Below are 100,534 nucleotides of genomic sequence, written 5' to 3' on the forward strand. Positions count from 1 at the left end.
TAGCCCTTCGGGCACGCTTCCGCCCCTAGGTTGCAGTTCCTACTTACTGATATATAACCTATTTTTATAAACACCGTGCTAGTAAGCTACACGCCTACAAAGCCTTTAACCAAATTCAATATCTTTATTATCTACGCTCATTTCTACCTGCTTATTAAGCAAGTTAATTAACAAAATACTGCGCAGGTCGCCGTCGGGCTCTTTGTATATTGCGTCTATATTTTTAAACGAATTATTATTTACACTTACTGCATCGCCCTGTTTAGGTAATTGCGATTCAACCGTATGTAAATTGTGAGTATTTAAATGTTCAATTATTGCTAGCGGTACAACCTGGTAATTAGCGCCATATGTTACAAAGCCACCTATACCGCGGGTATTTTTTACAGCAGCAAAGCACCCATTTTTTGAGTTTAGGTAAACAAATAAGTAATTTGGAAATAAAGGGACTTGTTTGACGGTACGACGACCTTTAACCAGCTTTTCAGTGGTTAATATGGGGTAAAAAGCTTCTATTCCTTGATTATTCAAGTTGGCTTTTGCCCGCTCTTCTTGGCGCGGCTTACACGTTACTAAATACCAACTTTCCATGGCAACCTTACTACTTACTATATTGCAATAAACACAAGATTAAACTAAATCGAGTGCCATTATAGCCAGCGTATAATGCCTATGTAAATATACTTGCTAAGTTATTGGTTACTTACATAACCTAAGTACATTGTTATTGTTTATGTAACAATTACTTAACCAAAGTTGAAGTTTATGACTACCACACTGTCACCGTTCACTTTTCATTCAAACAATGCATTTATTTTATATTTTGCAAATTACAAAAATGTTATCTACCTTAGGTAATTAACAAGTTTTTAAGAGTAAATGTATATGGATATACTTCACCACGGCGCGGTTAATGGTGTTACAGGCTCATGCCATGAGCTTTTAATTGATGATCAATCAAGCGTACTTATTGATTGCGGATTGTTTCAAGGGGAGGACTCAAAAGAAGACTTATCAATAGAGTTTGATATTAGTCACGTTATCGCGCTTATTGTTACGCATTGCCATATTGATCATGTGGGCCGAATTCCCTATTTATTTGCAGCGGGTTTTAAAGGGCCCATATTTACCTCGCAAGCTTCAGCAAGTTTATTGCCGCTAGTAATAGAAGATGCACTAAAAGTAGGCGTTACACGCGATCCAAAAATTATAAGTGCCTGCTTAAACCTACTAAAGCGACGTATTGTACCTGTAGATTTTAAAACGTGGTTTGACTTGCCATGCAATGGACAGCAAAAAGCGAAAGCCCGGTTTCAGCGAGCTGGGCACATTTTAGGCTCGGCTTATGTTGAAATTGATATTAAAAATCATAAGCAAGGTACTAAACCAAATGGTACTCATCGCGTTGTATTTTCGGGTGATTTGGGTGCACCCTACACGCCCTTGCTTCCCTCGCCCAAAGCACCTTATAAAGCCGACACTTTAGTGATTGAATCTACCTATGGTGATAAAAACCATCAAGGCCGTAAACAGCGTACCCAAACACTTAAAAATGTAATAGAGCGCGCGGTTGCCGATAATGGAGTTGTGTTGGTGCCTGCGTTTAGTATTGGCCGAACCCAAGAGCTACTTTACGAATTAGAACAACTTATACATAGCTCTGGTAAGCATTCAAAATGGCGAGATATTCACATCATACTCGACTCCCCCATGGCGGCAAACTTTACTGACCAATATAAAAAGTTTAAGCATTTATGGGATAACGAAGCAAAGCAAAAAGTAGCCACAGGCCGACACCCTCTTGATTTTAAAAACCTAACCACGGTTGATACGCACAAAGAGCATATAGCCATTATTAATTACTTAAGTACACGCCAAACGCCTGCCATTATTTTAGCCGCTAGCGGTATGTGTACCGGTGGGCGAATAGTTAATTACCTAGAACGATTTTTGAGTGATAAAACGACTGATGTTTTATTTGTGGGCTACCAAGGGCGAGGCACGTTAGGCCGCGACATTCAACAATACGGGCCACGTAATGGTTATGTATTTATAAATAATACTCGCGTTACCATTAATGCCGAAGTACACACCATTAGCGGCTACAGTGCGCATGCCGATCAAAACGGGTTAATTAAGTTTGTAACGGGTATGCGTATAAAGCCAAACCATATAAAAATTGTGCATGGCGACGATGATGCAAAAGCTGCATTAGCCAGTAAGTATAAAGAGGTGTTGGGAAGTGAAGTGGTTGTTGAAATTGGGGAATAACATTCGTGAATTAAGTTTATAGCAGATATGCCGGCCTGCTTACTCTAAAGCGTAAAAGTAAAAACTAAGCTATACAAAAGTATTATTCGTAGAGATATAAGAGATGGTCGCGTGAAATAAGGGCTTAAACCCTTATAAATTAAAACGGGAACTTAGAGGTTATGCCATCAATATATTGTAAGGTAAATGAATTTATAAAATTTAAAATAGATGCTTAATTTTAAATTAAGCATCAAAATGTGCCTTTATCGCTCTATAACTAACTCTGGCATATCTAGCTTGCGCCTAATAAAGTTAATAACTTTACAATAATTGGCCAATGCGTATAAATAAACGCTAAACACAATAATAAAGCTATAAAACATGAAGTACTCAGGAATATTAAATACCTCACCTAACATACCGATGCCTGCGAATACAGAGGCAATAAAACAAATCAGCGCTAGTGTTTGCATTGATGAGCAGCCTATTCGTTGACAAATATGGTGTAAATGTTCTCTGTCTGGCTTAAATGGAGATTTTTTTTGTTTAATTCGTCGCACCATTATAGCCACCATATCCATTAATGGCACCGCAATTAGCCATAAAGCGGTTACAGGGCGGATCATTGGGCTACCAGGGTTTTGACTGGCACCAATCAACAGCCAAATAACAGTAAACCCAATCATCATGCTGCCCGCATCACCCATAAACACTTTTCGAGCTCGACCAAAAAAGCCTAGGTTAATTATGATGTAAGGGATCATGGTTACAACCAAAAGTATACATAAATAGCTTAGTCTTGTTTCGCCTGATAACGATAATAAAATCGCAAGGCTCCCAAACGTAACTATAGACAAACCGCCTAATAGCCCGTCGATTCCATCAACCATATTAAATGCATTAATACACCCTATGACTGCAAAAATAGTAACAATAGGCGCAGCCCAGTGTAGAATAACCTCTCCCATTCCAAACATATTACCTAATGTTTGCATTTGCGCATTAGCAAAATAAATCATAACTAGTGATATGCCCGTTTGTACTGCAATTCTAAACTTAACGCTTAAGTCATACTTATCGTCAAGTACGCCAATTGAAGTTAATGCAATAATACAAAGCATGAATAAGTTATCGTGATTTATCATACCCGGATGATTGTATATGTAATGAACAATTGTTATACATATTGCTACGCCACCCACTAAAGGTATATTCCCTGTGTGCGCTTTGCGCCCTGAGGGTTTGTCAACAAGGCCTATATTACGTGCTACTTTACGCATAAGAAAAAGCATTGCGAAAGCGATAATAAATGTGAGAAGAAGGTCAATAATCATGAAAAGTTACCTTGAAAAATAATTTACGTGCTGAGTTTCCTTTAGAAGAATTGCCTAAAATAAACGAACCTAACTCAGCTTACTCATTTTGTCTTTTTTAAAAATTGGGGGATTTTAGTTAAATTTTTAAAAAGTAATGCAATTGGCCAAAAAATTTTGCTCTTTTTAAGCGCAATTCTATCTTCTTTGCTTTTTTGTAATATACTTTTAAGGCTGTTGTTACTAGCTCCACCAACACGCATTTTTATTACCACTTTATCGAGGTAGCCCACTTTAATGTTGCTTACCCACAGATACCTTAATATAGAATCGTAATCTGCAGAAATTTTAAAATTTAAGTCAAATTTCCCTAACTGTTGATATAAGCTTCTCTTCATATAGAAAGTCGGGTGTGGGGGCATCCAACCATACTTTAATTTAGTTTTTTTAAATGGACCAGACTTCCAATAACGTACTATTGAAGTAAGGTCATTTTTTGAGACATACTCTAGGTCTGCATAAACAGCTGCATAGTCAGATTTTTGAAATTGATCTACAATATCTTTTACTGCATTGGGGTACCCAAATAAATCATCTGAGTGTAAAAAACCTATAATATCTCCTGTTGCGTTATCAATTCCCTTATTTAAAGCATCGTAGATACCACTGTCTGCCTCTTGGATAATCTTAGGCTCCAATGCTTTATTGCTTTTAATAAGCTCAATTGTGCTGTCTGAAGATAAACCATCAACGATAATATACTCTATATTCTTATATGTTTGCGACTCCAATGAGCGTATTGTATCTAGTATTGTAGCCTCACTATTATATGTGGCTGTTATTATGCTTACTTTCATAAATCCTCGAGCTTAAGGCGTATTTGTTAAAAAATACACCTTAATGTTATGTTGCATTCTTTATTTAATTAGTTATGTGGGTAATTAGTTTAAGCTATATTGTTTTCACTACTAAGCTCTTTATATATTGCAACTAATTGTTTACTTATTACCTCATTGCTAAATCTGTCGGTAACATGAGCCCTTCCTGCTTTACCAAGCCCCGCAAGTTGTGCATTAGTAAGTTGATAGAACCAATTTATTCCCTCTGCTAAAGATTCAATTTCAAAAGGGTTAGCCAAATAACCATTTTTTTTATGTATAATTACATCAGTAAGGCCAGTACAATTAAAAGCCAAAACGGGGGTCTCGCAGCTAAGACTTTCTGCCGCTACCTGTCCAAACGACTCAAGTCTAGAAGGAACAATAACAATAGAGGACAAAGAGTAAATACTGGCTAAAGCAGCCTCAGAGTAAATATGCCCAAGTTCTATTGATTGAATACCAAACACACTGCTTTTATGCTGATCTTTACCTCCAAAAGTAACTATCTTAATTTTGCGCTTAAGATCAACTGAAGCAGCAAAAAGCTCTAAAGCAGACAGTAATAAATCAAAACCCTTTACTAAATTTGCTGACCCGTCTACAGCACCAAACGTAATAACAAAGTCATCGTGCTTTAGGTCGTCAATATTAAAGTTAGATGTATCATGTTTAAAAACATTAATGTCGATTGGATTAGGTAATACTCGTATATCTCTATCACGTAATAAGGCACTTTGCTGAGCGCGCCCTTTTAACCAAGATGAAGGTACCGTAAAAATAACGTTATTTAGCCCCTGGTAATGCTTTTTCTTGTGCTTCCAAATAAACCGAGATAAACACTCCCTACCTTGGAGAATGCTTTGTTTGTTGTACCCTTCTACAACTTGCTTATAACAAGCCTCAGTGTTGTTATAATGTTCTGTTGCAGAATAAAACCACTCGTCATGCAGTGTAATTACACTTTTCCCAGATAAATATTTAAAATCACGAATGCTTAATGTTTCGTTATTTATCCAATGAACGTGTAAAAGCTCAGCATTTATTACCTTATTTTTTATATAGCGACTACCAAATATATTGAGTGAGTGTTTACTTTTTAAATTGTACTGTAAAAGGTGAGATAACACCCAAAAAAAACGATGTGTTATTTTACTAAAAAATGGAAGTTTCTTCTCATTGTTTTCTATTGAGTAAAATAAAGCTTTATGACCGCTATTTTCTAATAACTTTTGAAAACGAACTGCAGCTTTGGCTGCTCCGCCACGAATGTTAGTGAAACCTATAAATGTGATTTTCATTATTTAACTTTTAGATGTGTTTCTTTCACTTGCATGCTTATCATTCCATAAAAACATAACAAGGAAAAAATTAAAAAATATACAAAATTTTGTGTGTTAAACATTATTATAAAACTAATGCAGATTATTATACGTTCAGAAAAGCTTAAACCAGATGTATATTTAGGATATATTAGAGGTTTAATTAACGCTATAGTAATAACTCCGCATTGTGCAATTAGCATAGTTAAGCCATCTGACCCTGTAGGCTTAATTAACTCATATTCGATGCGTCCCATTAATTTCATGCCATAAGGTATGGCATTTTCTATCTGGCTACCGAACCCATAGCCTATAATTGGGTTTTCTAAAAACATATTATAGCTAATAATAAAGTCATAGTACCTAGATAAGAAAGAAACACTCTTTTGAGCTACATCGCCCCCTCCAAACTTTAAAAGTATAAATGGTAAACCAACAACAATTACAACAACAGAAAAAACACTAAAAATCGAAATATAAAATATCTTATTTTTGCTTTCTCTAATAGCACCTTTCCAATAAATCAAGCTAAGCATCATAAATACGAGTATGCCGGTAGTTGATACAGTACTAATTATTGTTACACCAAGCACTATATAAAGCTTTAAGGTAATATTGCGTCTAACTAAAGCAAAAACAAACGCTAAATTTACAAATATTTGATACGCACCAGGCTCCCACCAAAGGCCGCTATTACGATAAATACCGTATTTAATAAAATTCTCAGAAACACCAAAAAATAAAAAATTTCGAAGTGGCCGTTCATCTGTACCAATAAAATTTGGTAAAATAGAGTGAATATCAAAAAAGATAACAAAAATATACAGCAATGAAATCAAGCAGACCCAGTACATTATTTTTATATAAACATCGGCAAAAATCTTAAAGCTCATTAAATGGACAATATATAAGGCAATACTAAATCTAATTAGAAGTACAATCACTGAACTTAGTTTTGTTTCTTGATTAATAGTTATTAAAGTTATAAAAAAAAGCATATAAATAACAATGTTTTTCTTTAAAGTTAGCTTTAATGGTTTAATTATTAGTATCAAATACCCTAAAAAAGCACCTAACAGTAAGTTATTGCCAAAATTCTCGTAAAATAAAGATTTAGATAAAAGTACACTAAAAAGAACTATAAAAAAGTCTCTTTTTTTATAGTCTACGTCGACATTACTGTTTAACTTCATAAGCTTTAACTTGTAAAAGATCTTTATTGTTGATGAAGTTTTCATCTATATTATTTTGTAATTCAAAATAGCTTTTCACATTTACACTATTAATTATATCCTTTAATTGTTCACCATTATGTGCATCAAATATATATCCATTCACGTTATTTTCTATTAACTCTGACGAGCCGCACTGTTTTGAAACTATAACAGGCAAGCCAAAGTATAGAGCCTCTTCTACAACTAGGCCCCATGGCTCAGCTAAACTAGGTAGTATTAAAAAGTCATATTTATTAAATAAACAATTTAATTTGTTATTATCAATTGAATGTAAAAAATTGATATTATCGTTAGATTTTTCCCTTAAGGTGCTCTCAAGTTCACCTTCACCTACAATTGTAAGTGAGCTATTGGGCAATTGGTTAAACACACTTATTAATAGCTCTAAGTTTTTTACCTCGACCAATCTTCCTATAAATATAAATTGGCTATTATAGCTTTTATGATTGATATTAGGAGTAGATTTATTAATCACCCCCACACCTCGTGTAACCTTAATAGAAGAGGAGCAAGCGAGCTTGTTTAATAATTGAACATGTAAAGCTCCTGATGCGAAAACAGTACTTACTCGTGATAAGAAAAGCTTTTTAACCACCCCTCTAATACCATTAGTATTACTTTCTAAAACAGTTGACTCTAACGCCAAGCAGTTTTTATTATACTTGCTTAATAGTACTGTTATCCAAAACTCGGGCAAATCCCAACCACTAACTATTATTTTATTATAATTTATAGAAAACAATAGTTTAACAACATCAATTAAGCTCTTAAACTTACAGCGTTTTTGAAAGCTGCCACTATTTATTACTGTGTAATCAAAATTAACTTTATTAATTTTAGAAAAATTTGAAAATCGCTTTTCATTTGTTTCTCCAGCAATAAATATCACAAAAATTTTAGAGTCTTTGCCAATTTCATTATATAAATTAACTTTATAAAAAGCGGGTAGATGAGTAACAATTACGTAATCATACATATTTAAATATAAACCAATTCTTGTTTCGCTCTTTTATAAGCAGTAAAAGGTGAAGAATACTAAGTGTAATAAATAATTTAACAAACCAAAAATCAAAGCCTACTTTTTGAGCTACCAAATACGCGATATTATTTGTGTAAGGATGGGTTATAAATAAAAGCATAGTACCTGCAGCCCACATTTTTATAACGCTCTTATCTTGAAAATCTCTAAAAAAGCTCTTAAAAAAAATAACTAAAAAAATCAATATAGATACGGCCCATATAAGATTTAAGATAACATCACTATATTTAAGTAATGACATATCCAAAATAGGCACTTTATTCAAGTAATATATGCTAAATATAACCCCAAAGGATAATATTAAAGCAACTGAACTCTTAATTTTACAAAGCCAATCATCTGCTAAATTGTTAAATATAACTTTACCTATAAAAATCCAAATAACGCAATTCAATCCATTTGTAATACCCAATGGAAGGTTCAGTTTAAAGCTTAATAAAAACAAGCTAGCATATATAATTAACTGCAAGACTTTATTTTTAGAAACCTTCTCAACTAGGTAATAAAATATACGACCTAAAAACAGCGCAGGTAAGAACCATAAGGCAAACCCATAGGTGTTTTTTAAATGTTCATAGTCCATCCAAAATATTATAGAGAGAACCTCGTTCACATAATTCAGCTGGGGTCTGCCAAGTAAAAACAACTTTAAAGCTGTGATTATTAGAGCAATAAAAGAAAATATAAAATATGGCACCATCAGCCGATTAAAGTCTTTTTTCACTAAATAATTTAATGGAGCAGTGACAGTTATGAAAAAACCAGAAAGCATAAAAAACAAAGGCATATGCCATGAATATATAAACTCGCTAAAGGGACTAGAAAAATGGCCTAATACAACAGCAATTATCCCTACAAACTTAAGCGAAAATACCCAGTTTAACTTATCCTTCATAGGAAAATCTTTTTAATATAATACTTTGTTAAAGTCCAAATATTTAAGGCATGTAAATGCATAGTGTTTGTTACATTATTATCAACTTTTATTTTATGGTATTCTTTAAATATCTTTAATTCTTGATTATTACCTAGACCGTCAGCACGCCACTTAGCTATTATTAAGTTATTAGTCTCAACTTCTGGAAAATCATGGTATGCACGCAATAGGTGCTCATAATCCATACAGTATTTGTTTGTTATATCAAATAAACCAAATGTTCTAAAAAAATCCATACTTGTAAACAACCCCTGATGGGGTAAAGACATTCGAGTTAACAATGAACGTTTGTTAAATTTTTTTGTATACTTTGAAACATATAGCCTTTTACCATTTTCATCTATACGTTCAATTAAACCACTTATCAAATCTGATCTATGTTTTTTTTCAGCAAAAAGCCTTTCCAATACATCGATGTCATAAAACCCATCGCCATCGCCTTGAAAGTTTATGTAATCGCCGCTTGCTAATAATATGGCTTTATTAAAAGCATCACTAATCCCTTTATCGGGTTCACTAAGCCAATAATCAATTTGAGCGTTATATTTCTCTAATATTCTCAATGTTCCATCAGTACTACCACCATCAATAATAATTAGCTCTACATTATTATACTTCTGGTTTAAAACACTCAAAATCATTTCTTCTAAATATTTATCCCCATTATATACTGCTGTAATAATTGTGATTAATGGTTGTTTATCATTAGATTTAAACTGACCTTGAAGCCTTATGCCCCCATGGGAGGATTTTTTTTCATCGTAATCTAAAAGTGTATAACTATCAGATAGTTTACTAGAATCAAAAAATCGTTCTTTATTAATTCTATCTGTAATATTTTGTACAGTTGAATACTGCTTATTATCTTTATTGGTGTGTTTCATTTATAACCTTTTCATAAAGCTTTATATACTTTTTAGCTACGACTTCATTGTCAAATTCATTTATAACTTTGTTTCTTGCACTTAGACATAACTTTTCGTATATATCGGCTTCAACATTAAGCACCCAATCAATACCTTTCGCTAAGTCATCTGAATCTATAGGTGTTGCAAGGTAGCCGTTTTCTTTATGATCAATAATATCTAATAAGCCTGTATGTCCAAAAGCAACTACGGGAGTGCCACACGCCATTGACTCACTAGCAGTCTGCCCAAATGCTTCTTGTAAACTAGGCACTATCATTACATCCGCTGCGCTGTATATTGTAAGTAAACTCACATCATCAAAAACGTGTCCTAAATAATTAGCCGCAAAGCCGAGATTTTGAGATTGCTCAGGCTCACTACTTCCAAATATTACAAGCTCTATATCATCACTTTTAAGCTTTCTTAACGCACTACATAACTCTTTAAAACCTTTATTTAAATCCGCTGTAGCGCTATTTGCTCCAAATAGTATTAACTTTTTATCTTTAGGTAAATTCCAAAGCTCTCGCGCTTTATTTTTATCGAAAGGTTTAAATTTATTCGTGTTTAACGGATTTGGTAAGTTTACTATGTTTCGGTTTTTAAAAAGAGGGCTTCTTTTTGCACATTCAGCTAACCAACTGCTTACACCCACAACCGTTAAATGTTTAACCTTAGGGAACGCTCTACTCTTTCTGTTGAATACTCTTCGGCTTAGATCCTTTTCGCTATCACTGCCTAACCTTGGACAACACCCACAAGCATCTTGATATTTTTTACACTCCCACATGATATGGCACCCTCCTGTAAAAGCCCAATTATCGTGCAACGTCCACACTATAGGTGCCTTTATTTTATTAAGGTCTTCAATTTTAATCATGCCATGGCAAACCCAGTGTAAATGCACTATATCGGGATTTATTCCATTAATTTTTTTTGCGATATTACTAAATGGTAAGTAAGCAGGGCTAAATAAACTTTCTCCCCTATTTTTATAAAATTTTACAGGTATGCTATCTAATGTTGGCCGTAATCTATTTATTATTTTTTTTGTAATTCCAGTTTCTGTAATAACATATGGGTCATCAGAACTCTTATTTTGGACTAATAATTTACTATCTACATTATTAGCTTTTAAAGCACTATGAAGCCTGTATGTAGCCCTAGCTGCACCGCCCTGAGTATCAAGCGTACTGACATGTAGTACTTTTACAGGGCTAGTTTGTTTCATGATCTTCCCAGCTTTGTGTTACTTTTGAAGTAGATATTCCTGAAAATATCCGATCGAATATTTTTAAAGCCGACTCTTTAGAGTAAACTCCTGATACAACATTAGGCCACAGTTCAACATCTTTCCTTTCAATAACTTGCCAAACACGAATGGTAGTATTTTTATATCCCATAGCCGAGATTACTGCTGCGCGGTGTTGGCCGCCCCATTCAACCAACCAGCGATAATCAGAGTTTTCGTTCATTAGTACAACCGCACCAATATCCCCTCCCTCTGAATCATCTCTAAGTATACCGTTTTCCTCTATTGATAAAATCAGCGAATGTAGCCTTTTAACTTCAAGATCTAGAACCTCTTCTGATACAGGCCCAAAATCTCGCCAACCTTTATTTATATTTAACTTTGATCCGTGCTCTTCACTATCTTGACTTGCGCAAGAGGCTCTGCCCTGGTTTTTCTGTTCTAAAGATGTGTTTTCCCAGGGAAGTAAAGTTAACCAAGGAGGTTGGTTATCTAATGCTTCAACTTCGCCTTCATCAAAGCCCAACCACGATGAAGCGGTTAAGGGTTGCACCAAGTCATAATAACCGGTAAGCGTCGTTTTTAGTGCTTTCTGATAATCATCAGAGCTAATTGCAGCTTTAGTCGCGACTATAAAGGGATGTTTTGAATTACTAGCTAAGGAATATTTTTCCAAGCCTCGTCCGTTGATAAAATCCACCTCAATTAATACCTGTTTATCGGTTCGGGTATAATACCCTAATGCTTTAGGGTTGTTATTAATCATTCTTAAATCAACAGGCTGGCTATATATAGATTTGGTTATTGTATAACCAAAATAATTTAATATATTAACTAGCAGGGCCTTGATACTTTTTAACACTATTCACCTATCTATTAATTAATTTATTAAATTTAGCTCTTATATTAAACAACACATTAAATAATGTATCATTCTTCTTCAGCAATCGTTTGATAAACGAAAGTACTTTCTCTGGGAAACCTTTTACTTTAACTTTAAAGACCCTGAGATATAACCTCACATAGTTAATTTTTTTTAATCGAGATAAAAACTTAATGTTCAGATAAACTTTTTCATCATTCGGTATCGAAGCATCGTAATTATGAGCAGCTAAATACCCTCTAAGCATATCTAAGATATAAGTAGGAGTATTGTTAAACTCAGTCTTAAAGTTTTTAATACCAATTTTTTCCGATAAGCCTGTTAATCGCTCCATATATTTCTTATAAAAATAGGGCTTATGCACATAAGCATGATATAAATGTGAGAAAAAATAATCATCTACCCTTGGTGTATAAATACCTTCATGATTCATAACTTTCTTATCTAATATATCCTTTTGCCATTTCTCATCGAAATAACCATCTCCAACATACCTAATATCAAAAAGAACATTTTTACCATCAACATTTACATGATAAAAGTTTTTTGAATTCCAAATATTTACTGCATTTGCGGCAGCCGTGAATTCGCCTATATTTGAGCATAATATATCAACATCACCGCTGAGTGTTTTAACTGTATCTTGTAGCTTATCTGCTCCACGTAAAACAACATATTCAGTAGTTAAATTAAGCACTTCGAATAGTTCCTCACAACTATTCCAACCACTTGCACCTACTAAATCGTTATTAGTCTTTAAGCATTTATTATTGCGTGCGGGCTGACCTAATAATTGTAAGGCGGTATCTTTACCAAAAAGTAAAACTGCGTTGTTAAAAAACTCCATTAAATTATCGGTAGAATGAACCATATAGCTTCCCCCTACCCACTTTCTAAATAATCTTTTTTTATCTACAACATTAGCATTTACTATCTTGAAGCGACCGGAAGCATCCGATCTATATTCATATTTAGGTTCTAGATCTTCAATAACAACCACAACAAAAGCACCGTCTCCAACTTCCTCACGCTTCCCAGCTTTACCGCCGGTAGGAGCAACATCATAAATTCGATGAAAATTATCATCTAAATGTTTTTCCGACCAAGTATTATCAATACAGGCTATAATGTTAAAATTTTGGTCTAAATCTTGAAGTATTTCTTCTTCTTTAGTTCTTGCTTTTGACCATATAATAAATAACTGTAAATCCCTTTCATAATTACTTTCGAATTTATTCAAGTTATTATTGTAACTATATGTTAAATTTTTATATTTAAAATCTTTCAAATTCGCTTTCATTCTAAAAAATCACTTCTAAATTTTTCTATACAAAGGTACAAAAGCAGCTAACTTTATAAGTAAATGCTTTCTTGTTGTAGGAGTAAACAAATCGATAACTAATGATGAGAATATTAACGTTATCAATGAAGTATATGCTGCAGCTTGAACCCCATAAATAGGTATATAAATGTAGTTAAGTATTACGTTAATAACAGCCCCGACTGTCCCTCGAACAAAAATGAATTTCGTTTTATTTTCAGCTAATAACCATTTGTTGCTAACCATCATCAGAGCAATAAAAATACTACTCCAAATTTGTACGATTAATATCTGTGAAGACCCCTCGTAACCTGTACCATAAAGAAATGCAATTAGATCGTGGGCTACTATATTTACAAAGATAGACAGAATGATTGCTGCCCATATTAAAAGTCGGTATAGGTTTTTAACTCTATTATTATAAAGTTCAGTACTCGTATTTTTTGCATTTAGGATCGCTGGGAAAAATGATGATGTAACAATAACTGGAATAAAGTACCATAACTCACTAATTCTACTAGATGCAGAGTATAAACCTACTTGTTGCTCTCCTAATAACTCTTTAAGCATAATTATATCTATTTTCATGTAGATAGTTACTACAATCGAACTAATTATTAATGGCCAGCTATCCTTAATTAAGATTTTCGCTAGTTTTAAATTGAATGTCCAAGAGGATATTTTGAGTTTGTTTTGTAGATAGTAAAAAATAAGCCCCAGCATTAGAATTAAACTATCAAATAAAATTACATAAGCAAAAGCAATTAATGAAGCGTTATTTAAAATTAAACTAATCTTGATTAAAGATGACAATATAAGGCTAATTAGATTACTGTAAACTACATATTTACTTAATACCTTACTTTGAAAATAAAAATCGATGACATTAAAACTTTGAAATAAAACTGTCGAACCAATAACCACTACAAGTAGGTTGGTTTCATAGTCATTCGACTGTAAAAACACTACAACTGTTAATACGACAAGTACTACAATACTAGTAATTAGTCTAAGTAAAAATGCGGTTCCAAGCAGTTCTTCTCTTTGCTTTTGACTATCATTTTTGACCAATTCCCTGACGATTATTCCGTCAAGTCCAAGTGTCGTTACTACAGCAAATAATGCAACAAAACTCTGTGCATAACTGAGCAAGCCAAACTGCTCTGGTCCTAAGTACCGGGCCACCCATATGCTAACAAATAACCCCGTTACCATTCTAAAAACCTTTTCACCTAAAAGCAGTGAGGTATTTTTTAAATACCTCACTGCTCCAGGTGAGTTTTTAAGAGCGATAATTTTTTTTACTCTTTCCATTTAGAAAGCTTAGCCTCGATATTCGTTAGCGTTATCAATAAACCATTGATAAGACTTGGCTAAACCAGCTTCTAAAGGAACAGAATATTTCCAACCTAATGACTTAAGCCTGTCAACATTCATTAGTTTACGAGGCGCGCCATCTGGCTTGGAGGTATCAAAACGAATAGTCCCTTCGAAACCAACCACTTTAGCAACCGTTTCTACTAGTTCACGTATAGTACAATCAACCCCAGTACCAACGTTAATATGGCTAAGCATAGGATGAGTATTTTCATCATAGATATTTTTATCTAGATTCATTACGTGAATTGAAGCCGCTGCCATGTCGTCAACATATAAAAATTCGCGCATTGGTTTGCCGCTGCCCCACGCCACAACTTCCTCGTCGTTATTAAGCTTTGCTTCATGAAAACGGCGAAGTAATGCGGGGATCACGTGGCTGTTTTCTGGATGAAAGTTATCATGTGGACCATAGAGGTTTGTTGGCATCACACTCCGGTAATCTCTTCCATATTGCCTATTGTAGCTTTCACATAGTTTTATACCTGCAATTTTAGCTATAGCATAAGGCTCATTAGTTTCCTCTAGCGTACCTGTTAAGAGGGCTGTTTCAGACATTGGTTGCTCTGCAAGCTTAGGGTAAATACATGAAGAACCCAAAAAAAGTAACTGCTGAATATTAGCCTGGTGAGCGCTATGTATTATGTTGCATTCGATCATCAAATTTTCATAGATAAACTCTGCCGGGTAAGAGTTATTTGCAACTATTCCACCCACTTTTGCTGCTGCTAAATAGACCTGATCTATTTTCTCTGTTCTAAAAAAATTCAAAACTGCTTGTTGATTAGTTAGGTCCAGCTCATTACGAGTTTTTGTAATAACCTGGGCATTTGACTGATTTTGCAATTGACGAACTATTGCTGAACCAACCATCCCGTTATGCCCAGCTACAAATATATTTTTAGTTAAAGCAGTCATAGTTAAGCATTCTCAATAGATACGGCTAAATCGAAGCCATACTTTTTTAAAATTGCATGTTGTTTTGCTTTCTCTAAGTCATTTTCTACCATTTCTGCACACATTTGCTCAACTGTGATCTCAGGAGTCCAGCCTAACTTTGCTTCTGCTTTTGATGGATCACCAAGTAGCGTTTCTACCTCTGCAGGGCGGAAATAACGAGGATCTACTTTAACAATTTCATCACCAACACTTATTGCGGGAGCATTATCACCTGTGATTGATTTTACAGTAGCTATCTCATCTATGCCTTGACCTGAAAACTCAAGCTCTATTCCAGCTTCTTTAGCTGATAGCTTCACGAACTCACGCACACTTATCTGTTTTCCAGTCGCAATAACAAAGTCTTCCGCTGTATCTTGTTGCAACATCATCCATTGCATACGAACGTAATCTTTTGCGTGCCCCCAATCTCGTAAAGCATCCATATTGCCTAAATATAAGCAGCTTTCTAAACCTTGAGAGATATTAGCAATTGCACGTGTAATTTTACGCGTAACAAATGTTTCTCCGCGACGAGGAGATTCATGGTTAAATAAAATTCCATTACATGCGTACATACCATAAGATTCACGGTAATTCACGACGATCCAATAAGCATACATTTTAGCTACTGCGTATGGAGAGCGAGGATGAAACGGGGTTGTTTCTTTTTGTGGTATTTCTTGAACTTCTCCATACAACTCTGAGGTAGATGCTTGATAAAATTTAGTTTTCTTTTCAAGACCCAAGAAGCGTATAGCTTCCAATAAACGAAGTGTTCCCATAGCATCAACGTCAGCTGTATACTCCGGACACTCAAACGAAACCGCTACGTGGCTTTGAGCTCCTAAGTTATAGACTTCATCTGGCTGCACATTTTTTATAATACGAGTTAGATTTGATGAATCCGTTAAGTCTCCATAATGTAAAAAAAAGCTTTGAGATTTTTCGTGGCTATCTTGATAAATGTGATCAACGCGTTCTGTATTTAATGATGATGCACGACGTTTGATGCCATGAACTTCGTAGCCCTTTTCTAGTAAAAGTTCAGCTAAATAAGAGCCATCTTGGCCTGTAATACCGGTGATCAGTGCAACTTTTTTTTGTGTCATTTTCAATTCCTTTACTTAGACTTCGTTTTCAGTCGAAACAAAATCTATATTTAATTAAGCTCTAGGCTTTTTATTTCGGTTAATATATTCGTAACAAGCTGATTAGCTTTTGATAAAGTATCTGCTTCTGCATAACAACGAAGCTCAGGGGCATTACCTGATGGGCGTAAATGTATTACCTCTCCATTTACAAGAGTTATTCTGACACCATCAGTATCATCAAGACATTCCACCTCTATGTTTTTAAAGCCTAATAATTTTAGTAACATACTTGGATCTTCATTACCGAGCTTTATTATTTTTTCACTTTTTTCTTTCGAAAAATTTTGGAGTCTTTCACTAAAGGTGAAACGCGCTGGAAGTCTCTCTATCACTTTTGAGATTGATTCATTTTCTGCGGCTAATAAAAGCATAAGCGCAGGTAAAACTGCATCTCTGGTAGGCAATGATTTAAGTGTTGTGTTATTGAGTACAACATCAGCACCAAGCAAAAAACCGCCATTAGCTTCAAAGCCTGCGACTACTTTATAATGTTTAGATAAATGCGAAAACTGCTCTATGACATAGGGGGAGCCGATCTTGGTTCTATATACATGCTTAAAAAGACCACACTTTTCAATAGCAGTATTACAACTTACAGGTACTGCTAATGCATCTATTTTTAGTGTCATTGCACATAATAAACCTAAAACATCACCACGTACCCATGCCCCATTTTCATCTGATACTAAGGGACGATCTCCGTCACCATCTGTTGAAAAAATCATATCAAAATGGTGGTGACGCGCCCATTCTAAAGCTTTAATTGTATCTTCATGCGATACGGCCTCAGTGTCTATTGGAACAAACTCATCACTGCGCTCTAAGCGAGTAACTCTAGCGCCCAAAGCCTCGAAAAGCTTATAATATAAATCTCGGCCTGCACTAGAGTGTTCATAAATGCCAATATGCTTATTCTTTAAGGAAGTGCTTGATAACACAGCTGTATATCTTTCAATATATTTAGTTGCGGCAGTGCTATCAATTTTCAAGCTAGAGGATGGCTTAACACTATTAAACTCAATACTCTGTTTTGTAATGAATTTCTCATCAGATTTACTGATCTCACCATCGGGACGGTAGAACTTAAGACCGTTTCTATCAAAAGGTATATGACTGCCTGTTACCATTATAGCTGGATTGCTATCATTCATTGCCTTGTAAGCAAGCGCAGGTGTAGGTAAAACACCATAATATACAACTTTAATATTTAATTGTTCACAAGCAGAGCTACAAGCTTGAGCCATAGCGTAACTACTAGGGCGATTATCAATTGCTATCGCTATCGTTGTAAATTTATAGTGCTGCTGCATACATTTGATGAAAGCAATACTAAAGGCACCACATACATTTGGCGTAAACTGAGTAACCAGCCCTCGAGCTCCACTCGTGCCAAATTTTATACCGCTTTGTTCAATGGTTTCTTTACTATCGAGGGTACTGTTTATACTATTTTTTTGTGTAACCATTTAAACTCGCCCGTAGCGGTCTTCAAACCTAACAATGTCATCTTCCCCTAAATAACTCCCTGTCTGTACTTCGATCATTTCAAGCGGAATTTTCCCTGGGTTTTCTAACGCATGTATTGTTCCTAAAGGTATATATGTTGATTCATTCTCACTTACCAAGTTAGTTTTATCTCCGTTTAAAACACTTGCCGTACCAGAGACTACAATCCAATGCTCTGATCTATGGTGATGTTTTTGTATCGATAACTTTTCACCAGGGTTGACCGTGATACGTTTAACTTGATCTCTTTTACCATGGTCAATTGAATCATACTTACCCCATGGACGATAAACCTCACGGTGTATCTTATGTTCAGTACGACCACGTCTTTTTAGTTCGTTAACGACTTTTTTTACATCTTGAACTTTATCTTTATTCGCCACCAATATGGCGTCTTTAGTTTCAATAACAACTAAGTTATCAACACCTACAGTAGCCACTAATTTATTTTCTGCATTGATATAGTTATTAGTAGATTCTATAGTAATTACATCACCTTTCAGCGCGTTCTTATTAGCATCTTTATCTGAAATGTCCCATAATGCTGAAAAAGAACCAACATCACTCCACCCAGCATCCATTGGCACAACCATAACGTCTTTACTTTTTTCCATTACAGCGTAGTCAATTGAATTATCGGGGCAGCATTCGAAACTTTCCTTATTCACACGAATAAACTCTAAGTCTTCAGATTGGGTCGCTATAGAACGCTCACAAGCACTTAATATTTCAGGAGCATATTTGGCTAGCTCTTCAATATATCGGCTTGCCTTAAACATAAACATGCCACTATTCCACAAGTAATTACCGCTATTTATATATTTTTCAGCAGTTTCTAAATTTGGCTTTTCAACAAATTGATTTACAGTAAAGGCTGAGTCAAACTGCTCTCCCAATTTAATATAGCCATAACCTGTTTCCGGTGCGGTTGGCACAATCCCAAAAGTAATTAATTTATTATCTATTGCAATTGGCAGCGCTTTTTTTACCGCTTTTTCGAATGCTGTTATGTCTTCAATAACATGATCCGCAGCCAGTACTAATAAAACAGGGTCTTCACCATCATGAGCGCTGTTTAATGCTTGTAGTGCAGCTAAAGCAATCGCTGGTGCTGTATTGCGTCCAACCGGCTCTAAAATTATTCCAGCATGCTCCAAATTAGCAACACGCATCTGTTCTGCGGCAATAAATCTATGCTCCTCGTTACAAATTAGTAATGGCTTGGTGTGCTCAATATTATTCAAGCGCATTACAGTTTGTTGTAACATTGAAACTTCTGTTGCCACAGTTAAAAACTGCTTAGGATATAACTCTCTTGATAGTGGCCATAGCCTAGAGCCAGTGCCTCCTGCCATAATAATAGGGGTAATCATAAAATTTCATCCAATTTTTATTTATAATTTAAAAGTGAGTTTTTACTACTTTATCTTTCTATCTGCACACTTTTCATCCTGAAAGTACCATTTAGTGTGTTCATGGACTTGCGCATCTAGAAGTAGTTCAGTTTCAGAAAACCACTTGTATTTAGAATGTTGGTCTGTGGGTAGCTTTAATAGGCCACTATGAGAAAAGATTTCGTATGCAAGTACTACATAATGTGTAGAAAAATGCTCTACCGAAAAGTTATCGTTATAAAAATGCTGATATACACCTTTAAAACTAGAATCTACACAGAGGAGGTTTAATTCCTCTGTTATTAAACGCTGAAACGCAGTTTCAAACGTTTCATCTTTTATTATTCTTCCACCAGGTACAAACCACTGCTCTTTAGCTGGGCGGTTTTTACGCTTTCCTAATAAAATATTGTTCTTCTTATCCCGAACTATTAAATCTATAGATATTAACGGAGTCGATTTTACGACCGTTTTAAATGTACTAGTAGGTAGCATAAGGGCCTTTCAATATAAATTTTTGTACAGAGATAGTTTTTAAAAACATTATTGCTTCCTACTTTGTTGTATGAAGTTTTTACTAATAACAAAAATAATACTTAGAAGAACGCCTAATAAAACTCCAACAATGCAAATTATTGCTCGTTGAGGCTTAAATTTTTCTTCAGGGACTAAAGCAGGATCTATTGTTTTAAAAACATATTCATCGCGAACGTTTGCAAACATAATTGTCTTACTTTGTTCTTCTATTAACTTGTACAAAACCGCTCTGATATCAGCAACTCTTGTTTTTTTGAGCTGCGCAGATAAAAACTCAGTGCTTTTATTAGCTTCAGAAACATCTCTTTCTTTCATCTCTTCATTTATATCGTGTACTAACCAATTTACCCACTGCTGTGCAATAAAAGGGGATTGATGTTCTACAGACAACCTTGTCATACCTGTCTCAACATCCATATCAATATTAATTAACTGCATTATTTGCTTATAAGCCTCTTGCATCGAGGGAATTGGTTTCTTAGGATACGTGACCTCACGCACCCATTCTTTACTTTGACTGTTATATAATTTAGGGTTATAGGCAATAGTATTAGAAGCTAAATCCCACGTTTCTACAGCTAATAAATCTGGCATTAGTGCATGCCTTTTGATGAACTCACTGATAAACTTACGTGACTTGAGTATTTCAACTGCCAATTGACTATTGTTACCTGAAGAGTTGTTTATATTGACCCCTGCTAGACTTGCTAAGCCACCAAATTGACCGGCTAGAGCACTTAATCCGCCTGCTTTATTTTCTTCCGCGGGCGCAAGAAGAGCTTCAGATTTATAAATATTTGGCTGGTGTATAGCATAAAACACAGAGCAAACGGCAAAAAGGGTAGTCACTATAAAAATAACCAATTTGCCTTGCCAAACGATACTGATAAGCTCTTGAATATTAATCTCATCATGTTGAAGATTGTTTTTTGAAAACTCATTATTTTGCATTGTTGTACTCAAGTGCTTATCCATAAAAATTGCAACTATTTTATATCACATAAAAATAATTGAAAAATAAAGTTGTTCTTAAAAGCGCTTTGCAGAACTAGCGCTAAATACCGCTAATTGCAGCTACCGCCACACCTAGTTGATACATAATCTGCGTTGCAGTGCTCCACAATGTTAGCTTATCCATATGTCCTGCATCCATTGGTACTACTATTGTATCGCCTGGCTCTAACTGGTTTGCATTATTAGCCGCGAACCAGCCTCCTGCATTTGGAATTTCAACAGAGCCGTTGGCTTTAATAATGTAAATGCGGTCTTCTGCTGCTCGCTCTTTAAGGCCGCCGCTTAGGTCAATGTAATCATCTACACTTACACCGGCTTTATAAAGGTGCGATGTAGAGTAGTTAACCTCACCAATAATGCTTATAGAGTCACGTTTACTTGGTACATATAACGTGTCGCCATTTTGAAGTACTAAGTTTTGTTTGTTTTCAACAATCAGTGGTAAGTCGATAACTAAACGCCCTACCGCTTCAACACTGGCTAAATCGGTTAGTAGTTTATCCATCTCATCGTATGAAAGAGAGTTACCACTTACTGAATTTTGAAAGCTTTTAGAAGCAATATCGCGGCGTAACTCGGTTGATAAGCGGGCTAGTTGTTGTTGCTCTTGCTCTTTTATAGAAACACGGGTAAATATTGCTGCATTTTGTTCTGCAAACTCAGAAAAACCGCCCGCACGCTTAAGTAAATCAGTAAGCGTTTCACCACGGCGAATGGTGTATGTACCCGGGAATTTCAGTTCGCCTTTTAGCTCTACTTTTACATTTTCTTGCCAGTTAGGAATCGAGAAAATGTTAATGCTGTCTTTACTACGAAGGCTAATATTGTTTTGTGACTCACCTTTTAGAGCACTTTCAAGATCAAATCGTACATGTTCTACCTGAGAGGCATCACCTAAAACAATGCGCGTAATTTCAGCTTGTTTAGTATAAGCCGATTCTAATAAGCCACCTGCTGCCGTTACTAGGTCGGCTACTTCGCCGCTTACGGTCAGCGGGTAAATACCTGGATAAGTGACGTTACCGTTAATTTCAACTAGCTGCATAGCTTGCGCTATTGATGCTTGCTGTTTTAACTTTTCGATAATAGGAAGGAGTAAGTTATGGCGACTAAAAAAGGCATAGTCCTCAGTTTTTAATTCTTGCGCTTGTTCATTAGCTTTACGTTTTGAAATATCAGCAATTGTAAGCGCCTGCCCACTTTCAGTAATGGTTTTTTCTTCTTGATTTATACCAATGTATTTTTCAAACTCTTTTTGCTTAAACTTATGCCATTGCTCAGCTTTAAGTTGCTGCTCTTGTTGCTCTTGGCTTAGCGCCATGTTTTCAAGCGCTGTTTTTTCTATTTCTTTTTCTTCAAAGCGGCTAAATACGATGATTTTGTCATTCGCTTTAAGCGCTAGGTTATTGTCTGCGTTTTTAATAATCGCTTGCGCTACGTCAAATTGGTGGGCTTCTATGTCACCATTAATGTTTGTTTCACGAATTAATAAACCGTAGCTTAAATCTGCCTGTGGGAGTAAATCGCCGCGCACAGACTTAAGTACATCTGAAATGCGTTTACCTTGATACCACTGATAGCTGCCTGGGCGGGCAACAGCACCAATTAGGCTGATTGAGTTTTCGTATTGTGAACTTACCGAATTAAAACGAACTCGGTCGCCATCTTGTGGAATATAGTTAATGTTACTTTTGCTAAAATCAACAGAGAGTATTTCTTTACGCTGATTATTAAAACGCTCAACAACCACGTTTTTAGCATAAGCCTCTGGTTTTAATCCGCCGGCCATGTTTAAAAGTTGTTTAGCCGTTTCACCTTGTTTAAGTTCAAAAATAGCAGGGCGTTTTACAAGGCCTTCAACCGTTACTTGTGAACCAACAGAAGGTACAAATACAACGTCCCCAGGTTTTAATACTATATCTTTACTGCTATCACCTTTGATCAGTAAATCGTATAAATCAAAGTTACTGACCACTTTACCGGCGCGTTTAACTTGAATATTACGAAGAGAAGCAATGTCAGATACACCACCGCTTACAAATAATGCATGCGATACGGTGGTTAAAGACGAAACACTATAGCTACCCGGTTTGTAAGCCTCACCTAATACTAAAATACGCATACTGCGTAACTGCCCAAGCGATACAAACGCTTTTACGCCAATAACTTCTTGCTCTACCTTAGCATTAATAAGCGCTTTTACTTCTGCAAACGTTAAGCCTGCTACTTGGACTGGTGTTAAATCAGGAATGCTAATTCTGCCTTCACGATCGACTGTAACATCAAAACTTTCACTTTCTTTACCATAAAAGTTAATGTTTAACTGATCACCAGGGCCGACTAAATAAGTATCAGGAACTGCTGCGCTTTCATTTGGCATAAAAGTGGTTGGCTCACCGGCAAACAGTGAATAACCAAATGGTTTTAATTCATCTTTTTTTGGATTAAAGCGCTCGTCATCGCTGAGTTCTGCTCGCTGTGGTTCTTCGCGTTCGCCAATCGTTGGCTGATCGGTTTGTGTTTGATTGCTTGGTTGATTTGATCCTGTGATTGAAGAAAGGTCAACACCATACTGCCTAGCTAAGGCTTCTTGCTGTGATTTAGGTAGTTTTTTAAATTGCTCTAGCTGCGAAGCAGTTGGCGTAAAAGCCATAGCGTTGATGCTAAATAAAAGAACAAAAGCACTTAATAATTGTGTAAAAACTTTCACGAGTAGGTATATCCCTAGGTCTACAACCAAAATTGGTGGCTATAATACATTAATCTGAGGCAAATAAAAAAGGGACTTTCGCCCCTTTTGTCATTTTAGTGTCACTAATTTAATGGTTTTGGTTAAAAACTGTAAACTAGTGTAAATGACGTCTCTGTGTCTGTGCTTTCTTTGTCATCAGCAACGTCTGAGTTGTTGGTAACATTAAAAGCCACTTTCATTTGTAGAGAGCCATTAATTTTAGCAAGTAATGCCGTTTCTGAACGTGTTTTAGTGTTCGTGTCACCGTATTCAACCGCCACTAACTGCGTAAAACGTGCATTATCAGAAATTTGCCAATTGTAGTCTAATTTACCAAGGGCAATCACTTCACCTTCAAACTCACCGGCAAGCGGGTTGCCATTTTCGTCTACTTCAGTGCTGTCATCTGGGTACTCAAAGTATTTGTAACCCGGACCAATCTCTGCGCTTAACCACATTGTTTTTTCATTTAACAAACGTAAGCCATAACCCGCTGAAATTACAGATTCGCTTCGGTATGCACCAAAGTAGTCTGAAACGTGTGAACCATAAATGAATAAATGAGAATGCTCTTCATTTAATTTATAGTTACCTTGGGCTGAAATTGAGTACTTTTCGTTTGTGCGTTGAGTAACTTTGTTACCGTTTGCATCGTCAACTTCATCTTCTTTGTAGATACCGTCAAGCTTGTACTCGTTGTTCCAGCTTTCTAGGTTGTGTTGTACTTTAATACCACCTTTAAGCGTTGTTGTTTCAGTGTTACCACTAGTAACAATAGCACCAAGCTCACTGGTAACTTCCCACGTTTTTTGCTCTGCATCTTCAGCGAAAGCGTTAGTCGCAGCAGATGCTGCAACTAACACTGATAAAAGCTTTAATTTCATTAAAAATAACCTATTTAATACTAAAAATTAGTCTTGCTTGTGTAAATGAACATCCATTTGCGGAAATGGAATTGAAATATTTGCGTCGTCTAATGCAATTTTAATATTTTCCATTAATGAAAAATATGTAGGCCAGTAGTCAGCAGCATTAACCCAAGGACGCACAACAAAGTTAACGCTTGAATCACCTAGTTCAGAAACAGCTACGGTATAAGCAGGGTCTGTAAGTAAGCGTGTTTCTGCATCAAGTACTGATTTTAATACTTCTTTTGCCTGACGTAAATCAGCATCGTAACCAACACCAATTACTAAATCGATACGGCGAGTTGATTCGCGCGATACGTTTGTAATCGCACCTGACATAATTTGAGAGTTTGGCACAATAATTACTTTATTATCTGGTGTGCGAAGTTCTGTAGAGAATATTTCGATTTTTTTAACCGTACCAGATTTGCCACCGGCTTCTACAAAATCACCCGATTTAAACGGACGAAGTAAAATGATTAGTACACCCGACGCAAAATTAGACAGTGAACCTTGCAACGCTAAACCTACCGCTAAGCCGGCTGCACCTAAAATAGCAATGAATGACGTTGTTTCAATACCAATTTGCGAAAGCGCCATTAGTACTGTTAATGCAAATACAAGGGTATACACAATACTTGCAACGAAAGAGCCAACCGCTTTATCTACTTGTTTTTTCGCAAAGCCCTTTTCTGTTAAGTTAGAACAAAACTTAGCAACCCTACTGCCTATTAAAAAGATAATAAGCGCAACAACTGCTTGAATACTATAGTGTAAAATTAAGCCTGAGTTATCATTAAGCCAATTAAGTACTGAATCCATGTTTACTCCAAATGTTTTTGATTAGTGTTTTTCCGGATAGTATTATACATTAATTTACAATTTGTTCTCATTTATTAATGAATTCATACTATATATATGGCTTATTATTTATGACTTTTAGCCGCGCATAGCTTGAACAAGCATTACTGAACTTTCGCTGTACGAGAGTGAATTTTTAGATTTTATTTTTAAATTTAATTTTTTTTAATTTAAGGCTTCACAAGGTTTATTATTTTATGTATTATGCGCGCCACACCAAACAAGGTGTGTAGTGGCGGTTGTAGCTCAGTTGGTAGAGCCCCGGATTGTGATTCCGGTTGTCGCGGGTTCAAGCCCCGTCAATCGCCCCATTTTTTCTCCACAACCTTCCCCTGTGAATAAAAACTACACGTTAATCACCATACATAAGCTTTTTTAATCCAATTATATCTTCCATTTGTTAGCCCTATATTATCTTCGATAAATTGATATTGATGATTAAAATTAAATATCATTGAATTTATTATGTATTTCCATTAAAAACCGCTTATTTTCTGTTCAAAACCTATTTTTACTGTAAAATATATCTACACTTTTCAAGATATATAACTAAGTATGATTAAACCGATTCTAAAGCTTTTCCTATGTAGTTATTTAACCGCCCTCAGTTTTAGTTCTATTGCACAAAATATTAACAGCTACAGTCAGTTTTTAATCGATGTACAAAAGTTAGTCTCTGAAAAAAAATATCACCAAGCCTACCAGCTAAGCCACGAACAAAACCAGTATTTAGGCGAGCCCACTTATGATTTTTTGTTAGGCGTTTCTGCTTTAAAGTTAAATCATACTGCTGAGGCTATTTTTGCTTTTGAGCGCACCATTGAAAGCAACCCAAAGTGGTATGAAGCCCGTTTATTTTTAGCTCGCGCTTACATGTTGGTAAAAAACTTTCCTGCTGCACAAAATCAAGCCTTAATACTTATTAACTCATCTATGGCGCCAAACACCATAAAAACCTCTGCACAGGCATTGTTAGATAGGGTCGCTTTACAGAGTAAACGAGCCGGTGATTTTTATTCTCAAAATATTGAGTTTGCGTTAGGTGTTGATGGCAACGTAAATGCAGGCACTACAGAAGATACAATTATAATTCCTGAAATTGGGGAATTTTTGTTATCTCCTGAAAGCAAAAGCACAGATGATAGTTACGCTAAGCTTAATTACTCAGGTAAATACTCTTATCCTATTAACCAACAAAGCACTGTAGTAATAAACGCTAACGCTGGGTGGTACAAATTCGCCGAACTGAGTCAGTATGACCGCGTTAATGCCCATTTTAGTGCTGCATACCATTATGATATTGGAAGTATTAATTGGCACGTTCAGGCTTCAACAACGCCTTTAATACTTGATTCAGAACTTTATAGAGCTGAGTCGGCTATAACCTTGGGGGCTGATTTTGCGTTATCAGACGGTATTACCCTTTTTGCAGCGCTCAGTGGGGGGGAGTTAAACAACCGATTTGACGACAAGCTCGATAATACATTTTATGCGATTAATACTGGAGTAAGTTATTCAACACAGCATTGGTTTAACCGCTTTAGTGTCAATGTTAAAAATGAAGACGCAGACTTAACTCAGGGAGAATTTAATAGTCGCCAAAGCACCAGTGTGTACTACCAAGCCAACACTCAATTAGCCAAAAATTGGCAATTACTTTCACTTGCTGGTTACCAATGGATTAATTATCAAGAAGATCATCCTTTATTTTTGCAAGAACGTGCCGATAATCTACTTATGCTCTCGGCTACTGTTCGCTACTTAGTTAGTCGTGATTTTGCGTTGCAACTAACCACTAACTACCAGGATAAAAGCAGCAATATTGCTTTGTTCGAATACGACCGTTTAGACATTAATTTAAGCGCCTCTTACTCATTTTAATTTAAGGTATTTATGAAACACATACTTCCTATCATTACCGCCTTACTTTGTGTAAATTTTTATGCGCAAGCAAGTGAGCCTGCGGGTAAAACAATTTTGGCCCGTGGTTCTGTATTAGCAACAAATGAGGCAACCCAACAACGTCAATTGCAGCGTCGTGATACTGTTTTTGGTATAGACCGAATAACGACTGGCAACCAAAGTAAAGCGCAGTTTTCAATGTTAGATGGCGGTTTAATTTCTTTAAAAGAAAATTCAGAACTTAATATAGCCAATTACCAGTTTGATAAAAACACACAACAAGGGTCTGCATCTATTGAGTTACTCAAAGGCGGCCTGCGTTCTATATCTGGCGTTATTAAAAAAAATGGCGGTGCTTATGACGTTAAAACCCCTGTAGGGTCAATTGGTATTCGTGGCACGCACTTTGAAGTCCAGTTAGTGGGTAGTGATGTATATATAGCTGTGTGGGATGGGGCTATCGACCTAACACTTACAAATAATAATGTGCTGTCGCTGGGCGATAATGAAGCATTTTCGTTTGCACAAATAACAGGGACTGGTGATGTTTTTACAACAACGCGTGCCGCAGCTGTATTTGATCAAACCGTTGCAACTATTGAGCCTAATAGTGAAAGTGAAGAAACAGAGCAAACTCAAACAGCCTCAACAAACAACGCTATTTTAGAAGATGATAGCACAGCAGCTGCATACTCTGAGCAGCAATTTCAGGCTGTAGATAATGCATCTTTAGTTGACCAAATAGCTCAGCGCCAAGGTATTTTTAACTACAACGCTTCTGATTTTAGTGTGGCTTCAAGTGCAGGAGGCGTCACCGACTTTTCTATGACTATGGCCGTTGATTTTGACAATGGGACAGTGCCCGATGGCGAAATTAGCTTTAATGATGCCGGCGGTACTTGGTATGCGGCGTACAGTGGTTTAATAAATCTGAGTAAACTAGATTTAGCTATTACGTTTGCCTCATACGGAAACAATAAAGCACAAGGTGACATAGACGCGGTGTTTTTGAATGACCTAGATACCATTATTGGTAACTTTCAGCTTAATGAAATTAATAATCCAGATGTAAACGCGAGCGGCTCTTTTATATTAGAACCGTAAACACATTGGATAGGCCGCTTTTATTTTGGAGTATTAAATAATGACCGCAAAAAAACACCTTTTGCTTGGTTCAATGATGTTTGCATTAAGTGCTTGTGGAGGCTCAGATGAGCAACAACCTCAAGCGCAAGCGCCTACATCTTCAGTTAACCCACCAGCAGTTGCAAGTTATTTAAATTTAGCGGGCGTTTTAGCCAGTAATAAAACAACACAAATACAGGTTTTAGGTGAAAATACCGCGAGTCGCGGCGCTGTGGGCTCAGCACTAGCAAACTCGCAAGCTACTATTGGCTTTACTCAAACAGAAACAGTACAGGGTAATGTTTCATTTTTACTTAACGCCCGCGATCCCGACGGCATTAGCGAAATAAACTTAGTATTGCCAAGTGTTAATAAAAGCCTGCCTATTTGCTCATCTGATTGTGGTAATGAATACGAGCGTTCTGTTATTGGCCTTAGCCCATCTATGTATGGTGCTACTGCCGGAGAGTTACGTTTAGAAATATGGATAACAGATACACTCCAAAACCAAGTACTTGCCGATGCAATTACGTTTAGCTGGCAACCTCATCAAATTGAGGGAGTGACAGCTCAACGCGAAGATCAAGGTATTAACCTTACTTGGCAAGCGAACACTGAGCTAAACCGTTATAACGTGTACATTGCCACCCAACCGGGAGTGTCGCCTTCTAATGTTGATGAACTTGAAAATGGCCAACAATTTTTAAGCATTTCGAACCCTTTTTTTACAATACCAAATACGATTATAAACAAAAGCTACCAAGCTCTTATAACAGGTGTAGATGGCAGTGGTGAAAGTGGGTTTTCTAACTTAATAAACATTGCTCCCGTAGGCGGAGAACTTGCTTTTGCCCCAACAGCTAACAACGATATATTTGAAATTGATGAAGATACTACCCTTCAAGGTAATATACTAACAAACGATGCGAATCCGTATAGCGGACAACTGCGTGCAAATACACAAGTATTAGTAGCCCCTTCGCATGGCACAGTAACTATGACCGAATCGGGTAACTTTACTTATCAGCCTGCGTTTAACTTTAATGGTGAAGATGCATTTAGCTATCAAATTATTAACGAGCTAGGCAGAACCGACACCGCGGTTGTGGCAATAACTATCAACCCAATTAATGATGCGCCTACTGCCCTAAACAATACCTATAGTATTTCAAGTGATGGTACGTTAACTGTTTCAGCTCCCGGTTTGTTAGGTAATGATAGCGATGTTGATTTAGATGAACTTACGGTTGATGTAGCGCCTGTTAATGAGCCGCTGCGCGGACAGCTAACCTTATTTGCTGACGGTAGCTTTGAATACCAAGGCGAACCAAATATGCAAGGTGAAGATAACTTTCAATATAAAGTTATTGATAACCAAGGCGGTGAAGCTACAGCAAGTGTATTTATTGTAAGCACCAATACTAACTCGGCCCCCGTTGCTAATAACGATAGTTATAACGTAAACGAAGATAATACGCTTGTTGTCTCTGCTGAAAATGGGGTACTTAGTAATGATATCGATCCTAACGGTGACACATTTACGGTAGACGACACCTTTATAGTTGCCCCTACTCACGGGCAACTTTTGCTTAGCATTGATGGCAGCTTTAGTTACATACCTGATGCTAACTTTAATGGGGTAGATCAGTTTCAATACGCAGCCATTGACTCTTTAGGTGCGAGTGCAACAGCGACTGTCACTATCATTGTAAATAGCCAGCCAGATAACCCGGTTGCGCAAAACGATGCATATCAGTTTAGCCGAAACAATCTATTTTCAGCCTCAGCTGAAAGTGGCCTACTAGCCAACGACTTTAATATAGAAACTGGCGAACTTACTGTTAACACCACACCTGTTACAGTGCCTCAAAACGGCACGCTCAATTTAAATAGTGATGGTTCATTTACTTATCAACCTAATAGTGATTTTTCTGGTGTTGATAGCTTTTCTTATTCAATTTCAAATGAGCAGGGCCTTACCGCAACCGCTCAAGTAATCCTGAGTGAAAGTGGAAATAACACCTTCCCTGCAGCAAGCGATGATCAGTTCACCATAGCCGAAGATAGCAGCGCAAAACTGTTTAATGTATTAGCAAATGACACCGATGCTGACGGCGATACCATTACACTATTTAATGTAAATAGCACACTTGGCTCAGCAAGCATTGTTAATGGGCAAATTGAATATACCCCGCCTGCCAACTTTTCTGGCCAAACTGTTCTTACCTACAGTATTACTGATGGGTATGAAAATGGATCGCCTGGTGAAAAAGACAGTTCTGCCAGCGTTACAATTACTGTAACGCCTGTAAATGACGCGCCAGTTGCAAATACTGACCTCATTACAATTAATGAAGATGCACTTACATTATTCGTTAACGTGTTAGCTAATGATTCAGATATTGATGGCGACAGCTTAATATTAAGCGAAGTCTCTGCAAATAGTGGCACTGCACTAATTGTTGAGAATCAAATTCAATACACGCCTGCTGCCAATGCAAACGGTGTAGCAACGGTAACTTATTCAATAACAGATGCGCAAAATGCAAGTGCGACTTCAACACTAAGCATTACTATTTTACCAATCAACGACGCCCCCGTTGCCACTGCCGATACCGCAACCATGGATGAAGATGCAGCGCCTATTAATATTGATGTACTGGCAAACGATTCAGACGTGGATGGCGACAGCTTAGTAATAAATACTGCGAGTGCAGATATAGGCACGGCAACTATTGTTAATAACCAAATTCAGTACACGCCGGCTGCTAATGCAAATGGTGTAGCAACGGTGACTTACACTGCAAGTGATAACAACGGTGGAACGGCTAGCAGTACATTAGCGATTACTATCAACCCAATCAACGATGCGCCAGTTGCGACTGCTGATACTGCAACCATGGATGAGGACGCTGCACCCATTACTACTGATGTACTGGCTAACGATTCAGACGTGGATGGCGACAGCTTAGTAATAAATACTGCGAGTGCAGATATAGGCACAGCAACTATTGTAAACAACCAAATTCAGTACACGCCTGCTGCTAATGCAAATGGTGTTGCAACGGTAACTTACACCATAAGTGATAACAATGCTGGCACGGCTAGCAGTACATTAGCGATTACCATTAATCCAATAAACGACGCCCCCGTAGCTAACGCCGATACTGCAACCATGGATGAGGACGCTGCATCCATTACCATTGATGTACTGGCGAATGATTCAGACGTGGATGGCGACAGCTTAGTAATAAACACTGCGAGTGCTGATATAGGCACGGCAACTATTGTAAACAACCAAATTCAGTACACGCCTGCTGCCAATGCAAATGGTGTTGCAACGGTAACTTACACTACAATTGATAACAACGGTGGAACGGCTAGCAGTACATTAGCGATTACTATCAACCCAATCAACGATGCGCCCGTTGCTACCGCCGATACTGCAACCATGGATGAAGATGCTGCACCCATTACTACTGATGTACTGGCTAACGATTCAGACGTGGATGGCGACAGCTTAGTGATCAGTAATGTCACTGCCGATGTAGGCACGGCAACTATTATAAACAACCAAATTCAGTACACGCCTGCTGCTAATGCAAACGGCGTGGCAACAGTGACTTACACTGCAAGTGATAATAATGGTGGCACGGCTAGCAGCACATTAGCCATTACAGTTGCCCCGATAAACGACGCCCCCGTTGCTACCGCCGATACTGCAACCATGGATGAAGACGCTGCGCCTATTACTATTGATGTACTGGCAAACGATTCAGACGTGGATGGCGACAGCTTAGTAATAAATACTGCGCGTGCAGATATAGGCACAGCAACTATTGTTAATAACCAAATTCAGTACACGCCAGCGGCTAATGCAAATGGTGTAGCAACTGTGACTTACACCATAAGTGATAACAATGCTGGCACGGCTAGCAGCACATTAGCGATTACCGTCAACCCAGTAAACGATGCACCAGCGGTAGCTGAACAAAGCTTTAGTATTAATGAAGATGCAACTGATTCCGACACAATTGGAACCATTGTTGCCACTGATATTGAAAATCAAGATTTAACCTATGCACTAGCCGGCGGTGATTTTGCTTTATTTAACTTAAATGCATCATCTGGCATTTTAAGCGTGAATGGCGAAACCCCTTTTGACTATGAAACAAAAACTCAATATATATTAAATATTCAAGTAACAGATAACGGCACTCCTAATGAAACCACAACAGTTAATATCACGGTTAATATCCTTGATGTTACCGAGCCGCTAATCCCTGTTGAAGATGCATCATTTGGTCGCCCTGTTTCAGGGCCGCTCGATTTAGGTAGTGTATTTTCAAGCGGGCAATTTAACGACAGCTTAGCGCTTAATAACAACCTATATTTTGTGGGCTTTACCAATAATGCTGATAAAGACATTCTTGTTGTTTCGTACACAAATAACGGCGATGCAAATACCGCGTTTAATAGCACAGGCACCAAAACACTTGATTTAGAGCAAGATGAAGAAGCCACCGCCATTATTTCCGATGGCACCGATTTATTTATTGCCTATTCTAGTTTTGATGGCAGTAATAATGAAGCGTGTGTACTTAAAATGGATCTTGCAGGGACATTAAGAACCGGCTCAGATGATGACGATGATGATGACGTTGAAAGTAGTACCGGCATACAATGTACAACGCTAAACAGTACCACCTTTATTAATGACCTTGAAATTGACGGTAATAAATTACTTGCTGTAGGCAAACACTTTGATGGTACTCAAACCGATAGCCTGTGGGTACATTATAAAACCGACGACTTGTCATTTGAAAACTCTACCCCCGCAATTGTTGATGTCAGTGGCGCTAATCGTGATGATGAAGGCTACGCAGTTAAAAACTTTGAAAACTCAGACTATTTAGTTGTGGGTAGCGTTACCGATGCTGATGGCACTAAAAACTCGCTAATACGTTATTTAAAAGCAAATGGAGATAACGACGGTAGTTTTAATGGGGGCGATACGCTTATCATTAACTTATCAAGCGACTTAGGCCAGCCAGGTAACAACAAAGACGATGAGTTATTTGCCATTGGTGGTTTAGCTGATTCTAATTTTACTGCTTTTGCAGGTGGTTATGTAACAAGAAACTCAGGCGAAAAAGATGCGGTTGTGTTAGCCATTGATAAAAATGGCGAGCTTGTAACTAGTTTTGATACCGACGGAATTGCAATTTATAACATTGATGGCAACAGCGGTGCGGGTAATGGCGGCGCTCAAATAACTGGTATTCAGTACGAACCGATTAAAAATGAAATAATGCTCTCGGGCACAACAGGCGTACCTATTTCAGAGCAAATATTCACAGCACGTGTAATAAGCTCAACAGGTGCACTTGATGATAATTACGGTGAATCTGGAATTAACATTCTGGCTGATTTAGATGCTAAGCAAGTTATAAATACAGCATCTATCGACTCTAACGATACCTTGTGGGTCGCTGGCATTAATGACGACACCAACGCTAAACCATTTATTGGAGCTTTAACCGATCAGGCCGCATTATTTACTAATTTCAATAACACAGGTTATTTAACACTTGATGAAATAACCGATGCATCAAACGATCAATCAATAAAACTGATACAACTTAGTAATGGCGCTCAAGCAGGTAAATATATGCTTGCCTCAACAGCCGAAACTAACGGTGTAATAAAATTGGTATTAACACGCTTTACCAGCACAGGAGCAATTGACACAGGCTTTAGTGAAACGGGCCATAAAGAAATTGCCATTGAGTTAAACTCACAACACATTGCGTTAGCTGAATTAAACAATGGCAACTTATTACTTGCTGGTACTAAAAAAACCACCAATGGCTCGCAAGGCTTTGTAGCCAAAGTAGACCAAAACGGCTCCCTCGACACAGCATTTGCAAGCGACGGCATTTATGTAACTAATATTGAAAATACCGAAGCGCTTACTTTAGAAGATGTAGCAATAACCAATAGCAACAATATTGTTGCAGTTGGTACTGCAACGCAATCTGCAAATACACAATCATTTGCAATGATGCTTACGGCTCAAGGAGTACTTGCTACAAACTTTGGCACTGAAGGTATTTTATTAGGGCTAAACGATGAGTATTTTTCTAAAGTTCACATTAATAACGATGAAATTTTTATTGCTGGTAAATTAGTAATAGGTGCTGACTCAGCATTAGTTGCGCTCAAACTTAACTTAACCGGCAATGAGTTATTTAGATACTCAGGCACCGATACGCCTAACATTAATAATAAAGTAGCAAGCATACTGACCGACTCATCAGGCGCTATCTATTTAGTGGCAAACCTAGTTGGTACACCTGATAAAGCGAATGTTGTTCGCTTGCTTTCTTCAGGTACGCTAGATACAAGCTTCGCTGAAAATGGCGTTGGCCAATACAGTTTAGCTGCAACCGGCAATACTTTAATTAAAGATGCCAAGCTTGATACCACTAATAAACTTGTATTTGTAGGCGTTGGTAACAACCAAGGCGTCATTGCACGTATAACTGTAAATGGTGAACTTGATAGTGTATTTGGGACTGGTGGCGTTGGTTATTATCAAACCAACCTGTGTACAAACTCACTCACATTTAGCTCCGTTATTTTACAAAGCGATACTCAGGTGGTTGTAAGTAGCATTTGCGATAATGGTAACTCTAATGATGTGAGTGTATCTAAATTTGATTTTTATCCCGATGGAGTTGAGCCATAAATGAAAGTCGAATTATTTGGAGTTAGGGGCTCAATGCCAACACCTGGTAGCGATACACATCGATTTGGTGGCAACACATCTTGCACCTATGTAACACAAAATAATGGCAATGCGCTGATATTAGATTCGGGTACCGGTATAGCAAAACTTGGAGAGAGATTACTCGAACAACAAAGCCCAATCTGTATTTTGCTCACTCATAATCATTGGGATCATATTCAGGGCTTTCCTTTTTTTAAACCGATATATCAACCACATCGCGATATAACTATTGTTACAGGTAATGTTGACGATAAAAACACTCAACGCGCTATCTTAGAACAAATGAGTGGCTCTTATTTTCCTGTACGCCATCAAGATTTACCTTCAAATATTACGCTCAATACAGAGCTTACGGCGCAGACGCAATTTAACCTTAATGGTTTTTCTGTATCTACCGCCCCGCTAAATCATCCTGGTGGCGGAACTGCTTATTGCTTATTTGCTGATGGCGCTAAGGTAGCATATGTAACCGATAACGAACTTAACCCACCTTTGCAAACTACCACAAGTATGAGCGTGTGGACTGCATTTATTGAAGGAGCAGACCTACTAATACATGACGCTCAGCTTATTGATGCTGACTTACCATTAAAACATGGTTGGGGCCATAGCACTATTGACCAAGTTGCACAGCTTGCAATAAACGCAAAAGTTAAAAACATGGTGATAATCAGTCATGATCCTGCAAGAACCGATGAGCAATTAAGCGAAATAGAAAGCTACTTACAAACCAGCTACGGCAACGATGTATGTATTGAATGTGGTCGAGAGGGGCGCGTTTTTGAATTTTAAATGCCCTAGGAGCTTTGAGCATTAGCCTATTAAAAAAAATAACATCAAAGCATTTTTATATTGGTGTATTGATCACATTATTCGTAGCATCTATCGAGTTTTTTTCAACAGGTGCGGTAGCTAAACTTCTTAACCGAGTTGAGGGGATTATTTACGATTCACGCTTACAGCTAACCCTCGCAGACACACCAAGAAAAGTAAATGAATCTGTAGTTATTATCGACATTGATGAAAAAAGCATGCAAGAACAAGGGCGTTTCCCTTGGAGCCGTTCAAAAGTGGCTGATCTTGTCACTAAATTGACTGACGCTGGCGTCATTGTTATTGCCTTCGATATATTTTTTTCGGAGCCCGAAGTAAACCCGGTCACTAAAATCATGGATGAACTTCCTGGCTTTTCGGCAAAATATGCGACCCCGCTTTCGACAATAAAACAACAAGTAGACGCCGATACAAAATTAGCTAAAGCGCTGGCAAAAAACGATATTACCTTGGGGTTTTTATTAATTAACGATGAATTAAGTGATCATAATGCGCCAGCTAAAAGCAGCGTAATTTGGCAAGAAGATGAACAAACAAACTCGCAAATTAATGACTACCCTGGCGCTATTATAAATATTGCTAAATTACAAAATGTTGCTGCTGGCCATGGTTTTATTAATGCACATAGTGATGAAGATGGCTTTATAAGAAAAGCAGCATTGGTAAACCGTGTAGGTAACACCCTTTACCCTTCTTTAGCGCTTGAAGCCGCCCGTTTATATACATTAGCCAACACAATAGAAACACGTTCAAATACATCAAATGGCATCACCCTGTTTGAAGGCATTAAGCTTCACAATAAATGGATTCAAACCGATGAATACGGACAAATTCTTATTCCTTATAAAGGCGGCGCTCGCAGCTTTGCGTATTACTCAGCAACCGATGTGCTGACCCAGAAAGTTGGTTTAAAAGAGCTAGAAGGCAGCGTCGCGTTTATTGGCACCTCTGCAGTAGGATTGGCTGACTTGCGCGCTACACCAGTAGGCTTGCAATACCCGGGAGTTGAAGTGCATGCCAATATATTTGAAGGACTAATGAACCCACAGCTACTTCCTTCAAAACCGAGTTGGTCACTTGGCGCCAGTTTGGTCATTATTATTATTACTGGCCTTGCCCTGTCGTTTTTTAGCATTGGTAAAACCGCACGCTTTATTTTGGCACTCTCAATTATTGTTGCAAGCGTTAATGTCGCTATAAATTTTTATTTGTGGTCGGTACAAAAAGTCAGCCTTCCTTTATTTATGACCTTATTACTAACCACTCTTTTAGCCAGCTATTACATTATTATTGGCTCTATTGCTGAAATGAAACACAGCAAAAAAATAAAAACGATGTTTGACCAATACGTGCCACCCGAGCGTATAAATCAGCTTATAGAACAAAGCGGTAATTTAGTTCAAAATAGTGAACGCAGAAACATGACTGTTTTATTTGCCGATATAAGAGGTTTTACGTCACTCTCTGAAAGCATGTCGGCTCACCAATTAAGTGAATATTTAAATCAATATTTAAGCGCTATTACTAAAATAATATTCGATAACACTGGCACAATAGACAAATACGTTGGCGATATGGTGATGGCATTTTGGAATGCCCCATTAATAGATAAAGACCACGCCCAACACGGGGTAGAAGCGGCTCTAGCAATCACTGATGGCCTAGCGGAAATTAACTCACAGTTTGCAAAGCAAAACCTTCCAGCAATTAGTATTGGGGTTGGCTTAAGCTCTGGTGATATGAATGTGGGTGACATGGGGTCAATGTACCGTAAAGCGTATACCGTATTAGGGGATGCAGTTAACTTAGGGGCAAGAGTCGAAAGCTTGACCAAGTTTTATGGTGTCGCTATTCTGGTTACCGAAGATACAATGCAGGCATGCTCGGGGATCTCTTTTAGGCTCATTGATAAAGTGCAGGTGGTGGGGAAAACAACTTCAATTGCACTATATGAACCCATAAATTATACGAATAAACTAAGCAAAATACAGCTGAACGAAATAGATAACTCGCTAAAAGCCATCACGCTTTTTCATAATAAAGAATGGGAAAGTGCGCTTAGTTTATTTAAGCAATTAGAAAGTAACGCTGTATTAAACGCAGACGTTTACCGTATTTATATTGAACGAATACAAAGTACAGATATACAAACACTCGCTAAGGATTGGAATGGTGCCTTCATACATACAAAAAAGTAGCAAAAATATGCCACAGCACATTAAAGACAGAACAAACCTTCAGCACTTTATCGATATTAGTATTCGTCTTACTACCGAAAAAGAGCCACAACTGCTGTTGGACGAAATTTTACAAGTTGTGATGTCTATCGCTAATTCAGATGCCGGCAGTATTTATTCGATTACAGAAGAAGATCAGCTTAAGTTTGAAACCGTGATCAACAAGTCACTTAACTTATACTTAGGTGGTGGTTCAGATCGTTTTGTTAGCTTTCCTAATATTAATTTGTATATCGATGGTAAACCAAACCAAAGAGCAATAGTTGCCCATGCCGTTAACTCAGGAAAAGTAATTAATATTCCTGATGTTTACGCAGCACTGCCTTTTGACATGAGCGCCGCGCGTGAAATGGACGCCCGCACGGGTTACCGTACGCAATCAATGCTGACTATTCCTTTAAAAGATCACCAAGATGATATTTTAGGGGTTATTCAGTTAATAAACGTGAAAGATGAAAAAAATAATATCATTCCGTTTAGCGAAGGGTTAGTGACGCTAATACGCTCGTTTGCTTCATTAGGGGCTATTGCATTAACTAACTCATCGCTGATTAAAGAGATGGAAGAGTTGTTTTCTACTTTTGCTGAAACCATTGCAATGGCCATAGACGAAAAGTCTCCTCATACCGGTGGGCACTGTAAGCGTGTACCAGCATTAACGCTAATGCTGGCCGATGCAGTAAATGAAGTGAGCAAGGGTCCATTAGCGTCATTTTCTATGAGTGACTCAGACCGACACCAACTCGACATCGCAGGCTGGTTACATGACTGTGGAAAAATCGCCACCCCCGATCACATCATGGAAAAAGCGACTAAATTAGAAACTATTTTTGATCGTATTAACTACATAGACGCTAAGTTTGAAATTATTAGCCGAGATCTAAAAATTGCTTATCAAGAACAAATCATCTCAGCAATGAAAAATAACAAGCCCGTAGAGGTGAAGCAACTAGAACGGCTACTCGATACCGAGCTTAAACAAGTTGCACTTGATCGCGCCTTATTACAGCGCATTAATGTGGGTGGGGAATTTTTAGGTGATAAAGAACTTGCCCAAATAGAACGTATTGCAAAACACTACCACTTAGTGATTAATGACAAAAGTACACCATTACTTAACGATGATGAGGTTGAAAACCTGTCAATACGAAGAGGTACGCTTACCGCTGGCGAGCATGATGTCATGAAGCGTCATATGGATGTAACCAAAAATATTTTAGATGCCCTGCCGTTCCCTAAACACTTAAGTAAAGTATCTGAGTATGCATTGGGGCACCACGAAAAACTTGATGGAACGGGTTACCCAAGAGGTCTCACTAAAGAGCAAATGTCGGTGCCCGCACGATTAATGGCAATTACCGATATATTTGAAGCACTTTCAGCGGTAGATAGACCTTATAAAAAGGCAAAACCAGTGAGCCAATGCTTATTTATACTCGGTACTATGGTTGAGAAAAACCACCTAGATCCTGATATTTTTGCTGTATTTATCGAATCAGGCCTGTACAAAAATTACATTAGTGAATATGCAAACCCTGAACAACTTGATGACATAGATCTGAATAACTTACCTGGATATAAACCAATCCGTTAATGCCCCACTAAAATTAACGACTATAAAATGGGTAATACTAAACAAAAAAATGCCACCTTACGGTGGCATTTACACACGGGGTTATTTCTACTTATAGAAATCCTTTTACTTTTTATTTGGTTTTTAGTGTTGTTTTATTAACAAAAAATATGTGGCAAAGGTAGCACTTAGTCCTTGCTGTATCAATAGCAAAAAGAAAAGTTCATAGTTTCGCCATATTTTTGTAATAAAAAAACGTTAACGCACGCCATGAACATGAGTGTTATATCGCGGCTTGCGATTAAATTTTAATACATACGTACTTTTCTTCTAGGTATTCATCTAGCCCTTGATGCCCCCCTTCACGCCCTAAGCCAGACTGTTTTACCCCACCAAACGGAGCAACTGGGTTTGATATAACCCCTTCATTTACGCCTATCATGCCAAATTCAAGTCCTTCACTGATACGGTAAACTTGTTTTAAACTTTGGCTATAAAAATAGGCGGCTAAGCCATAGGGTACGTCGTTAGCAAGCGCAAGTACCTCTGCCTCTTCGTCAAAGGGTATTACTGTTAATACAGGGCCAAATACTTCTTCGTGGTATATGTCCATTGTGGTATTAACGTTAGTAATAATAAGCGGGTTTTGAAAGCTCCCCCCTAAATCGCTGTTATCGCCAATTAAGCTAGCGCCTTTATTTAGCGCGTCCTGAATTAAATCTTGTACTTTTTGCTTAGCTTTTGGGTAAATTAGCGGCCCAATATCCACATTTTCTTCAAAGCCATTGGCTACTTTGAGTGCCGCAACCTTAGGTGTAATTTTCGACAATACTTTATCAATAACGCTACGTTGAATAAAAATACGGTTTGCAGCAACGCACGCTTGGCCGCTGTTTCTAAATTTAGCTGCCATAAGGCCCTCAATCGCATCATCAAGATCCGCATTATCAAAAATGATAAACGGCGCATTGCCACCTAACTCCATTGAGGTACGCTTAACCGTGTCGGCACATTGCTTAAGTAATTGGCTACCAACACCTGTAGAGCCGGTAAAAGTAAACTTGCGGACAATGTGTGAGTCGGTGAGTATTTTCCCCACTGTTTTAGCGTCTTGCGATACAAGTACATTAAATGCCCCTTTAACGAAGCCAGCTTGGTCGGCTAGGTATGCTAATGCAATAGCGCATAGCGGCGTATGCTCAGAAGGCTTTAATATAAAACTACAGCCGGCAGCATAAGCAGGCGCTACTTTACGTGTCACCATTGCAACAGGGAAGTTCCAAGGTGTAATGCCAGCTACAACGCCTACAGGTTGCTTAAAACTGGTTAAACGGTGGTTATTGTCGGTAGGTGGGATCACATCGCCATAACTTCGCTTGGCTTCTTCTGCAAACCATTTTATAAACCCTGCACCGTAATCTATTTCGCCCAGCGACTCTTTTAGCGGCTTACCTTGCTCTTTGGTCATTAGTTCAGCTAATGTTTGCTTGTGCTTTATTACCAATTCGTACCAGCGCATGAGCGTTTCACTGCGCTCAGTGGCATTAGTCGTTTTTAATTTTACAAAAGCGCCCTGTGCAGCTGTTATGGCGCTATTTACACCTTGCTCGTCTATATCACTTACTTCAACAATACTTTTTTCGGTAGCGGGATCGTCAACGCTAAAGCGTTGGTTAGTTTTATAAAATTCACCATTAATAAACGAGTCACAAAAAATTAGATTACTCAAAATAAACCTCCAAAATTACGTTTTAAGGTGTTAGCTTTTAATGCGTGGCATAGAGCCAAGGCTAACTCTTTACGTCTACAAAAAACTTACGAGCTTTACTCGTCACGCCTACAATTTACAAACAAAAAAGCCGCTGTATTAAACAGCGGCTTTTAATATAATAGTCGTTAATTAAAAACTAATGCTCTTCATTAACGATATTGAGATTGTACTTAGGTATTTCAACCACTAAGTCTTCATCTCTAATTATCGCTTGGCAACCAAGGCGCGATTCAGGCTCTAAGCCCCACGCTTTGTCTAGCATGTCGTCTTCTAGGTCGTCACTTTCGTCAAGTGAATCAAACCCTTCACGAATAACTAAATGACACGTAGTACACGCACACGACTTTTCACATGCGTGTGGAATGCTTATGCCATTTTTAAGCGCCGCGTCGAGTACAGTTTGCCCCTCTGGTGCTTCAATTGCAGCGCCGTCAGGACACAATTCAGGATGTGGAAGAAAAACAATTTGTGGCATTCTAATCTCTCTTAAATGTTGTCTACTGACTGACCCGTTAGGGCTTTTTTAATTGATGCATCCATTCTGCGCGATGCAAATTCACTACTGGCATTATCTACTTTTTCGATAGCCGCTTTAATTTCGCTAGGTTGCTGTGCATTTTCGCGCACTTTTACCAGCTCTGCAATTTCAGCTCTTAAATTTGTAAGTTGTGTGTCGTCAAGTAATGCGCCATCGGCATCTAACGAAGCATTTAGTGCTTCAATAACACGAAGAGCTTCAACTTGTTGCTCTTTAAGCATACGCGCTTGCATGTCGTCTTTTGCGTTGCTCATCGACTCTTTTAACATGTTAGCTACCTGATCATCAGATAAACCAAACGACGGTTTAACCTGAATTTCAGCTTGCACACCCGTTGATTTTTCCATAGCTGAAACACTTAATAAGCCATCAGCATCAACTTTAAAGGTTACTCTGATATGTGCAGCACCAGCTGCCATTGGTGGAATACCTTTTAAACTAAATTTAGCAAGCGAACGACAGTCATCAACGAGTTCACGCTCACCCTGCAGTACATGTAAAGACATGGCTGTTTGGCCATCTTTAAACGTTGTAAATTCTTGAGCGCGCGCTACCGGAATAGTGGTATTACGCGGAATGATTTTTTCAACCAAACCGCCCATGGTTTCAAGTCCAAGCGACAGTGGCAGTACATCTAGCAATAACATGTCTGAGTCTGGCTTATTGCCAATGAGCACGTCGGCTTGAAGCGCTGCACCCAATGCAACAACCCGATCTGGGTCAATTGAAGTGAGCGGTTCTTTATCAAAAAAGCTATGTACTTGGCTACGTACCAGTGGCATACGCGTTGAACCGCCGACCATAATAACTTGTAAAACTTCTTCGTTTTCAATGCCAGCATCTTTTACAGCACGACGACATGAACGCAGCGTTTTTTTAACCAGCGGCATCGCCATTTCGTCAAATGTTTCGCGCGTTACTTCTACCGTGTGGTTTTGCCCGTCAAACTCAAGCCCTACATTTACTTTTGCGTACTGGCTTAACGCTTCTTTACAGGCTTTTGCTTTATTAATAAATAAACGTAAAACCGAAGGTGATAACGCCGACACACCTGTTTGCTGCTTAAAGTAGTCAACGAGTAGTGAATCAAAGTCGTCACCCCCTAAGCTTGAATCGCCGCCCGTTGCCATTACTTCAAAAACACCTTGTTGTAAACGAAGAACAGAAATATCAAATGTACCACCGCCTAAGTCGTAAACTGCAATGATCCCTTCTTGGCCCGAGTCTAAGCCATAGGCAACAGCCGCCGCGGTTGGCTCATTTAACAAACGCAATACGTTAATACCAGCAAGTTCTGCTGCATCTTTGGTACTTTGACGCTGAGCATCATCAAAATACGCAGGAACGGTAATAACAGCCCCTAAAATTTCTTGATTACCAAAACTTTGTTCTGCACGCGCTTTTAACGCCGCTAAGATATGGCTTGATGCTTTAACTGGGCTGATTTTTCCGGCCTCTGTTTGAATTGCAAGCGAGCCATTATCTTCACAAAATTGATACGGTAGTTGGCCGTAGCTTTGCTCTATTTCAGCTTGTGTTTTACCTAAAAAACGCTTTACCGAAATAAGCGTATTAGCAGGGTCTTGTGTTGCAGCTTGAGCTGCCTCTGAACCCACAGTAATACCACCGGCTTGGTAACGAACAACCGACGGTAGCATCGCAGCCCCTAACTCATCCGTTAAGGTGCGCGCTTCGCCGCTTTGCACGGTAGCCACTAATGAATTAGTCGTGCCAAGGTCAATACCTATGGCTAGTTTATGTTCGTGTGGTGCCGCGCTTTGCCCCGGCTCAGCAATTTGCAATAATGCCATAATGCTCTTTAAACTCGTTTTGCTCGCTTTGCAGCAAGTAATTAATCGTCAAATAAACTGTCTTCAATGCGTTCTAGTTCGTCACGTAACTTATAAACAAACTTCAGTTTACGAATATTATCAGCCGCCAATTGATACTGTTGCTCGTCGTTACTTGCTAACTGCTCTGCAAGCTGTGCACTGTATTGCTCGTTAAGTTGTTTTATTTGTTTTTCAAAATTAGCAATGGCCGCATCTGGGTCGCTTGCAGATGCAAGCTCTTCGAGCTCTTCACGCAATTCCATTTGCTGCATTAAAAACATAGGATCTTGCAGCGTTTGTTGCTCAGCGCGAATATCAACCCCTAGCTCACTTAACATATACTCAGCACGTTTAACGGGATGCTTAAGTGTTTGCAAGGCATCGTTAATTTCAGCAGCACTTTGCACCGACATTAACTTATCACGGCTGCTTGCATTGGCATGGCGGTCGGGGTGAACAGCACGCTGTAATTCTAGGTAATTTTTATTAATCGTTGTTAAATCAATATTATAATCAACGGGCACTGCAAATAATTCAAAGTAACGCATAGCTTCAACCAGTAATATTCAGAAATAACAAAGCCCTACAGTTGCAGGGCTTCAAAATACAATTACACGTAGCAATTAAACGGTAAAGCTTTCGCCACAACCACACTCATCAGCTTGATTAGGGTTATTAAATTTAAACCCTTCATTTAAACCTTCTTTAGTGTAGTCGAGCTCTGTGCCGTCAATGTAAACTAAGCTTTTTGCGTCAACTATTAAAGTAACGCCTTTAGCTGCAAACGTTTCATCGTCTTCGTTTAACTCGTCAACAAACTCAAGTACATAAGCAAGACCTGAACAGCCCGTCGTTTTAATGCCAACGCGCAGACCTAACCCTTTGCCGCGGTTTGCTAAAAATGATTGTACGCGGTTTGCTGCCGCATCTGTCAATGTCACTGCCATGAGTTTCTCTTCTTACTTCGCTTGTTTGCTTTTGTAGTCTGCAATTGCTGCTTGAATTGCATCTTCGGCTAAAATTGAACAGTGAATTTTCACTGGTGGTAATTCTAGCTCAGCACTGATATCCGTGTTTTTGATTGTTGCTGCTTCGTCGAGTGTTTTACCTTTAACCCACTCTGTTACAAGTGAAGAAGAAGCAATTGCGCTACCACAACCATAGGTTTTGAATTTCGCATCTTCAATAACGCCTTCAGACGATACTTTAATTTGCAATTTCATTACGTCACCACATGCTGGTGCGCCTACCATACCCGTTGCCACTGACGGATCGTTTTTGTCTAGAGCACCTACGTTACGTGGGTTTTCTACGTGGTCGATTACTTTATCACTGTACGCCATAATTCTATCCTCATTACCTGCTAGGGTATGTGCTTACATCACTAATTATTAGTGGTGAGCCCATTCAACTGAATCTAAATCAATACCTTCTTGATGCATCTCCCAAAGTGGAGACATTTCACGTAGGCGACCGATAGAGTTTTTCATTAATTCAACGGTGTAATCAATCTCTTCTTCGGTAGTAAAACGACCAATACTGAAACGAATTGAGCTGTGTGCTAATTCGTCGTTACGGCCAAGTGCACGTAAAACATAAGAAGGCTCTAAGCTTGCAGATGTACAGGCTGAACCTGACGATACCGCAATGTCTTTTACTGCCATAAGTAACGATTCACCTTCAACAAAGTTAAAGCTGATGTTCACAATACCCGGTACTGACTGGTCTTGTGTGCCGTTAAAGTACACTTCGTCCATATCAGCCATAATGCCGTCAATTAGGCGTTTACGTAATGCGCTGATGTGTGCAAAATCTTTTTCAAAATCTTCTTTTGCGATTCTAAATGCAGTCCCCATGCCCACCAACTGGTGCGTTGCAAGTGTGCCAGAACGCATACCACGCTCATGACCGCCACCGTGCATTTGCGCTTCTAAACGAGCGCGTGGTTTACGACGAACGTAAAGCGCACCAACACCTTTAGGACCATACGCTTTATGCGCAGAGAACGACATAAAATCAACTTTAAGTTGTTGTACGTCAATTAGCACTTTACCCGCGCTTTGCGCTGCATCTACATGGAACATAATTTTACGTTCACGACACATTTCGCCAATAGTCGCGATGTCTTGAATTACACCTAGCTCGTTATTCACGTGCATGATGCTGACAAGTACTGTGTCATCACGCATTGTGTCTGCTAGCTTTTGCAGATCAAGAAGGCCGTTTTCTTCAACGTCCATGTAGGTTACTTCAAAACCTTGACGTTCTAATTCGCGACATGTGTCGATTACTGCTTTGTGCTCAGTTTTAGCGGTAATAATGTGCTTACCTTTCTTTTTGTAAAACTGTGCTGCACCTTTAATAGCAAGGTTGTTTGATTCAGTTGCACCCGAAGTGAAAACAATTTCACGTGGGTCTGCATTTACTAAATCAGCAATATCTGTACGTGCTTGGTCAACGGCTTCTTCTGCTTGCCAACCAAAACGGTGTGAACGTGATGCAGGGTTACCAAATTTACCGTCCATTGTGAGGCATTGCATCATTTCTTTAGCAACACGCTCATCAACAGGCGTGGTTGCTGCGTAATCTAAATAAATCGGTAACTTCATTTCTCTCTCCGCTGCAGGTCAACCTTAAAGTTGACAGCTTACTTGAATGTTTTCCAACTGCTTAATTGCATTATTGATACTGTTATCTTGGCGTGATGCGATTTCTTTCACATCTGATTTTTCCACCAATTCAGCAAGGGTAATATTATTCAAAAATTCTTCTATGCGTGTGCTTAAATCTGACCACAAATTATGGGTTAAACAGCGCATACCGCTTTGGCAGCCAGTATTGGCACCTTGGCAACGTGTTGCATCAACCGATTCGTCAACTGCGGTAATAATATCACCAACAGAAATAACATCGGCTTCTCGCCCTAGTAAATAGCCGCCACCAGGACCTCGAACCGAACTTACCAAGCCATTTTTACGCAGGCGAGCAAATAATTGTTCAAGGTATGACAAAGAAATTTCTTGTCGCTGTGAAATATCAGCAAGGGCGACAGGACCAACACCTGTGTGCAGCGCAACATCAAGCATCGCTGTAACGGCATAACGGCCTTTTGATGTTAATTTCATAACGCCCCCTGCACAAAGAGTGCAAATTTTAATTACCAGAGTAAATTAGTCAAGTATTATCACTTGATAAAAATTTGATTTAAAAACATATCGCTTATAGTGAATGTAGTTAACAAATTTTTAATACTTGACCTGTTTTGTCAAGTATTATCACCATTGTAATTACCTGAGTAATTTAGTCAAGTATTAGGCAGTTATTTAAACACCCGTTTATATAACTAATTGCTATACCTTACTTAGGAATCGATTTATTTATAGAGGTAAGAATACCGCGCAAAATATTCATCTCTGCCTCTTCTGGGCGAGCACGGTTAAATAGACGACGAAGCTTTGTCATTACAATGCCTGGATGCTGTTTGATGATGAAGCCTGTGTTATACAAGGTCTCTTCAAGGTGATCGTAAAACAGCTCTGTTTGTTTAGAGTTTGGGTAAACCGTGTCGTCTTGCGCTTCTTGTTTAGGTTGCTTATTCAAAAATGCCATACGTGTTTCGTAAGACAATGTTTGCACAGCCATTGCCAGGTTTAATGAACTATATTCTGGGTTAGCTGGAATACATACATGGTAGTTACACAGCTGTAGCTCTTCGTTGGTTAAGCCACTGTTTTCACGGCCAAACACTAATGCCACAGGACCATTCTCGGCTTCAGCCACCAGCTTTTCACCACACTCGCGAGGCTCAACCATCGGCCATGAAAGCGTGCGCGAACGTGCGCTTGTACCAATAGTTAATGCACAATCAGCAATGGCATCTTCAAGCTTTTCAACAATCACTGCATTACCTAACACATCGCTGGCACCTGCAGATAATGCACTGGCATGGCTGTCAATTTCACAAGCAGGGTCAACTAAATAAAGTTTTGATAAACCCATTGTTTTCATGGCGCGAGCCGCCGAACCTATATTGCCAGAGTGTGATGTGTTAACTAAAACAACGCGAATATCGTCTAAGATCATTGCTGTGCTTCTTACTAATGCCAAAAAATTGCGCGAATTCTAACATAAAAGCTTAAAAAGATCCTAGATCCTTAAAGCCGATCAACATACGTAATAAGGGCCTTTAAACCATGGCCGCTTTTACATACACATCAAAACGGTTCTTTTTGGTTTTAATTTGCATACTGGGGGTTTTGTCATTTAAAAACGGGGCGTAATCAGGGCGCTTAACCACCACTCGCTTACTCGCAAGTGGGTAGGCAAATTCAAGTAAATCATCGGCGTCGGTATCTGCGCCTACTAGCTCTTGAAACACTCGCATTTCTTTTTTTACTAAGGCTGACTTTTCGCGGTGTGGAAACATGGGATCTAAATACACCACATCGGGCATGCTTTCACATTGGGAAAGTAACGTGTGGCTTGAGCCAAAGACTAGGCTCATATTGTCTTTCATCCAAGGGCCAATTTCTGTGTCGCTGTAAGCTCTGTTTAAACCGTCGGCCAGCAGTGCAGCAACAACCGGATGGCGCTCATGTAAAATAACCTTGCAACCGAGTGACGCCAATACAAAACCATCACGCCCCAAACCTGCGGTTGCATCAAGTACCACAGGCGTTGCCCCTTTATTAAGGCCAACCGCTTTGGCAATAGCTTGGCCTTTACCGCCACCAAATTTTCGCCTATGAGCAGCAGCTCCGGTGACAAAATCAACGTTAATGGCGCCTAATTTAGGTTCATCTGTTTTAAGTAAACTCAGCCCTGTATCGTCATAGTGAAGGCTAAAACCTTGGCTCTCTTGTTGCCACTTTGCCAAACCAAAACGTGTTTCTAATTCATTTAAATACGGGCGACACTCTTTAAAGGCACACTGAATAACCACAATACACTCCGACGATAAAATACCGCCAGAGTATATCAACCAGCGGGCTTAAGCGCACTAAAATAGCTCTATGTCAGGCTCTTGGTTATTTGTCGTCTCAATGTCATCTACTTTGTGGCGTAAACTCTGTAAAAACTCACTGCGGCTTTGTGTTACCTGCTCAAACTGATATTTTATAAACGCTAAATCGCTATTGGCAGACACCAACAACTGCATCGTGTGTTCAAGTTGCGATATACATAAATCAATATCGGCGGGATTTAAGTTATTTTTTTGAAGCTCGATAGCTGTATTTAGTGCCTCTAGTTGTGCACAAAACTGATCGGCTACATTACTTTGCGTGACATTTTGAGCGTTAAACTGGCTTGTTATATCTTCCAGTGCCGTGCTAATTTGATCAGCTTGCTCGTAGGTTTTTTCGTTTCTTTCCATAGTAACGACCTTTTCATTGGTGACCTCTAAAATATGAGGGAATAAATCTTTATAACGCCCATATTTTTCGGTGTCATCGACCGGCATATTCTTAACCAGTAGCGATAGCTTTGGGTAGTTGATAATAGTGCTGTCACCTATATCAACAAACCGCTGTGCGTCTTTGTGTTGCGCCAATAACTCTTGCTCTAGTGGGCATACGCCGCCTTGCAAGCTGTAAAATTCACTTTTATGTTGGTACCAAAATACAACCACCACATCCAAATTGAAGGGGGTAAAAAACCCCAAAAAGTACTCGCTCAAAATGTCTAAACTGTTGGCATGATAACTTTGGCCAACATAGCGCATAATTCGCCCCATATCTCCCGACTCGGTCATCGCCATTGCGGCAGTTTTGTTGGCTTTATTTATATCGCTTTCGAGTTTGACGCATTGTTGGCGATACGCATACAGTATTTTAATACGTGCCATTAGCTCTTCTGCGTTAAACGGTTTCATTATGTAGTCAGACGCACCAACACTGTAGCCTTTTACTCGGTCGATAAGCGCTTCTTTTGATGACAAAAACATAACCGGAATATCTTTCGTATCGGGATTTTGTTTTATTTCTTGGCAGACTTGATAACCCGACTTGCCCGGCATTTCTATATCAAGAAGAATAATATCGGGTTTATGTTCGTTTATTAATCTAAGCCCTTCAGCGCCTTCTTTAGCGTGAAGAAGTTTGCAAAACCCAGTTAAAGACTCTTCAATAATAAGGTGGGTTAATTTATCGTCATCAATGGTAAGTACTAACTTTGTCATATACAAATCCGTTCAGCTGAGTATGCTTAGAGCATAGTACGGCGTGCTGAAATTACTAACGTTTATAGCCTATTATCTACACACAATAAAAAAGCGCCGTTTAGGCGCTTTTGTTACATTTAATAAATGGCATATTTTTAAGCTGCTATGCCACTATGGCGAAGTAGCGCATCAACACGTGGCTCGCGGCCTCGGAAGTTTTTGAATAACTCCATAGGCTCTTCACTACCGCCCTTTTCTAAAATATGTTGCATAAAGGCTTGCCCTGTTTGGGGATTAAAAATACCTTCTTCCTCAAACTTAGCATACGCATCAGCCGATAATACTTCAGCCCATTTGTAAGAATAATATCCGGCGCTATAACCACCCGCAAAAATATGGCTAAATCCATGCTGAAAACGGTTAAACTCAGGAGCTTGAACAACCGAGGTACGGCTGCGAACATCATTCAATACCGCCTGAATTTGACACGGCTCGCCTGCGACATAATCGTTATGAATTTTGAAATCAAATAACGAGAACTCAATTTGACGCAGCATTTGCATGCCTGAGTTGTAGTTTTTAGCAGCTAATAACTTATCAAGTAGTTCTTTGGGTAGTGGCTCGCCGGTTTCAAAGTGACCCGAAATAAAGCGCAACGCTTCTTCCTCGTAACACCAGTTTTCTAAAAACTGACTTGGTAGCTCTACGGCATCCCATGCTACGCCATTGATACCTGCTACAGGTGCAGCATCAATTTGAGTTAGCATGTGGTGAATACCGTGGCCAAATTCATGGAATAAGGTGGTTACCTCGTTATGGGTAAATAAAGCCGGTTTATTGCCTACCGCTTTGTTAAAGTTACATACCAAATAAGCGACAGGCGTTTGTAACTCGCCATTAGCGCGTACCTTACGACCCATACAATCGTCCATCCATGCACCACCGCGTTTGCGGTCGCGTGCGTATAGATCTAAGTAAAAGCGACCTCGTAGCGTGTCATTGCTATCAACAATTTCAAAAAAGCGTACATCTTTATGGTACGTATCAAAATCGGTTACTTCATTAACACTAATGCCAAATAAACGGTTAACCGTTTCAAATAAGCCACTTAACACTTTATCAGCAGGGAAATATGGGCGCAGTACTTCATCAGAAATTGCATATTTTTCTTGTTTTAATTTTTCGCCGTAGTAGCCAAAGTCCCACGCTTCTAACTCTGTAATTCCGTGTTTTTGTGCAGCATACGCTTTTAGTTCTGCCACTTCTTGCTCTGCTTGCGGCTTAGATTTAGCGGCTAAATCTTCTAAAAACGAAAATACTTGCTCTGGTGTTTCAGCCATTTTTGTCGCTAGTGATTTCTCAGCGTAGCTGTTAAACCCTAATAACTGAGCAAGCTCATGGCGAAGTGCAAGTGCTTCTTTCATAATGTCTGAGTTATCAAACTCACCCGCATTTGGACCTTGATCCGATGCGCGTGTGCTAAATGCCGTGTAGGTTTCTTTGCGAAGCTCACGGTTATCAGCATACGTCATAATTGGCAAGTAAGATGGAAAATCAAGCGTAAATACCCAACCTTCTAGCTCTTTACTTTTGGCGGTGTCAGCAGCAAGTGCACGTGCAGACTCGGGGAGTCCGGCTAAATCGGCTTCGTCAGTAATGTGTTTATGCCACGCCAACGTCGCATCCATTACATTATTACCAAATTTAGATGAAAGCTCAGATAAGCGCGCACTAATTTCGCCATAGCGTTTTTGCTGATCGCTCGCTAATGCAATGCCCGACAATTTAAAATCGCGCAGCGCGTTGGTAATTGATTTTTGTTGTGCTGTAGTCAGTGTTTTAAATTCGTCACTGTTGTACAAGGCATTATACGCTTCGTATAAACCTTGATGTTGGCCTACAAAGGTTGAGTACTCAGAAATAAGAGGTAAACATTGTTCATACGCTTCGCGTAGTTCGTCATTGTTCATTACTGAATTTAAATGAGAAACAGGCGAGAACAGTCGCGATAGTTTATCGTCGGCTTCTTCAAGTGGTAACACTAAGCCATCCCACGTGTATGACTTTTTTGCAAGTACGTCATCGATAGCTTTTCGGCAATTTGCTATACCGTCTTTAAGTGCCGGTACTACAAATTCAGGCTTAATTTTAGAAAATGGTGGTAAGCCCTCAAGGCCAATTAGTGGGTTGCTCATAAATACTCTCTTTGCGTTAATGCATTTCATTTTTAAATTGGGTCTAAAAGTTAAAAAACAACTTACTTTTATTAATCTGGCTATTCGAAAGCCATTAAAAACCACTTTTAGACTCGGTAATAACGAATGCCTACAGGTAATGCAATCTAAAGCGAGTCCGGTTACGTACTGCAGATATTCTGTTTGGTACTGACTTAGCGTATCGGTTTATATCGATAAGGCTGTAAATTCGAATGTTTTTTTACTAAACATAGGTCACCTAAATACTCTTTATTTTTAAAACTTAATGTTATGCTAATGCGCATAAAACTCAACGCCTAAGGACTTAAAATGACACAACACTTTGATTACATTGCAATTGGCGGTGGTAGTGGGGGGATTGCCTCTGCAAACCGAGCTGCTATGCGTGGCGCTAAAGTCGCACTTATTGAAGCAAAACACATGGGCGGAACCTGTGTAAACGTAGGCTGTGTGCCTAAAAAAGTTATGTGGCATGGTGCCCAAGTAGCTGAAGCAATCAATTTATATGCGCCAGATTACGGTTTTAACGTTGAAGTAAAAGATTTCAACTGGAGCAAGTTAGTAGAAAGTCGTGAAGCCTACATTGGCCGAATTCATAAAGGTTACGATAACGGACTAGCCAGCAATGGCGTTACCGTCATTAAAGGCTTTGCTACATTTATTGATAGCAAAACTGTTGAAGTAAATGGTGAACACTACACCGCCGATCATATTTTAGTGGCCGTAGGTGGGCGCCCTACTATTCCAAACATTCCGGGCGCTGAGCATGGAATTGACTCAAATGGCTTTTTTGAGCTTAACGAACAACCTAAACGCGTAGCTGTTATTGGTGCGGGTTACATTGCCGTAGAGATTGCGGGTGTATTACATAGCTTAGGCACAGAAACACATTTATTCGTGCGTAAGAGTAAGCCTCTGCGTACATTTGACCCTTATATTATCGACACGCTCGTCGATATTATGGCTAAAGAAGGTCCGACTCTTCATACTGACTGCTCCCCTAAAGAAGTAATCAAAGAAAGTGACGGCAGTTTAACTATTCATTTTGAAAACGGTTACAGCCAAAATGTTGATCAGGTTATTTGGGCCATTGGCCGTACACCTACAACAGACAAAATAAACCTTGCAGCAGCGGGGGTAGAAGTAAACGAAGGTGGTTATGTAAAAGTAGATGAATACCAAAATACGACGGCTGAAAATGTTTATGCCGTGGGTGATATTATCGAAGGCGGTATTGAGCTTACGCCTGTTGCAGTTAAAGCGGGCCGTACCCTATCTGAGCGCTTATTTAATAAAGATCTCCCACACGACTTAAAAATGGATTATAGCCTAGTACCTACCGTGGTATTTAGTCATCCGCCTATTGGTACCATTGGTTTAACCGAGCAAGAAGCGATTTCTCAATACGGTGGCGAAAACGTGAAAGTGTATAAATCAAGCTTTGCTGCTATGTACACCGCGGTAACTCAGCACCGCCAAGCATGCAACATGATGCTAGTTTGCGCAGGGGAAGAGGAAAAAGTGGTTGGCTTACACGGGCTTGGTTTTGCCGTTGATGAAATGATTCAGGGCTTTGCCGTAGCGATGAAAATGGGCGCAACTAAAGCTGACTTTGATGCTGTTGTTGCACTACATCCAACGGGCTCTGAAGAGTTTGTTACCATGCGCTAAGCTATTTAAGCTAAACTCTGGATAATAAATCTCTTAACCAGAGTTCAAGTTATTTACTAATTTAACTAGGGTGTGTTGACCTTTGCGGATTAAAGTTTGTTCAATCTAGGGGCGATTAAATCGCGGCGCGAGGTTTGTAACCTAGTGGGCTAAGTAAAAACCGAGTAACAAAGAGTTTATCGCCCCTAGGCAGAACCCGAAGGGCAGCGCATGTTTGGCATTTATGCTGCGTTATCGCCTATTTATGGGGAATAACCACACTACATAGGTTCTGCCTTGCCTAAAAACCAAACATGCTGCTGCAAATTCAACCATCAAAGATCAACACGCCCTAGGCCCCTTACAGTTATGTGTTAAGGGGCCTTTTTATTAGGGTAAAATTTGCTTATTAGCTAAATAACTCAATATACTAGCGTGTGTTTATCAACATACCTACAACTGGATATTATGATTACTGATATATTGCTACACCCGTTTCTTGTTTCAATTGTTATGCTTAGTTTTGCACTTGGATTAAAAGTACTTGTTGATAAATTAGCGAGAAACCGCGCAGAAAAAAAAGACAAAGATATTCGCTACATTGCACATAACATTAAACATTTTATTAATTTTGTGTTGGTGCTGTCGCTGTTGTTTGTGTGGTCGACTGAAATTCAAAATTTTGCGTTATCTATTGCGGCCTTTGCGGTTGCCATTGTTTTAGCCACTCGTGAGTTTATTCAATGTGTTATTGGCTTTTTTTACTTAGTCACCACACGGCCATTTAGGGTCGGCGACTGGGTGCAAGTCGGTGAATATTACGGTGAAGTAGCAGAAACAGACTGGATAAAAACAACCATGCATGAAATAGACATGCACACTTATCAGTTTTCAAGAAAAACGATTTACATACCTAATAATAAACTCATTACCAGCCCAATTAAAAATCTAAATTATGTAAAACGCTTTGCAACACATAGCTTTTCTATTGTTCGAAAAGAGAGCTTTAACCCTTACCCAATTTACGACACGCTCTCGGTGAAAGCTAAAATGTATTGCGAAGAGTTTGAAGAGCTCGCCACTCGTTATAACTCGATTATTGAGCGAAAACTAGATGCAAAAATATCGGGCCCTGCACCAGAAATACATTTTGGAACAACTGAATTGGGTGAGTTTAGAGCGCGCTTTACGCTATTTTGCCCAACCGAGCAGGCACTGGACATAGAGCATAAACTCACTGAGTGTTTTATGGCGCTATGGTATGAAGAAGAAATGAAGCATAAAATTGCGTTAAGCGAAGTAAATAACCAAGTAACTAGCTCATAGAGCGACTAGGCGCGAACGGTTTCGCGCCTAAACTTTATCGGTTGGGCCTTTAAGCTGTTCCACCTACCGTTAGCTGATCAATTTTAAGGCTAGGTTGCCCTACGCCAACCGGAACACTTTGGCCATCTTTACCACACACGCCTACGCCCTTATCAAGTGCTAAGTCGTTACCTACCATTGAAATATGCTGCATGACTTCAGGGCCATTACCAATGAGGGTGGCGCCTTTGATTGGCTGTGTAATTTTACCGTTTTCAATTAAGTACGCTTCTGATGCACTAAACACAAACTTACCCGAGGTAATATCAACCTGCCCGCCACCAAAGTTAGGTGCAAACACGCCTTTTTTAACGCTACTGATAATATCGGCTTGGCTATGCTCGCCACCTAACATATAGGTATTTGTCATGCGTGGCATAGGTAAGTGCGCATACGACTCACGACGCGCATTTCCCGTTGGGTTAACCCCCATTAAACGTGCGTTTAGCTTATCTTGCATGTAGCCTTTTAAAATACCGTTTTCGATAAGCACGTTATATGCAGCAGGAGTGCCTTCATCGTCTACGTTTAGAGAACCACGACGATCGGCCATGGTGCCATCGTCAACGACGGTACATAGCTCAGAAGCCACTTTTTGGCCTACTTTACCGCTAAAGGCAGATGCGCCTTTACGATTAAAGTCGCCTTCAAGGCCATGGCCTACCGCTTCGTGTAAAAGCACACCTGGCCAACCATTTCCTAATACCACTTCCATAGTGCCAGCTGGCGCGTCAATGGCTTCTAGGTTGACTTTAGCTTGGCGTACAGCTTCTTGTGCAAACTCCATCCAACGTGGTTGACCGTTTACCAGCTCTTTAAAATAGCCGTAATCTAAACGTGCTCCACCGCCTGCGCCACCGCGCTCACGACGGCCATTTTTTTCAAGCAATACTGAACAGTTTAAACGAATAAGCGGGCGAATATCGGTAGCAAATGTACCGTCACTGGCTGCAATTAATACTTCTTCGTATACTGCTGACATAGAACTAATTACTTGCTCTGCATCGGGGGCAAGTTCTCGAATGTAGTTTTCAAGCTCCCGTAATAAACTTACTTTATCGCTATCGCTCATACTTGAAATTGGCTGATGCGGTGCAAATTGCACTTTTGCTGATACATCACTAAATACTTTAATGGCTTTATCTTCGCCTGCATCGGCAATGCTGCGAGCTGCTGTAGCCGCTTTGTTAAGTGCTTCTAAGTTGATAGCATCTGAATATGAAAAGCCCGTTTTTTCGCCGCTTACTGCACGTACGCCAACTCCGCGCTCTACATTGTAAGAGCCTTCTTTTACTAGGCCATCTTCAAGTACCCACGACTCGTGATGACTCGATTGAAAGTATAAATCGGCGTAGTCTACTTTGTGCTGATGTATGTAAGCGAGCGTTTTTTCGAGCTCTTCTCTATTTAGCTGGCTGTCGTGTAATAAATGCTGTTCAACCGAATTCATAATAAATGCTCTCTAAATCGTTGATGAGACTGCACAGGCATATCTCGTCTAATTTTTTTTAACTGCTCTAAATCAGCGTTAGCGCTAATAAAACCTGTACCACTGGGTAAATTACTTAAAATGTTACCTCAGGGTGAAATAATAATACTGTGACCATACGTTTGTCGGCCATTTTCATGTGTGCCATATTGGGCTGCAGCAACGACATAACATTGGGTTTCGATTGCTCGCGCCGCTAATAATGCCTGCCAATGTACTTGGCCTGTCACCATTGTAAATGCACTTGGCACTAAAATAACCTCTGCGCCTTTACGCACAAGCGAAGTAAATAAGCCACTAAAACGCAGATCATAACATACTGTTAGACCTAGTTTACCAAAGGGAGATTCAACCACAACCACATCGCTACCAGCTTGGGTAAAATCGGATTCGCGGTAACTCCCCGTTTTATCATCTACGTTTACATCAAATAGATGTATTTTATTATACGTTGCAACGCACTCACCCTGATTATTATATAAATGTGAGGCGGCATAATATTTAGTATTGTTGTAAGGCTCAGGAATTGTCCCTGCGCTTAACCAAATATTATGGTGTTTACACAACTGACTTATTTGACGTTTGTATTGCTCAATATGTTTAGCTATTAACAGCGTATCGTGACCACTTTTGCTAAACACCAAAAAGGCCTCTGGTAGGCATACAAGCAGTGGCCGCTTAGCAGGGAGTGTGCTTAACGCTTTTTTTAACTCTGCAATATTGTCGTCGGCATTTAAGCCAGAGCACATTTGCAAAGCAAATATATTGTGGTTTTTAGGCGTCGCTAAATTAGTCATTAGTTGCGGTTACTTCAGCATCTTTAAGTTTTAAATCGACTGATGCTTGGGGCTGGTTTTGCGCCGCTTGTGGTAAGGTAACTTCACGGCTTTTCCTATCTAGCTCCTGAACAACAGGCTCGCTCATAGTGCCAGTCACTTTAAAATTAATTTCAGAAATAACGCGTGCAGAGTGTATTACTTTATCTAGTGCCAGTGCTGCTAGCCCTGTTACAGGATTTACCATCCATGCCACAATAACCGGAATACTTGAGGTAACCTGCGGCGCAACAGCAAGATCGTAGTTAATATCAAGCGTATTTAAATTTGCATACCCTTTGATAGTTAAATCAGCCGGAACGCCATCCATTTTAGTGTCTTTTGTATAAGCGATACCGTTCTCTAATTGCATAGAACCTTGCATGCTGTTGTAAAAGAACCCTTTTGAAAATACATCTCTAAAATCAAGTTTTAATTTACGCACCAACGAATCTAAGCTCAACAACGAAAAGACTCGGGCGCCACCGTCGCTAATTTCGGTTAGGTGCCCTTCTCCTAAGTCCCAATCAATTTCTCCACTGAGGCTCGGAACATCAAATGAGTAAGGTGCAGCTTGCCATGCAAGGTTGTAGTTTATAGTCGCTTTAGAGCCCTTAATTGCAGTGGTAATATCAAACTCATTAAACAAGGCCCCTATATCATCACTTTTAACCTCGCCACTTAGCTGGGTAAGCCCATTTTGCCATTGCCCTTTAGTACGTAAAATATGGTCGCCTTTATCAACAACGAGTTCAGAAATAACCAATCGCTTACCGTCGCCAAGTAACGAAGCGCTTACTTTATCTAGTTGGTAGTTGGTAATTTTACAATCTGCACATTCAAACTCTATAGCAGGTAAGTTCGTCAGCCACGTTAAATCGGTTTCGGGTTCTGCTTTTGCAGCTTCAGTAATGGGGGCTTCAATTTGCTCTGCAAAATTAACGCGTAAATAATCTGCGTTAACTCTAATAGGCTGGCTGCGCTGCGATGTAGGAATAAATACACCTGCACGCAGTTCTTTGGCGTTTAATTTTAAATACACATTGCTTTGCTCAGGGGCTAAGCGCATTTCAAAGTCGTTAAATACCATACTGCTAATATCGAGCATGCCAATATTGGCGACTACTTCATTCAGGGGTGGCATAATGCCTTGAGATTGAGGATCGTCATCGTTTTGGGCTGCACTAATAATTTGATCAATAAGATCTACCCAAGGAACAAGCTCTGTTTGCTCTAGGTTTATCGTAACGCTTAAGTCTTGTGAGTTAAGACCTAAGTCTTGCTTACCTATAATAAAGTGCGCATTGCTAAATTGCGATTTTCCATTTTCTAATATTGCATTAAAATAAAACTGCTTATTTACCTGTGTTGTTATAAGGTTTGAAATGTCATCGCCTTGAACAACCGCATTAAGAACCCACGGTTGTGTGTCAACTTTATTATATGGTGCTGGTAATTTACTTGTTAACCCAATAAGGTCAGAGTTAACCTGTGCACGGTAATTAAACCCTTGCTCGGTAAAATTAAGCACAAGCCCTATATCAACCGCACTTTGCCCTTCTAGTGAGCCTTTTAAAATACCTTGCCCGCTATCAATTAGGGTATTGGCATCAAGTTGTGCATTAATATTTATGTTTGCTTTATAGTCACTCGCTTCACTTTGGCTAGTGTAATTAATTGCCAGCGGCATCCCAAGCCATGTAGCGCTCGCATTTTTAAGTTCGATATTATCGTTTTTAAAGTTAAGCACGCCGGTTAAGTTATTTAATGCAATACCGGGTGTGGCAATAAATACTGGTAAGTCATCTAGCTTGACGGTGCCGCTAACACTTGCACCACCTTCAAACTTTGAACCTACCAGTAACTCAATGCTGGCATCGGCTTCACCTTTACCTTGTATGACCTCAAAAATATCAGCTAGCGGGCTCGCAATAGGTGTGGCTTTAAAGAAGGTGTGCAGGTTTTCCATCGGCGCTTTTTTATCTATTTGCACCACAAGCTCATCGGCATTCATTAAATCATTAATGCTAACTTTAACGCTATTACCCACATTTAAATTAACCAAGGTGCCTTGTTGGCTGTAAATGTCCATGCGCTCATTAGCAAAATGTAGTTTTACCTTTGCATCTGTTACAGCTGGCCACTGCGGATCAAACTGGTACGTGGCGTCATCAATTTGGGCAAGTACATCAAATTGCCCTGAGCCATCTTTAAACGGAAACCCAGATAATGGCCCGGCAAATAAAACTTGAGCTTTTGATATTTCACCGCCTTTTATAGCCCCGTTTAAGTAGCTAACGAGTTCTGGGCTCATTGCTTTTAACGGGAAATAATGACCCGCAATACTGGCATCCTCTGCAAACGCCTCTGCGTATAAATCAAGGCGCGGTGAATCACCAAAGCTAAGCTGCATCTCAGCAGCGAGTGTGACCTCATTGTTATCAAACCAAATATTGTCACTGCTAATACGCCAATTATTATTTTGCTTTGCGAGATCTAATTCTATGTTTAGCTGGTTATACTTAATGTTGTCACTAAAGCTGTCGCCAGTTATTAAGGTGCCGTTTTCGCCAAATAGGCTGATACGACCTTTATTTTGGTTTACTAACCCGTTTACGCGCAAACCTTGCGCTGCAGGTACTGAGTTAAGCTCTTGCCAGCCAATGTTATTGGCGTTAAACCATACTTGCCACTGCTGGTTACTTTCATAATTAACGTATGCCTGCTGTATTTGCCCACTTGGTTTACGCTTTAAAAAAGCATCGAGAGAGTCAAAATTAGTCAATGCTGCCAAGTTAGCCAGCAGCGCTATATCTATTTGATTTAACCAAATTTGATTATTTTCACCTAGTTGAGCCTCAAACTCTAAGCTTGGCCATGTCGTATTGTTGTTATTAAACGCTAAACCGGTGCTTTTTAAATGCCAATTACCTTGCTCAGGATAAAGGTGAAAGCCACCTTCACTTAAACTAACTTGCTGGCTTTGCGCTTCATTAAACCAAGTAACGGAGCTTGGCAGCCACTGCATTTTTATATCGTCAATCAGGCCTTTTTCAATTTTTAACCAAGCCTGTAAATTGATATCGCTAGTTAACTGTTGTTTTTCAGTATTTATATATTGCGCCAACCAATTAGACACATCTACCTTATTGGCTTGGACATACATGTTGCCCGCAACTTCTTCTAAGCTTTCCCCTTTCAGAGCAATGCGCGCGTCAAAGGTGCCAACCGAAATACCAGGTAAAGCTAATGTTCCACTGCCTAAATGTTGTGACTCTTCATTTTGCCAAATGATATTTTCAAGCAGGAGTTTACGCTCTTTGTTGTCGTCTAAAACAAAATTAATACTGGAGTTTTCTATTGCAAAATGACCTGTATTACCTAAAAACAGCCCTTCTATAAGCTCTTTTTGCTCAAACGAAACATTATCTTGAGTACTACTCTCAAACAAGTCTGTCACATTTACTGTGGTATGAAAGCCATTTATAACAAAGTAATTAGACTTTAATTGCAGTGTTTTTATGCTTTCCCATAAGTTAAGCTCTAGGCTGGTTTTTGCAATGGTTAGCGAAATAGGTGCAGTTTCGTTATCTTTAAACGACAAGTCTTCAAGCACAAGAGCAGGACCATTTCCCTGCCAACTTGCTGAAATAGCACCAATAGATAAACTAATAGCAAATTTTTCATCTAGGTAGGTTTCTATGTCACCTTTATAATCGTTTGCGTAAGGGAGTGTGTATTTTAATATTGAAACAATAACGGCCAGTAATACCAAAATTATGGCGCAGGTTTGCCATAACTTTCTAAAACAAAAAAAACAGACCGCTTTTGCTTTCATTACATCATTACCACATCAAACTGCTCTTGGCTGTATAAGCTTTCTGTTTGTATGTGTACTTGCTTACCTATAAATAATTCAAGCTCTGCCAAGTTGTGGTACTCATCATTAAGTAAGGCTTCACTTACAGCTGGTGCTGCATAAACCATAAACTTATCGGCTGCATAGGCGCGGTTTACGCGTACAATTTCACGCAATATTTCGTAGCATACCGTTTCGACTGTTTTTTGTGAGCCACGTCCTGAACATGCAGGACATACATCACATAAAATATGCTCTAAGCTCTCTCGGGTACGTTTTCGGGTCATTTCAACTAACCCAAGCGCTGACAAACCATTAATATTTGTTTTAGTACGATCTTTAGCAAGCGCCGATTCAAGCGAGTGTAATACACGGCTTTTATGCTCTTCACTGACCATATCGATAAAGTCGATAATAATTATTCCACCTAAATTACGAAGCCTTAACTGGCGCGCAATGGCAGACGTTGCCTCAACATTAGTATTAAAAATAGTCTCTTCTAAATTACGATGCCCTACAAATGCTCCTGTATTTACGTCAACCGTAGTCATAGCTTCTGTTTGATCAATAATAATGTATCCGCCGGACTTTAACGTTACTTTACGATGCAGCGCTTTTTGCACTTCGTTTTCTACATCGAATAAGTCGAATATAGGGCGCTCACCCGGATAGTACTCGAGTACTTGTGAAAGTTGCGGTACAAATTCTTCGGTGAATATTTTTAGCTCTTGATAGGTAAGCTTTGAGTCAACACGAATACGCTCCATGTCTTCACCCACGTAATCACGCAGTGTTCTAAAGGCAAGTGTTAGGTCTTCATGCAATATGGTTGCTTTGTTAGTTTTTTTACGACGTGCGGTTATTTTTTCCCACAGCTTCCTTAAAAAACCAGCATCGTGTCTTAACTCTTCTTCGCTTGCGCCTTCGGCCGCTGTGCGAACTATAAAGCTGCCATTTTCATCGCCATATTCTGCAACAATTTTTTTAAGGCGAGAACGCTCTTCTTCTGTTTCTATTCTCTGGCTCACACCAACATGCGTTGCGTCTGGCATAAATACTAAGTAACGAGAAGGAATAGTGATGTCGGTCGTTAGCCTTGCACCTTTTGTGCCTAATGGATCTTTCACCACTTGCACCATAATGTATTGGCCTTGGCGAACCAGTTCGCGTATGTCTTGCACTTTTTTTATTGGTACATCGTCTACGCCTTCAACAATGGAGGCACTGTTTACTATGTCTGATGCATGTAAAAATGCGGCTTTCTCTAAGCCAATATCAACAAATGCAGCCTGCATTCCCGGTAGAACACGGCTTATTTTACCTAAGTAAATATTACCAACAATACCTAGGTTACCAATGCGCTCTAATTGAATCTCTTGCAGCACACCGTTTTCGATTAGGGCAACACGGCTTTCACTCGGCGTTACGTTGATCAGTAATTCTGTACTCATGCTACCCTCTCAAAAATGCGTGTAATAATTGTTCAGTCTCATATAAAGGTAAGCCGACAACACTAAAATAGCTACCTGAAATATGTGTAACAAAGCGACCACCTAGCCCCTGAATGCCATAACCACCGGCTTTATCTTGTGGCTCACCACTTTGCCAATAGGCTTTGATCTCTTCATCGCTCAGTTTTTTAAATGTGACGTCGGTACTGACAACTTGGCTAAGTACTTTATCTTTGGTTGCAAAAGCAATCGCAGTTAGTACCTGATGTGTATTTCCAGACAAGCGCTTTAGTGTATGAGTAAAATCGGCTTCATCGCGTGGTTTACATAATGATTCATTACCAATAACAACAACCGTATCACTACCAAGCACTGGCCGGTCTGTGTAACCAAGTTCAACACCTGAACGCGCTTTAAGGCGTGCTAAACGCTCTACGTAATCATGAGGGAGTTCATTGGGAAGCTGACTTTCGTCTGCATCAACACTAAATTGAGAAAATTCAATACCCAATTGGGCAAGTAGCTCTTTTCGACGAGGAGAAGCTGATGCCAGATATACGGCAGTATTCATTATCTGATCCTAAAATGTCTGCGGTACTTACGAAGTAATAAAAACACCCAAAACCAACTTACCATGCCAGTAAATACTGGCCATAAATATTGTGGGTTAAAGTAAACACCAAGCAAAAAATGGTTTAGCCAAAACTGCATTAAATGATAAAGCGTTAAAAACAAACCAATTAACAAACTTTGCTGCCAAAGCGAGAAGTTACGAATTTTTTGAAAGTTACTTGCGGTAATAAATATGCATACCGAAAATGTTAGCGAGTTAACACCTAAAGGTGAGCCTGAGGCTAAATCAATGAGTAAACCTACAACCCAAGCAGTACCAATATTTAACCGATGTGGCACGGCTAATGACCAATACATAAGTACTAATAAGACCCAATCCGGTCTGAATGGTTCAAACGAGAATGGCAGCGGCATTAGCGCCATTATTAAGGCAAAAAATATGCTCAGCGCAATTAACAATGAATAACGGTTAATCATCGTTTATTTGCTCCTGTTGGTTGCGCCATAAAATAACCAGCAAGCGAATTCGGTCGAGCAGCGCGATTGGCTCTGCAAATACTTGTGCAAATGGGCGGCCTTCATCGCGGTTAATTTCTGTGACTATCGCCACCGGATACCCTTCGGGAAATGTGCCACCTAACCCAGAAGTCACTAATACATCACCAATACGCACATCTAAACTATGAGGCACATGCGAAAGCTTAACTACATTAATTTTACCAATGCCTTCAACGACGGTTCGCACGTCGTTTCTAAGTATACGCACCGGTGTTGCATGAGTTGTGTCGGTCATCAGTAGTACGCGCGATGTAGTAGAGCCTACTTTTGTCAGCTGCCCTACCACTCCCATTTCATCTATTACAGCTTGGCCTTCACTAAGGCCGTCGGTGGTGCCACGGTTAATAACAACTTGATGACTGTAGGGGTTTGAGTGAACGGAAAGTACTTGCGCAATAATTTTACGGTTAGATTGTTTTGCCGATGAGCCAAGTAATGCGCGCAACTTTTGGTTTTCTCTGGCCAAAAACTGATACTGTTGCAACTGCTCACTTTGTAGCATTTGCTTTTTTTTCAGTGCTTCATTTTCAGTGAGAAGTTGATCGCGCGTGTGTAAGCTTTTAGCGCCAATGCTAAATAACTCATAAGGTAAGTTGGCAACATAAATAAGCGGGCTGACCAGCGTATTTAAACTGGTGCGCACCACGGTTCCACCTTCTGTGTAACGGTCTCCAGCTATGAGTACGATACTCAAAAGCACTGCGACAAAAAGTCGCAGTTGCAAAGAGACAGTGCGCCCAAACATTAATTTCATTAGTCGTAACTAAAAACGTCACCACCGTGAACATCAATCATTTCTAATGCTTTACCGCCGCCACGTGCTACACACGTTAGTGGGTCATCGGCTACAACAACAGGGATACCTGTTTCTTCCATTAGTAAACGATCTAAATCTTTTAATAGTGCACCACCGCCAGTAAGTACCATACCGTGTGCAGAAATATCTGACGCAAGCTCTGGTGGCGACTGTTCAAGGGCAACCATCACTGCGCTTACAATTCCCATTAGTGGCTCTTGAAGGGCTTCTAAAATTTCGTGTGAGTTAAGCGTAAATGAACGTGGAACACCTTCAGCTAGATTACGGCCACGTACTTCAATTTCAATTGGCTCGTCTGTTTTAAACGCAGACCCAATTTGGTGCTTAATATTTTCAGCGGTTGCTTCACCAATTAAGCTACCAAAATTACGGCGCACATAGTTAATAATCGCTTCGTCAAATTTATCGCCACCAATACGTACTGATGATGAGTAAACCACACCATTTAGTGAAATAATGGCGACTTCAGTTGTACCACCACCAATATCAACAACCATAGAGCCTGTTGCTTCTGATACTGGTAAACCTGCACCAATTGCCGCAGCCATTGGTTCTTCAATTAGGTAAACTTCACGGGCGCCAGCGCCCATTGCCGATTCGCGGATTGCACGTTTTTCTACTTGCGTTGCACCGCATGGAACACAAATAAGTACGCGCGGACTTGGGCGCATAAAGTTATTGTTATGCACTTGCTTGATAAAGTGTTGTAACATTTTTTCTGTTACATAAAAGTCAGCAATTACGCCGTCTTTCATTGGGCGGATTGCTTTAATATTACCCGGCGTACGACCTAGCATTTGTTTTGCTTCGGTACCTACCGATGCAACACTTTTAGGGCCACCAGCACGCTCTTGACGGATAGCAACAACTGAAGGTTCGTTTAGAACAATACCTTCTTCTTTTACATAAATTAGGGTATTGGCTGTACCCAAGTCGATCGATAGATCGTTAGAAAAAATACCACGGAGTTTTTTAAACATGAGGCTGGATGACCTTTGAAATACGTTCTTATATTAGCTGCCTCACTTTAACATGCCTATTTTGATGAGCAATATAAAGTGTGGCGCCTTTGTGAATTTGTTAAAAAAGGAAGCAATGCTTCCTTATAAAGTTTATCTCTCGCGAACTAAGCGAAAACCAATGTAGTTTGATCTAAAATCAGGCGCTAAGATTAGTCGTGTTGATACACGCGCAAGACTTGGTGCAAAGTTCCATGCCCCACCTCTTACGGCAACATCCGATTCACCTGATTTTTTATTGGTCCATTCCCATACGTTACCTACCGTATCGTAAAGTCCAAACGCGTTTGGAGAAAAAGACCCCACGGGTGCAGCACGCTTATTTGACCATTCACTACCACACCAACCACAGTTAGCTAAGTTTTTACCAATTTCGTTACCCCAAGGGTACTCAGTTTCTGTACCTGCACGAGCTGCATATTCCCATTCAACTTCGCTAGGTAAACGAAACTGCTGACCTGTCTGGCCCGATAACCACTCAGCATATGCTTTTGCATCGTTGTAAGTTAAACATACAGCCGGAAAATCACTGCCTTGTTCAAAACCAGGATTGCGCCAATTTAAAGCAGCCTCCCATACTGGCTCGCCATTTAAATAATATGCACAGCCTTTATTTATTTCTGCTTCTGTTTTATACGCTGTATTAGCAACAAACTTTTCATAGTCGCCTACTGTTACTTCCTTGCTTTGCATAGCAAATGAGTTAGCAATGGCTTTTTCAATAACTGGGCGCTCATTAGCCAATCCGTTACCATTAATATCACCCATTTTAAATTTGCCAGCAGGAATTACCACAACAGGTGTTTCTACATTTGCGTTTAAAACGTTAACATTTTCGCTTACTCTACGTGTTTGTGTTTCTGGTTGCTCGCGAGTATAGGTCGGTGCAGCAATCGACTTAGGCTTTTTTACTAAGTTAGCATTAATTGTTTGCGCTTTATTTAGGTTTACACGTGCTTGGTAAGGCTTGTAGCCTAACTTACGAATTTCAATTTCGTGCACACCTTTTGGTAAACGCGTAATTAAGCGTGTAGAACCAAAGCTCACACCATTAATAAACACTTCATCGTCGTAAACGTTAGAGCGAAGTGTTAGCTCTACCGACTGATCTTTTTTTTGTTCAACAACCGTGTAATCAGGTTTAGATTGTACTGGCTGCTTAACAGAATAATCGCGTACAGGCTGATTGTTTAAGCGCGATACCGAAACTGCACTGTTATTATCCGCGCTATTGCTGAATGTTAACTGACTATCCGTATACGTTGTGCCATAAGTTGGCTGGTAAGCGGTATTAAGGGGTGAACCGTATTCTGAACAATAGCGGTTATCTATACTTAATAAGTTACATAAACGGCTGCTATTAACTTCACCGCGCATTGAAACGCTTAAGTTAACGTTATAATTACCTTGGCCGCTAAATGCACTACTCACTACATGGCTACTTAAAATTTGTACTTGCGCACCAGCTAAATTGCGTTTTGGTTCAACGATGCGTTCTTCTGTTAAGTTTGCAAAAATTTGGTCTACAAAGCGTTTGGTTGCTTTTTGTAACCCCATTTGCTGACCACGTTGCTCACACGCCGCAAGTGTTTCTGTGCGCTTACAATTTATTGTATGGTTAACCTCAAGCGTACCTTCACGCGTAAACTCGTTACGCAAGCGCTCTACACGAGCCGTTGTTAACTGCTCTTTCAGGCTTTCTAAAGTATTTAGTAAAGTGTGCTTAGCAACTCTAATTTGCTCAATATCTTTTCGGTGGGATGCAATTGCCGCCAACTGCATAGAGATATCATCTTTATTTTGCTTGTGATCAACTACCGCCTGTTGATAGCGAGATTGAGCGCTTGTAATGTTTATTGATGGATCATCAATTAAACGGCGATACATTTCGTTCATCGCGTCGAGCGCTTGGTTTTTTTCTTTGTCTAGCTCAGTTGAACGAGAACGAAGTAGCTCTAATTGATTTTGTAACTGACTTTCTTCTTTTAAATGTTTATCAAGTATTCTTGTCGAGTTATCGTATTCTGTCTGTTTAACACTAATCTCTGACTCAATTCCAGTTACGGTAGCTGTGTCTTGTGCAAATGCACTACTTGCTAACAAACTAGCTGTAATTAACAGAGATAAAGGAGTAATTCGCATATATTCCAGTCCCAAAAAGCGGCAATTATTTGGTCGTTATTATTTTTTTATAATTAAAGTCTTATGCTATGTACTTGCAGCGCAAAACACAAGCTTTGTTCAATTATTATCTTAGTTTACAACTATTCGCCCGTTTCACGCTAGTAAATAACCTGATCATTTACTCTAAAGCCAATAAATTGTAAAACACGGCTTAGATCTTACTTAAATTCATAAACTTACACTTAACAGTGAAACTATTTTATTTAAGGTTATTCATCACCGTTGAGTATCATTTTGTATTAAACCTAGCGTATTTGCGTTATTTAACCGTTAACCATTTAAAATTACGTTATCAAATAAACTAGCAAACTTATAAACACTTATTTTTTGTACTAACACTCAGACGTAAATACGCTTAAAGCGGGCGCAGTAATTACATTTTGTTTCGTGTTGTTTTTAGCTTCAACATATTCAATACGGCAATTATCCACTGCAGAATAACTGTTGGGGTAAATAATAGCTTTAGCAGCTTGTGGGCTATTCGTAATATTAAAATCCCCAGTGTGTTCAGTTGCAAATTTAGTATCTAAAAACACCCTAAAAGCGGCCTCAGTTGCAGCAGGATAGCCATAAACAATATCAACCATTTTTCCTGAATCAAGCTCGATACTGGCATTTGCTTTATTATGGAGGTTTTTAATAATGGCTTTTCCATGTACAACGCTTATTTCAGCTTGAATTGATACTTGCAGTGTTTCAAGGATGGATGCGTGTGCTTCCCCTTGAAGGTTTAAAAAGCGCGGGGCAAAATAAACAGCTAACGCCCCAAAAGTGACAATAACAATTATTAGCTGCAGTAACGAAAAGCCAATCTGTTTTTTTATAAGTATTGTTTTCTTAAATTGTTTTTTCATAACTAAACTCCCTTTACAATTGGTTAACTTTAAAACATGTTAACCAATCTAGCTACTCAAAATTTAATCAATGCACTGTTACACAAAACAATCCATCGTAATTTTGTATAGCCCCTTCTATTTATAAGCTATAAAATTAGCCGTGTATTTTATTATTTATCCTTTTAATTGAGAAAAAATGCCTGCATCTTTCGAAATAAATGAAACCACTATTACGCAAAAAATCGATGATCCGTGGTTAAAAGGTAAAGGCATTGAGCTATTAGTAAAGCGAGATGATCTGCTCCACCCTTTAATAAACGGGAATAAGTGGCGAAAACTAAAATATAATTTAATACAAATGCAGTCCCAGAATAAAACCGAGTTGCTTACATTTGGTGGCGCATTTTCAAATCATATACATGCGTGCGCTGCAGCGGGAAAAATGTTTGGTTTAACAACGCATGGGATTATTCGCGGGCCTAATTTAGATCAAAGCAACCCAACCATCCAATTTGCACAGCAGTGTGGCATGCAGCTTCATGTTGTTAACCGTATTGAATATAAGTTGCGAAACGATGCGCAATACCTCGCAGACCTTAGAACAAAATTCCCCAATGCGTATTTTCTTGCTGAAGGTGGCACAAATACCTATGCAATACCAGGCTGCGCAGAGCTTGCACAAAGTTTACCAAAACACGATTACTTAGTATGCCCTACAGGTAGTGGTGGAACGCTTGCGGGCCTTATTGAGGGCAGTAATGTAACAACACAAATAATAGGAATTGCAGTTTTAAAGCAAGCACAATATTTAATAGAGGAAGTCCGTAAGCTAAGCGCTAAAGCAAGGTCACAAACTAACTGGCAATTGCTTTGCGATTTTCATGGCGGTGGCTATGGTAAATTCACTCCTGAGTTATGGGCGTTTTGCCAACATATGAGCACTACACACAATCTACCGCTAGAGCCTATTTATAGTGGTAAAATGCTGTACGCTCTGTGGCAGTTAATAGAACAAGATTACTTTCCTTTTGGCAGTAAAATAATTGCAGTTCATACCGGCGGCTTACAAGGATTAGAAGGGCTTAAGTACAGAAAACTTATTTAAGCATACTTTTTCAGTCGAGCACCCAATGCGTAGGATTTAATTAAAAAGCTAAAGTACATCAATGAAAAACAGCCTGAGTTAGCTCTTGTAAAGGTTCCGAAAAATAAAAGCCTTGCGCGCCCGCGACACCTAGTTGTGTAAGCATAATAAGTTCTTTTTGAGTTTCTACTCCTACCGCATAAACAGGAAGGTTTAACATTTTTCCTGCATTAACAATGTTTTTGATGCATTTTTGATTATGCGATTTTTCATTGACTAAGTGCACTAGATCGTAACTTAGCTTTAAGCCTATTACCTCTTCACAGTGAATAAGCAGAGGAATGTTTTCACTCGTTTTTACATTATCAATAATAATATTAGATCTGTGTTTTTTTATTATATTTAACGTATTTGCTAACGCATCTTTGTTGTTGCAAAAAAAAGCTTCACTCATTTCAAACTGTAATTGGCAGCTTAAATTCAGCCTACCCATTTGTGTGCTTAACCAGCTCCAAAACTCTTCGTTAAGCCAATTGTTAGGGTGCATATTAATGCTAACGCTTAATGGTGACTTTTCAGCCATTACCAGAGTGAGTATTTGCGATAACACCGCTTTATCGAGTATTAGCGCGTCATTTTTACTCTCAACTTGATTAATAAAATACTGAGCCGCCAGCAAACCATGCATGTCGTGCCTTACTCTTATTAATGCCTCATGCTGGATAATATCGCCACTAATCAAATCGAACACAGGCTGAAAAGAAAGCATAAACTTATTCTTTTTAATATTGTTAATAACCTGCTCATTACAAAATAACACTTCTTGGCTTTTGCTCAGTGCTAATCGATGACGGTGCAATAACATACTATTTTGAGAAAGCGTTAAAGCCGCTTTTGCTATTTGCAATACCTTGGATTGATCGGCACCTAAGCGAAAGTTACATGCACCTAACTTAACATGTTTACGAGTCGTATTTTTCTGATGGCTTTGACACACATTAAAAATAATTTTGTATAGACGTTCAGTATAACGATCAAGCTCAGCGATAGGCACATTGTAGAGTGTAATGGTTAGTTGTTCAGGATTAATGACTTTCACAGCAATTTTTTTTATTTCAGGAACGCTTTTAAGTATTAATACTTTAAAGCTTGTTTCTAAGTCAGTATTTTTATCAAACTCGCAATCCCAACTCACTAAAATAAATAAACTATGATACTGCTCAGCCGCTGCATAGAGCGACCCTAGTTCATCGCTTTTAACGGTTTTAACTATATCTACCCTATCGCACGTGTCACTTGGTAATTTTAACTCCTTAGGCTGACTATTGAGTTGTTTCAATTGTTTTAAATTAACTGCGTTTCCCCAGCGATAAAGCGAGCTTGCAGCTCCTAAAACAATAAGGTTGAGTAAAATGAAGAGGTAGCTTTCCATTATCCAGACAGGAGGGTGATAAAGGCCTAAATTTAACGTTTTATACGAAAACACTTTAAGCTCTGGCTTTACAAGGTTTTTAAAATGCCCAGAAGACGGCTCCGCTGAAAGCGTAAATCCATTGCTTTTAACTAAAACAGCTAAAGTTTTTTGATCTAATGGCGCATTTAATTGCAATTCATACACTTGCTTTACAAGCTGGTGCCCAGCTCTATATATTTTTAAATGTAATGCATTACTTAATATAAAATTAAAACCAATCAGCAAGATAATAAGCAAGGCCAAACATACAGGTTTTAAATGATTTGATAACCAATAGCGCCCCTTAAACATAGCTCACCCAAACGTTATATTAATAACTGAAGTGTTGTTCAAAAAAGCCATAAGTACAAGGTAGCTAATCAACTTTAAATATAAAATCGTAAGTAAGCTAATCGCTACTTTTAAACCAATTCGCTTACTTGAGTGTTCTATTTATAGGCAGTAAAACATTGTCGATAACAAGACAAGCATTTTGGTATTTAGCTATTCTAAATAACAAATTTTTAACGCAAGTAGCAACATGTTTAGCCACACAAAATGATTAGGTATTATTGCGGATTGGTATCATAACCCTATAAAACAAAAAGACCGCTAAGTAGCGGTCTTCAATAGTTTTTCAACATTCTAAATTTTGTCTTGAATTAGAACGGAATGTCGTCATCAAAATCTATAGTTGGTTCCATTGGATTTGATGCGCCGCCCTGTGGTGCATTTTGCGGCTTAGGTGCAAAACCACCTTGCTGCTGTGGCGCACTATTTTGCTGTGGAGCAAAACCGCCATTTTGTGGCTGATACTGATTACTTTGCTGTGGAGCCGGTGCTGATTGAGGCTGTGCAGCTTGCTGTTGTGGTGCATATCCACCTTGCTGGCTGTTTTGACCTTGGTTGTTTTGACCATAGCCACCGCCTTGCTGATTATTTTGGTAACCGCCACCTTGTTGGCCGCCTTGATTACCTTGATAGCCACCACCACCTTGCTGATCGCCACCGCGAGCGCCTAGCATTTGCATTTGACCCGTGAAGCCATCAACAACAATTTCTGTGGTGTATTTTTCTTGGCCTTGTTGGTCGGTCCATTTACGTGTTTGAAGTTTACCTTCAACGTAAATTTGTGAGCCTTTACGACAATACTCACCAACAATTTCAGCCAGCTTTCCAAAAAACACAACACGGTGCCATTCAGTTTTATCAACCATTTGGCCAGTGTTTTTATCTTTATAGCTGTCTGACGTTGCTAAGGTAATATTTGCTACACCATTGCCATTAGGCATGTAACGAACTTCAGGATCTTGTCCTAAATTACCAACCAAAATTACTTTGTTCACACCGCGTGCCATGGAACCATCTCCTATAAACGTTAGATTAAACCAGCTACTTTACGTGCTTGGTCTAGGTCAAATTCTTTATCATTAATCTTTAAGTAGCTACGGCTTTCATCGCGCACTACTGTTGCTTCTATTACACCTGGTAAAGCAACTAACTGAGAAGCCAATGTTTGGGCATGCTCCTCAGAACTTAATTTGGTCATTAAACTAATAACTTTACTTTTGGGTGGTACTTGCATTTTCCACGCAACAACAAGCCATATTAACCCAACAAGTGCTGCTGCCGCAAACACAGCTTGCGTTGTTGTAGTTTGAGCAATATAACCACCTAACACCCCGCCCAAAAAGGCACCTAAAAACTGGCTAGACGAGTATCCCCCCATGGCTGATCCTTTTTGGTTAGCAGGGGCTATACGCGATACAAGCGCTGGCATTGTGGCTTCTAAAAAGTTAAATGCGACAAAATAAAGCAACATACATATAGCAATACCTACCACACTATTAATCCATACTGACATGGCCAGCATACTGACTGTTAACAGCGCTACAGAACCGATAAACGCTTGCTTTTCTTTTTCTTTTTTAATGGCCACAATCATAATAGGTACCATTAATAAAAATGCCAAAAACAAGACCGGAATATACAAATACCAATGTTGCTCTGCCGCCAAACCTTCTTTTATCAGCTGGCTTGGTAGTACCACAAAAATAGTGGTTAATGTTAAATGCAGTAATAATACGCCTGCATTTAAACGTGATAACTCTGGATGTTTAATCAGTTTTTTAATATCGCTAAAGCTTGCCAAGGTATCCCCTTTGGGCGCTTTATTTACTGCGTTTGGCACTAAAAATAAAATAATACCAATACCGAGCACGGCAAGTATTGCTGTTAACCAAAATACCCCAGCTACACCCCACGAAGCGGCAACAATTGGGCCTAATAACATCGCAAAGGCAAAGCTCATGCCTATGCTCATACCAATTACAGCCATTACTTTAGGGCGTTGTTCGTCGCGACTTAAGTCGCTGGCAAAAGCCAGTAATGCACTAGCAATAGCGCCCATACCTTGTAAGGCACGCCCTACAGTGACCATTTGGATAGATTCAGCCAATGCGGCTATGACTGAGCCGATAGCAAACACAACTAAACCACCAATAATAACTTTTTTACGGCCTATTTTGTCTGACAAACGACCCATAGGTATTTGCAATACCGCCTGTGTTAAGCCATACGCACCAATAGCAAAACCAATCCAAATCGGTGAAAAGCCGTCAAGCGACTGGCCATAAATCGCTAATACCGGCATCAGCATAAATAAGCCGAGCATTCTAAATGCAAACACACTCGCTAGCGATACAGCGGCGCGCTTTTCTCGTGAATTAAGTGAAGATGCAGTCATTATCAGCAAAATCTTACGATGTGAAAAAATTAGGCAAGGATTCTATCACAAGCTTGGCAATAATTAATCGCTTAAAGCTAAGGATTTTTCATGATCAAGGATTAATATTGCAGCGTATTATGAGATACTCAGTAAATAATTTTGGTAATTAACGAGATAGCATGGAAAACATTGAAGTCCGAGGCGCCCGTACGCACAATTTAAAAGACATCAGCCTAACCATCCCACGTGATAAATTAATTGTTATCACAGGCCTATCTGGTTCGGGAAAGTCATCACTTGCATTTGATACTTTGTACGCTGAAGGGCAACGCCGGTATGTTGAATCACTTTCTGCGTATGCAAGACAGTTTTTATCCTTGATGGAAAAGCCCGATGTTGATCATATTGAAGGCCTATCTCCTGCCATTTCTATTGAGCAAAAATCAACCTCACATAATCCACGCTCTACCGTGGGTACCATTACCGAAATATACGATTACTTACGTTTAATGTTTGCTCGCGTGGGCGAACCTCGTTGTCCTACACATGATTTACCTTTAGCCGCACAAACAATTAGCCAAATGGTTGATACCGTTTTAGCACTGCCTGAAGGCACTAAGCTAATGCTTTTGGCACCGGTAGTAAAAGAGCGTAAAGGTGAGCATGTTAAGCTGCTTGAGCAACTAGCAAGTCAAGGTTATATACGAGCACGAATAGATGGCGAAGTATGCGACCTATCAGATCCGCCAACACTTGAACTTCACAAAAAGCACACTATTGAAGTAGTAGTTGACCGCTTTAAAGTAAAAGATGGCCAACAACAGCGTTTAGCCGAGTCATTTGAAACAGCGCTCGAAATGTCGGGTGGTGTGGCAAATGTAGCTTACATGGACGATAGCACGATAGAGGAAATGCTGTTTTCAGCCAACTTTGCCTGCCCTACCTGTGGCTATGCAATGACTGAATTAGAACCTCGTTTATTTTCGTTTAATAACCCTGCCGGTGCGTGTCAAAGCTGTGACGGTTTAGGCGTACGTCAATATTTTGATCCTAACCGCGTAGTACATAACCCTGAGCTAAGCTTGGCCGGTGGTGCTATAAAAGGATGGGATAAGCGCAGTTTTTACTACTTTCAAATGCTACAGGCGGTCGCCGAGCATTATAAATTTGATTTAGATGTACCGTTTGAAAAGCTAGCTATAGACTCTCAGAAAATTATTTTAGAGGGCTCAGGGCAAACTAAAATTGCTTTTAATTACCGTAACGACAGAGGCGATTTAATAACACGCAACCACGAGTTTGAAGGCGTGTTAAACAACATGAACCGTCGCTATCGCGAAACTGAGTCAAACTCTGTACGCGAAGAGCTCGCTAAATATCAAACTAGCCAAGCGTGCCCTAGTTGTCATGGTTCGCGTTTACGCCAAGAAGCACGTCACGTATTTATAGGTCAAACAAACCTGCCTGCTATTACTACTATGAGCATTGGCGAAGCGATGGACTTTTTTGAAAGCCTATCGTTAAGTGGCCAAAGAGCCCAAATAGCAGAAAAAATCTTAAAAGAAATTCGCGACCGTTTATCGTTTTTAATCAATGTTGGTCTTAATTACTTATCGCTTGAGCGCAGTGCCGATACCCTCTCTGGTGGTGAAGCGCAGCGTATTCGTTTAGCCAGTCAGATTGGTGCAGGCCTTGTAGGGGTAATGTACGTATTGGATGAACCATCAATTGGTTTACACCAACGCGATAACGACCGCCTACTGCAAACATTAGTGCATTTGCGCGACCTAGGTAACACCGTTATTGTTGTTGAACATGATGAAGATGCTATTCGTGCCGCCGATCATATTATTGATATTGGCCCAGGTGCAGGTGTTCACGGTGGGCATATTATTGCACAAGGTACACGCGACGATATTCTAGCCACTAAAGACTCGGTAACTGGCCAGTTTTTATCTGGCGTGCGCAAAATAGAAGTACCAAAAGAGCGTAATCCAACCGGCGATAAATGGCTTGAGCTATTTGGCGCGACCGGTAACAACCTTAAAAATGTCGATTTGAAAATTCCATTTGGGTTAATGACGTGTATTACCGGTGTATCGGGCTCTGGTAAATCAACACTTATAAACGATACGTTATTTAAACTTGCGCATACTGAATTAAACGGCGCAACTACAGCAGAAGCAGCACCGTATAAATCAATTAGTGGCCTTGATCATTTTGATAAAGTAATTGATATTGACCAAAGCCCAATTGGACGTACGCCGCGTTCAAACCCTGCGACGTACACCGGTATTTTTACAGGCATTCGTGAGCTATTTGCCGGTACACAAGAGTCACGCTCTCGCGGGTACAAAGTGGGTCGCTTTAGCTTTAACGTTAAAGGTGGACGCTGTGAAGCCTGCCAAGGTGATGGCGTAATTAAGGTAGAAATGCACTTTTTACCTGATGTATATGTACCATGTGATGTGTGTAAAGGGCAGCGCTACAACCGCGAAACCCTAGAAGTACAATACAAGGGTAAAAACATTCACCAAGTACTAGAAATGACTGTTGAAGACGCGCATGACTACTTTGATAAAATACCTGCAATAGCACGTAAACTTAAAACGCTAATGGATGTTGGTTTATCGTATGTGCGTTTAGGACAAGCCGCTACCACACTCTCAGGTGGTGAAGCTCAGCGTGTAAAACTTGCCCGCGAGCTTTCTAAACGCGATACAGGTAAAACACTGTACATACTTGATGAGCCAACAACCGGCCTTCACTTTGCCGATATTGAACAGCTACTTGTTGTACTACATCGCCTGCGCGATCATGGTAATACCATCGTAGTTATTGAGCATAACTTAGATGTGGTTAAAACCGCAGACTGGGTGGTTGATTTAGGTCCTGAGGGAGGCGCTGGCGGCGGTGAAATACTTATTGCAGGTACGCCTGAAGACGTAGCTGAATGTGAGCGCTCGCACACCGGGCATTACCTAAAGCCATTGCTTTAATATAGATTATAAAAAGCACCAAGCAGTTTAACTGTTTGGTGCTTTTTTATATTTAGCGCCCGACTGTTAGTCCTTTATAAACTTCGCTATTCATCCCAACTAATTTGTATAATTTGCATATCTTTGTACTTTGCACCCGTAAATAAAATTTCGTTATCTGAGCTTACTTCAAAAGCGATAGGCCGAAAATCAACGTGAGTATCTTGCACGCTTCCATCTTTTAAATTTAACCTAGCGATTCTTGAAATAGAGTCTGAATAATAGAAATAGTCTTTACTAATTCCATATACATTCGCCTTTCTAGCATTTTTAGGTAATGCCCAGCTTTGCTTATCCGCGAAACGAATCAACTGATCAAGGCTAATTGCGTAGGGGTTACCTTCACTATCTGAAATGAGTTTATTAGCTTTAATGTCTTCTATTACGCGGGTATCACGGGTTAGCAAGTTCAGCTCAACAACTCTATTTTTTGAATCAAGCTGCTCAATATAAATAATACTTTCGTTGTTTTTTGACCAAATATAACTCTCTATTTTACGCCCACTCAACATTTCCAACGGATAGAATTTTTGAGTATTTACGTCATAAAGTGAAAAGCGCTTATTTTTTATTAATAATATACGTTCCTTATTAGGAGATACTTTTAACCCTCTTAACCTATAGGCAGATGAGACGTCATCGTAATTAAAAAAACTAAGTTGCTTAGTTAGTCCATTTTGAGCAATCCATAATTGGCTACTACCAGAACGCTCTGATACAAAAACATGCGCTGGTCCGGCTTTATTTATTACTTCAACAATGCTGTAGTCATCATTATCACTTTTATACAAAGATTCATAAACTGGATTATCGCCAAAGGTATCTGTTGCTTTAATTAATGAAAATGCTTGTGTTTTATTTGCTGAGTAAAACAGGCTATTAGCAGATTGAACTGTAATATAGTAAGGTGAAATTGCAGGGGTAATCGTCTGTGTATGTTTAATTATATTATTTTCATCAAACGTAATGGTTGAAAGGTCTGAATCTTCAAACACAATGACGCCTTTATCATTTGAAAGCCAATCGAACGCGAAACTAATTGTTCTTCTCTTTGCTTTAAATAATCGCTTAGTTTCACGCGAAGTAAAGTCGTAACTAAATACAGAAAATGGTTGGCCTTTTTGGCTCAGTATGTACGCTATTTTATTACCCGAATGAGATAAGCGTGGCATTATTACGCCATACATTACACCTGGCGGAGGAATAACAATCGACTCCTTTTGTAATCCTAAGTCAAATTTATATAAACCTGAGCCATCTTGTTCATTTTTGTACTCGGTATAATATATATACTCACCATTTTGATCTAATTGCGCATAGCCTGTGTACCTGAGATCACATTTTTTTATGCGTTTAGCATCCCCAACAAGTGGAAACTGGCTTAAATTAACCAATACCATTTCGCATTGCTGCTGCTTTAAGTTTGTAGCTTGTAGTAGCACAGCCTGTTGGTTTAGCTGCCACGATAAAATAGATACCTGAAAACCAGGGTATGTAATTTCCACTTCTCGTTGATCAGAAAGACGTTTAACAAATGCACGATTAAAATCCTGTTCAGGTTCAACATTGGTATAAGCTAAATATTGCTTATCTGATGATAGCTCAGGATGAACCTCACTCCCTATATTCCATGTACTCGCCACCTTATTTACCGTGATCTGTTTAACTTCATCTTTAGAAGGAGTGCTAACAAACAGCCACACCAACCATGCAAAAAAACATAAACAGACAATGGCTAATAAAGAATAAAAGATAGGCTTTTTTAAACTACTTTTTTTAAAAGGTTGAGTGGAGGTTGTTTCTGCAGCATCCACATTTTTTGAACTTAAAACAGATGACTCATTCAATACTTGTACGTAGTTGTCAGCGTCATTAGCTTGCGATAAATGCTCTGGAATAACCGTTAGGCTATAGCCTTTTCGGTAGTGCGTTTTTAAAAGAGGTGCTTTTTCAATTGGATGGGCAAGCTGTTTTCTTAGCTCTGAGATAGCTCGGTTAATCGCATTATCGTCTACGAAAGTTTGTTGCCATACACTTTCAATAAGCGCTTGGCGGGAAACGATTTGTTGAGGCTTACTTACAAAGTGCAGTAATAACCTTACTAAGAGTGGATCTAATTCCCTTTCTAAGTTATTTGAAGTAATCACACAGCGATTACTAATAAATTGCCAAGGTCCGATTTGATAATTCATAGTCTTTACATGTTTTTATTTTTATAAACCGTATCACATGTATCCATTATTTTGTATAAAAAGCATTTAAAACCTTATATTAACAATATAAGGTTTAACCCTAACCAATTAAATTAAAAGGATTAATTGACAATAAAAGCTTATCTATTAATTGCTCACAACTAGATAAGCGACACTCAGTAAATTCAGCGATATTCTTTAAACCGTCACCAATAAGCAGCTTACTAAAAAATCATTTGCGATTCTAAATTAGCTGCGATTAAAAATATAAAAGGTTTAATTATGAACAGCACAATGAAAAAAGGTCTATCTACTTTACTATTAGCCACTGCTTTTAATACTACTTTAGCTATTGCAGCTGACACTAATCAACAAAACACTCAAAGGAGTTTTGAGCAATGCATGATTGGTGAAAACCCAATGATAACTAGCTCAAAAAATGTAAAGCAGCAAAAAACAACCAAAATAGACGCTACAGAGTCTTTAAAAAGTAATAGTGATACACAAACGCTACTCTCTTCAATAGATGAAAAAATATCAGCGGAGCTTGACTCTTCAATGGACAAAATAAACTCACAAATAGATAAAAACCTTTCAAAGGTCACATCGTCAATTACCGCTTATTTCAGCAATATTTTATCTAACTAAAAACAATAAATTTAGAAATTACATTAAGGAATCATCATGAAAAATTTTACAAAAAAATTAGTGTCTGCCAGCGTTTTATTTGGGTGTAGCTTGGTAGCAAATACAGCACATGCACAAAGTTCAGTATGGCAAGTAAGCAAAGGGAATGACTCGTTATTTATTGGCGGTACTGTACATATTTTGCCTAAAGCTGAAATGCCATTACCTGTTGAGTTTAATCATGCTTATGAACAAGCCGATACAATTGTTTTTGAAGCGCCATTAACAGACCCAGCTGATACTAATGCTCAAATGCAAATGCTTGGCGCGCTTTCATATACAAATAATGAAACGTTAAGCGAAAAGTTAGAGCCTGAGGTTAAAGCTTCACTTGAAAATAAACTGAGCGAGTTTGGCGCTAACCTCGATAAGTTAGATGGTTTTCGCCCAGCCATGGTGGGTATCGTTTTAATGTCGATGGAACTGCAAAAGCAAAACTTAATGGGTGAAGGTGTTGATGCTTACTATACGAAAAAAGCGACTAAAGACAACAAAACAAAAAACTACTTAGAAACAATGGAGTTTCAGCTAGAGTTATTTAAAACAATGGGTCAAGGTAACGAAAATGACTTTATTAAACGTAACCTAGCAGAGCTAAATAACTATAATGATATATTTAAAGAATTATTAACTGCATGGCGAGAAGGTGATACCGACGCACTAAACAAGGTAGCGGTTGAAAATATGCAGAAAAATGACCCAGAAAGCTACAAGCAGGTACTTAAAGATAGAAATAATAATTGGTTACCAAAAGTAGAGGCAATGTTTAATAACGATAGCAGTGAGTTTGTACTTGTTGGGGCTGGACACCTTGTAGGCCAAGATAGCTTGCTTACATTACTTGAAAATAAAGGCTACAGCGTTTCTTTAGTAAGCATTAATAACGCACAAGACATAACTGTAAAAGGAGCCGAATAATGGATAAAACAGACAAATTAGCAGTATCACTACTGTTTTTATTTGGGTCTATCATGTTGATATGTGCCATATAAAAAATGCCGCTAATAAGCGGCATTTTTTATTTCAATAAACCTATCCGCGTGGAATAAACCCTAACGCATCGTATACCGATTTTAGCGTTTTCTCTGCACGTACGCTTGCTTTTTCAGCACCCGATTTCATTATGTTATCAAGTAAGTTTTGATCTTCACGAATTTCTTTAAAGCGTGCTTGAATTGGTTCAATCATGCTTACTACTGCATCGGCTGTATCTTTTTTAAGATGACCGTACATTTTACCTTCAAACTCTGGCACTAAGTCTTCTATTGAGCGCTTAGTCGCAACGCTTAATAAAGTAAGTAAGTTAGATACACCTGGCTTTTCTGTACGATCAAAGTAAATACGTGCTTGCTCATCTGAATCGGTTACTGCTTTTTTAAGCTTTTTCTCAATCTTTTTAGGCTCATCTAACAACATAATGTAGCCATTTGGATTTTCATCAGACTTAGACATTTTTTTGAGTGGGTCCTGTAGGCTCATTACACGCGCCCCAAACTCAGGAATGTAAGGCTCAGGCAGCTTAAAAACGTCACCGTATAAATTATTAAAGCGCGTCGCTATGTCACGCGTTAGCTCTAAGTGTTGTTTTTGATCTTCGCCTACCGGTACCTGATCAGCTTGATAAAGTAAGATATCAGCTGCTTGTAATACTGGGTACGAAAATAAGCCCACGTTTACATTATTAGCATGCTTTGACGACTTATCTTTAAACTGGGTCATGCGGTTAAGTTCACCCATTTGCGCATAACAATTAAGCACCCACGCTAACTGTGCGTGCTCTGGCACTTGAGACTGAACAAATAACGCTGACTTTTCAGGGTCGATACCACATGCAGCATACAATGCAACGCCATCTAGTACACGAGATCTTAATAATTCAGGCTCTTGGCGAACGGTGATAGCATGCAAGTCAACCAACATAAAGAAACTTTCGTGATCTTCCTGTAACTTTAGCCACTGGTTAATAGCGCCAACATAGTTGCCTATTGTCATACCACCGGTTGGCTGAATGCCGCTTAAAACTACTGGTTTACTCATGATTTTCCTTTATTTACTTAATTATTAATATTTAACGCTGCGTTAGAACAGGTATTATATCTAAGAAGTTATCGCATAGGTACTGTGGATTATAATCAGCAAGGTTTTCACCTTGATTATAACCATAGCCTACTGCTATTACATCAATACTCGCCGCTTTTGCAGCAAGTATATCGCTTTTAGAATCGCCAATCATTATTGCTTTAGCAGGCTCAATATTTAACTTTTTACACGCAAATAATAATGGCTCAGGTGACGGTTTTTTTGCCATATCATCACCACAAATAATCAGCTCAAAATGATTGGTAAGGGCTAGCTTATCGAGTAACTTTTCTGTGAAAATTCGAGACTTATTAGTTATCAATGCTTTTTGCATACCACGTAGAGCAGCAAGTCCTGTTTCAACATGTTGGTATGGCACGCTGTATTGACCTACCTGTTCCTCATAATGCTTATGAAACTGTGCTATGGCTTTATTCGTTAGCGATTCATCTAAATGCTCACTAACTTGCATATCACCACTCAGTGCTCGCTTTACCAGCATGTCTATACCATTACCAACCCAGCTTTCGACTAAGCGTTGGCTTACAATAGGAAATGCTAAATCGCTCAAAGTTAAATTAATCGAAATATAGAGGTCGTATACACTATCGACTAACGTGCCATCTAAATCAAAAAATGCGGCATCATACTGCATTATTTTACACTCTCAAGTTGCTTACGCATTTGATCAATAACCACTTTGTAGTCTGGTTGATTGAAAATAGCTGAGCCTGCTACAAACATATCTGCACCTGCTTGAGCTGCTGCAGCAATATTGTCTACCTTGATACCACCGTCCACTTCAAGTCGAATATTTCGGCCTGACTCAACAATACGCTGCTTTGCCTGCGCTAGTTTTTCAAGTGTGTGAGGAATAAAACTTTGCCCACCAAATCCAGGGTTTACTGACATAAGCAAAATGGTATCTAGCTTATCAATCACATGATCTAAATAACTTAGACTTGTTGCGGGGTTAAATACTAAACCCGCTTTACAGCCCTGATCTTTTATTAACTGAATAGTGCGATCAATATGCTCGCTCGCTTCGGGATGAAACGTGATAATGGATGCCCCCGCCTCAGCAAATTGTGGAATGATACTATCGACAGGCTTAACCATTAAATGCACGTCAATTGGCGCGGTGATACCGTAATCTCTAAGTGCTTTACACACCATCGGCCCAATTGTTAAGTTTGGTACATAGTGATTATCCATTACATCAAAATGAACTACATCTGCGCCGGCGGCTAAAACGTTATCAACATCTTCACCAAGTTTTGCAAAATCAGCTGAAAGAATTGATGGGGCAATTAAGTATTTTTGTTCTGGGCTAAACATAGCAGATTCACCAATGAGTCAAATATTACGGTTAATGTAACTCAATTGATGACGTTACCCAAGCAACTAAGGCGTAAACCTGATGTTTTTAAAGTGGTTAAGTGGCTATTTTTAAATTTAATTAATCGTCTTTATTAGAAACAAGTTTGTTATTTGAACAGTTTTTGTTATGCTTAAAAAAGTAACAAAATATTAGGTTTAAACCATGCGCGCTTTTAAAATTGGGATATTAATTGCATCAGCATTATTAGTGATTGGGGTAGTAAATTTTACGCCAAGTTCAGGGCAAGAATTAAGCTCGGTTAATACTTTTGCTTCGCAAGCAACACACGAAATAGATAGAAGTAAACCCTGTTTACATGTACTTGAAGAAGATTCTTCGTGGTTTTCTTGGATCACAGGCGATAGCCGCAGTGCTCAGTTTCATTACCTAGATTTATTAGAGTTATTAACAAGCTCAGACGACAGCAAGAAAACACCTTCTTTAAAGCCTTTATTCTAAACAATGCGGCACTTTATTAGCGCGTTGCAAAGTGTGCTAGCCGCATTTTTTGGTGTTCAATCAGAACAAAAACGCCGTGCCGATTTTCAAGAACACTCGATCTCATCAATTATTGCTATTGCGGTAATACTTTTTATCGCTTTTGCGCTTTCAATTTACGCTGTGGTTGCTTTAGTGGTAAGTACATAGCCATTAACTCACCGACTTTGTTACGAGTTCCCCCCTTAGGGCTTATCGTTCTCTTAACTTGAATTTGATCAAGAGACGCTTGGCTATATATTTTTCGTGTCCATACAGTATCGTGATTTGAAATAAGCACTGGCGTGTTATTTTCAAACGCAGCTTTCTCTGCCAAGTTAGCTAGATTTGCCTGATCATCTAAATTAAACCCGCCCTTAGCATAAGAAGTAAACGAAGCCGTTTTACTCAAAGGGACATACGGGGGATCGCAGTATATAACCGCGTTATTGGGAACCAATTTAAATACGTCATCGTAGCCTAAGCACGTAAACGTCGCTTGCTGTGCTTTTTCAGCAAAAAAATACATTTCTTTTTCAGGAAAATAAGGCTTTTTATATTTACCAAATGGTACATTAAAAATACCTTTTAAGTTATAACGGCATAGTCCATTGTAACCAAAACGATTCATGTATAAAAACAGCATTGACCGTTCGTATACATCGCGACTTTGATTAAACTGAACTCGGTATTCGTAGTAAGCGTCGGGGTGGTTATTTAAATCAACGAATAGTTTTTTTGCGTCACTAATAAACTCATCGGGTGAATTTCTTAATTCTTTATACAAGTTGATTAAATCAGCATTTATATCGTTAAGAACATAATGCTTAAAATTGCTATTTAAAAAAACTGAACCGGCACCAACAAAAGGTTCAACCAAGGTATCAGCATCCGAACTCGCTTGGTTTAATCGCGCGTTAATATCATCAACGAGACTGTATTTTCCGCCAGCCCATTTAAGGAAGGCTCTACTCTTTTGCTGCATTGGTTCTTTACTTCAATCTGGTGTTGCGCGATTTTACACTAAAGCGATTTATATTACTGATCAACTAGTGCAATTTCTTGTTTTATTTTACTAATTTTTTTATAAAACGGTTTATTTTTTAAGATACTAGCAGGTAAGTTTTTCATACCTTGCTGCGCATCACTTATGCTTGTAAAACTGCCTGTTGTAACCACCCACCATGTTTTACCGTTTCTTTGTGTTTGATAGGTGTACGCTGTTAATTGAAGTGCATACTCTTTTATAAAATCATCTACAACTTTTTTTTGTGTAACTGCAAGCAACTGAATAACTGTATTTGAATCATTTTGCTGGGAATACCACACGCTAGCTTCGTTAATGGGCAGCTGCACTGGTGATTCATCTGCTTCAGTGCTTGTTTGCCTCTCCTCTACAAACTCTTCAACTGGCTCATCATCTATAGGGCTATTTGACTTAGTTGAACTAGTTTCCTGACTTCCAGCACTTAAGCTTTGCATTATTGCAGATATATCGTTTGTACTTTGCAGCTCAACTTTTGGTTGCTCACTCTGCTTGGTGCTTGTTTCTGTTTCGGCTGATATATCAGTCATACTTGCTGTATTGTCTTCAAAAGTAGATGGTGCTGTGACCTGACTCACTGGAATAGCAGTGCTATCAACCTCAATGGTGCCTTGTTCATAATGTTTTTGCCACCAGTCACTCATGTCTGATTTATACAACAAGCCTATAATTAAAAGCATAATGAGCAACATAAGTAACAGTAAATGTACACGCCATGATACTTTATCTTTGACTTTAATATCAGCAATATACTCATCTTGTTGCCAAGCAAGCAATAAACTAGGGTTACCATTAGCTTCAGCTAAAAAAGCTTGGAAAACAGGGTCTTCATCATGAGGGAGCTTTTCAAAATACCACCCCATTAACTGCTTGCTTTCATTAATGGGGAGCCGTTCAAGATGAATTTCAACTGCATGTTCAACTGGCAGTTTTGCAGCTGAGGCAATCATAATATAAAGAGTGATTGGACTATTTTTAGCTAGTAACTCAAGCTCAATCAAAAACTCTTCTGATAAGTGCCTACCACCATCAATAACCCACAAACATGAGCCCGGTTGTTGTTGATTAATTAACTGATAAAAATTTTCAGACAAACTCAAATTATGATCAACTAACGGGTTGTTAAAGCTTTGCTCTAATAGGTCGCTCATTAACTGAGCGTCCGTTAATTTTGCACTTGATTGTACAAATGCCTTATTAAAGTCGTTGTATTTATCGGTAATGAAGGTTTCAAGCAGATAGCTCTTACCTAAGCCTGATGTGCCCAGTAAAACAATGAGGTTTTGGCCATATTCAAATTGCAGTGCGATTCTATCCACCAAAGCCGCACGGCTTGGTAAAATTTGTGACTGCATTTAGTGCTCGATTAATGCTCGGACTTGATCGTCAGATACATCATCTACAAGTGCACATTGACCAAATTGAGTGGGTAAAATAAAACGGATAGTCCCTTTCTTATTTTTTTTATCTTTACGCATATGCAATAAAAATTGCTCGCTCGTCATATCAGCAGGCACTTCAGTTGGCAGGTTATACTGTTTAATAACAGCTATTATACGCTCTACATTTTGCTGCGTTAAGTCACCTCGTGTACTAGCCAACCGAGAAGCTAATACCATACCTGTAGCAACAGCTTCACCGTGAAGCCACTTACCATAGCCCATTTGAGCCTCAATTGCGTGACCGAAAGTATGCCCTAAGTTTAGCAGTGCTCTAAGACCTTGCTCTTTTTCATCTTCAGCAACAATTAACGCTTTAATCTCACAGCACCTGTAAATAATATGCTGTAGGCATGTTTCATTTAGCAGCTGTAAGTTTTCAACATTTTGTTCTAAATAAGCAAATAGCTCGGTATCGTATATTAAACCATACTTGATAACTTCAGCCATTCCTGCCGCAAACTCTCTTTTTGGTAGTGTATGCAAAGACTGAGTATCAATAAAAACAGCTTGTGGCTGATAAAACGCCCCAATCATGTTTTTCCCTAACGGATGGTTCACTGCTGTTTTTCCACCAACAGATGAGTCTACTTGCGATAAAAGTGTTGTCGGTATTTGAATAAACGGCACACCGCGTTGGTAACATGCAGCTACAAATCCTGTTAAATCGCCAACTACGCCGCCACCTAGAGCAATTAAGCAAGTATCGCGACCACAGTTATTTTGCAGTAAAAATGCAGATATTTTCTCAAACCAATCAAGCGACTTGTATTGCTCACCATCAGGTATGATAAAGGAAAGAGGGTTTAATTCAGCTAATGAATCAAGCAAGCCTTGTAAGTATAAAGGTTCAATTGTGTCATTAGTAATGATGATAGGCCGACAATCACCAATATGGTGAATTAGACGGCCATTATCTTGAAGTGCAGATTGCCCAATATAAATAGGATAACTTCGCTCGTCCAAATTAACAGTTAATTTAAGCATGCTCAGCTAATCCTTTATTATTTATTGGTTTTAAAAATCTAGTTTCTCAATGATTTGATTTGCAACAACTTTAGCGCTTTGCTCATCAGTGCGTACAACAAAATCAGCCACTTCTTTATATAACGGTTCGCGTTCTTCTGCTAAGCGCTCTAGTACATCACGAGGTGCTTCTTCGGTTTGCAGTAACGGGCGACGCTTGTCGCGTTGTGTGCGTGCAACTTGCTTTTCAATAGGTGTCTCTAGGTATACAACGATACCACGAGCCGAAAGCTTGTTTCGAACTTCTTTACTCATTACTGAACCACCACCTGTAGCAAGTACAATACCTTGCATTTCAGTTAGGTCGCCAATAACAGATTCTTCACGAAGTCTAAAGCCTTCTTCACCTTCAAGATCGAATACCCAGGCAATATCTGCACCCGTGCGGCGTTCGATTTCTTGATCAGAATCAACAAATTCAAGGTGTAACTGATCGGCAATGTGACGACCAATTGTGCTTTTTCCAGCCCCCATGGGGCCAATTAGAAATATATTACGTTTCTCAGCCATATCTTTTAGTACAAACGAACTCTAAAATTTGAAATAAAACCCCGCCTAACGACCTGGCCCCAAAATTAAGGAGGGGATTATCTCAGTAATTGCAGGGGTATTTCAAGTCAATTAGAATAAAAAGCCACATAACGAGCAATTAAACTAAATAATCACCCGTCGATTAACAAAAAAGTACCTTATTTTAATCTATTTGTATTTTCGGTGTCACAAAAATAAGCAATTCGCGCTTTTCATTAAATTCGCTAGTGCTTTTAAATAACCTACCAACATAAGGAATATCACCTAATACCGGCACTTTATTTGTGGTGTTGATTATTTGTTGTTGGAAAATACCACCGAGTACAATAGTTTGCCCATTTTCTACTAGCACTTGCGTTTGAATTTCTTGCGTATCAATTGATACTGCCTCACCGGTGCCCGTTTGTACAACATCGCCCCGTGTGTCTTGCGTGATAATTAAGTCTAATATTACTTTGTTATCAGGCGTTATATGCGGCGTAACCTCTAGACTCAGTACTGCTTTTTTAAAGCTAACCGTTGTTGCACCGCTAGAAGCTGATTCTGTATAAGGTATTTCAGTACCTTGCTCAATACGCGCTTTTTGCTGGTTAGCAGCAATAATACGCGGGCTTGCAATAATCTCACCCTTATTTTCTTCTTCAAGTGCACTTAACTCTAAATCGATTAGTGTACCGTTGGCGAGCTTTGCTATGTGCAGGCCAATACTTGCCGCTGGATTTGTAATAGGTAGGTTTACATTTAATCTGTCTGTTAAGTCAGGTATTACCCCATTTGAAATTGTTTCAGCACCTTCCAAAGAACCAGATATACCATCACTGCCTTGCTGATCGCTAAACCCCCAACGTACACCTAGGTCCTCAGTTACATTATCACGAACTGTTACCATACGAGATTCAATGACAACCTGTTGAACCGGTATGTCTAAGGTTTCAATCATGCGTCTAATATTTTCTATACTTTTAACAGTATCTTTAACGAGTAGCGTATTAGTACGCTGATCAACCGACACGCTTCCGCGTGGAGTAATGATGCTATTAATATCAGTTTTCAATAAATCTGCAAAGTCTTCAGCTTTGGCATAATTTAAACGCATATATTCGCTGTAAAGCGGCTCTAAATCTTCAACTTGTTGCTTTGCTTTTAAATCTTTAGCTTCACGAGCGGCAAGTTCTTCAGCTGGCGCTACCATCAATATAGAGCCATCCATACGCTTGTCCAACCCTTTGATGCGTAATACTACATCAAGAGCCTGATCCCAAGGCACACCGTCTAGGCGCAGCGTAATATTTCCCGTAACAGAGTCACTCGTTACTAAATTAAAGTCGTTATAACCTGCGATAATTTGTAATGCGGCACGGACCGAAATATCTTGAAAGTTTAAGGTCATTGGTCGACCTTGATATTCTTTACCACCATCTAAATAGGCATTTTGAGTCTCATCTTTTTCAACCGTAAGAGTAAGAATATTGTCTATTTGCTGATACGTGAACGTAAATTCGGCATTTGGTTCAATAACAACGCGGCTACGCCCTTCTTCTTTAAATGTTTCGATGGTACTAACAATGGTACCAAAATCTAAAACATCTAACTCATAGAGTAAATCGTCAAGAATGTCAGTATGGTGAAAATCTGCGTAAATTTTGCCGCCACTCTCGTGAACTTCTATTGCAGCTTGAGTGTCTTGTAAAAATACAAGCACCTTCGCCTCACCTTTTTCACCGCGTCTAAAATCAATAGATTGAATTCGGTTGATGTAGTTTCCACTCACATCACCTGTTAGTAAAGCTTCATCTTCGGTCACTGAACCGGTTAATGGGTTATCTGATACACGTATTGAAACTAGGTTATTATTAACCTCTGTTTCATACATTTTTAATCTGTCTAGGTTAACCGTTACCTTTAAACCTTGCTCAGATAAAACATTAGTGACGCTACTAATACCTGCTTGATTAACTTCAACGTCATTTAACCCTAATTCTAACTCTGCGGTGTCAAAAAACATTTCAATGCGCGCAGGGCTGTTAAACACTTGAATTTGCGGCTCTAGCGTTATCTCTTCGTCGAAAACAAGCTGTAGCTCGGTTTCACCTTTAAGTAATGGATTATAACGTACATCGTAAAGCAATGGTCCTGCCAAAGCATTACTAGCACAAACCAAAGCGGCTGTTGCAAGTAAACTTTTCGCAATGCGATTAAACCAAAGAACATCCTTATGCATGTTATTTTTACCTTTTTTATTATTAATTTGCGCCATCAGTTGCCGCCTCTAACATTTCCAGTTTAGTCAGGCGCTCTTTCCAACAACCAGACCCATCAGGGATTAATTCAACTAACTCTATGAAATCATTACTCACAGCTTTTACCTTGCCATCGTAACTACCCAAATAATTACCAATCGTTACACGGTGTAACGTTTCATCTGCCGCGGTTATAAGTGCCCAAACTTGACCACTTGAGCCAATTGTACCTTTCATTGCCAGATTATCTAACGGGTATTTTTCTAGTGGCTCACGGCGTCTGTCTGGATCTGGGTGTAAACAGTTTTTTATTTGTGTCAGTTTGTTCTGAATTATTTCAGGTTGGGGTGCCACAAATGGGCTTCTCAAATTACCTGCACTATATTCAAAAATTTCAAATTGAGTAAGTTCAGGAATTGACTCAACTTTAGGCGTAGTGCTTGCTTTTACCTGATCAATAAACTCTTTTTGTTCCGATGTATCATCGTTACAACCTACTAACGCAACAACAGCCAAAACCGGGATTAAATGAAGAAGCCTCATTTTTTAGCTCCTTCTTCATAGCGGTAAGTTTTTGCTACAACGCTAAATGTTAGCTGTTTTTCACCAGAAGACGTAATAGAAAAGTCATGTAAACTAACTATTCGTGGCAACTGAGCCACTTTTCCAACAAATTCACCAAATTCGTGATACGTGCCTACGACTTCGATTTTAATGGGCAGTTCGGTATAAAATTCTTTTTGAACCTCAGGTAACCAACCAATTTTTAAAAAGGTGAGCCCACTTGTTGTGCCAACATACGATAAATCATCAAGTAAGCCCGGTATTTCATTTGAAGTAGGTAGACGTTTAAGCAATTGAGAAAACTTATCTTCCATTTCTATCATTTGCTGACGATAAATATCCAACTTACTTGCCACTGCATACTTTGTTCGGTATGTACTTCTTAAATCAACCTCTTTGGAAACTGCATTGTGGTAACTGTCAATTTCGTCAGAAACCAATAAGCTATAACTAAAAAACAAAATAAGGCCAGCCACAAATGCACAACAAATCACTTTTACAGCCGCAGGCCAATCACCAATGTTATCTAATTCAATTTCATTCCAATCTATTTCGCCAAGCGCTTTAAAATCAAGGTTCATCACGCACCTCACCAATCTCATCAAATGGTTTTACGTAAAACTCCATACTAAAGTCACTGAGTAAACGCGAAGACTGATCGCCTGCAACAATATCTTGCATTGTTAAGCGCTCTAATAAATAAGAACCTTGTACTTGACGTATCATAGTGGATAAACGGTTATTTGATTCACTGCGCCCAAGCACATAAATTTGGCTACCTCTGCGCTCAAGCTTTGTTAAATAAATACCTTGAGGCACTATCTTTGTTACTTCATCCATAATTTGCGTGCCAAGGTTACGACTACTTTGCAGCTCTTCGATTAATCGCATACGTTGCTGTAGGTTTTCTTTTCGTTTGTCTAGTTCTCTGATATCACTTATCTTTCGATCAAGCATACTGATTTCTGAACTTAAATAATTATTTTTTAGGTTTTGCCCATCTTTTAAGGCGCCATAAAACATGCTTAACAAGTACATACTTAAAAAACACGCCAGCACAATTCCAATCAATATGGTTACAAATTTCTTTTTAGATTCTTCGCGTTGTCGCTCTCGCCAAGGCAGTAGATTTATATGTGGCATGATGAAAAACTCCTTAATGCCAAACCTGTCGCAATCGTAAACTGTGTTCTATGGCGTTGCATTACATTACGATCTACTTTGGGCGAAATTTCCATATTTGCAAATGGCTCTGCAACGACACTATGGATACCCAGTTCCTCTATTAACAAGCGATCTATTCCTTTGATCATAGATGTGCCGCCTGTCAGTACAATATAATCGATTTGCTCTTTACCACTGGTGGTTAAGAACATTTGTACCGCTCTACGTACTTGTTGTAATAACGCTGTTTGAAACGGCGCCAACACCTCAAAAGTATAATTAGGGGGCAAGTCGCCAGATGTTTTACCTATTTCAGCCTCATCAAACCCTTTGTTGTAGTAGTTAACAATACTGTTTGTATATTGATCGCCACCGAAAACCTGGTCACGGGTATAAATAGTTTCACCGGCTTGCACAACACTCACAAGCATTAATACAGCCCCTATATCAACTACCGCCACACATTTGTTGAAGGCATCACTTGGCAGCTGTTGGTAATAAACATCCATAGCACGACTAAGTGCATAACTTTCTACGTCTACAATTTTGGTATCTAGGTTTGCATCTTCTAGTGCGCCAACACGCGCTTCTACACTTTCTGTTCGCGCAGCAGAAAGTAACACGTTCATTTTGCTCGGATCAGCTTCATTGGTTGAAAGTTTTTCGAAGTCTAGGCTCACTTCGTCAAGTGGGTAAGGTATTAAACTGTCGGCCTCAATTTCAATTTGAGACTCAAGCTCTGCATCGCTTAACGACACATCCATAAAAATCACTTTAGTTATAACCGTTTGCCCCGATACGGCCACAGCTGCATTTTTTAGTGATTTTGGTAATTTTCTTTTTAATTTTGTTATTACATTACCAATCGCTTCAATATCTTGAATCGTTCGTTCACTCATGGCGCCTTTAGGCATTGGCTCAATTGCTAGCGCTTCTAATCGAAATCCAGTTTCAATTTCTCTCAGAAGCACCGCTTTAATCGAGTGCGATCCGATATCAATTCCTACCATCATCGGTGACGGCTTTTGAAATAGTTGACTTAGCATGTTTGCAACTTGGCCTTTGTTTTAATAATAAACAAGTTATAATTTTTTTCTGAAAAAATATTATTCATTTTTTAATCAATATATACTATCAGTCCAAACTCGCAATTGGGAGTCCATTTAGGGAAATATAAGTGATTTTATTAAAACGAACTTTACAATTTTTTATCATTTGTACGTTAATCGGTCTGATAACTTTGGTCAGTCTTTATTACTACGTTAAACCTGATATCCCCAGTGTGCAAGTTTTAAAAGACGTGCAATTACAAACTCCTATGCAAGTATTCACTAAAGATGGCCTCTTAATCAATCAATTTGGTGAAAAACGTCGTATTCCGGTTACTATTAACGAAATCCCACAACCACTCATTGATGCATTTTTAGCAACTGAAGATAATCGCTTTTATGATCATATAGGTATAGACCCTATTGGTATAGTTCGCTCTGCAATTGTGCTTATTTCTACCGGCGAAAAAAAGCAAGGGGCAAGTACCATTACTATGCAGCTTGCGCGTAATTTTTTCTTAACCCGAGAAAAGGCGTATATTCGTAAAATAAAAGAGATATTCATTGCACTGCATATTGAAAATGTTCTTACCAAAGACGAAATATTAGAACTTTATCTCAATAAAATAGAGCTAGGTAACCGTGCCTTTGGTATTGGGGCTGCAGCTCAAGTTTATTACGGAAAAGAGTTAAAAGACTTAACGCTTGCTCAAATGGCCATGATTGCAGGCTTGCCTAAAGCTCCTTCAGCTTTAAACCCAATTCGCAACCCCATCCGTGCAAAAGCACGCCGTAATGTTGTACTGGGTCGCCTATTAACTGAAAACTACATAACTCAAGAAGTATATGATGATGCAACAAGCCAACCTATTACTGCGTATTTTCATGGCGCCGAAATAGATTTATACGCGCCGTATATTTCTGAGATGGTGCGTGCAGAAATGGTTGCACGCTACGGAATAGACAAAGCATACAACTCAGGCTTTAAAATATTCACCTCTGTTGAGTCTAAAGTACAAAAAGCGGCGCAAACCGCGTTAGTTAATAATCTTCATGACTACGATATGCGTCATGGTTTTAGAGGACCCAACGCTATTTTATGGGACCCTGAGCAGCAACCAGCTCTTAGCGAAGAAAAAATACTGACCAAACTTAATGAAGCTAAAGAAATAGGTACATTAAAAGCGGCGGCTGTTTTAAATGTGGATGAACTCAATGCCACGGTAATGCTTAAAAATGCAGAGCAAATAACCCTATCGTGGGACAATTTAAAATGGGCACGTAAATACATAACGCGTTACCGACAAGGCTTTGCTCCAACAACCGCTACTGAAATATTAACCCCAGGAATGCAAATTTGGGTGCGTAAAAACAGCAAAAACGAGTATGAACTAAGCCAACTACCTGAAGCTTCAAGTGCGATTGTTTCACTTGACCCGCAAGATGGCCGTATAAAAGCCATTGTTGGTGGCTATAGCTTTGAGCAAAGCCAATACAACCGAGCTATTCAAGCAAAACGCCAAGTGGGATCAAACATAAAGCCGTTTATTTATTCTGCCGCGCTTGAAAACGGCTATACGCTCGCCTCTATTTTAAATGATGCGCCAATTAATCAGTGGGATAAAAGCCAAGGTGTAGCATGGCGGCCTAAAAATAGTCCGGCTGTTTACAATGGCCCGATCAGAATTCGCCGCGCATTAGCGCAATCTAAAAACGTAATTTCAGTTCGTTTGCTCAGAGGTGTTGGTTTACAACGAACAGCAGATCACTTATTAAAATTTGGCTTTAAAAATTCAGACATAAACCGTAGTGAATCATTGGCACTGGGTAGTGCTTCAATTACCCCTATTGAACTTGCGCGTGGTATGAGCGCATTTGCCAATGGCGGGCATTTAATTGAGCCGTACTTTATCGCTGAAATTCAAGACGCGTTTGGCAATAGCTTATTTAAAGCTAACCCGACAAAAGTATGTGAAGACAACTCTGCGGAATCGCTAACGCCAGTAATAAACTCCGAATTATTTCAGTCACAAAACTCTGACATGCCAGAGATAAAATGTGCGCCACAGGTCATATCCAAACAAAATGCATTTTTAATAGCTCAAGCAATGCATAGCGCTGTTTGGGGTGGTGGTAACTGGTCACGTAAAACGGGTTGGTCAGGAACAGGTTGGCGCGCTCAAGCATTAGGCCGTCGTGATCTATCAGGAAAAACAGGTACAACTAATGATTCTGTAGATACATGGTTTAGTGGCTTTAACCGAAATGTGATGACTTCAGTTTGGGTTGGGTTTGATAACCCAGGCAACCCATTGGGCCGGACTTCTTACAATAACAACCTTGATAGCAGTCAAATATCAGGGGCTGAATCTGGCGCTAAAACAGCACAACCTGCTTGGGTTGAGTTTATGAAAGTCGCGCTTGAAGGTAAACCTGAGGCCCCCATCGAGCCGCCTGAAGGCTTAGTGTCTATTAGGATTGATTTAGAAACCGGTTTATTGAGTCACAAAAACGATTACACCAGTCGCTTTGAGTATTTTGACAAAGGAACCGCACCTACTAAATATGTGCTATCTCAGCCTAACGATATATTTGAAGAAGATACAAAAACAGAAGAAGAGCTATTTTAAAGCATTTATAAACAAAAAACGGCGGCTTAATTTAAGCCGCCGTTTTTATATCAATATACAAGCTTATTTCAAGTTTTGCACAAGCCAATATAAATCTGAATGAACACCCGCCGCAGTTACCTCACTACCCGCCCCTGGGCCTTGAATAACTAATGCATTGTCGCTGTACCATTTACTGTTTATCACAAAAATATTATCGCCAGGTGTTAAGTTTGCTAGCGCATCACCGTTTGGCACGTATGCAATGCCTACTTTTGCAACGACTTTATCGCATGCAATTTCTAACAACCCTGTGTATCTAAGCACTGCATTTTTAGCTTGCGCTGCTGCAGCGTGTTCTTCAATAAACGTATCAAGCTTCGTTTTTTTATCTATAAAATCGTCCCAGCTACCCCGAGCAAGTTCAACTGGCATAAGTGCCGAGAGACTTATATCGCCAAGCTCAAGCTCTACACCTAGCTCTCGGGCTAAAATAAGTAGCTTACGCTGCATATCACGCCCAGATAAGTCTTCACGTGGATCTGGCTCTGTAAAACCCATTTTTTGCGCTTCAAGCACCAACTCTGAAAACGCAACACTGCCATCATATTTACTGCATAACCACGATAGCGTGCCAGAAAACACACCTTCTATTCGCGTGATTTTATCGCCACTATTTTGTAAATCAGCCAAAGCAAAGTTTATAGGTAAGCCTGCCCCTACACTTGTGTTATAACGCCAGTGTAGGTTGCGCTCTGCTAAATTATTTCTAAGGGTTTGATACCAACGTGTAGGTGCTGTGCCGGCATATTTATTTGCACTAATTAAATGGCAATCGCTTTGCACAAAGTCAGCATAAAGCTGGCTAAATTGCTCACTAGCAGTAATATCAATGACTACTTTATGCTCGTAATCAAGCTCGTTAATTGAATTTAATAAATCACTACTTTGGTATTTTTTGGCCTCAAGCTGCCATTGTTTTTGCCATGTTTGAGGGTTAACTCCACTTGGATTAAACAGCATCTCTTGAGAGCGAACCAAAGCAACTAATTTAATACTAAAGTCACCGCTTAGGCGCTCAAATTGATCCGCCAGTTGGTGTATAAACACTTCACCTACATTACCTAACCCTGCAACTATAATCGCAATTTCTTGACCTTTGTTGACTAGCTTATCGTGCAATGTGCTTTGCACATCGCTATCAATAAATTGATCAGTTAGTAATAAAACATAACCATTATCTTGATGCACAAAACGCGGTTTTATAGTTTGCTCAGCTAATACTTCTAAAGCTTGCAGTTTAAGTGTGCTGATGTCTTGCTCTGGGGCAACAACTGCACAGCCGTTTAAATTCGACTCACTAATATTAGCTCTACCAGCAAAGTAATTAATAACTTGGTATGTTTGTGCAGCCGGTACGACTAAATACACTTCGCCATTATGGTTAAAGTGATGAAGACTATGCTGAATAAGCTGGCTAACATTTGCAACCTCACCTTCACTCAAGCCTTCTACTGTTAATAAATCAACACTTTGTAGCGTCGTAATAAAACGCTTTTTCTTAGCTAGACCTTCTTTAACAATATGAGTTGGACTTGCTTGAACATCAAAACTACTGCGTACAGCTAGCTTTATATTGGTATTTTTTAAAGGCGATAACGTTTTAGCATGCAGAACGGGGTTACCTAATCGCGCTAGTAAATTGGCCTGAGTGCGGCACACTTTAGCGTACTTAATTGCCTTTTTTACTTTACGCGGATCGGTACTAAATACACCTTGCGTGTCAGTCCAAATACATACTTGCTTAGCATCACAATAGCTGGCAAGTAGTGTTGCGCTGTAATCGCTACCATTACGCCCAAGCGTTACGGTATCGCCAAATGTATTTGCCGCTATAAACCCGGTTACTATATTCACTTTATTGGCATCAATAACACTGTTACATTGCAGCTTATTTTGAGCATGGCGTAATTCGCCATCATTTAAGGTAAAAAGTAGGCGAGCATCGTGTGCGCAGGCATGTACGTTTAACTGTTGTAAATATGCAGCTAATAATCGCGCAGACCATACCTCACCATGAGCAAGTAACTGCGCTTCTTTGAGTTGCTCACTTTGCGCTAAGCTTGCAATTATATTTAGCTCTTCGAGTAATGTTTTAAGTGCGCTGCGCTTTAAATCAGCTTGTAATAATTGCTCAATTAAATCGCTTTGATGGTTATTTAACTGCAGTAAAATATCAGCGACAGCTTGTGTGTCTTGCTGCTGATAACTTTGCCACAACGACACAAGGGTATCCGTGGTTTTACCGGCAGCAGATACCACAACACAGTCACCCGGTTGTGAGTGGCCAATAATTATTTTAGCTACGCTTTGATAGCGCTCACTAGAGCTTAAACTTGAACCACCAAATTTATGTACACAATTGACCATATTTATACCAATTCGCTTAATTAGATTGTCTATTTTGAGGATAAGAAAACCGTGTCGATAACAAGGCAAAAATTTCGTTATTTATTTGTTCTATATGAAAAATTTTTAACGAAGTTAGCGCCGGTTAATCCCTCAAATTGATTAGGTATTATTGCGGATTGGTATTACTTACCAAAGCGCTGGACGGGCTGCACTTAATTTCACATTGCCTTCAGGCGAGCCAGCCCCTTTACCAACACGGCCAATGTTTTTATTTTGCCCAGGCTTTACAAGCTGAAACACGCGCTCTAAATCAGCTAATAAGTCGTTTATATCTTCTATACCGACTGAAACTCGAATAAGCGTGTCGCCAACCCCTGCTTCAAGCCGTGCTTTAGGTTCCATTCCAGCGTGTGTCATCGTTGCAGGATGGCATATTAAGCTCTCAACTCCGCCCAAAGACTCTGCCAAGCTGAAATCACGTAAGCTTGTTAAAAACGCCGCAGCATCGTTTATGTCGCCTTTAATATCAAAACTCACCATGCCACCAAAGCCCAGTTGCTGAGCTTTAGCTAATTCATGCTGTGGGTGCGATTCAAGGCCTGGGTAATACACTTGACGAACAAATTCAGACTCATCTAAATATTTAGCAATCGATAATGCGTTTTCTTGATGCTGCTTTAAACGCACATTGAGTGTTCGCAAGCCACGCAATGTTAAATAACTATCAAATGGCGCACCTGTAATACCTATATTATTTGCCCACCATGCCAATTCATCGCCCAGCGCTTGTGAAGCTGCAATCACCGCACCGCCTACTACATCTGAATGGCCGTTGATGTATTTGGTGGTCGAGTGCACCACTATATCAACACCAAATTTAATGGGGTTTTGTAATGCCGGTGATAAAAATGTGTTATCAGCAGCAACTAAAGCACCGCACTGCTTAGCAATATCGGTTATTGCTTTAATATCAGTTAAGCGTAGTAATGGGTTACTGGGTGTTTCTATCCAAATTAGCTTAGGTTTAATTGCTAAAATTTTGTCCAAGCTTTGTGCTTGAGTTAAATCTAAGACTTCCAGCTTAAGCAAACCGCGCTTTTGCAGTGAAGTAAATAAACGATAGCTGCCGCCGTAACAATCATGAGGGATCACCAACGTATCATCATGATTCAAAATTTGCGTAGCCAAATGAACGGCAGACATGCCCGTAGCAGTAATAATGCCCCTTGCTCCGCCCTCTAGTTCGGCTAACGTTTCAGCTAAAATATCACGATTAGGGTTACCACTTCGTCCGTAATCATATTGGCGTTTTGTATCAAAGTCGGCAAACGAATAAGTTGTCGATAAATAAATAGGTGCGACAACTGCGCCATGATGTTTGTCGGCTTCAACACCACTTCTCACTGCAATGGTTGCTTTATTTTTTTCGCTCATATTCGTCACCTGCTCAATTTGGATGTTTAGACGTCTAAAAGAGTAATTTATCTCATTAAAGATGTCAAAACATTTAAAGCTCTAGATGGCTAAATAACTAGTATTTGACTATCTTTTTTAAATCGATAGAATTTCACGCATATTCATATGCATTGTAGCGCATGTGAGCAATTATTAATCTGAGGCGACGATACATCTTATGGCTAAATGGAATGGTGAGTATATTCACCCATACGCAGAACACGGGAAAAAATCAGAACAAGTAAAAAAAATTACCGTTTCGATCCCACTAAATGTATTAAAGGTATTAACGGACGAGCGCACGCGTCGTCAAATTAATAACCTACGTCATGCAACAAACAGTGAACTACTTTGTGAAGCGTTTTTACATGCATTTACCGGCCAACCTTTGCCTAACGATGACGACTTACGTAAGGATAACGCCGAAAAAGTCCCTGAAGAAGTGAAAAAAATAATGCAAGAAATGGGGCTAGAAGTGCCTGTGTTAAACGAAGACTAAACGTAATTTTAGACACAAAAAAA

77 protein-coding genes, 1 tRNA gene and 1 pseudogene are annotated in these 100,534 nt (G+C 39.1%); 18 read left to right on the forward strand and 61 right to left on the reverse strand.

Annotated features, from left to right (window positions below):
- Nucleotides 1-105: 105 nt before the first annotated feature.
- Nucleotides 106-591, reverse strand: coding sequence for a transcription/translation regulatory transformer protein RfaH (rfaH, locus tag CWB62_RS09405; protein WP_138528545.1), 486 nt, complete (start codon nt 589-591; stop codon nt 106-108).
- A gap of 294 nt (nt 592-885) precedes the next feature.
- Between rfaH and CWB62_RS09410 the strand changes: the two genes are divergently transcribed.
- Complete coding sequence (locus tag CWB62_RS09410) at nt 886-2,271, forward strand: MBL fold metallo-hydrolase RNA specificity domain-containing protein (RefSeq protein WP_138528547.1); 1,386 nt, start codon at nt 886-888, stop codon at nt 2,269-2,271.
- A 245-nt stretch (nt 2,272-2,516) separates the two neighbouring features.
- Here the strand turns inward: CWB62_RS09410 and wecA are convergent, their stop codons facing one another.
- The 20 genes from wecA to CWB62_RS09510 form a co-directional block, all read right to left on the reverse strand.
- Complete coding sequence (gene wecA, locus CWB62_RS09415; protein ID WP_138528548.1) at nt 2,517-3,587, reverse strand: UDP-N-acetylglucosamine--undecaprenyl-phosphate N-acetylglucosaminephosphotransferase; 1,071 nt, start codon at nt 3,585-3,587, stop codon at nt 2,517-2,519.
- An 83-nt stretch (nt 3,588-3,670) separates the two neighbouring features.
- On the reverse strand, nt 3,671-4,423 hold the full coding sequence (locus CWB62_RS09420) for a glycosyltransferase family 2 protein (RefSeq protein ID WP_138528550.1): 753 nt from the start codon (nt 4,421-4,423) through the stop codon (nt 3,671-3,673).
- Nucleotides 4,424-4,512: 89 nt separating this feature from the next.
- Nucleotides 4,513-5,745: a glycosyltransferase gene (locus tag CWB62_RS09425; RefSeq protein ID WP_138528552.1), complete on the reverse strand. Its 1,233-nt coding sequence runs from the start codon at nt 5,743-5,745 to the stop codon at nt 4,513-4,515.
- A complete protein-coding gene (locus CWB62_RS09430; RefSeq protein WP_138528553.1) occupies nt 5,745-6,959 on the reverse strand; it encodes an O-antigen ligase family protein in 1,215 nt (404 codons plus the stop codon). Before CWB62_RS09430 ends, CWB62_RS09425 begins: the two co-directional genes overlap by 1 nt.
- Nucleotides 6,943-7,977 (reverse strand): glycosyltransferase, encoded by a 1,035-nt coding sequence (locus CWB62_RS09435; RefSeq protein ID WP_138528555.1) that lies wholly within the window; start codon nt 7,975-7,977, stop codon nt 6,943-6,945. The genes CWB62_RS09430 and CWB62_RS09435 overlap by 17 nt, the downstream gene beginning before the upstream one ends.
- Nucleotides 7,970-8,935, reverse strand: a complete 966-nt coding sequence (locus CWB62_RS09440) for an acyltransferase family protein (protein ID WP_138528557.1) — start codon at nt 8,933-8,935, stop codon at nt 7,970-7,972. The genes CWB62_RS09435 and CWB62_RS09440 overlap by 8 nt, the downstream gene beginning before the upstream one ends.
- Nucleotides 8,932-9,861 (reverse strand): glycosyltransferase family 2 protein, encoded by a 930-nt coding sequence (locus tag CWB62_RS09445; RefSeq protein WP_138528559.1) that lies wholly within the window; start codon nt 9,859-9,861, stop codon nt 8,932-8,934. Before CWB62_RS09445 ends, CWB62_RS09440 begins: the two co-directional genes overlap by 4 nt.
- Nucleotides 9,845-11,116, reverse strand: coding sequence for a glycosyltransferase family 4 protein (locus CWB62_RS09450; protein WP_138528561.1), 1,272 nt, complete (start codon nt 11,114-11,116; stop codon nt 9,845-9,847). Before CWB62_RS09450 ends, CWB62_RS09445 begins: the two co-directional genes overlap by 17 nt.
- Complete coding sequence (locus tag CWB62_RS09455) at nt 11,103-11,999, reverse strand: ParB N-terminal domain-containing protein (protein ID WP_138528563.1); 897 nt, start codon at nt 11,997-11,999, stop codon at nt 11,103-11,105. The genes CWB62_RS09450 and CWB62_RS09455 overlap by 14 nt, the downstream gene beginning before the upstream one ends.
- 7 nt (nt 12,000-12,006) lie before the next feature.
- The gene (locus CWB62_RS09460; RefSeq protein ID WP_138528565.1) at nt 12,007-13,320 is read right to left on the reverse strand and encodes a hypothetical protein; all 1,314 of its coding nucleotides are present in this window, start codon (nt 13,318-13,320) and stop codon (nt 12,007-12,009) included.
- A gap of 15 nt (nt 13,321-13,335) precedes the next feature.
- Nucleotides 13,336-14,655 carry a flippase gene (locus CWB62_RS09465; RefSeq protein WP_138528567.1) on the reverse strand — a complete coding sequence of 440 codons (1,320 nt, stop codon included), beginning with the start codon at nt 14,653-14,655 and terminating at the stop codon, nt 13,336-13,338.
- Between the two features lie 9 nt (nt 14,656-14,664).
- Nucleotides 14,665-15,636, reverse strand: a complete 972-nt coding sequence (fcl, locus tag CWB62_RS09470; protein WP_138528569.1) for a GDP-L-fucose synthase — start codon at nt 15,634-15,636, stop codon at nt 14,665-14,667.
- Between the two features lie 2 nt (nt 15,637-15,638).
- A complete protein-coding gene (gmd, locus tag CWB62_RS09475; protein WP_138528571.1) occupies nt 15,639-16,769 on the reverse strand; it encodes a GDP-mannose 4,6-dehydratase in 1,131 nt (376 codons plus the stop codon).
- Between the two features lie 50 nt (nt 16,770-16,819).
- Nucleotides 16,820-18,277, reverse strand: a complete 1,458-nt coding sequence (locus CWB62_RS09480) for a phosphomannomutase (protein WP_283235019.1) — start codon at nt 18,275-18,277, stop codon at nt 16,820-16,822.
- Nucleotides 18,278-19,690: a mannose-1-phosphate guanylyltransferase/mannose-6-phosphate isomerase gene (locus tag CWB62_RS09485; protein WP_138528573.1), complete on the reverse strand. Its 1,413-nt coding sequence runs from the start codon at nt 19,688-19,690 to the stop codon at nt 18,278-18,280. It abuts the gene before it with no gap.
- A gap of 45 nt (nt 19,691-19,735) precedes the next feature.
- Nucleotides 19,736-20,206 (reverse strand): GDP-mannose mannosyl hydrolase, encoded by a 471-nt coding sequence (locus CWB62_RS09490; RefSeq protein ID WP_138528575.1) that lies wholly within the window; start codon nt 20,204-20,206, stop codon nt 19,736-19,738.
- A 48-nt stretch (nt 20,207-20,254) separates the two neighbouring features.
- Nucleotides 20,255-21,223 (reverse strand): Wzz/FepE/Etk N-terminal domain-containing protein, encoded by a 969-nt coding sequence (locus tag CWB62_RS09495; RefSeq protein WP_502704954.1) that lies wholly within the window; start codon nt 21,221-21,223, stop codon nt 20,255-20,257.
- Nucleotides 21,224-21,302: 79 nt separating this feature from the next.
- Nucleotides 21,303-23,972 carry an SLBB domain-containing protein gene (locus CWB62_RS09500; RefSeq protein WP_138528577.1) on the reverse strand — a complete coding sequence of 890 codons (2,670 nt, stop codon included), beginning with the start codon at nt 23,970-23,972 and terminating at the stop codon, nt 21,303-21,305.
- Between the two features lie 122 nt (nt 23,973-24,094).
- Complete coding sequence (locus CWB62_RS09505; RefSeq protein WP_010555578.1) at nt 24,095-24,877, reverse strand: DUF481 domain-containing protein; 783 nt, start codon at nt 24,875-24,877, stop codon at nt 24,095-24,097.
- Between the two features lie 27 nt (nt 24,878-24,904).
- Nucleotides 24,905-25,723, reverse strand: coding sequence for a mechanosensitive ion channel family protein (locus CWB62_RS09510; RefSeq protein WP_058428275.1), 819 nt, complete (start codon nt 25,721-25,723; stop codon nt 24,905-24,907).
- A 274-nt stretch (nt 25,724-25,997) separates the two neighbouring features.
- Here CWB62_RS09510 and CWB62_RS09515 point away from each other — a divergent pair.
- From CWB62_RS09515 to CWB62_RS09545, 7 genes are all read left to right on the forward strand, one after another.
- Nucleotides 25,998-26,073, forward strand: a tRNA-His gene (locus CWB62_RS09515).
- A 244-nt stretch (nt 26,074-26,317) separates the two neighbouring features.
- Nucleotides 26,318-27,643, forward strand: coding sequence for a porin family protein (locus tag CWB62_RS09520; protein WP_138528579.1), 1,326 nt, complete (start codon nt 26,318-26,320; stop codon nt 27,641-27,643).
- A 12-nt stretch (nt 27,644-27,655) separates the two neighbouring features.
- A complete protein-coding gene (locus tag CWB62_RS09525; protein WP_138528581.1) occupies nt 27,656-28,768 on the forward strand; it encodes a FecR family protein in 1,113 nt (370 codons plus the stop codon).
- 40 nt (nt 28,769-28,808) lie between these two features.
- On the forward strand, nt 28,809-35,540 hold the full coding sequence (locus CWB62_RS09530; protein WP_138556284.1) for an Ig-like domain-containing protein: 6,732 nt from the start codon (nt 28,809-28,811) through the stop codon (nt 35,538-35,540).
- On the forward strand, nt 35,541-36,374 hold the full coding sequence (locus CWB62_RS09535; protein ID WP_138529467.1) for an MBL fold metallo-hydrolase: 834 nt from the start codon (nt 35,541-35,543) through the stop codon (nt 36,372-36,374).
- Between the two features lie 14 nt (nt 36,375-36,388).
- Complete coding sequence (locus CWB62_RS09540) at nt 36,389-38,614, forward strand: CHASE2 domain-containing protein (protein WP_138529469.1); 2,226 nt, start codon at nt 36,389-36,391, stop codon at nt 38,612-38,614.
- Complete coding sequence (locus tag CWB62_RS09545; protein WP_138529472.1) at nt 38,586-40,247, forward strand: HD domain-containing phosphohydrolase; 1,662 nt, start codon at nt 38,586-38,588, stop codon at nt 40,245-40,247. Before CWB62_RS09540 ends, CWB62_RS09545 begins: the two co-directional genes overlap by 29 nt.
- A gap of 280 nt (nt 40,248-40,527) precedes the next feature.
- Here CWB62_RS09545 and CWB62_RS09550 read toward each other — a convergent pair whose 3' ends face one another.
- From CWB62_RS09550 to prlC, 12 genes are all read right to left on the reverse strand, one after another.
- Nucleotides 40,528-41,955 (reverse strand): NAD-dependent succinate-semialdehyde dehydrogenase, encoded by a 1,428-nt coding sequence (locus tag CWB62_RS09550; RefSeq protein WP_138529474.1) that lies wholly within the window; start codon nt 41,953-41,955, stop codon nt 40,528-40,530.
- Between the two features lie 178 nt (nt 41,956-42,133).
- A complete protein-coding gene (fdx, locus tag CWB62_RS09555; RefSeq protein ID WP_006791979.1) occupies nt 42,134-42,472 on the reverse strand; it encodes an ISC system 2Fe-2S type ferredoxin in 339 nt (112 codons plus the stop codon).
- 11 nt (nt 42,473-42,483) lie between these two features.
- Entirely contained in the window at nt 42,484-44,346 is a 1,863-nt protein-coding gene (gene hscA, locus CWB62_RS09560; protein ID WP_138529476.1) for a Fe-S protein assembly chaperone HscA, read from the reverse strand.
- A 41-nt stretch (nt 44,347-44,387) separates the two neighbouring features.
- Nucleotides 44,388-44,915, reverse strand: a complete 528-nt coding sequence (gene hscB, locus CWB62_RS09565) for a co-chaperone HscB (RefSeq protein ID WP_138529478.1) — start codon at nt 44,913-44,915, stop codon at nt 44,388-44,390.
- Between the two features lie 75 nt (nt 44,916-44,990).
- Complete coding sequence (iscA, locus tag CWB62_RS09570; protein WP_006791976.1) at nt 44,991-45,314, reverse strand: iron-sulfur cluster assembly protein IscA; 324 nt, start codon at nt 45,312-45,314, stop codon at nt 44,991-44,993.
- A gap of 12 nt (nt 45,315-45,326) precedes the next feature.
- Complete coding sequence (gene iscU, locus CWB62_RS09575) at nt 45,327-45,710, reverse strand: Fe-S cluster assembly scaffold IscU (protein ID WP_008131649.1); 384 nt, start codon at nt 45,708-45,710, stop codon at nt 45,327-45,329.
- A 48-nt stretch (nt 45,711-45,758) separates the two neighbouring features.
- Nucleotides 45,759-46,976, reverse strand: coding sequence for an IscS subfamily cysteine desulfurase (locus CWB62_RS09580; protein WP_010555567.1), 1,218 nt, complete (start codon nt 46,974-46,976; stop codon nt 45,759-45,761).
- Nucleotides 46,977-47,000: 24 nt separating this feature from the next.
- Nucleotides 47,001-47,492, reverse strand: a complete 492-nt coding sequence (gene iscR / locus CWB62_RS09585) for a Fe-S cluster assembly transcriptional regulator IscR (RefSeq protein WP_138529480.1) — start codon at nt 47,490-47,492, stop codon at nt 47,001-47,003.
- Nucleotides 47,493-47,724: 232 nt separating this feature from the next.
- Nucleotides 47,725-48,450 carry a tRNA (cytosine(32)/uridine(32)-2'-O)-methyltransferase TrmJ gene (trmJ, locus tag CWB62_RS09590; RefSeq protein WP_058404652.1) on the reverse strand — a complete coding sequence of 242 codons (726 nt, stop codon included), beginning with the start codon at nt 48,448-48,450 and terminating at the stop codon, nt 47,725-47,727.
- 103 nt (nt 48,451-48,553) lie between these two features.
- Nucleotides 48,554-49,309, reverse strand: a complete 756-nt coding sequence (locus CWB62_RS09595) for a class I SAM-dependent methyltransferase (protein ID WP_058404670.1) — start codon at nt 49,307-49,309, stop codon at nt 48,554-48,556.
- A 57-nt stretch (nt 49,310-49,366) separates the two neighbouring features.
- Nucleotides 49,367-50,545 carry a response regulator gene (locus CWB62_RS09600; RefSeq protein WP_138529482.1) on the reverse strand — a complete coding sequence of 393 codons (1,179 nt, stop codon included), beginning with the start codon at nt 50,543-50,545 and terminating at the stop codon, nt 49,367-49,369.
- A gap of 137 nt (nt 50,546-50,682) precedes the next feature.
- The gene (gene prlC / locus CWB62_RS09605; RefSeq protein ID WP_138529485.1) at nt 50,683-52,722 is read right to left on the reverse strand and encodes an oligopeptidase A; all 2,040 of its coding nucleotides are present in this window, start codon (nt 52,720-52,722) and stop codon (nt 50,683-50,685) included.
- A 330-nt stretch (nt 52,723-53,052) separates the two neighbouring features.
- Here prlC and gorA point away from each other — a divergent pair, with 330 nt between their 5' ends.
- Together gorA and CWB62_RS09615 are read left to right on the forward strand one after the other, a co-directional pair.
- Nucleotides 53,053-54,414, forward strand: coding sequence for a glutathione-disulfide reductase (gene gorA, locus CWB62_RS09610; protein WP_138529487.1), 1,362 nt, complete (start codon nt 53,053-53,055; stop codon nt 54,412-54,414).
- Nucleotides 54,415-54,861: 447 nt separating this feature from the next.
- Nucleotides 54,862-55,719 carry a mechanosensitive ion channel family protein gene (locus CWB62_RS09615; RefSeq protein WP_138529489.1) on the forward strand — a complete coding sequence of 286 codons (858 nt, stop codon included), beginning with the start codon at nt 54,862-54,864 and terminating at the stop codon, nt 55,717-55,719.
- A gap of 49 nt (nt 55,720-55,768) precedes the next feature.
- On the opposite strand, the gene tldD is transcribed toward CWB62_RS09615, so the two are convergent.
- The 10 genes and pseudogenes from tldD to CWB62_RS09665 all read right to left on the reverse strand — a co-directional run bounded on the left by tldD (nt 55,769) and on the right by CWB62_RS09665 (nt 69,377).
- On the reverse strand, nt 55,769-57,208 hold the full coding sequence (gene tldD / locus CWB62_RS09620) for a metalloprotease TldD (RefSeq protein ID WP_138529491.1): 1,440 nt from the start codon (nt 57,206-57,208) through the stop codon (nt 55,769-55,771).
- A pseudogene (locus tag CWB62_RS09625) lies at nt 57,205-58,044 on the reverse strand (carbon-nitrogen hydrolase family protein). Before CWB62_RS09625 ends, tldD begins: the two are co-directional and overlap by 4 nt.
- Nucleotides 58,037-61,900 carry a YhdP family protein gene (locus tag CWB62_RS09630; protein WP_138529493.1) on the reverse strand — a complete coding sequence of 1,288 codons (3,864 nt, stop codon included), beginning with the start codon at nt 61,898-61,900 and terminating at the stop codon, nt 58,037-58,039. Before CWB62_RS09630 ends, CWB62_RS09625 begins: the two are co-directional and overlap by 8 nt.
- Nucleotides 61,900-63,372, reverse strand: coding sequence for a ribonuclease G (gene rng, locus CWB62_RS09635; protein WP_138529495.1), 1,473 nt, complete (start codon nt 63,370-63,372; stop codon nt 61,900-61,902). The genes CWB62_RS09630 and rng overlap by 1 nt, the downstream gene beginning before the upstream one ends.
- A gap of 1 nt (nt 63,373) precedes the next feature.
- Nucleotides 63,374-63,943, reverse strand: a complete 570-nt coding sequence (locus CWB62_RS09640) for a Maf family protein (protein ID WP_058550607.1) — start codon at nt 63,941-63,943, stop codon at nt 63,374-63,376.
- Nucleotides 63,943-64,422 carry a rod shape-determining protein MreD gene (gene mreD / locus CWB62_RS09645; RefSeq protein ID WP_010555554.1) on the reverse strand — a complete coding sequence of 160 codons (480 nt, stop codon included), beginning with the start codon at nt 64,420-64,422 and terminating at the stop codon, nt 63,943-63,945. The genes CWB62_RS09640 and mreD overlap by 1 nt, the downstream gene beginning before the upstream one ends.
- On the reverse strand, nt 64,415-65,257 hold the full coding sequence (gene mreC, locus CWB62_RS09650) for a rod shape-determining protein MreC (protein WP_171034610.1): 843 nt from the start codon (nt 65,255-65,257) through the stop codon (nt 64,415-64,417). The genes mreD and mreC overlap by 8 nt, the downstream gene beginning before the upstream one ends.
- On the reverse strand, nt 65,257-66,300 hold the full coding sequence (locus tag CWB62_RS09655; protein WP_002958401.1) for a rod shape-determining protein: 1,044 nt from the start codon (nt 66,298-66,300) through the stop codon (nt 65,257-65,259). Before CWB62_RS09655 ends, mreC begins: the two co-directional genes overlap by 1 nt.
- Nucleotides 66,301-66,432: 132 nt before the next feature.
- Nucleotides 66,433-68,481, reverse strand: coding sequence for a formylglycine-generating enzyme family protein (locus CWB62_RS09660; protein ID WP_138529497.1), 2,049 nt, complete (start codon nt 68,479-68,481; stop codon nt 66,433-66,435).
- A gap of 374 nt (nt 68,482-68,855) precedes the next feature.
- A complete protein-coding gene (locus CWB62_RS09665) occupies nt 68,856-69,377 on the reverse strand; it encodes a type II secretion system protein (RefSeq protein WP_138529499.1) in 522 nt (173 codons plus the stop codon).
- 178 nt (nt 69,378-69,555) lie between these two features.
- Here CWB62_RS09665 and CWB62_RS09670 point away from each other — a divergent pair, with 178 nt between their 5' ends.
- Nucleotides 69,556-70,464, forward strand: coding sequence for a 1-aminocyclopropane-1-carboxylate deaminase/D-cysteine desulfhydrase (locus CWB62_RS09670; RefSeq protein WP_058404664.1), 909 nt, complete (start codon nt 69,556-69,558; stop codon nt 70,462-70,464).
- Nucleotides 70,465-70,522: 58 nt separating this feature from the next.
- On the opposite strand, the gene CWB62_RS09675 is transcribed toward CWB62_RS09670, so the two are convergent.
- From CWB62_RS09675 to CWB62_RS09685, 3 genes are all read right to left on the reverse strand, one after another.
- A complete protein-coding gene (locus tag CWB62_RS09675; RefSeq protein ID WP_235591463.1) occupies nt 70,523-72,208 on the reverse strand; it encodes an EAL domain-containing protein in 1,686 nt (561 codons plus the stop codon).
- 350 nt (nt 72,209-72,558) lie between these two features.
- Nucleotides 72,559-73,254: a single-stranded DNA-binding protein gene (ssb, locus tag CWB62_RS09680; RefSeq protein WP_138529501.1), complete on the reverse strand. Its 696-nt coding sequence runs from the start codon at nt 73,252-73,254 to the stop codon at nt 72,559-72,561.
- 20 nt (nt 73,255-73,274) lie between these two features.
- Complete coding sequence (locus CWB62_RS09685; protein ID WP_058403838.1) at nt 73,275-74,642, reverse strand: MFS transporter; 1,368 nt, start codon at nt 74,640-74,642, stop codon at nt 73,275-73,277.
- A gap of 161 nt (nt 74,643-74,803) precedes the next feature.
- Between CWB62_RS09685 and uvrA the strand changes: the two genes are divergently transcribed.
- On the forward strand, nt 74,804-77,623 hold the full coding sequence (uvrA, locus tag CWB62_RS09690; protein WP_138529503.1) for an excinuclease ABC subunit UvrA: 2,820 nt from the start codon (nt 74,804-74,806) through the stop codon (nt 77,621-77,623).
- A gap of 86 nt (nt 77,624-77,709) precedes the next feature.
- On the opposite strand, the gene CWB62_RS09695 is transcribed toward uvrA, so the two are convergent.
- Nucleotides 77,710-79,854: a winged helix family transcriptional regulator gene (locus CWB62_RS09695; RefSeq protein ID WP_138529505.1), complete on the reverse strand. Its 2,145-nt coding sequence runs from the start codon at nt 79,852-79,854 to the stop codon at nt 77,710-77,712.
- A 282-nt stretch (nt 79,855-80,136) separates the two neighbouring features.
- On the opposite strand from CWB62_RS09695, the gene CWB62_RS09705 reads away from it, so the two are divergent.
- On the forward strand, nt 80,137-80,502 hold the full coding sequence (locus CWB62_RS09705; RefSeq protein WP_039036268.1) for a hypothetical protein: 366 nt from the start codon (nt 80,137-80,139) through the stop codon (nt 80,500-80,502).
- 36 nt (nt 80,503-80,538) lie between these two features.
- On the forward strand, nt 80,539-81,459 hold the full coding sequence (locus CWB62_RS09710; RefSeq protein WP_138529507.1) for a TraB/GumN family protein: 921 nt from the start codon (nt 80,539-80,541) through the stop codon (nt 81,457-81,459).
- Nucleotides 81,460-81,573: 114 nt separating this feature from the next.
- Here CWB62_RS09710 and trpS read toward each other — a convergent pair whose 3' ends face one another.
- From trpS to rpe, 3 genes are read right to left on the reverse strand one after another with little or no spacing between them, the layout of a single operon-like run.
- Entirely contained in the window at nt 81,574-82,578 is a 1,005-nt protein-coding gene (gene trpS, locus CWB62_RS09715; RefSeq protein ID WP_006793110.1) for a tryptophan--tRNA ligase, read from the reverse strand.
- A gap of 31 nt (nt 82,579-82,609) precedes the next feature.
- Nucleotides 82,610-83,275, reverse strand: coding sequence for a phosphoglycolate phosphatase (locus tag CWB62_RS09720; protein WP_138529509.1), 666 nt, complete (start codon nt 83,273-83,275; stop codon nt 82,610-82,612).
- Nucleotides 83,275-83,958, reverse strand: a complete 684-nt coding sequence (gene rpe, locus CWB62_RS09725; protein ID WP_138529511.1) for a ribulose-phosphate 3-epimerase — start codon at nt 83,956-83,958, stop codon at nt 83,275-83,277. The genes CWB62_RS09720 and rpe overlap by 1 nt, the downstream gene beginning before the upstream one ends.
- Nucleotides 83,959-84,163: 205 nt before the next feature.
- On the opposite strand from rpe, the gene CWB62_RS09730 reads away from it, so the two are divergent.
- Nucleotides 84,164-84,460: a hypothetical protein gene (locus tag CWB62_RS09730; RefSeq protein WP_138529513.1), complete on the forward strand. Its 297-nt coding sequence runs from the start codon at nt 84,164-84,166 to the stop codon at nt 84,458-84,460.
- 3 nt (nt 84,461-84,463) lie between these two features.
- Nucleotides 84,464-84,649, forward strand: coding sequence for a DUF2970 domain-containing protein (locus CWB62_RS09735; RefSeq protein ID WP_058403846.1), 186 nt, complete (start codon nt 84,464-84,466; stop codon nt 84,647-84,649).
- Here CWB62_RS09735 and CWB62_RS09740 read toward each other — a convergent pair.
- The 9 genes from CWB62_RS09740 to CWB62_RS09780 all read right to left on the reverse strand — a co-directional run bounded on the left by CWB62_RS09740 (nt 84,594) and on the right by CWB62_RS09780 (nt 93,533).
- Entirely contained in the window at nt 84,594-85,463 is an 870-nt protein-coding gene (locus tag CWB62_RS09740) for a Dam family site-specific DNA-(adenine-N6)-methyltransferase (protein ID WP_058403847.1), read from the reverse strand. The genes CWB62_RS09735 and CWB62_RS09740 overlap by 56 nt on opposite strands.
- A 53-nt stretch (nt 85,464-85,516) precedes the next feature.
- Entirely contained in the window at nt 85,517-86,878 is a 1,362-nt protein-coding gene (locus tag CWB62_RS09745; RefSeq protein ID WP_138529515.1) for an SPOR domain-containing protein, read from the reverse strand.
- Entirely contained in the window at nt 86,879-87,949 is a 1,071-nt protein-coding gene (aroB, locus tag CWB62_RS09750) for a 3-dehydroquinate synthase (protein ID WP_058403849.1), read from the reverse strand. It abuts the gene before it with no gap.
- Nucleotides 87,950-87,979: 30 nt separating this feature from the next.
- Nucleotides 87,980-88,498: a shikimate kinase AroK gene (gene aroK / locus CWB62_RS09755; RefSeq protein ID WP_006793103.1), complete on the reverse strand. Its 519-nt coding sequence runs from the start codon at nt 88,496-88,498 to the stop codon at nt 87,980-87,982.
- A 184-nt stretch (nt 88,499-88,682) separates the two neighbouring features.
- Entirely contained in the window at nt 88,683-90,776 is a 2,094-nt protein-coding gene (locus CWB62_RS09760) for a type IV pilus secretin PilQ (RefSeq protein WP_138529517.1), read from the reverse strand.
- Nucleotides 90,763-91,302 carry a pilus assembly protein PilP gene (locus tag CWB62_RS09765; RefSeq protein WP_138529519.1) on the reverse strand — a complete coding sequence of 180 codons (540 nt, stop codon included), beginning with the start codon at nt 91,300-91,302 and terminating at the stop codon, nt 90,763-90,765. The genes CWB62_RS09760 and CWB62_RS09765 overlap by 14 nt, the downstream gene beginning before the upstream one ends.
- Nucleotides 91,299-91,904: a type IV pilus inner membrane component PilO gene (locus CWB62_RS09770; RefSeq protein ID WP_058403852.1), complete on the reverse strand. Its 606-nt coding sequence runs from the start codon at nt 91,902-91,904 to the stop codon at nt 91,299-91,301. The genes CWB62_RS09765 and CWB62_RS09770 overlap by 4 nt, the downstream gene beginning before the upstream one ends.
- The gene (locus CWB62_RS09775) at nt 91,894-92,466 is read right to left on the reverse strand and encodes a PilN domain-containing protein (RefSeq protein ID WP_138529521.1); all 573 of its coding nucleotides are present in this window, start codon (nt 92,464-92,466) and stop codon (nt 91,894-91,896) included. The genes CWB62_RS09770 and CWB62_RS09775 overlap by 11 nt, the downstream gene beginning before the upstream one ends.
- Nucleotides 92,454-93,533: a pilus assembly protein PilM gene (locus CWB62_RS09780; protein WP_138529523.1), complete on the reverse strand. Its 1,080-nt coding sequence runs from the start codon at nt 93,531-93,533 to the stop codon at nt 92,454-92,456. Before CWB62_RS09780 ends, CWB62_RS09775 begins: the two co-directional genes overlap by 13 nt.
- A gap of 131 nt (nt 93,534-93,664) precedes the next feature.
- Here CWB62_RS09780 and CWB62_RS09785 point away from each other — a divergent pair, with 131 nt between their 5' ends.
- The gene (locus CWB62_RS09785; RefSeq protein WP_138529525.1) at nt 93,665-96,166 is read left to right on the forward strand and encodes a penicillin-binding protein 1A; all 2,502 of its coding nucleotides are present in this window, start codon (nt 93,665-93,667) and stop codon (nt 96,164-96,166) included.
- 63 nt (nt 96,167-96,229) lie between these two features.
- Here CWB62_RS09785 and metL read toward each other — a convergent pair whose 3' ends face one another.
- Together metL and metB are read right to left on the reverse strand one after the other, a co-directional pair.
- Nucleotides 96,230-98,575: a bifunctional aspartate kinase/homoserine dehydrogenase II gene (gene metL, locus CWB62_RS09790; RefSeq protein WP_138529528.1), complete on the reverse strand. Its 2,346-nt coding sequence runs from the start codon at nt 98,573-98,575 to the stop codon at nt 96,230-96,232.
- Between the two features lie 168 nt (nt 98,576-98,743).
- The gene (metB, locus tag CWB62_RS09795) at nt 98,744-99,991 is read right to left on the reverse strand and encodes a cystathionine gamma-synthase (protein WP_058403856.1); all 1,248 of its coding nucleotides are present in this window, start codon (nt 99,989-99,991) and stop codon (nt 98,744-98,746) included.
- Between the two features lie 199 nt (nt 99,992-100,190).
- On the opposite strand from metB, the gene metJ reads away from it, so the two are divergent.
- Nucleotides 100,191-100,511: a met regulon transcriptional regulator MetJ gene (gene metJ / locus CWB62_RS09800; protein WP_006793094.1), complete on the forward strand. Its 321-nt coding sequence runs from the start codon at nt 100,191-100,193 to the stop codon at nt 100,509-100,511.
- Nucleotides 100,512-100,534 lie beyond the last annotated feature (23 nt).

This window comes from Pseudoalteromonas sp. S408 (assembly GCF_005886645.1).
GTDB lineage: Bacteria > Pseudomonadota > Gammaproteobacteria > Enterobacterales > Alteromonadaceae > Pseudoalteromonas.

Bases quoted from the DNA above. Each gene is read 5' to 3' on its own strand.
- CWB62_RS09505 (WP_010555578.1), bottom strand. From the start codon at position 24,877: ATGAAATTAAAGCTTTTATCAGTGTTAGTTGCAGCATCTGCTGCGACT.
- CWB62_RS09675 (WP_235591463.1), bottom strand. From the start codon at position 72,208: ATGTTTAAGGGGCGCTATTGGTTATCAAATCATTTAAAACCTGTATGT.
- CWB62_RS09775 (WP_138529521.1), bottom strand. From the start codon at position 92,466: ATGCCACATATAAATCTACTGCCTTGGCGAGAGCGACAACGCGAAGAA.
- CWB62_RS09425 (WP_138528552.1), bottom strand. From the start codon at position 5,745: ATGAAAATCACATTTATAGGTTTCACTAACATTCGTGGCGGAGCAGCC.
- aroB (WP_058403849.1), bottom strand. From the start codon at position 87,949: ATGCTTAAATTAACTGTTAATTTGGACGAGCGAAGTTATCCTATTTAT.
- CWB62_RS09710 (WP_138529507.1), top strand. From the start codon at position 80,539: ATGAAAAATTTTACAAAAAAATTAGTGTCTGCCAGCGTTTTATTTGGG.
- uvrA (WP_138529503.1), top strand. From the start codon at position 74,804: ATGGAAAACATTGAAGTCCGAGGCGCCCGTACGCACAATTTAAAAGAC.
- rfaH (WP_138528545.1), bottom strand. From the start codon at position 591: ATGGAAAGTTGGTATTTAGTAACGTGTAAGCCGCGCCAAGAAGAGCGG.
- CWB62_RS09410 (WP_138528547.1), top strand. From the start codon at position 886: ATGGATATACTTCACCACGGCGCGGTTAATGGTGTTACAGGCTCATGC.
- fcl (WP_138528569.1), bottom strand. From the start codon at position 15,636: ATGACTGCTTTAACTAAAAATATATTTGTAGCTGGGCATAACGGGATG.
- metB (WP_058403856.1), bottom strand. From the start codon at position 99,991: ATGAGCGAAAAAAATAAAGCAACCATTGCAGTGAGAAGTGGTGTTGAA.
- gorA (WP_138529487.1), top strand. From the start codon at position 53,053: ATGACACAACACTTTGATTACATTGCAATTGGCGGTGGTAGTGGGGGG.
- CWB62_RS09580 (WP_010555567.1), bottom strand. From the start codon at position 46,976: ATGAAGTTACCGATTTATTTAGATTACGCAGCAACCACGCCTGTTGAT.
- CWB62_RS09510 (WP_058428275.1), bottom strand. From the start codon at position 25,723: ATGGATTCAGTACTTAATTGGCTTAATGATAACTCAGGCTTAATTTTA.
- CWB62_RS09745 (WP_138529515.1), bottom strand. From the start codon at position 86,878: ATGCAGTCACAAATTTTACCAAGCCGTGCGGCTTTGGTGGATAGAATC.
- CWB62_RS09545 (WP_138529472.1), top strand. From the start codon at position 38,586: ATGGTGCCTTCATACATACAAAAAAGTAGCAAAAATATGCCACAGCAC.
- CWB62_RS09520 (WP_138528579.1), top strand. From the start codon at position 26,318: ATGATTAAACCGATTCTAAAGCTTTTCCTATGTAGTTATTTAACCGCC.
- CWB62_RS09660 (WP_138529497.1), bottom strand. From the start codon at position 68,481: ATGCGAATTACTCCTTTATCTCTGTTAATTACAGCTAGTTTGTTAGCA.
- CWB62_RS09665 (WP_138529499.1), bottom strand. From the start codon at position 69,377: ATGAAAAAACAATTTAAGAAAACAATACTTATAAAAAAACAGATTGGC.
- mreC (WP_171034610.1), bottom strand. From the start codon at position 65,257: ATGAAATTAATGTTTGGGCGCACTGTCTCTTTGCAACTGCGACTTTTT.
- CWB62_RS09760 (WP_138529517.1), bottom strand. From the start codon at position 90,776: ATGGCGCAAATTAATAATAAAAAAGGTAAAAATAACATGCATAAGGAT.
- trpS (WP_006793110.1), bottom strand. From the start codon at position 82,578: ATGAGTAAACCAGTAGTTTTAAGCGGCATTCAGCCAACCGGTGGTATG.
- CWB62_RS09770 (WP_058403852.1), bottom strand. From the start codon at position 91,904: ATGAACCTTGATTTTAAAGCGCTTGGCGAAATAGATTGGAATGAAATT.
- CWB62_RS09480 (WP_283235019.1), bottom strand. From the start codon at position 18,277: ATGGTTACACAAAAAAATAGTATAAACAGTACCCTCGATAGTAAAGAA.
- metJ (WP_006793094.1), top strand. From the start codon at position 100,191: ATGGCTAAATGGAATGGTGAGTATATTCACCCATACGCAGAACACGGG.
- metL (WP_138529528.1), bottom strand. From the start codon at position 98,575: ATGGTCAATTGTGTACATAAATTTGGTGGTTCAAGTTTAAGCTCTAGT.
- CWB62_RS09695 (WP_138529505.1), bottom strand. From the start codon at position 79,854: ATGAATTATCAAATCGGACCTTGGCAATTTATTAGTAATCGCTGTGTG.
- trmJ (WP_058404652.1), bottom strand. From the start codon at position 48,450: ATGATCTTAGACGATATTCGCGTTGTTTTAGTTAACACATCACACTCT.
- CWB62_RS09495 (WP_502704954.1), bottom strand. From the start codon at position 21,223: ATGGATAAGCACTTGAGTACAACAATGCAAAATAATGAGTTTTCAAAA.
- CWB62_RS09420 (WP_138528550.1), bottom strand. From the start codon at position 4,423: ATGAAAGTAAGCATAATAACAGCCACATATAATAGTGAGGCTACAATA.
- CWB62_RS09630 (WP_138529493.1), bottom strand. From the start codon at position 61,900: ATGAAAGCAAAAGCGGTCTGTTTTTTTTGTTTTAGAAAGTTATGGCAA.
- CWB62_RS09705 (WP_039036268.1), top strand. From the start codon at position 80,137: ATGAACAGCACAATGAAAAAAGGTCTATCTACTTTACTATTAGCCACT.
- CWB62_RS09525 (WP_138528581.1), top strand. From the start codon at position 27,656: ATGAAACACATACTTCCTATCATTACCGCCTTACTTTGTGTAAATTTT.
- CWB62_RS09435 (WP_138528555.1), bottom strand. From the start codon at position 7,977: ATGTATGATTACGTAATTGTTACTCATCTACCCGCTTTTTATAAAGTT.
- CWB62_RS09780 (WP_138529523.1), bottom strand. From the start codon at position 93,533: ATGCTAAGTCAACTATTTCAAAAGCCGTCACCGATGATGGTAGGAATT.
- wecA (WP_138528548.1), bottom strand. From the start codon at position 3,587: ATGATTATTGACCTTCTTCTCACATTTATTATCGCTTTCGCAATGCTT.
- CWB62_RS09735 (WP_058403846.1), top strand. From the start codon at position 84,464: ATGCGGCACTTTATTAGCGCGTTGCAAAGTGTGCTAGCCGCATTTTTT.
- CWB62_RS09655 (WP_002958401.1), bottom strand. From the start codon at position 66,300: ATGTTTAAAAAACTCCGTGGTATTTTTTCTAACGATCTATCGATCGAC.
- CWB62_RS09490 (WP_138528575.1), bottom strand. From the start codon at position 20,206: ATGCTACCTACTAGTACATTTAAAACGGTCGTAAAATCGACTCCGTTA.
- CWB62_RS09485 (WP_138528573.1), bottom strand. From the start codon at position 19,690: ATGATTACCCCTATTATTATGGCAGGAGGCACTGGCTCTAGGCTATGG.
- hscB (WP_138529478.1), bottom strand. From the start codon at position 44,915: ATGCGTTACTTTGAATTATTTGCAGTGCCCGTTGATTATAATATTGAT.
- CWB62_RS09460 (WP_138528565.1), bottom strand. From the start codon at position 13,320: ATGAAAGCGAATTTGAAAGATTTTAAATATAAAAATTTAACATATAGT.
- CWB62_RS09530 (WP_138556284.1), top strand. From the start codon at position 28,809: ATGACCGCAAAAAAACACCTTTTGCTTGGTTCAATGATGTTTGCATTA.
- CWB62_RS09640 (WP_058550607.1), bottom strand. From the start codon at position 63,943: ATGAATACTGCCGTATATCTGGCATCAGCTTCTCCTCGTCGAAAAGAG.
- ssb (WP_138529501.1), bottom strand. From the start codon at position 73,254: ATGGCACGCGGTGTGAACAAAGTAATTTTGGTTGGTAATTTAGGACAA.
- iscR (WP_138529480.1), bottom strand. From the start codon at position 47,492: ATGAAATTAACATCAAAAGGCCGTTATGCCGTTACAGCGATGCTTGAT.
- CWB62_RS09765 (WP_138529519.1), bottom strand. From the start codon at position 91,302: ATGAGGCTTCTTCATTTAATCCCGGTTTTGGCTGTTGTTGCGTTAGTA.
- CWB62_RS09720 (WP_138529509.1), bottom strand. From the start codon at position 83,275: ATGCAGTATGATGCCGCATTTTTTGATTTAGATGGCACGTTAGTCGAT.
- rpe (WP_138529511.1), bottom strand. From the start codon at position 83,958: ATGTTTAGCCCAGAACAAAAATACTTAATTGCCCCATCAATTCTTTCA.
- CWB62_RS09440 (WP_138528557.1), bottom strand. From the start codon at position 8,935: ATGAAGGATAAGTTAAACTGGGTATTTTCGCTTAAGTTTGTAGGGATA.
- CWB62_RS09465 (WP_138528567.1), bottom strand. From the start codon at position 14,655: ATGGAAAGAGTAAAAAAAATTATCGCTCTTAAAAACTCACCTGGAGCA.
- CWB62_RS09730 (WP_138529513.1), top strand. From the start codon at position 84,164: ATGCGCGCTTTTAAAATTGGGATATTAATTGCATCAGCATTATTAGTG.
- CWB62_RS09615 (WP_138529489.1), top strand. From the start codon at position 54,862: ATGATTACTGATATATTGCTACACCCGTTTCTTGTTTCAATTGTTATG.
- CWB62_RS09740 (WP_058403847.1), bottom strand. From the start codon at position 85,463: ATGCAGCAAAAGAGTAGAGCCTTCCTTAAATGGGCTGGCGGAAAATAC.
- CWB62_RS09670 (WP_058404664.1), top strand. From the start codon at position 69,556: ATGCCTGCATCTTTCGAAATAAATGAAACCACTATTACGCAAAAAATC.
- CWB62_RS09535 (WP_138529467.1), top strand. From the start codon at position 35,541: ATGAAAGTCGAATTATTTGGAGTTAGGGGCTCAATGCCAACACCTGGT.
- iscU (WP_008131649.1), bottom strand. From the start codon at position 45,710: ATGGCGTACAGTGATAAAGTAATCGACCACGTAGAAAACCCACGTAAC.
- CWB62_RS09685 (WP_058403838.1), bottom strand. From the start codon at position 74,642: ATGACTGCATCTTCACTTAATTCACGAGAAAAGCGCGCCGCTGTATCG.
- mreD (WP_010555554.1), bottom strand. From the start codon at position 64,422: ATGATTAACCGTTATTCATTGTTAATTGCGCTGAGCATATTTTTTGCC.
- fdx (WP_006791979.1), bottom strand. From the start codon at position 42,472: ATGCCACAAATTGTTTTTCTTCCACATCCTGAATTGTGTCCTGACGGC.
- aroK (WP_006793103.1), bottom strand. From the start codon at position 88,498: ATGGCTGAGAAACGTAATATATTTCTAATTGGCCCCATGGGGGCTGGA.
- rng (WP_138529495.1), bottom strand. From the start codon at position 63,372: ATGAGTACAGAATTACTGATCAACGTAACGCCGAGTGAAAGCCGTGTT.
- hscA (WP_138529476.1), bottom strand. From the start codon at position 44,346: ATGGCATTATTGCAAATTGCTGAGCCGGGGCAAAGCGCGGCACCACAC.
- CWB62_RS09450 (WP_138528561.1), bottom strand. From the start codon at position 11,116: ATGAAACAAACTAGCCCTGTAAAAGTACTACATGTCAGTACGCTTGAT.
- prlC (WP_138529485.1), bottom strand. From the start codon at position 52,722: ATGAGCAACCCACTAATTGGCCTTGAGGGCTTACCACCATTTTCTAAA.
- tldD (WP_138529491.1), bottom strand. From the start codon at position 57,208: ATGAATTCGGTTGAACAGCATTTATTACACGACAGCCAGCTAAATAGA.
- gmd (WP_138528571.1), bottom strand. From the start codon at position 16,769: ATGACACAAAAAAAAGTTGCACTGATCACCGGTATTACAGGCCAAGAT.
- CWB62_RS09430 (WP_138528553.1), bottom strand. From the start codon at position 6,959: ATGAAGTTAAACAGTAATGTCGACGTAGACTATAAAAAAAGAGACTTT.
- CWB62_RS09600 (WP_138529482.1), bottom strand. From the start codon at position 50,545: ATGACAAAGTTAGTACTTACCATTGATGACGATAAATTAACCCACCTT.
- iscA (WP_006791976.1), bottom strand. From the start codon at position 45,314: ATGGCAGTGACATTGACAGATGCGGCAGCAAACCGCGTACAATCATTT.
- CWB62_RS09445 (WP_138528559.1), bottom strand. From the start codon at position 9,861: ATGAAACACACCAATAAAGATAATAAGCAGTATTCAACTGTACAAAAT.